This is a genomic window from Neobacillus sp. DFD-2R, from assembly GCF_057747865.1.
In genome coordinates, this window is the sequence record NZ_CM173228.1 from 3110564 (window position 1) to 3225906 (window position 115343).

The following is a 115343-nucleotide window of genomic DNA, read 5'->3' on the forward strand; positions in this document are numbered from 1 at the left end:
GTTCGATTACTTCCCCCTACATTGAAGTCTGCGCTCCGGCCGCTGATTTCTTTCAAAACCGCTTCCCTCTTAAGCCTGTTTTGCCCCCTGCTTTTTTTACGGTTAAATGGCGTTGGATGAAAGAGTATTTCTGCTTTTAACCCTTTCCCTGAGGTAGAGACAACAATTAAACCCAGCTCAAGCCTTCGAATTAAATGGCATTTATCTGCCCAACGCTTTGAATTCAAGCGGTATTTTGGTTTTGGGATCGCCACGTAAACTATATCCGTTAACCGCTGCCTTTTTGCTGCCTGTATCAGTAAATCCACACTTAACGTGAGCTTTAATTCGATGATAACTAAATCATCACCCTTTACGGCAGCCATATCACAATCTTTCACTTCACCGTAAACCTCATAACCTTCACGTAAAAAACACCTCTGAATTGGTTTATATAAATCTAGTTCTTGCAGTTTATTGATTTCCTTCATATGTAATCACCATCCCAATTCAAAACTTTCAAAAAAGGCAGAAGTTCAATTGTTCTACTTGTTTTAAAAGAACGTATTTTAACATTATTTTTGATAAAAATCTTTCAATCTATATATTTATCTCTCATTCCTTAAGTTTTCCTTCATAAAATAAGCGTCCGCTTATGCAAATAACTTACAGTACTCCGTTTTCCTCGACTCTATTCGTTGGTTTTTAGCAGAAAAAAAGCCCAAGCAGTTTTGTTAAACTGATAGGACCATATCGTTTTATCTGGAGGTTCTTGTCTGGAAGAATGTAGCTTACCAGGTGCAAAGTCACTCTATCCGAGAGTTAGGTGCTTTATCCGAGAGTGATGGCACTCTATCCGAGAGTAAGGCATTTTAAAACGAGTTGTTTTTTAAAACAGAGTTACTTTCTTTAATGCCCGGCAAAATAATAGAAAATGTCGTTCCCATTCCCTTCCTGCTGTTAACTTGTATCTTACCTTCAATCGCCTCGATAATTTTATAACTAACCATTAATCCTAAGCCAGTTCCCTTTTCTTTAGTTGAATAAAACGGGTTCCCTAGTCTTTCTACTTCTGCTCTTTCCATTCCAACACCATTATCAGTGATATCAATGATGACGTTATGTTCTTTTTTATAGCAAAGAATTTGAAGCTTACCTCCGTCCGGCATTGCTTCTATTCCATTTTTCAAGAAATTAATTAAGGCTTGGCTAAGTTTTTTGGAGTCACCCATTACCGATAATGATCCATGTATGTTATACGAGATTTGCACATTTTGCATTATGGCAAAGCCTTCAAGAATACGAATAATCCGGTTCATTATTTCCCCGATTTCAATTGCTGCTTTTTGATCGATTTGAGGCCTCGCATATGACAAATAATCTTCAATAATAGACTCAGCTCTATCTACTTCACTAATGACTAACTTCATATAATCTTTATTTTTGTTAGAGATTTCTTGACTGCCCATAAGTTGAACGAATCCCCGAATGACAGTCATTGGATTTCGGATTTCATGGGCTATTGATGCCGCAAGCTCTCCTAAAACATACATTTTTTCAGCCCGTTCAATTTCCTTCCAAAGAATAAGATTTTCCTGCATCATTTCAATAATATAGATTGCCATCCACATAGCTACAACATGTAGCAAACAGTAGATTACAAAAAACGTACCAATTTGATGGTCCAAAAGTTTCGCCGAACCGGCCATCCTTATATAACTAATAAGTGTGACCAAGAATGAGGCGAAAAAGGCCAGGCTTAATCCAATAAAAAATTTCTTTTGAATGGTAGAAGTTTTATATTTAGCCATGCAAAAAAACGTAATAGAAACGATGATTGAATAAGCATAGATCGTTGTATAAAACCCATCTCCACCCAAATAATATCTATATACAAATAAGACAGCGGTTAATATTCCCCCTACCCGATATCCTCCATACAGCATTCCTAAAAGCAATGGAATAATTCTTAAGTCATATAGATATCCCGGAACCATCGAAAATGGAAATGACATACACAATATAATAGTAAATGCTGCTAAGAAAAGAATAACGAGCTTCCTTTTCATTTCAAGCTTATTGTTCTTCTGTCTTTGATTTAAAATAATCATAAAGCTCAAAGAAATTGAGCATAAAATCAAAAATATATTTAGGAGCAGGCTTTGAACACCGACCAAATAACTCCCTCCTCATTGGATAACTTGACTTGAAACTTTCAAATCATTATAGCATCATTACATTTTTTTATAGTAAAAAGTTTAATGGAATCAAACTTCAGATTGTCGACACTAAGCAAGTTTAGCCCTACTTTTTACTTCTTAGCATTTCTTTTACACTATTTACACCAAAATTTGTAAAATAGACTCACTTTTTTGAACTTTTAAAATTATTTTTGTAGATTTTTGTAGTTTCCTGTGTGTTTATATAGTTTCTATTATAAATTAAAAATACGTTTTTGTTAGAGAGAAGAAACATGAAAGCGCTTTACAATATTTGTAAGTTTTCAATTTCGAAACATCCCAGTGACGAGGTAAGAAGTAGAAGGGATTACAGTCTTGTTTCGTCAACCATGGGGGTGCCCATCAAGGCCCTTTCAAGAATTGCTTTCTGATGAAATTTATACATCTACTGCTTTAACAAATACGTATATGGCCATGAAAGGAGTGGTACAACATCAATACATAACATAATAAAATTACATTTCAATGGTGTTTCTTACCAGAGCGACAAAGAAAACATGATCTTCCGCTGTATTAGCACCCATGTCTCTACGGATGATTAGCTAACTCTTCAAATGAGGCTGATGTATTAAACCCTGTTAACAGATGATCCTACATTAAAATTCCAGCAGTAGGCGGCACCATCGCCGGCACTGACTACTTCGACTTAAACCATCGTCTTTCTAACTGATGTCCTAACTGCTTCATTATAAACTACTAAATCTTAACAAGGAGTGGTAAAATGCAACAATTACTACAAAATATGGTTGGTGTAACAAATGATTTCCTTTGGTCAAAATTACTAATTATTATGCTTGTGGCTTGCGGGATTTATTTCACATTTAAAACGAAGTTTGTACAGTTTCGAATGTTAAAGGAAATGGTCCGTGTTTTAATGGAAGGGAAAAAGGGTTCCAAAGACGAAATTTCCCCATTTCAAGCGTTCTGTGTTGGTATGGCCGCCCGCGTTGGGACAGGTAATATCACAGGAATCGCGATTGCGATTGCGTTAGGCGGTCCTGGAGCGGTATTCTGGATGTGGATTATTGCGATTATTAGCTCAGCATCCAGCTTTATTGAAAGTACGTTAGCGCAAGTATATAAAGTAAAAGATACAAATGGTTTCCGCGGCGGCCCATCCTATTATATGGAAAAAGGATTAAACAAACGTTGGATGGGCGTAATATTCTCCATTTTAATTACGATTTCTTTCGGTCTTGTATTCAATTCTGTACAATCAAATACCGTTTCTATTGCGTTTGAGAACTCATTTGGTACACATCGTTTAACGTTAGGGATTATCATGGCACTTGTTTTCTCTGTGATTATCTTTGGCGGTGTAACACGTATTGCCAAAATGGCGGAATATAAGGTTATGATTCTTTCTGTGTTATACATTGGTATTGCCTTATTTATCATAGCTACGAACATTACTAAAATGCCGGAAATTCTTTCTCTTATTGTTAAAAACGCGTTTGGACTTCAACAAATGGCAGGCGGTACAATCGGTGCTGCGCTCATGAATGGAGTGAAACGTGGCTTATTCTCAAATGAAGCGGGTATGGGAAGTGCGCCAAACGTGGCCGCAACAGCAACAACCAGTCATCCGGTTAAACAAGGACTTATTCAAGCATTTGGTGTATTAACGGATACACTGATTGTTTGTACAAGCACTGCATTTATTATTTTACTTTCTGATGCTTGGAAACAACCAGGGTTAGAGGGAATTGCCCTTACACAAGCTGCATTAAGTGAACACGTCGGTTCCTGGGCATCAGGTAGTCTTGCGATCTTTATTTTCCTATTTGGATTCGGTGCGTTAATTGGGAACTATTATTATGGAGAAACAAATATTCGATTCTTACACACAAGTAAAGTATGGTTGATGGTATATCGCATAAGCGTGGTAGCCATGATTCTATTCGGTTCCGTTGCAAAGGTCCAACTTGTATGGGATTTAGCGGATTTATTTATGGGCTTTATGGTCATCATCAACTTGATTGCTATTACATTACTATCAAAAATGGCTTTTGCTGCTTTAACGGATTACATGAAACAGAAAAAAGCTGGTCAAGATCCTGTCTTTTATAAAGATTGTATTGAAAATCCTGAAGGCATTGAATGTTGGGAGCATTCTCAAGCTGCTTCAACTTCAAAAAGGGAAGAAGCTATTTAATAAAACAAAAAGATGTTCAGACACAGTACGCGGTCTGAACATCTTTTTGTTGGTTCTGGAATATTCTTCAGTGGTTATAAAATGAACACAGAATCTCCGCGATTTATTAATGCCTTTACGATGCCAATTGTCGGATTAATATGGCCTTCTGCCGGAAAGTGGATCATTAAAACATTCATAAGCTTTTATTCTCCTAATTTTATAAAATTAATTATCTTTTTTACTCTATGTAACTCAATGTAAGATAATCCTGGCCAGCATAGTTTTGCCGGCGGGTGGTTTACCATATCAATCAATCATTCGAAACTAGTACCGTTTAAATAATACGCAGATTCTAAAAATACACTAAAGGCAATTTCCACTTCAGGAATGTCTAGGGAATGAATGTATTTTGTGGTGATTTTTGCAAATTGATCTTGGATTTCCAGGCCACGATCAAACCATTTCACTTCTATAAAAGGAAATCCCGGGACGTCCTTTTGATTAAAAACAAAAGTAGATTGGATTACTTCTAATGTAAAATTGTCTGTTTCACAAACACATAGATTTGCTAGTTCCTGTACCAATGGAGTACTAATTTTTTTCACTTGATCAACTGAAATTCCTTTAAAAATTAACTGTGGCATTTATTAATTCCTCCCTTAGGATACAAAGTGGTGTAAGGCACGACTGGCCCTTTTGAAGGACAGAATTCCCCGGCTTTCTATCAAAACTTTCTTCATGGCTTTAATGGCCGTTTTATGACTGATTTAAACCGCCATTGACAGGGATTACTTTTTATAAGGGGAATATCTATGTTGCCCATCGCGGCTCAATTACTATGGTAAAACCGGATGTGTCAAAGCAGGATGTTTTAACGGGGTTACCGAGCTTCGGTGACCACCATAACAACCGTGTCATTTTTGGACCTGATGGAAAAATGTATTTTGGCCAGGGTACGGTTATGAATTCCGGCGTGGTTGATTACTAAGATATAATTTTTTTAATCTTTTAAAGAAAAGTAAGCCGATGTCGACCCAAATCCAATTATAAATGAGAGCAAATAAAAAAATGAAACCGGTTGTAAGAAAAGAAAAGGAATCAGAAGCTGCTGGACCTAGGACTGGAAATTTGAAACCATATAATAAGCTAATTACTCCAAGGGATAATATTACACCACCACTGCCAATGATTGTCAACCTCTTTTTGAAAAAGTAAAATGCCGCCCCGGTTCCAAGTCCTAGCAGCCCTGTCGTAAACGGGAACACAATCAGTTCACTAGGCTGTAGGATAAGCAGCAATAGATTCGTTAGTATATAGGTTATAAATCCAAGCGGAACGGAAAGCATTGAACAGAAAAGAATTGGTCCTGTCGATAATGGGCTGATAAAATATCCTACTCCTGGTAAAAAACCTCCTGCTGCTTGGAGAACAGCTGCGAAACTGGCGAAAAGGGCACCTAATACCACCCGTTTCGATTTTGATTTTTTCTGAAAGTCTAATTGGGCAGTCTTGACGTCATCCGAAATTGATTTTAATAAATACATTGGATCCTCCTCGGTTTAGACTTTATTACACTATATTAATAAGGGGAACCAATGATTCTATGGTAATTAAATGGCTGATCTCTACACATACGAAGAAATAGCCAACTGGAAGTTAACCTATTAAATTAAAAAGAGCTGGTACTCATTTGAAATTCTTTTTTTCCCAATAATCATAAATGAATTCTTTGAACATTTCATTTACATGTCCCTTTTTTTGCTTTTTTAACCATTCGACCTGGTCAATCGGCAGCTTTAATTTTAAACTAACGTCTTCATTAGGCATTTCCACTTTTCTTATTTCTTCTAATGTGATACCTTCTTCGATATTAGGAAACCATGAATCATTTTCGTTCACCAGATCGAAATCTTCATATTCATGAATGTCCTCCAGTTGACAGAATAAATTAAGCTGCGGCAATCCTCCTGTAAGGATTTTCAAAAACATGATTGAATTTATAATTCTGCCATCTTCCAATTCTATCTCAATAATGAGGGTTTCCTCATTTTTATATTTTTTTACAGTAACCTCACTAACAATCATATCTAATACAAAAGTAAAACCTGTACTTGATTCTAAAATATATGTCGCGCTTTTAAATACATGGATACTCTCACCATCGATTTTCACTGATTTTACAACAGCCATAAATCATTCCCCCATACAGTCGTGTCCCTATACCAAAAAGACACTGTTCCAAAGGATTTATATACACCCTACGATTTTCTATTATATAAATCGGTCACTTTCTTTTCATTTATTTTATAACAAAAAATGATTGCTATAAACAGATGATTTTTCTTCAGCACCACTAACACGAAAAGCCGTTTTTCAAAAAAGAAAAACGGCTTCTGCATCCCGACAAAACATAGTATATTATTCTAAAATAACTCTCGCTAATTCCTCATCAGAATAGTTACCTTTTATGCCCGGTCTAGTTTGAAAATAATGATAGAGTTCATCATCCGAATAATACTCTTTTAATCCCTTACTAATTGTTTTTAAGTATGCTTTGGAAGGCTTCTTCCATTCTTTGTCATTTATATCCCACGGGGCAGTAAATGTAAAAATCGGATAACCTTTATCCTCCCCCAAGTACAGAATATTTCCATACCAGGAATGGCGTCGAAAAATGATTGAACCCTTCTCTTTGACCTCATTTAAGTTAATCTCAACATCCACACCATCATTTTCCTGTTTGACCACATCCAGAAACTGTCCGACAGTGATTAAATATTTCTTACTATATGTAGTACTGCCTGTGTTTTCGTTTAATCCTAAAAAGGCAACCCCTTGAGATTCCCATTTTGCTGCCTCTTTTGCAAAGTATAGGGGGAGGCCAATAGTGAAAGGTGATTCATTGATCGGAAGGGATGCATCTTTACACCCTGGCTCAACTTGGGCTGAACCCTCTGCTTGTCCACCTTTTATATAACATAAAAATCGCTCCGAATTAATATTTGAACCATAGCTTGCATACCAAACATAATTGTTGTCATCATTCACTATTTATCACCTGTTTTATGTATTTTTTATTCTCGTCACCATTTTTATTGCCCTGATTTTGATCGAAACTCCAATGGTAATAATAATCTTATTTTAACATCAAATAACAGATAGGAATGATACTATCGAAAGTAAAATTTTCGTAAATTGAGTAGTCGTATGGTTAATTCATTTTGGCCAGTTCGGAATCCCTCCTGTCCATTTTCCGCATTTTCTTTCCATTCACACTAACTTGTACCAAGCAAATGAAATACGCTTCCAAATGATTACTATAATTTTTCGTCGATATAATTCGACAGGAAAAGGGAAGATTCTCATTAAAATTTTTAATATAATAACGACTACTCATCACTTTATTTAATTTCTGTCGAATAATGTTTGTAAAAGTCGGAATTATTTGTTTTTGTCTTATTACCATGTTTGTTAAAATGAAACACAGATTGTAACGCTACAACATGAAAGGAGACACTATTTGATGCAAAATCTATTAGATACAAAAAAGTTGGAAGAAACTTTTACGATAAATGAAGAAGAAGATTTAGAATTAGAAGAGTTTTATTACAAATTATGGGAAGATGATCGATTATAACTCGAATAAAAACACAAATTTTTTAACATGGAGGCAACGATGACTAAAAAACAATGTATAGCCATGCTACTAGCAGGGGGAAGAGGTACTCGATTAAAAGAATTAACCCAATACATAGCAAAACCTGCCGTTCCTTTTGGCGGAAAGTATCGAATTATTGACTTTACATTAAGCAATTGCCGTAATTCCGGGATTGATACTGTTGGTGTTTTGACACAGTATCAACCTCATACACTTCAAAATTACATTGGCGATGGTAAGCATTGGGACTTAAACCGAAGAAACGGAGGTGTCACCATTCTTCCACCCTATCAATGTGAAGCGGGGGAAAGATGGTATGAAGGCACCGCCCATGCTATTTATCAAAACCTTCGATATATTGAAAGTTACAACCCTGAGTATGTTCTCATTATTTCAGGTGATCACATTTATAAAATGGATTACAGTAAAATGTTAAAGCAGCATATTGAAACTTCAGCGGATGCCACCATTTCTGTCATCAACGTACCATGGAATGAGGCCAATCGGTTTGGAATAATGAATATCGATCCTGAATCGAATGAAATAGTAGATTTTGAAGAAAAACCGGAACAGCCTAAATCAAACCTCGCATCGATGGGCATTTACATTTTTAATTGGAAACTATTAAAAAAATATTTAGAAAAAGAAGAAAAAAACCCATTTTCATCAAAGGATTTTGGGAAGGATATTATCCCTTCGATGATAAATGATCGTCGCAATTTATATGCTTATCGTTTCCAAGGATATTGGAAGGATGTCGGAACCATTCATAGCTTATGGGAAGCGAATATGGATCTACTTTCAATTAAAAGCAATCCAATTTTACAAAATGAAGACTGGTCCATTTATACGCATGAAACTTCCCAGCCGCCCTTGTATTTGGACGAAAAGGCTAGTATACAGGGATCGTTAGTTAGTGAAGGCAGTAAGGTGTTTGGGAAGGTAGAAAATTCCGTTCTTTTTTATGGCGTGACCGTTGGTAACGGAGCTGTCATTAAAGATTCCGTGATTTTGCCGGGTACCACAATCGGTGAAAATGCGGTGATTAACCGGGCTGTTATCGGCAGCGGAACGGTAATTGAAGCGAATATTAAAGTGGGAGAAAAACATCCGTTTGGTGAAATTACCTTAATTGGAGATAACCAAACCATTCAAAAAGACGTTGTTGAAAAAATGAAGGAAAAAGCTGTATAGATTCATACCTTTTAAAAATTAATATTAAACGAACGAATCAATCTATAGAAAAAGGGTGTCCCATATGGGATACCCTTTTTTCAATCATTTTTGGTTATTCAAATAAAGGACTTACTGCTTTTTCATTGTGAATACGGTCAATCGCCTCTACAAGCAATGGTGCAACGGATAAACTGGTAATTTTATTGATCAGCTTTTCTTCCGGCAGCTTAATGGTGTTTGTCACCACTAATTCTTTAATGGCGGATGATTCGATTCTGCTAATGGCCGGACCGGAGAGAACAGCATGGGTACAACATGCGTATACCGCTTTAGCCCCTTTCTCCGCTAAAGTATTAGCACCGGAAGTAATGGTTCCGGCGGTATCAATTAAATCATCAATAATAATGGCATTTTTCCCTTCAATATTTCCAATAATGTTCCTGATTTCAGTCACACTGTGTTCAGGGCGACGGCGATCAATTAAGGCAATTGGAGCATTTAATAGGCCTGCCATTTTTCTTGCTCTGACAACACCGCCATTATGTGGTGCAACAATGACGATATCTTCTAATCCTTTTTTCTCAAAATAATCTGTAAGGATTGGAATACCAGTTAGATGATCCACCGGTATGTCAAAAAAGCCCTGAGTTTGCGGTGCATGAAAGTCCATGGTCAGCACCCTGGTTGCACCTGCTGTTTCCAAAAGATTGGCGATTAATTTCGCTGTAATCGGCTCCCGGGATCTGGCTTTTCGGTCTTGACGTGCATAGCTATAGTAAGGGATCACAACGTTGATCATTTTGGCTGAAGCTCTTTTCAGGGCATCAATCATGATGAGAAGCTCCATGATATGTTCATTATTTGGTTCTGAAGTGGATTGAACTAAAAACACTTCACTTCCTCGGACACTTTCTTCGATATTAATCTGGATTTCACCATCACTAAATTGAGTGACTGAGCTTTTCCCCAGCTCACAGCCCAGAAGTCTTGCCATCTCTTGCGCCAGCTCGCGATTTGAATTTAATGTAAACATTTTAAAACACTTGTTAAGTTGATAAGTCACCTTTTATCCTCCATGCCTTGTTTATTCATTTTTTTAATCTTGTCCATTTTTATTTTACATGAAAGGGAGTCATTAGAACACCTATTCATTTGACTAATAAATTTATCTCCCATCAACTTTATTCCATTTATCGCTGGCGAATTTGCGGACAGAGCACCTATTCCCTTTTGTTTTTAATTTTTTGACTGTTCAAGCTTATTAACTTTTCACTTTATGTCGACTCTCTCTTTAAATAAAAGCTCAATGCTTGCATTTACATCTCTTTCAAAGGCTCTCAAATCTTTCCGGATATAGGTGAAATTTTCAGTCATTACTTTCGAATGAATAATATTCTTCGGGATGCTGTTGAGAAGAAAATACAATATTTAATGGGTAAGTGATTACCTTGGGTACTTATAAAAAAGATGACAAACACCTTTTTGAGTTGACTTTAAGTGAACTTGAAAAGGAATATAGGTCCTTTAGAAAAGCAAGATAAGGATATTGGGTGTTTTAGATTATATATTGCATAGACCTATCCGATATACGGAAGGTCCTAACCTTATATGGGGAATGCCAACATTTAGTGGAAAACATACGCTAATGGATTGTACAGAAAATGGTAGATTGTCTAACATGGTATTTTTAAAAAAAAATATATAATCCGAATATTCTAAATTATTTGTTAGAATATGTTACAAATTAGTTGGCAAGACAATTGATTCCAATCATAATCATAAATGTGGATCCACTAAAAATTTTTGAGAGGAGGAATGAAATGAAACATTATCAAATGACTATTGATGATAAACAAAATTTAGAGGAGCTCTCACCCCTAGCCTATATAAACACATGGGAGCCGCATATTGTAGAAAAGAAAACTGTAGGGACAGTTCACTGGCACCTTATCTCTAAGGTTTTCCAATTGTTATTGAACATTTCTCTCGTATTATTAGCCATTATCCTTTCTTTTTTATTAATAAAGGAATTAATCATTTTCAGTCAAATTTTGCAGGAAAAAGGCAGCGAGGACTATAAGCTTTTTCTTGCCAATATCCTTATCTTCTTTTTATATTTTGAGTTTATTACGATGATTGTTAAATACTTTAAAGAAGAATACCATTTCCCGATTAGATATTTTATTTATATCGGCATAACAGCATTAGTAAGAATCATTATTGTTGATCACGATCACCCAGTATATACATTATTTTATTCACTTGCAATTCTGGTTCTAATTATTGGGTATTTCATCATTAATTTAACTCCTCGTGAAAGACCGAACAGTAAGGAGTTCTTTAAAAAAGAGTAAAAGCCTTCGTTTTTATTCCATGTCTTGGAACTGAAAACGATGGTTTGTTTTTCCTAGGTTCTTTCCTTCAATCGGTCAGGATGACTCTGAATGGATTGAACGACTAAATCATCTTTGCCTCAATTCGGTAAAGCAAATAAAGTGTCACCACAATCGAAAATCCTACCTCACTGATGATCGCGGAATGAACTTCTCCACTGTTCTTCACCTCCTTTTTAAAGGCTATGGAGAGAGTGATTTTATAATTTCATCAATATATCTCAAATCCTCAGATGTTCTTTTCCTTTTTACTATAAAAACACCCCTTTAGATAAGCATATCTATAGGGGTAAAACGGTATAACTTTATTTTAAAGCAACATTAAAAATATGTAGAATTTAATTATATTATAACTTTAATATGTATAATTCATCCGTTCTTTTTCTTCGAAAATCACATAAAAAAGCGAGGAATCTCAACGTTTTTCATTGAAATTCCTCGCTTTTTATGAGTTTGCTAAAATATTACTTTTGTAAAATTCATCAAATGTTGCTTTGAAATAGAGTTTGATCACAAACACCCCATAAATCAGCATTTTACAATAAATAAAAAGAATCCATTTTGAAAAAAGATTGATCAAAATGGATTCTTATCTAGCATATTTAAATTTCGGTTTTATAAAAAAGTTAGATCATTTTCTACCTGTGTTGCTCTACAATCGCACCCTTTAACGAAATAACACCGAACATCTATTAGCTGGTTTAGTTCAAGAAGGACTTCCATTTCTGTGCCATAATTAGACCATTTCATTTTCCAATCCTCCCATTTATTTAACTGTTAAACATAAAAAAGTCCTAGGCACTATGCCAAGGACCAATAATTAAATATTCATAATTTTAAGTATTTTAATTTTACCACTTTGGATAATTAATTAATAGCTTTTCTTCAACCTTCCCCTTTAATTGAATAACTTAGAGCTTCGATTCACTTTCTAACAACTCCTACTCTTATTCAAGAATATAACCCAATTCATTAAGAAGAGCGCATTTCTTGCTCAAGAAATGCGCCCTATTCTTGAAAAAGCTACTCTTATAGGGGTACGACGGTCGTACCCCATTTTGCCAACATTCGAGATTGGTAATAGAATCTATCTGAGTAACTAGAAGATGATTACGAAAAGAGTTGGAAGATAGCCTAATCTGACTTTAATCCTTCGATTCCTGATTCTTTAATAACTCTGATACGGTAACAAATTCAAATCCCTGTCTTTTTAGTTCTGGTAAGATAATCTTTAGAGCAGATATAGTGTCACTCTTTCCATTCACATGGTCATGTAGAAGGATAATATCACCGCTATTCACATGATTTAAGACCGTTTTAACAATATGAGACACACCTGGTCTATCCCAATCCCAAGAATCTTGTTCTGGGGACCACAGGACCATTTGAAGTCCTTCATCTTCCAGAACCTTTAATAGCTGCTTGTTATAAAAGCCTTGCACAGGTCTAAACAGATGTGGCTTAGACCCGGATACACGGATGATGGAATTCTGGGCCAACTTAATATCCTTCCGTAATTGATCCATTGAAACCCCTGGCTGACAAATCAGGTGATGATACGTATGATTAGCAATTTCATGGCCTTCTTTTACTTCTCTGCGTACGATGTCTGGATAACTTTCTACTCGGGAACCCACTAGGAAAAAAGTAGCTTTAGCCTCGTATTCCTTGAGCACATATAGAATTTGGGACGTTTCATCAAGGGTCGGTCCGTCATCGAAGGTAAGAGCGATCTGCTTTTGAGCTGTCGGTATGATTTCAATAACACTACTGTTTAAATTAGAACCATTTCCTCCTCTGTGTGTAAGAGTATAGGCCTGAGTTTTATTCCCAGCCATCAATAAGGATAGAACAGTAAGACAGATAATGATTGAAAACATGCGTAGCACATAAAGGCCTCCTTTTCATTTTTGCTACCAGTTAAGGTAACCTCTTTAAATAGTTTTTATGAACCCTTAGATTTACAAAAACTCCCGTTTTGAAAACACTTTGTAGAATTGGAATATAAACGTTCGTATAGTGGAATAAGAGAAACGAGACTTAAAGTGAGGAAATAAAAGTGGACGTTCGAAAGTTTAGATACTGTTGAAGATCGTTGAAAGTCTTATTGAACAAAAGCAACCCGATAATTTAAGTGGAAAATTTCACATACTCAAATCATTTACACTGTATTATATCGTATGGGCAACCATCTAAAACTTAGTCGGACCCCTAATTAGCCAAAAGTTAACACTCTCATCCTCATAAATTCAAATTCATTACGAAACGGTTTTTCTTTCATCTCTATGTAATTACTGAGTTCAACAAGAATTTCTAATCGATAAGGACTGTATGATTTAGGAACAATTACCGGTTCCCAATAATTAAGCCAAACGGTTCCTACCTTATCATTAATTTGAACTTGTACCTGAATACACTCTTTGTCAATAAGTTCAGCATGTAATACATTTACATCTTCACCTGAATCATGGTTCAACATATGGTTTATCCTCTTTTTCATTTTTAAAATACAGGTATTATACACCCCTCCTTATTAAACAACAACAGAAACTTAAAAAGACGAAAATTCACTGCGCTAAGGACTTTTTTAATTTGCGATTTTGGTGATTCTAGACCCTGATTTTACTTTCAATTATTCAAGCTTAAATAACCAAAACAACATTTCAAGGACGTTTTTGGTTTTGGTTATTTACATTATTTCTCTTAATGTAAAGTTCGCGTTTTGACATCAGGACCCCTATTCAGATAGCCTGTCTTTCTTGAATTAACCAAAGAGGCAGCATATATGGACCAGGTTTAACTGATTTTCGGTATAAGGAAGGCGACTATGTGACGATCGTTGTTCGTTACTAGACTAGCAAAGAGGATGACGAGGATATTTATTATCATGGCTAAATAACGGAATTTGATGAGGAAAGGGAAGACTTTTAGGCGAGGTTAGACGATAACCCTAAAGTAGAAGAACTCTTTCATTATGATGATATTGAAGCTGTACTAGATGGCGATAAAATTCCCTTCTTTGGTCGCTGGACCAATCGAAAAGAATAGATGTATTAAAACAATCGAAGCCTACTCATCAAATAACGAGGGGGCTTTTAAATTAATTGATGTATGATTTTGCAGTATGTTTGAATCATTACTCAAAGAGAAATTGTATAGATTCTAATATTTATGCATATTTGAGAAACTGTGTTTATTGTACTAACCGTCAGGTTTTCAGTTTAAGAATATACTTATTTTACCGTTGAATATCTATTTGTATAATTATTTGTAAAATTGCATAATTATTAATTATTATTTTAAATGTATTGATAATGACTATAATGGGAGGTTAATTAATGTGTCAGGCACACAAAAAAAAATGAAAGAAAGAATAGGAATTAAAATTGATCCAAAAATCGTTCAAGTAAGTATTGAAATTCCAGAACAGATAAGAGATGATTTTCGAGATGCGGTTGAAAGAAATGGAAAGTCAATGAAAGATGTGCTTAGGTTATATATGCAAAATACACATGGAAACAAAGCGAATTACAAAGAAATAGACAAAAGCGTCGCCAAAGTATTGGGACCAAAATATAAAAAATTAGAAACGATATTACTTTATAATATGCCCCTAAAAGGAATAATGGGCGCTTATCCTTGTTCCAGGATCGCGCCCGATTCTTGAATAATTAACAATACTTCTATTAGCTGATATTGTGGAATAAGAAAAGCACATTTCTTTGTTTGTCTATTTCACAAAATCACCATTATTAGCAGTTATAAAACAGTAATTTTGAATGATTATAGTGTGTTAATTTTTCAATAAATTGATTAGAGTTTTAACTAAGAAAATACCGTTTTACGTGCTTTGCAACTTCAATTGGTGCATGCTCATTACAAGGAGCAAGATGATGTAATTTTGGTAGTATTAATGTTTGTGTTTGTGGAATTGTTTGATTTAATACTTCAATCATTTGGTGTACTGTTTCCGGACTTTTCTCTCCAGAAATTAATAATACATTTGCATTGATTATCTGATAATTGTTGTAAGTGGACTCTAAACGTTGAACTTCTTTATGTTCATATAAATTTGTTGGCAATAATTCTTTTATTTTGAGCCAACTATTTCCGCGTATTACCATAAGTAAGATGAATTTTGCATACCAGTTTGGCATCCGTGTTAAAGGGCTATGACCAGCTCCTCTTACGAACCTGGTAAATGCTTCCCTAAAATCCTTTCGATCCATTGCCTCTTCATATTGTGATATCCAGTCCCAATCTGTTGGTAATGAATTTATAGAAACTCCAGGTTCGTATAAGGCTATTTTAGTAAAGGATTGAAACATATGTGCAGTCTCTAAAGCTACGAGTCCACCATAGCTGTGACCGAACACATAAGTTGCACGTGTTGCTTCTTGTACTACTTGAATATCTTCGGTCTCTTTGATAATAGAGTATTCAATTCCTTGTGGTCCACTTATTCCTCGTCCCCGCCGATCTATAATATGCACTGTAAATGAATCTGATAATTCTTGGGCAAATTTAGTAAGGTCATTCGAACTGCTTAGTGCACCATGGATTACAATAAGACTTGGACCTTGACCAATACTTTGATAACCAATTACTGTGCCATCCCTTGAGATAACTGTTGATTGGATAAGTGAATCCATGTGGTTTGTAGTTTTTTGCAAATTCGACATATACAATTTTCCTCCCTATATAGCAAGCTAGATTGAATTTATTGTTGTCTATTTTATAATAAATTCACATTAGGAGGAGGGTATTCCTATTTGTATATTCTATAAATGTGAAGTTGGCTAACATATCCTACTAGAAGTTCCCCATCAAAATAACCCCTTGGGTGCCAAAAGAATTCAACTTGTCACAATTTATTCTTTATACAGGGTTTTATACATCGTTGATAAATTAACGTTTACAACACACTCATTTTAATCATATCACGGGGTATTAATCTAAATTATTTAGATTAATAAGCAAAAGATCTGAAATTCACCCAATGTAACATAACCTCTATTATGTTACTTTCGGTTTTCATTTTGTTGTCATCCTTGGATTCTATGCGATTTACAAACTATGAAAACAAAAAAGGCTAATAGACTAGATTATTTGTCCATTTTATTTCGATACCATCACACATATTTTGATAACAAGAGGTTTCTAGAATTAAGTATAGTTCATATCAAAATATTATTATGAAAAGCGTGGACGAACATACAATCAAATCTATGCTTATCCGAATATTATATTGAAATTATATGGAAGTGTGGTGATAAATAACAAAATGGTATTCTTTCTGATATTCTTTCGTGAATCTTTAGAAGCCGCTCTGGTCTGTTCTATTATGTTTGGCTATCTAAGTATGGTAGGACGAAATGAGCATTTCAAAGATATTTGGCTAGGTATTTTAAGTGGCGTTTTCGTATCGCTCGTTGGAGGTTCCTTGATTTATTTAACCATTGCAAATAATCTTCATTCTGACTTGCAAAATATAATTGAAGCTATATCCTATTTGCTAGCATGTGGTGTGTTGACGTACATGACAATATGGATAAAAAACCACGAAAATTTGAAAAATGAACTGGATTCCAAAATGAAATCTACTCTCGATAAGAATTCCATGTTTGCCGTTTACTTCTTTGTCTTTTTAACAATAGGTCGGGAGGGATTGGAAATTATAGTGTTCACGCTACCAATTGCCTTAATTTCAAAGCCTATTATAAATGTATTAGGAGCAGTTTTAGGAGTCATTAGCGGAATTAGTTTAGGCTATATTATTTATAGATTGGAGAAAACTATTAACTTAAAAAAGTTTAACCGCATAATATCTATTTTGTTTATGTTTTTGGGCGCCAGTTTGTTGGTAAATGGAATCGAGATTTTTCAAGGACTAGGATGGCTGCCATTCGGCAGTGAACAGTTATGGACTACAGCATCCATATTGAGTGAAAAAAGTGAACTTGGGGATTTGCTACACTCATTCATCGGATATACCGATAGCCCAACAAGCTTACAACTAATTTGCTATGCTGGATATTTAACCGTAGTCTTTGCCTTAAGACAATTTCGTAAATCTAAAATGGAGTAATCAGACAATTTAAATTAATTAAAACGATCACTCTTAACATCCAAATTTACTAATCTCTTTTGCAATTTGAATAAGTCTTTATCCATTTTACGAAAGGGAATTTTCCCTTTCTTTTTGTTTTTTACAGATGTTTCTTTTCGGAGGTTGTATACCGAAAACATGTCATGTTGACATTTGGAAGGAACAAAATTTTAATAAAGTTAGTTCCTTAGTAACTCTTCCGGTGCAATAAAATCTCTCATTCTCTCGTGTTGATGGTAAAAATAGCGGAGAATTGTTCGATAATGTGCTGCAGAGTCAGCTGTTAAATAGCTCGCTTCAACTATTTTTTTCATCGTTGAATCCAAAAGGCATCATCCTTATTTTTGTCTATTATTACTATTGTTTAATTTTGATTTAGGATTGATATTAAAAAAATATACAATTACAGAAATTGAAAATAGTAGGAATTGAATGTTGGAAAGTATTGCATGTCCCCCGTCACTTTACAGCTATTTAGACTTTTCTTAACAAACGTGACCAAAGTATCATTTTATCCTTCATCAGGGTTTCTACCTTACAGACTTCTCATACTATTCTACTAGATTTGACAAAATACGCCAATAACAGAAGGTGCCAGGCACCGAAATCAATGAATTACAAATTCTTAATTTGATAAAAAAAGAGTACCAAGGTAATTTCCCATTAATGGGATCACCCTGCACCCTTCTCTTTTTATACCTTTTTCCCGAATAACTTCACTTTTCAAAGTTCTTTCATTTTCTAATGAACTTATATTAACAATTAAATTTATTTACTATGACAAACTCCTAATGGTCGCGGTTTACGATATAATTCATTAAATGCTTCAGAAAAGCGGTATTGCGCGGCACCTCTTGCAATGCTTCCATCGCCAGACAATAATGTTCCCACATCTCTTTTCTCGCACCTTCCGGACCGAGGATGGACACAAAAGTCGAATTCTTGTTTTCAACATCTTTTCCAATGGGTTTTCCGAGTAAGATCTGATCTCCTTCCACATCAAGCAGGTCATCCTTAATCTGAAACGCAATTCCCGCATGATGAGCGAATTTTTTCAACGCTTCCATTTCGTACACTTCTGCATTGGCGAGAATCGCAGGCATGATCAGGGAAGCTTCGAATGCGATCCCGGTTTTGTAAAAGCACATCCTATTCAATTGTTCCAAGGTTAATTGTTTCCCTTTGGAATCCAAGTCCATCGCCTGTCCCATACACATTACCTCTGTCATTTGTGCCGAATAGTGAATCAGGTTAAGCACCGTTTTTGTATCGAACTGCTCAAGAGATGCTTGTTCCTCAATCGCCTTCTGAGTCAGAAAGAGACCGGTTAATTCCGCTATGGCAATGTTATATACCTGATGCAGGGTTGGACGCCCCCGACGTGTGGACGCATTATCCTGGGATGGCAGGTCATCAAAGATTAGGGATGCCGTATGCATATATTCCAATGATTTCAGAAGCGGCTCAATTGCAGACTTATTTAATCCATATTCGTTAACGCCCATGACCCAAGTCACGATGGGCCTTAATCTCTTCCCGTCACCTGCCAGACTGTAATTTGCCGCATCAATGATTGGCTCTTTCATCAGCGAACCATTCTCGATTTTAGGGATAGGCAAGATGCTGTTGATCTGATTGCGTACGGTTTCGATCGTATCTAAAAAGTCTTCCTGCTCCTTCCGTTCATTTTTCAGAAGGGTAATCATATGATCGCGAAGGAGTTTATCAAAAAAATCCACATCATCTGCTTTTCGAACCATCGTTTGGATTACCTGATTGAATTTCGGATTTCCGGAAGCAAATAGCTCCATCACTTCATTGTATGTTTCAGTTCCCATTCGTTTTTTAAATCGTTTAAGACCGTTTATGGCACGATCCAAAATCACCTCACAGGTTTTGGTATCAGAACGATACACATGATGGATCAAATTGGAGATAACCGCCCAGTATAATTCAAAAGGGTTGATAAGATCCCTACGCTTATCATGATATTTCATATAATAGGTATAGGGGGTTACGGCACCATCCTTCATGTCATCAAACATATCGGCAAAATCATCCGCCAGCTGGTTGTATATGCCATAAAAGAATGTTCGGTTGTCAAAACCCTCATCAAGAGGAGCACTGATGACTGTACGGACAATCAATCGGGAATAAGAGGATTTTAAAATGATCGGGATATATAGCTCTTCATTGGTGTAATTTGCATTGGATAGATCCTTTACACGGTCTACTTCCTGAGAATGAAAAAACACATAGGAATGCTCGAAAAATGAATTCAAAGTCTCCGGCCGCTGATGGGCCTTAATATACTCAAAAGCCTCACGGAGTTCCGAATGAATATATCGGATCAGGTCAATATTATTTCCGGACCACTCGCCTAATTCCGGCACTGCTCCTGTGATAAGCGTGGTCCGTATCAAATCGGAATATTGTTTTTTCTCGTTTTCGGATAGGACGTTTGCATCCAGAAGATCGTCAATGAAGGGATAGGTCAGACCATAGGAATAACCTAGTCTAATCGCTCTATCAAGTTTCTGAGTACGCTCTGCCGGCGCTATCTCATCGTCCATCTCTTCGATCACATGCATCAATACCCCGGCAATGATTTTGATCAGTTTTCGCTGGGCATGCTCAGCATCCATCCCTGTTGGAATATTGGCGGATACAGTCTTAAGTTTGTTAACCACCCAGATCATGGTGGATTCAATGCCTTCCTTCTGGGCCCAGCGGTACAACCGGGCCATGCTCATCGTCTCAGCCTTATCTTCTCGGTCTGTTGCGGTGGAATCAGTTAGGTGATTTTTTAAACTGTCGACTACACGTCGAACCCTGATCTGGACGTCCGGTGAGTCCAGGGCTTTGCCCAAGTCCCGCATGAAAATATAGGAGATGCTGCGATCCAGATAATGATCTAGTTTGCCTCTATAATTCAGCCATTGGATATAATTGTAATACCCCTGGGAATCGGCTTTTCCCTTTCTGCGCGAAAAAAAGGATAATAATGGATGAGGATGAATATGATTGGTTTTCCACGATTGGATGTCTTTTGTTAGAGATGGAATATAAGTCTTTTGCAGGACCTGGAGATATAGTGTTTTAAAATAATGAGCAGCCTTCTTCTCAGCCAGCTGATAGCATGCATCGGCCTTTTTAGTTAATTCCTCATTCAGACTATTCATAAAATACCCCTACTTATTGGTTTTAAGATTGGCAATATATTTAATACAAAATTTCGCTTTAAAACTAACAAAATATAATTATGTATAATCCTAATTTAACACCTTTATACCAAAAAGTGCCGGACCCAATAATATTAAAGGGTTCAGGCACTTTTTTTCGGCTCATTTTATTAATCTATCAGATTGACCATTAAGCCCTTGATAGGGAGTACATGCTGCTTCATATTTAAAAATCCATATCGATAACTTCTTTAATAGTCCCAGTTACTTGATCACTTTTGAGTAATTGTCCTTCTTTAAAATCATTCACATCTTCCTCATGTTCCATAGCGGGTTTTGACTTAGTTTGATTGGCCGAAACAACCGGACGGAAGGCAAGTTCAGATTTAAGTAAGTTAATCTCATCTAAAAACTCGCTGCGAAGGGCGTTTAACAAAGTATGGACTTCTTCCTTATCTAATTTTTGCTCACCGGGTTTCTTTTCTACTTTGTCCACTTTATCTAAATCCTGCTCAACAAGCTTCGTTATATAATCCTCCAATTCATTTGCTTGTGCTTTTTGCTCAAGAATAGAATACACCTTTGGAGAGATATTCGAAGTGCCTAAAGTAAACATTTCACGTTCGTATTTACTTCCTGATTTCCTATTCATTACTCTAACCACATCCGTATGGAGATTACCAGCTGTTAGAAAAAAGTTCGATAGAACGTAAAATGGTGCAGCCATCTGAGCACCTAGATGTGAATACATACTGTTTAATCCGAATGCGGACTTTTCACAAAGAAGATGATCTTGGTTTCTCATACGTTCTCCTCCTCTTCTTAAGCGAAAACTAAGTTTGTTTCATGCCTGCTTAAAATTTCCAGGCCATATAAATTTAACTTTCTTGTATCAAGAAGGAATAGATGATTTTCCTCTCTAATTTCAGTTCCATACCTAGTATCGATCAGTTCTTGGATGAATCGTTTTAGGATCCTCGCAATTCCGCCAATATAAACATATTTATAGACCTTATCTTTAGGAGATGGAAAGGTGTTTTCAATTTTCGTTAGTAAAATTTGTGTGTAATCCCTTAATGACTCATGGATCTGCTCTGTGAGATCAACTTTTTTACCGCTATTTCCATCTCTTTGTTCCATTTTTGTTTTTTCAATGTTATTGATAATGAATTCTTCCAGTGAACGAACATCTTCAAAATACTCGAGTAACTTTTCACTTCTTAGTTTTTCGATGTGTTTTAAGTACGAAATGTCAGCGAAACAGTTCAAAGATTCTCTGCTCTTAGGAGATTGAAGTCCTGCTTGAAGCAATGCAAGATCAACGGTTCCTCCCCCTAAATCCACAATTAGGGTTTCAAAGTTTTGAAATGAATTTGCTTCCTCACGATCTTGTAAATCAAAATCTTTTTTAATTGCCCAACGAGCAACTTCACTTTCAATCCGGCATTTACTTGTTTCGACGTGAATGGTTACAACTCTTTCCAATCCTGGAGTTAAAATGGTTACTTTGTGCTCCCCTTCAAATCGGCTGGCCATTTTATTTTGCATTTCACTGAACTTGTTCGTTTTTTTAAGTAACCAAATTGGAAGCATGGTTGAAAAATAATTAATGTTCACTCGGTTATCTTCTTTGCCGTTTCCTTTTAATACATTGTAATAAGCAACTGATGCAAGGAACATCACATAGGGTATCTCAGATTCCGTTTTATCATGAAGCTTGTTGATATGAATGTTTCCCAACACCTGTTTTTCCGCCGAATCACCCACTAGAAAATATTTCTCTACACCGTCTATCGTAGTTGAGATAAGCAAACTTTGAAGAAGGAATTGGGGATCATTTAAAGTAGACGGAAAGTGGCCTTCAGCCTTATCCTTCGATATTTCTACTACATTTGTAGGAATCTCAAAATAATAACCGTCCACAAGGGTTTGAAAGATAGAATTACCAAAATCGACATTCTGACGTTTTATTTCCATTATTTCTCCTCTTTTCATGCATTTTCCTGATATAAGTATATAACTTTCTCTGCTTTTTGTCTAAAAATGTTAATAATTTAGATTTTTTTAAATTGTTATTCGACATTCTTCTGCCAATAGATAGTTGATCCAACAGAAGCTATCGGAAATCTTATAAAACCAAGAAACGCTTACTTTTACCGGCCCATAATAAAGAAAAACCTTCATAATTATGAAGGTTTGGATTCATTAAAGGAAAAAAGGTTTCGTTTTCCTCGAGGATCTGATTTTATATCAAATTTTCATCATTTTCGTAAGCGATAACCACTACTTTTTTATGTGTTTGCTCACTTAATTTTTCTTCAAGTGATTGAATTTCATTTATCAAATTCGTCGAAAGTGAAGCTGCAACATAATGATTTTCTTTGTCCATAATCAATACCCTCCTCTGTAATGTTCGTTTCGGTACTTTTGACATTCTAAATTAAAGGTTTCCTTCATCAGGAGAAAGGTTTGGATCGTCGCCACCGATAATATTAGCACTATCTGCCTGAATATCATTATTATCTAAGTCCACTTCAATGTTTTTATTCATTTTTTCATTTGACTTCCCCATATTTTGAAATTCCTGAGGAGAATTTTGATTACCTTTTTGCATTTATCCACCACCTTTTGTAAGGTAGTGTTTGTTAATCCATTTTTATTTATGTATTGGCTAAGCATTGGTCCTATCCGAATAAGCCTCGCAATTGCTTCGTAAATATCTGAAAAATGTTTAAAATCCCATAAATTCCAATAAATTCACAACCTGTCCAATTATTATTTCTAGCCTTTAAAATGACACCGTGAATTCAAATGTGAATTGTTCAATAAGTGTATAAAACCTTGCTATAACAACAAAAAACACACGAAATTTTTCCGTGTGAATTTATAGTTTGCACCCCGAAGGAACCAGTTAGCATCCACCTGCCTGGCTTTTAAAGAGAATCGACTACTCATTATTTCTAAGTAGTTCATTTACCATCGTTTTCATTGAGTAAATAACCGTTTTCTTGTATTTCGCTGCTAAAATAAGTACTCTAATTTGTTGGGATCGTGATAAATTCCTAAAACGGGGCTCTTGCTTCAAAAAGGAACGAACGATGGACCAGCTTTTCGGCAATAAAGGAAAATCATCCAGGGGTTGTTTGTTCCGGAAACGCCGAAACCACGAAGGAATACCGGGGGAAGTGCTTTTATCAACAATACATGGCGCATAAATACTTTTTGTATGTTTTCGAAGGTTTTCGTATCGATCATGTCCGCTAACAATGCTATAGCTGTCGTCCTTCCTATTTTTTCTGACAACCAAAACAAACATACAGTCCCACATTAATCTCTGAAGCTTCTTAATGTGCTCCGTAATTTTCAGCGATAAATCGGGTTTGATTTTATTAAGTGGTATATATTGTATCGTGAATTTCATCTTTATCCCCTCCTATTTTTTTGATGGATCCCTTCCCTCCTTCTATTTGACAGCAGCTTCTGTTTCTCAGCAGGTATTGCAGTAAGAGGAATGGTCATTTACAGGTGCCCTCTAAGCTTAAAATAGCAACGTTGTCAAAAGATCCCTAGATTGCATCCCTCTAAGCATTATATGTATGATATGGGCTCATGTTTCATATGGGGATGTCTGAAAATACAAATGTTTTCCCATCTCAAATTCGCAACAATCATAAATGGAAAATTTTATCAGGATCAGTGTTACAATTGGCAATTAGATATGGCTATTCGACAGTTGAGACGGCTATCCTTCAATTTAAAAGGAATTAGATTTCAAATAACAACACTGTTTACGAAAACAGCCTTTTTTAATAAACAGATAACTTTTAGTCACAAAATCGTCATTTTTTCCCGCCCTTTACCCTGTCCTTTTCCCTCCCGAATTTCTATATAGAAGGTAAAAGGGTGGTGCGTTAAAATGAATATAAAATCAGGCAAAATTGAAGGATTTGAGCAGTATTCACAATTTAATAATCTTAAGGATTTTAATAATCATTTCGAATTGTGGTTAGTAGAGCTTAAGCATGAGTTTTCTAAGGGAGAATTAGTTGGCCTAAAACGTTTGGCCCGCTTTGCGGCAAAGGTCCCGGGAGTCTGCAATGCCAAAATAGGCACTGTATTAAAAGCTATTAATGAAGAATACAACAATAACGGCATTTCTCGTTCTACTTTTAAACGGATGATCATCAAGGCAAGAGAATTTGGAATGATCACGGTCTATGAAACGGAACGAAAAAACGGTTCCCAGTCCAGTAATTTATACGTGTTTAATCGGTTTCCGGCTGATGAACCACCCAAAGAAAAAATAATGAACTACCATAATGAAACCATTGATCTTTTAGAAACCAATAATCAAAAGAATAATAAACGTAAAGAAGAAACGCCCGAAATAAAACAACCAAATAAATGCAAAGAAAAAACGCTCGAATTAGACCACACATTTGTAAGTAATCGCGTACCACAGCCATTTGTCCAGATCGTAAAGTGCTTCTTCTCTGAAGCAAAAACGATTGAAGAATATTGGCATATGGCTTATATCGCTGCATACCGAAATAACAGCGAGAAAGAGACCAATCGCGTCTTGAATACAGCAATCCATGCCTTTAAACAGCTAATTCGAAAATTAAAGTTGACCAATCTTGTAAAAAATCCGATTGCCTATTTTTATGGGATTGTAGATAAGAAACTGGAAACTCTCTATTATGAGGATCTATATGAATTGGGGTTTGGTGCTAATACTGAAAAACCAATGTTTCAGGGTTATGTGGATGGAGAACTCATAACATTTGAATAGCATCCTTTAGGTATGAAAAAGATTATGAATTTTTTTGAAATGCAGAAATAACTTAGGTTTGAAAAGAATAGGTAAAGTTGACGATGAACAGGGGTGAAAAGAATGCTTAAAGAGGAACAATTAGTTGAAATAAAAGCACTTCAGGAGGTTTGTGAGAAAGGGGGAGGATTTCAGCTGAAGCTTAATTTTAATATGCTTAGCAAAAGTGGTAAAAAAGGCGCATCAAAAAGGGTTGCTATTCTTCTTGAAGTAGAAGCCAAAAATGCCCATGCACTGAGGCTCTATGAAGCATGTGGATTTAGAAGCTACCATTCACAGGATAGTAACCCTCTTCAAAAATATCTGCTATAGAATATAATACTGATTTCCAGCAATCTTAACTCGTGCATCTTCATGTTTACTAAAAAGCGTACCGCCTCCACTCGATAACTGTCTTGCCACCATTTCACGCTTTTCTAGTCTTTTTGTCCAAAACTAAGATATTGGCGTCGCCCATTTTTTTAATCAATTATTTCAGATAAAAGACTTCCCGCATAGGGTTGATTGGCTTCGCTTCATTGAAATCAAACGACCCCATAACCATTTTTGAAGTGATCGCATTCCATCGATTACACACGTCGCTCTTTGCTATGTAGGCAAAGGCGATTTCTACATCCTCACATTCAAAGCAATAAAAAAACTGGTTTCCATTTTGAAAGATTGAGTAGTTTTTGATTCCCGCTTTCCGATGTTCTTCCATTATTTCCGGCCATGGATCGATATGCATTTTCAAGTATTCATCCAGGCATTCATCCTTGATGGTCCAAGTCCATGCCATTTTATTACTGTTAGTCATAGATTTCCTCCCTGATGAAAACCTCCCTCAAACATACCGTTAGTAGGAGGCTCATTAATAATATATTTGATAAACGATTGATTTTAATCTTTAATAGACTTTCTTCTACTTTTGAAGAGTTGGTTGAAGCGCATCCACTTTTTGATTGACTTATAGGATTATAGGGTTACTTGCCTTATATTCATTAATTGTCCGACCTTTTGAAACAAAGTTGCATTATGGCCAATAGACATTGCACAATGATGAGTTGGAGCTTCCATAAACCACTTTTCCATATATTCATCAGGATGAAGTCGGAACTTAACCGGTGTTTGGGTATTTCCAATTCTCATAATCGGGCCGTTTGTGGATTCTCCTTCACTGATAATGAACTTGAGTTTCCCATCTTCTGTTTGCGTTACATTCAAGGTTGTCACAGGACCTGTTCTTACCTTTGCTTCAACAGAAACTCCGGTACCCTGCTTTCCATGATACAAACCCATTCCCCGAAGAAGTGGCTTACCATCAGAAATAGCCATATGGAACGGACCATCATGACCAAGTAAAATGGTTTCATCATCATAATCAACGACAACAATTTCCGAGAAACTTCCACCCGTACCTAGAATATCGCATATTTTCATTGCTACAGCCGTCTTTAAATCACCTTCACCTGAACAAGGAATCCCACTTGCAGTCAACAGGGAATGGCCCACGATAAATCCGCCTTGTAATTTCTCATAATGACTGCCTGGAGCACCGTGATAGTAATAAGTTAGGGCATCCAGATTATATTCTCGCACCAATTTTTCTTGCGCTGCTGCCACTTTGCAGGACCAAGCTAATTGTTCTTCTGTTGGTTTTTTTGCTATAGGATCCGATGCTGAATCTCCGCTAATTTTAAACATTTTATGAACTTCTTCTAACTTTTCTTTGACATCACGGGGAGTCACTTCTTTTAGCAATCGATCCAAATCACACATTTCTAAAACTTCTAAATGGATGCCTGTTTGAGCTTGGAGCATTGTAAAATCACTATACATGTCGAGCATTCCACTGTAGGTATTTCCTAAGAAACCAAACCGACTGTGTCGAAGAGTTCTTGGAACAGACGCCGCACGAATCCATTCTTCAATTTGTTTCCAAGCTCTGATGGCTTCTTTTCTTTCACTTGTCGTTTCATTCGTTAATGAAATAATTGGTGTATTGTTCATACCAAGTAATCCATTTATCACACGAAATTCTATTCCACTACGATTTAAAGCATTTGAGATCTCAGGTACTGGACATGCACAACAATGAGCAAGCCATTCTCCTGTAGTTGTTTGTTCATAATTAATACGTTCTGTCGGTTGAAGGTTGAGAACGACTAAAGGTGCTTTACAAATTAGATGTACAGGCAGTACGGTTGAACTCGTGGAGTATGTCGCTGCATGACAAAAAATGATATCTACATTTTTTTCGTTAAACCACTCCCCTGCTTTCCTACCCTCACTCTCCTCATCAACAAGACCGTAATTAAATACTTCCGCAAATTCTGACATATTAGTTTCTATGAATCTTCCATACTCTACAAGTCGCTCTTTCAAACCCCTAAACTGATTCCAGTATGCTTTCAAGCCAATTGTATAAATTCCAACTCTCGCTCGTTTGGACTGTTTAATTGGGGAAAATATCGACACATAAACCACTCCTTAAAAAATAGCATTCACAAAATACTAATAAAAATAAGAGGGACGTCACGGAGTCCCTACTTTTTACCCTTTAACAGAGCCTTGTGTCATACCTTCTACAATGTATCTTTGTGCAAATGCGAACAAAAGCAGCGTTGGAATAACGGATATTACAGTAGCTGCTGACATGGATCCCCAATCAATATCATATTTCGTGATAAACGCATTCATGGCTACTGGAATCGTTTTTGCTTCTTCCTTATCGATGAACATTATGGCTAAAAATAATTCATTCCAGCACTGGACAAAGGCAAAGATAAATGTAGCAGCGATACCAGGCAGCATGACTGGGACAATGACTTTAAATAAGGCGGTAAATCTTGAACAACCATCAATCATCGCAGCTTCTTCAAGGCTGGATGGAATCCGTTCAAAGAAACCTTTCATAATAACGGTACAAAATGGAACCATCATTACCGTATACATAAGCATAAGCGATGGTAAACGATTAAGTAGTTGAAGCTTAGACATTAATAAATACAAAGGAGCCAGGCCAATAAATAATGGGATCATTTGAGTAATAAAAAAGGCAAATATTACTTGGGATTTAACCTTAAACTCAAAGCGTGCAAGTACATATCCGCTTAATGATGCAATGATAAGGGAGCAAAAACCTGCTACGACGGATAAAATTAAACTATTGAAAATATAAACACCAAAGTTAGAAATTTTAAAAATATTAATATAATTATCGAACGTAATCGTTTTCGGCCAGTAATGAATAGGGATCGTAAACATATCATTACTAGGTTTTAATGACGTAATGAAAATCCAATATAGAGGAAACACAGTAAAGACAAGAAATAACGATAAAAAAATGCCTTTAAACAACTGTTGCCAGTTTAGTTGTTTCGCCATTAAAAATCACCCGCTTTATTAAATTTCGTTGCAAGTAAATAAAAAACGGAAAAAAAGAGTAGGATGATCATCATAATGACACCAACCGCAGCTGCTTGACCGTAATTTTGTCCATTAATAAGTTTATCAATCATATAGGTCGAAAGAATATGGGTAGAACCAGCAGGTCCTCCATTTGTAAGAGAATAAATTAAATCGGGAAAGTTTAAGATCCAAATCACTCGAAGTAATGTTGTAACAATAAGGGTTGGCAAGATATAGGGAATCGTAATTTTGAAAAGCTGCTGCATATAGTTAGCCCCGTCAATCTTCGCAGCTTCAAACAATTCGTCTGGGATCGATTGCAAAGCGGCTATTATCATGATGGAAAAGAAAGTAATGCCATACCAAACATTCGCCACAATGACAGAAACCATTGCCCAGGTCGGATCGGCTAAAAAGGGAATAGCTGAATGAATGATCTTCAGCTTCATCAATAGGTCGTTAATCACACCACCTTGGCCATTTAACATCCAACGCCAAATTAAACCGATTAAGAATCCGGACATCGCCCATGGGAAAAAGATGAAAGCCTGATAAATTCCTCTCCCTCGGAATTTCTTCTTTAATATTAATGCAACAATGAAACCAATCATTAATTGGGGAATCAAAGAAAAAAAGACCCAATAGAAACTATTTAGTAGTGATTGTTTAAAGGCAGTATCAGCTAAAATGGTTTTGAAGTTTCCTAGACCTATAAAATCGATGTTGTTTAAATTAAATAACGAATAATTTTGAAAGGCCATGATCACCCCTTTGAACAAGGGATAGTAGATAAAAACAGTTACGAGTAATAAAGCCGGGAGCAAGCAAAGGAAGATGAAAAGTCCATGTTTGGCTACACGAAACGCTGGCAAGCCTCGCTCTACAATTGTTTCAGTTTGCGTTTTCAAGATTCATTTCCTCCATTCTAAAAAAAGAAATGAGGGCAGCAGGATAGGACTGCCCTCAATATACTCTATTTGTTATTTTCTATTTGTTATTTTCTTTTTGCTTTTTCCAAAAATCAGTCCATTTGGATAAAGCAGCTTCTTTCGATAACTTACCTAATAGCAGGGCTTGAACATCTTTGTCAACCATTGCTCTGTATTCAGCATATCCCTGATACTGAACAGGACGGTCAGCAATTAAGAATTCTTCCGGTTTGGCATTCATTTGGATATAGGAGTTATAATAGCCTTCCTTGAAGTATGGATCATTTCCTGCACTTAAATAGATTGGGATTAAAGAATTATTTTTCGCAAAGTATAAGTTTTGTTCAGGACTTGATAAGAAAGATACGAGCTTCCAGGCTGCCTCTTTATGTTTAGAAAACGCACCGATTCCCCAGCCCGCTGTTCCTGCAGGTTGTTGGGCAACATTTGATGGCGTTCCTTTAGGAATAGGCGCCGTATCCCAAGTACCTTTTTCCATGTTTTTTTCTGCTGTAACTATGACCTCCGGGTCTTGGATTAACATGGCTGTCGCCCCAGACGTGAAGCCTTGAACCATTTCCGGATAGCTCCAGCTAATTGAGTCAGGAGGGGATGCTTTCTTATATAAATTCACTAATGTATCCAGCACCTGTTTGGCTTCAGGTGTTTCAAACATCACATGGCCGTCTTTCGTGAAATAAGAGTCCTTTTGATTAATTTGCTTACCAAGACTGGACCATGTCATAAATTCGATATAGTCAGATACACCCGCACCGCCTCTGAAGCTATAGCCATATCGATTTTTGGAAGGGTCAGTAAGTTTAATAGCATCCTTCACTAAATCATCCCACGTTTTCGGAACTTCCAAACCTGCCGCTTTAAACCAATCTTTTCTATAGAAAAGCGTTTTTTCATAAACACCATACGGTATATAGTAAGGCTTATCAGCAACAGCTGTAGCTCCATGCTTAATGGTTTCCGATAACTGATTCCAGTTCTCCCATTTGCTTGTGTACGGAGATAGATCTTCGATAAACTTGTCATTTGCCCAATTTTTTACCGTTTGTTCGCGAACTTCTAATACATCAATATCCTCCTTCGCCATAAGCATTTGTGTTATTTTTTGATCTGCACTTTGTAGTGGAGGAGAAATCAAATCAACTTTAATAGTTGGATTTGCAGCTTCAAATTTATTTAGCATTTCTCTTAACAGCTTTGTTCTTGCAGGACTTGTGATACTTTCAACCATCCTTAACGTAACTTTTCCGTCTGTTCCGCCTGTTTTCTCAGATGCTGAGCTGCTGCAGCCTGCGATGATGCCTAAACATACCATTAACGTCACAAAAATCAGAAATCCTTTTTTGAGATGAAGCATAAAATTTTAACCCCCTCTGAAATATGTTTTTTTATATATAAAAGGTACCAGCTCCTTTTATACCGTTCGTTATGTTGCCTGCAATGCCGCATGTAAGTCTGCTATTAGTTCATCCACATTTTCTAAGCCTACGGAAATACGAATCAAACCGGGATCCATCCCGCTATTCAATAATTGCTCTATGTTATAGCCATAATTCGGTGATATTACTAAACTTTCAAAGCCGCCCCAGGAAACTCCAATTTGAAATTGTTTCAAACGGTTGATGACATTTCGAACAGACTCAAAAGAATTGTTTTCAAGTTCAAAGCTCATCAAACCTGAATAACCTGTTAATTGCTGTTTACCAAGTTCATAGTCAGTTGAGCTTTTTAAGCCTGGGTAATTGACTTTTTTTACAGAAGGATGATTTTCTAAAAAGGAAGCTATTCTCAATCCGCTTTCTTGATGTGCTTTCATGCGGATAGGAAGCGTTCGAAGTCCTCGCATTAATAACCATGCTTCATAGGGTGGCATTACTCCGCCCAATAATTGATATTCATGGTAGAATAGATGATCCATGATTTCTTTACTTGTGATTAAGGCACCCCCTACAAGATCACTATGTCCTCCTAAATACTTGGAAACAGAATGAATGATGATATCAATTCCATATGTAATTGGATTCTGGTATATAGGAGTGGCCCATGTGTTATCGATGATGGTTTTAATCCCGCGCTGTTTGGCTATAATTGAAATCGCTTTCAAATCTACGAGTTTAAAGTTCATGGTGGTAGGGCTTTCTAGATAAATAACCTTTGTGTTTGGTTGAATCAGTGACTCAATGATATCCAATTCAGTGTTAAGAGTATTGGTATGGGAGATTCCAAATTTTTCTATGTAGTTTAAAAATTTCGTCGTCGGCCCGTAAATATTGCTGATGCTTAAAACATGATCTCCTGCCTTTAAGAACGTTAAGATAGCTGATGAGATCGCAGCCATTCCAGAGGAGAATAATTTACACTTCTCCCCTTTTTCAAGGGCGGCAATTTTTTTCTCCACTATTTCAACAGTTGGATTCGTTCCGCGCCAGTATAGATAGCTATTTTGCTCATCTTTCATCGCTTCCGCTAGTTGGTCAAAGTCCTTAAATACAAAAAGCGAATTCTGATAAATAGGAGGAACAACTGCTCCATGAAACCGTTCATTTTCATCACCTAGGTGTGTACAAATATGTTCAGCTGAAAACAGATGGTTCGTCATTCTCATTCCTTCTTTCCTCTATTTTTCGAACAGTATTTTCTACGGTGTCTATAATTTTATTAAACTCTTGTGTAGCATAGACTGAATCACGCTGCTTAATGCCATCCATCATCGTAAAATGAAATGGCAAAGTATCTTCAAAAATATGCTCGATTCCAAAAGGCTTGCTCCAAAGCTTGTTAAATGTTTCTGAGACTGATTCAGCAACACTTTCTAAAAGAGGGTTATGGGAAGCTTTATAAATAGCTTTGTGGAAAGCCCAGTCTTCTTTAGAGGAATCAATCCCTGAATTTTTTAGGGAGATTACTTCTGCTAACAGTCTTTCCATTTCTTTAATTTCCTGATCGGTCGCCCTTATTGAGGCTAGCTCCACTGCTTTTCCCTCAAGAGCTCTTCTCAGCTCGCTAATATGCAGTAAATAATTTTTTTCCTGTTCGACAGCAATCTTAGCTTCTATTTTTAATGCATCCCCATCTTTAACAAAAATCCCTTTTCCATTTTGCACCTCAAGGACATCTATCCCTTCAAGATATCGCAGGGCCTCGCGAATACTTGATCTGCTAACATTTAAAATGGTTGTTAATTCAGCCACAGAAGGGAGTTTATTGCCCTTTTTTAATTGATGCTCGTTTATGTATCTCTTAATTTCTTCTGCAATCATTTCATGTAAAGACACTTTTTTAATGCTTTTCATAGACGGCCACCTTCTAATAGTCTTATTTTTACAGCTTTACGACTGTCTACCTATCTGATAGGTCAATTCTATTCTGAAAATTTTAAAAAGTCAATATTTTTTCAACTCACTAAATACTAAAACATTTCAAACCAAGGAATTTTTTTAACAACTAAACCTGATGAAATAGATAAGAATTTTTTTGAAATGCAGGAATAACTTAGGTTCGATAAGAATAGGTAAAGTTGACGATGAACAGGGGTGAAAAGAATGCTTAAAGAGGAACAATTAGTTGAAATAAAAGCACTTCAGGAGGTTTGTGAGAAAACGGGAGGATTTCAGCTGAAGCTTAATTTTGATATGCTTAAAAATCGAACCGACAACCGTAAGGAAGACTTCTTCCATTATGAGGACGGCAAGCTTGTCGGTTTCCTTGGAAGCTATCGTTTTGGAAATAAGGTAGAGCTTTGCGGAATGGTACACCCGGATTACCGAAGTAAAGGGATTTTTTCCAGGCTACTTGAAATGGGGCTTGAAGAGGCGAGGAAACGAGATACAAGGACCATTTTGTTAAATGCTCCAACAGAATCCCAATCTGCAAAGGAGTTTTTAAAAACCATTCCGTGTACATTTTCCGTTGCAGAATATCAAATGAAATGGCAGAAAACGGAACTATCTGAGGATCCGGCTGTTACCCTTAGACCGTCTTTTTCAAATGAGGATTTGGAAGCAGAAATAAAGCTCGAAGTCTTATGCTTTGGATTTACTGAAAAGGAAGCACGGGAGTTTAATCAGACGCTCAGGAAGAACAGCAGTGAACTAAATTTAATTATCGAAGCAGAAGGAAAAACGGCCGGGAAAATGCGCGTTTCCGAATCAAAAGGCGAAGCGTGGATTTATGGATTCGCAGTATTTCCTGAACTCCAGGGAAACGGGATCGGGAGAAAGGCCTTAACAAAAGTGGTAAAAATGGAAGATCAAAAAGGATTGCCTATTTTTCTGGAGGTAGAAGCCAGAAATGCCCATGCTTTGAGGCTCTATGAATCATGCGGATTTAGAAGCTTCCATTCACAGGATTATTATCAATATCTAAATTAGTTTCAAATAATGCCGGTCCGTTGCACGCCTGCGGGCCCTCTTTTGGTCAAGCAATGTGAAAACATCAAGTAAAAAAGGAAGGATAAATCTAAGAAATTTTCATATCTAACATCTGCCTTGTGTTTCGCTTCTTTGATTTTCCCAGCATGAAAGGAAAATAATGATTGATGGAATAAACTGCCGGTACGATAATAAGTGCGGCCATAAGTGTATAAAGAGAGCCTTTTATCATTGGAATTCCTAATAATTTTTCAGAATTTAATAAGGAATTTTGTATAACCAGGTTAAATAAAACAAAGACAATTTTTTGGTGCAAAGCTAAATATATAAGTGAATTTTCACCAATAAACTGGAGACTTTTATTTTTTTTCATTCGTTTGATGAGGATGACAAATGCTCCTATTCCGGAAAGTGCGGATAGATAGAAAAGGAAGATATTACCTAAACTACTATTATAGAAATCTACCCTTTCCCCCGAAAGAACAAAATTTAGATATCCGGTTACAATATTTATGATAAGTAATAGAAGAAAAGCTTTGTAATTAATATAACGCTCAAATTTCTCCCGGTATTCTTTATATAAAAATCCAAGTCCATAAAATCCAACGCTGATCATGGCAACATCAATACTCCATGGAAGTGGTTTTCCTACCATTTTGTTATAAAAACATCCAAGAGCAGAAATGAAAATCAAAGCGATCCCCATTCCCTTTTTATTTCGCCCTATTTTCGAGATGAAGTAAAAAAGCATTTCTGTACAAAGTATACAATTCACAAACCATAGAGGTCCGCACTGAACGGTCCAAAAAGATTTTCTTGTCGCAATGAAAGAACCTAATAATGGCATGAATAAATTATGTTGATAATCGACTTGTCCAAAGTTAAATAAGAGAACAAACCAAATATAGGCAACAAAGGAAAAACACAAATAGGGTAAGATCAATGACTTTGTCCTTTTGGATAAAAAGACTCTTACATTGGGAAATTTTTTTTGTGTGAATAAGTATCCTGATAGGAAAAAGAACAATGGCATATGAAATGTATAGATATACGTTTTAATAGGAGCCGGAATATCCGCATGCCCCAGCATGACTAAAAGGATTCCCAAACCCTTTCCGACATCTAACCAATCAATTCTTTTATACATCGTACTCCTCCTCTATCCTAGTTAGTATCACGGATGTTGGCTTGTAAAGGAGATAAAAATTTTAATCCGAGATTGATATGTGAATAAAAACACATAACGAAAGAATATAATACCCTTCTTAATTTAAACTTAAGGATACAATGAAGCTGTTTGCCGTTTTTCTTGATTCAAATTATAACATTTATAAAAATAGATTGATGTTACAGGGTTTTTAAATAGGATTTCATTTGTAACAAAATAAGTGCCAATGAATACCTATTTATTACAGTTATTTGGCACTTATTAATATTTCATTTTATCACCTTGTTCCTCCGTAATTTTCGAATATCATATTTCTGTACACGAATAGTGTTTTCAATAATAAGATTATGTAAACTCCAAATTGTAAAGTGGTATATTGTCCGCCACTTTACAACCCGCAAGAAAATCCTATGCTAAAATTCATCTCTAACCAAGATAGATTACGGCAGGTTGGACCTCACTCTTGAACCCAATGATGGGCTACTAGTATACAGTGTTTTAACCATAATAATACCAAGTATAAAACTCCTTAATGTATTTTTTTATTGCATTTGCAACAAAAATAATTTAAATTAATTTTAGTTACTTTTGTTGTATTTGCAAAAAAACGCTTTATATATAGTCAAGTTTTAAATAAATCCAGAAAAGGACTGAAAAAAATGAATACAAAAAGAATAACAATTGATCATGATTTAAAAAAAGCTTTCCATATTAGAAGACTAGTATTCGTTGAAGAACAAGGTGTACCATTGGAAGATGAGTTTGATGAATTCGATACCCTAAATGAGCTTTCTGAACACATTTTGGTATATTATCATGAGCAACCTGTCGGAACTGGACGTGTAAGATGGGTTGATGGCTTTGGTAAATTGGAGAGAATCTGTATCTTAGAGCCTTACCGTAAATTTGGTCTTGGAAAAGTATTGATTGAAGCGTTAGAAGAAATCGCAGTTGAAAAAGAAGTATCCCGGGTTAAATTACACGGGCAAACACAGGCAGAGGGTTTTTATCAAAAACTTGGCTATCAGACTTCATCAAGTATATTTATGGAAGATGGGATTCCGCATATTTTAATGATAAAAGAATTATCTACTAAATAATGATGAAAAGCACGCGTAAAACGAAATATTCTTTTTATGGATTAGGAATCTTGATTTCAACCCTCGGCATTTCTTTCACAATACAATCAGACCTTGGAACATCCCCTTTTTGGTTGGGCTATCTCTGCCCTTAATAGAAAAGGTATTGAACTTCCTCAAAATAAATAACTCTAGTACATCATCAAATAGTTATACAAATAAAAACCATTCCGGGGAGAATGGTTTTTTAAGATTGTTGAAAAATTACTTTGTCAATATTTTTGCCAATTTATTGGATGATTCCTGGCACCTTTTCTGAGGATTCTACATTTTCTTTCTCTTCCTTCTTCACAATCAAAACTTCTTTTTTCAATCCCCAACAAATGAAAAAGGAGACAATTGCGAGAAAAAATGATACCCAGTACAAATGCTGAAAGGCTTGAGAGAAGACAATTTTTATATTTTCTAAAAAGACCGGATCTAGATTTTTTGGAATTGTTCCGTTTTCCATGGTTTTTAATGAAAGTGCTTGTTCCATCGATAAGTTACCCGCCAGTGATTTCATTCCAGAAGAGATTTTGGAAGCGAGCAAAGAACCGAATAGACTGAAACCAATAGTCATACCAATCGATTGAAATAAATTAACGGACGACTGAGCAATTCCAACATGTTCTTTTTCAACTGACTCTTGCACAATGAGAGAGTTATTGAACAAAGCTCCAAAACCAAATCCTAAAATAATAAAATACAGGATGAATGTAGGAATCGAAGTATGTGCGTCTATGCCTGAAAGTAAATAAAATCCGATGATTGGAATGATGAACGAAATCCCATATAGGTTTCGGTAAGGGATTTTTGGCATCAAACGTCCAGCTATCACACTAGCACCAACGGCTCCGACCATCATTGGTATGGTTAGATAACCAGCTTCTGTAGGGGTAAGGCCGAGTACATTTTGAGCGAAAAATGGAAACGACGATAGAGATCCCATAATGGCGAGTATAAAAACGAATACTAACGCAGAAATGACGACGAAATTTCGATTCTTAAATAAATGTAATGGTAGAATCGGTTCTTTCGATTTTGCTTCAACCCATACAAATAATGAAAGAAGAGCTGTTCCAATTATATAAAGGCTAATCATTTTTGGATTACTCCAAGCATAGCCTTCTGTCTGGTGAAGAACCGGTGTTAGAAGTAAACTGATCAGTGACATTACAAGTAGAATCGCACCTGCCCAGTCAATGCTAACTTGCCTTTCACCTTTCGATTCATTCAAACCGATAGATAGTATAACAGCCGCGAGCACACCCACTGGAATATTAACAAGGAAAATCCAATGCCATGAAATATGTTGGACGAAATAGCCTCCAATTAGTGGTCCAACAAGCTGAGGAATAAACATAACCGCACCGAAAATACCTTGAATTTTCGCCCTCTGTTCAACTGGGAACGAGTCACCAAAAATGACCATTGCCAGTGGCATAAGACCACCTGCACCAATCCCTTGAATTCCACGGCCAACAAGTAGCATTTCCATCGAATGAGCCGACCCGCTGACTATTGAACCAGCGATAAACAAGCCCATACTAACTAAGTAAATTCGCTTGCGCCCGTACAAATCAGCAAGTTTACCAAGAATCGCCATGAACGATGTCATGGCCAGCATATAGACTCCGCCAACCCAGCCATACAGGGCCAATCCGCCCAAATCGCGAATAATGGTAGGCATCGCAGTGGAAACTGCTGTTTCATCAAGCTCCGAGAAAATGACCCCAATCATGAGCCCAATTAGAATAAGTGCTTTATTATTTTGTTTCACTTGTGTAACCCCCTTTAACCTCAATTTTAAAGGTAAATATGAACTAAAAATTACTGAAATTTTCCGGAATAGAATATAAACTTTCTGTTAATTACCCGTTTACATCCTCCTCATACTAAGGTAACATTGTTACGTTGGTGATTCAATATCTTTTTTTGCATTCCTTTAAATATATGTATCATAAGTGGTTTAAATATCTTAAATAACAAGTTCAAGAAACATTGTTTCGTTGATTATCATTTAATTTGACAAATCAGAAAGAACACAACTTGTTTTACTGCCAGTTTATAAAGATTATTATCCTTTTTCGAAAAATGGAATTCATATTATGGAAGAAAGTCTCTTTAGGTCTTAAGTACTGTTTCAAATTGTTGAAATAAATGAAAAAAACACTAAACTCAAATGAATGAGTTTAGTGTTTTGGGAGAAGCAAATTTTAAATTTATTAAAATCGTTTTTTTCGATTGCGTAAGAACGTTGGAATATCAAGAGATTTTTCGGGAAGTTCTGAGTGTCGGTCATAATCTTGAATCGATTCGCGTCGGTTTATCGGATCACTTTGTATATGTTGTATACGTCGTTCCCTTCGATCTGGATCAGCCATTCCTTCCATGGATGGCTGGGAAGACGTTTGCAATAATACAACGTCTTGCTCATTGAATCCTGTCGCAATGACAGTTACGATAATTTCTTCTTTTAAGTTTTCATTAATGACCGAACCAAAAATCATATTTAATTCCTCGTTTGAAGCAGCAGCAACTATATCGGCTGCCTCTTGTACTTCATAAAGACTTAAATTGAGACCGCCTGTTATGTTCATGATCACACCATGAGCTCCATTGATGGAAGTTTCCAGTAACGGACTATTTAAGGCTTTCTGCGCAGCTTCAGCAGCACGATCTTTACCTGTGGCAATACCAATTCCCATTAAGGCAGTTCCTTTATGGGACATAACCGTTTTCACGTCAGCAAAATCAAGGTTGATTAAACCCGGCACAGCAATTAAATCGGAAATTCCTTGAACACCCTGCCTGAGTACATTATCCGCTTCACGGAAAGCTTCTATCATGGGTGTTTTTTTATCTACAATCTCCAATAATCGATCGTTTGGAATAATAATTAAGGTGTCCACTGAATCCCTCATTGCGTTAATTCCAATTTCCGCGTTTGCTGTACGCTTGTGTCCCTCAAATTTGAAAGGACGTGTTACAACCCCAATTGTCAAGGCACCAAGATTACGGGCAATTTTAGCAATTGCAGGCGCTGCCCCTGTGCCTGTACCACCGCCCATTCCGGCCGTAACGAAAACCATGTCTGTACCTGCTAACACTTCTTCGAGCTGTTGTTTGTTTTCTTCCGCAGATCTCATTCCTATTTCCGGATTTGCACCCGCTCCTAAACCTCTTGTCAATGATGCACCGATTTGCATTGTGATCTCTGCTTTTGATTGATTAAGAGCTTGTGCATCTGTATTAACGGCAATAAATTCTACACCCTCAACTCCTGCCTCGATCATTCGGTTCACGGCGTTGTTTCCCCCGCCGCCAACACCGATGACTTTAATCGTAGCAAACTGGTCTATATTTGTATCAAAATCCATCATTATTATTCCTCCTCATTCATCCAAATTTCCTTGATTTACACTAATCATGGTTACCCGAAGAACTTCTTCATATTATTCGAATTTTCCATTTTTTATAAGTTAGTAGATTAGGAGGCAGAAAATTTTTCAGTTGCATTCTCTTTATCTCAAACCAAAACGTAAGCCTGAAGCATTCCGAAGAAAAAATAAAGTGGGAAAATATCGCAATTTGACCCGGAGTCCTCTGTGGGTAAGCTTTCCAACAAGGAAGCTAGCTATTTAATATATCCGGATGGCCAAACAGGCCTCCTAACCCACCCCTCCAAGTAGTTGATAGAACGGATCTCTTACGATTAAATAGTTGTTAAACATGATTTAGTTTTTAGTCTACTTAACCCTAATTCTATTGTCCAGTTAAGTTAAGCCCATTTGTCATATCCTTATGACAGGCATTTCGACTCAAGGATAATAAGGCATTTAGCGCATTACTCTAAATAACACCTGAGTGAAGCAAACTTGGGGTATGATACATTCATTTTTCTCCTGCCTTAAATTAGTTTTTGTAAATTTTTGTTCTTAAAAGAAAAATACATACTTAGAGCTACTTTTGTAAGTTAAAAGGACTCGGCCGTATTTTGTATCTTGAATCTGAAGAAATTCACGCCTTAAGGTAAGTTGCGTAGTCATTATTTCATTTTTTAAAATATTTTTAAAAAACTATCTATTTTTTATTCCCATCGGGAGGCTTTTATGTTTAAATAGGAGCAGTAAAATGAGAGGATGAATTTAATGTCACACTTTACAAATGCAACAATCATCAAAAAAGCAAATATATATTTTGACGGGAATGTCACAAGCAGAACGGTCGAATTTCAGGACGGGACCCGAAAGACTTTAGGCGTTATGCTTCCGGGCGAATATGAATTCTCTACATCACAAAAAGAAGAGATGGAAATTCAAGCTGGAAAGCTGGAATATAAATTAAACGGTCAGGATTGGAAGCTAATTCAAAATCAAGGTGTTTTTTATGTGCCTGCTAATGAAAGCTTTTTATTAAAGGTTCATTCTATTGTTGATTATTGCTGCTCCTATCTACCTGAATAGCAATCACACATTCTATTATTCGCTGCAAAAAAGAATAATTTTCAACAAATATAATTACGATTCGATTCTTAAACGAACTCATTATAAAAAACCTCGATTAAATCGAGGTTTTTATTTTTCATTATGATCATCTCATTTGATAACATAACATGATTGTAGTTAAAAAAATTTATGATGCACTGGAACCAAAATTATCGTTTCTGACAAAATATCGTTTGCCGTCCCTCTTGTTCATTTTCTTCAAAAAAGAGCACTTTCCAACCGCCAAATTCAGCTAACAACTCTTTTGGCTGCAGTTTATATTGATTAGATACTCCGTGATTCCCGTTATGCGGTGACTGATAGAAAGTTTCCATGAATAAATAACCATCCTCTTTTAGGATACTCTTAACAATGGGAAAAAGTGAGCGATCAAGGTAGTAGGTAATTACAACTAAGTGAAAAGAATGGTTTTGCCAATGAATATTTTTCCATTCCGTCAAATCGCATACCCGAGGGTCGATTTTGAGATTATATTTTGCAGCCTGTTCTTGGATATAGCTGATAGCAACTTCAGAAATGTCCTTCGCTTGGACTTGATAGTTCATACGCGCAAGGAACAAACTGTTTCCACCAAGGCCACAAGCAAGATCTAGGGCAGTGCCTCCTTTAAGATAAGCAGCTAGATTCTTTAATCTGGAATTCGGCACAGGTTCCTGTAGCTGATCAATACGTTCTTTATGTTTCGTATTCCATTTCATCCTAGTGTCCATTTGAAAGCTCCTCGTATTGGTTCTTCTATCATCATACTCCATTTAAGGGAAAACATCGTTGAGGTATGGTCGTGATTATGCACCCGTTTTTAATTGAGTAGAAATTATTGACTCTGATACGTTAGTATCCAGCTTTAAAATGTCCGCTAATTTTTGGTGGAGTCTTTCTTCTTCTCCACTCCCTTTCGTTTTCATTCTTATGATTGGAATATTGTACTTCTGCAATATCTCATCCTTCATTTTGTCACGCTTAAGCTGGGCAGGATTAGTTGCATGGTATGCATATCCGTCCAACTCGGCAACCAAAACCGGCAATCATTCGGACTGCAACCGTTTGTTTTTCTCTTGCTCTGTCCGAATCCAGACCTCATTCGGACAGGAGCCGTTTGTTTTTTACTTACCTTGTCCGAATCCACACCTTATTCGGACAGGAACCGTTTATTTTTTACTTGCTTAGTCCGAATCCACACCTTATTCGGACAGGAACCGTTTATTTTTTACTTGCTTAGTCCGAATCCACACCTTATTCGGACAGGAGCCGCTTGCTTTTTACTTACCTTGTCCGAATCCACACCTTATTCGGACAGGAACCGTTTATTTTTTACTTGCTCAGTCCGAATCCACACCTTATTCGGACAGGAACCGTTTATTTTTTACTTGCTCAGTCCGAATCCACACCTTATTCGGACAGGAGCCGTTTGCTTTTAGCTTAACTTGTCCGAATCCAGACATCATTCGGACTGCAACCGTATATTTTTCTCTTGCTCTGTCCGAATCCAGACCTCATTCGGACAGGAACCGCTTGCTTTTCACTAGCTTAGTCCGAATCCAGTCCTCATTCGGACATCAACTGTTTATTTTTCTCTTACATAGTCCGAATCCAGGCCCTGCCTTTTTTTGCTAATCAACACTTATTATCATGAATTCCGAACGTATTAAGTAAAAATATATTTTTACTTCGCCTAACTGCTAGCCAATCGATATAGGGTTTACATAAGTTTATTCAATAAAAATTCTATTTTCCCTAATAATTTTACCTTAATGGAATCATCCAGTTTCATTTCGTCCATGGTCTCTTTCATTTTGCCCATCCATAGTTCAGCTCTTTCCGGAGCCATATGAAATGAATGTCTTTCTTTAACCTGTGATACTTGATTGTCGTGATCTTGAGATGATTCTTCAGAAATTAAGCGGTTTATAAACGATCTTTGTCTACTTTTGAGCAGTTCAATATCCACGTTTCTTTTTTCAAACATCGAAATATAGTAGGAATCCTTTAGTAGCTTATCGTAAAAGCGTTCTACTAGCTCATCAACTTTTTCCTGTCCTAATGTAATAGTCATCGGTTAACCCCTCTTTTTCATGAAAGTAGTATTTTCTACTACAATTATAGTATAAACAAAAAATATCTATGTGATTTATATCACGAAAGCCCACTCCAACTGCAGCTGGAATGGGCTTTGTCATTGAACAGAGTAAAAACACACTGTCTCCTGTGATTAAAATCCTAGCGATTATTCATTTCATTTGGATGTGGACCTTTACGCCTATCGCGATTTAATTCATTAATTGCAGTCATTTCATCCACAGTTAGGTCGAAATCAAACACATTAAAGTTTTCTTCTATTCTCGATGGGGTCACAGACTTTGGAATAACGATCGTATTATTTTGTAAGTGCCAGCGTAAGACAACTTGTGCCGGAGTTTTGCGATGTAACGAAGCAATCCTTTTAATCGCTTCGTCTTGTAAAACTTCTCCTCCCTGATCAAGAGGACTCCATGCTTCGATAAAAATATCATGCTTTGCACAAAACTCTTTTAAAACATTTTGTGCAAGGTATGGATGACACTCAATTTGGTTTACAACAGGCTTTACCTCACACTCATTTAAAATACGTTCTAAATGTTCAATTTCAAAGTTACAAACTCCTATCGCCTTCACTCGGCCATCATGATAAAGCTTTTCTAATGCTTTATATGTATCAACATACTCATCAAATTGAGGAGTTGGCCAGTGAATCAAATACAAATCAACATAATCCAGACCTAATCTTTCTAAGCTTTCATCAAAGGCTCGTAATGTATTTTCATAGCCCTGATCACTATTCCAAACTTTTGTGGTAATAAATAATTCTTCACGAGGAACAGAAGATTCTTTTAAAGCTTTCCCAACACCTTTTTCATTCTTATAGATCATCGCTGTATCAATGGATGTATATCCTACTTCAAGTGCTTTCGCAACTACATTGGATGCTTGATCATCTTCCACTTGCCAAACACCAAATCCAAGTTGCGGCATTTTTACACCATTGTTTAAGGTAACGAAATTCATTTTGCATTTCTCCTTTTAGCATTATTTTAATGAATCTAATCTATGTGAAAGATTAAGAGATTCCTTCTATGATCTTGAAGCTTGCACCCCAAGCGATGGTTTTCGAACTAAAACAAAATACGATAGGAAGGCCATAAAGCTTGCAAAAAAGATCACGACGCCCATTGGAATGGCTGTATACTCTCCTGCAATTCCTACAAGCGGAGCTGTTAATGAACCAAGTACAAATGGCAATAAACCTAATAGCGCTGAGGCACTTCCCGCAATATGTCCTTGTGTTTCCATGGCTAATGCAAAAGACGTTGTTGCAATAATTCCGATAGAAGCTACTAAAAAGAATATGGGAACGGCGACTGCGAAAAGTGGTGCTTTTAAAAGGAGAGCGACGAGTAATACGGCACCCGAAAAGTTAGAAATAAGTAACCCGATCTTTAAAAACGTTCTCTCCGAAATGATGTCTGTAAAGCGGCCAACCGTCTGGCTTCCAATAATTAAAGCAATCCCATTCGTTCCAAATAATAGACTGAATTCTTGAGGAGATACACCGTAAATATTTTGATAGACAAAAGGAATTCCGGATACGTAGGCAAAGATTCCTGCAATGATAAAACCTTGAGTGAGGGCGAACCCGGCAAATTGGCGATCTTTTACTAAAGAGCCGAAATTCTTCAATAGTTGAGATAAGTTACTTGGGACGCGGTTTTCCTTTGGTAATGTCTCTTTTAGTTTCACTGAAGCAGTGAAGAGTAACACCCCGCCAATACAAGCCAAAACAAGAAAAACCCCCTTCCAATCAGTAAAAGCGAGTATACTGCCTCCGGCAATCGGCGCAACGATTGGGCCGAGGTTACCTACTAACATCAATAAAGCAAAAAATTTGGTTAGTTCCCTTCCGCTATAGACATCACGTACAATGGCCCTAGAGATCACGAGTCCACCTGCTGCTGAAAAGCCTTGTATAAAACGAGAACCGATAAAGAAATAAATATTGGGTGCAAACGAGCAAGTTAATGAAGCTAGTAAGTACAAGCCGAGAAAGATAAGCAATGGTTTACGGCGACCTTGAACATCGCTCAAAGGACCAATAATCAATTGCCCCAAACCAAGGCCTAATAGGCATGTAGTTAAACTAATTTGTACTAAAGAAGCCGTTGTATGATATTCTTTTACAATCGTGGGAAATGAAGGCAAATACATATCGATTGTAAAAGGTCCTAAAAGTCCAAGTGATCCTAAAAGTAACGCAAGCTGTAATCGTTTCTTTCCACTTAATTTATTCAATTTTTCATCGCCTTTCTATAAAAACAGTCATCTTCCGATGGTACCTGTTTTTATTTTCACAATTATTTTTAAATGTATGTGCATGCATACAAATTACCATGTTACAAAACAATCCGTCAAATTTAAAGATTCAGAAAAAACAGACACATCCCAATCGGCACTATACGCACCAAATAGTACCTCGGACCAAAAAAAGAAAGTTCTATATCTAGAAGAGGACACCCGTTAATCGAGTCCAATAATCAATCGTACCATTAGTCATTTCAAGACTTAATTTGTTCAAGTAAGCCTTGCAGCTCATCTATAATCGTTTCTTTAGGAAATGCATTTGCAAGGGTCTTATAAAACGTAACAAAAGCCTCTTTAAGCATCTCTTCTCCTTCCGTTGTTAAGGAAGTGAAAATGGCTCTTCGGTCATCGACGCAAATATGCCTTTTTAAGGTTCCACAGCCCTTTGCTTCAAATCTGCTTACAAGTCTCGATATAGCGCTTTGACTTAAACCCACCATACTCTGAAGTTGTTGTAATTTTAATTTTTTCCCGGGGGCTTTGGATAAAAATAAAAGCACGTAAAACTCATTTAAAGATAATTGATGACTCTGTTGGAGGTTATTTTCTAATTCATTGGTAATTTTCATTTGTATGTTTGTTAGAGATAACCAACTCGTGATCAGCTGATTTTTTTGATTTGATTCCATTCGTACACCTACTCCAGGTTCTACTATTTTTCCAACTGCAAGAAACATCCGTACTTATTATGCATTATAAATGTTTATGTGTCACTGCAAAGGTCCTGATTTTTATAGTAAAGGCCAAATCTTTTATCGTCAAACCGGATCATTTTCAAAGCATTCATCGCCATCTATCCATTGTGTTTCTTTGCATATTGCTCCTTCAGCCTTGCAGTTAAACTTTTAAATAACTCTTCATCTTTCTGATCCAGTGCCACATCAATCTGTTTTTTTACTATCTCTATCTCTTTTTCCAGCAAAATTTCGTCCAGAATATCATCTACTATTTTTTCGTCCTTCTGAACTTGGTTATACTGTTTAATATTTTCTAATACCGGGCTTTCAATAAGTTGCAGGTACCGATGATTGAGCATTTTTCCACTAAAATGAATGATGATATTAACTTTTTCACATGGATTCATCATTAGATCGCCCAATGCCTTTGATACTTCATCTGTTTTGCGTTGATTATAGTAAAACGAAAATCCGGGTTCATCCGAATTCATGCTTGAAATCACAATCGTTTTCCTACTTAGCATGATTTTCTCAGTAAAAGAAACATTTTCAAGTATGTGAAAATTATTGATTATATATTCTATTACCTTACGTGCCTCTGAACGTTTCAGCTGCTGATGTTCTAAAAACCATTTAAGGAAATTCCGTTTTTCAATCGGTGACACCCATTTACCCATAAAAACACACCTACTATATTCATTTCTCCCTATTTTATCATGTTATGGTAGATACGTATTAAAGCCTCAAACAAAAATGTAGGAAATTTACTACTCTTTCAAAAATAAATTCTCTAATAACACCCACAAAACTATGTAGCAGTATCATCTTAATCCACTCATAACCCTCTTGAAATATATTGATAGCGCATTATTCGCAGAAGGTGGAGTCACATTAACGATCTTGCATGAAATTCTTTCAAATAGACTTTATTAAAAAATAACCTCAGTCAATTGACTGAGGTTATTTTTTAATCCACTTTTTAGTTAAAAGCAGGAAGGCGGTTAAATGGCGGTGTCAGCAGTGCGTGATAAATCATCAGCATCGATTCCGCCTATTTGTTTTTTAGACCAGCAATCTTTAAAACTAAACATATCTTTTCGATGAACCTCACTTTATTCTTCAGTATCGAATACAAATTTTCCCACAAGGGCTGCAATGATACCACCTATGATTGGAGCAACGATATATACCCATAATTGAGAAACAGCTTCACCGCCGGCAAATACTGCTGGTGCAAGGCTTCGTGCAGGGTTAACTGAAGATCCTGTCAATGGAATACCAAATATGTGAACTAACACTAACGTTAAACCAATGACAAGTCCAGCAAAAGGGGTATTACCATTTTTACCGGTTACGACCATAATGACTAAAATAAAGACGAATGTTAATACAGCTTCAACTAAGAATGCACCCGAATATCCAAGATGTTCAAAGCCATTTTGTCCTACATTTTCTATCGTCATGTTAGATAATTTTAAAAAGGCAACTAATATTGCAGTTCCTAAAAAAGCACCTAAAACCTGTGCTACTAAATAACAAAGAAGTTCAGAAGCATTTATTCGTTTGTTTACAAACATGGCAATTGACACTGCCGGGTTTATGTGGCATCCGGAAATGGTTCCAATACTATAGGCCATTGCAACAAGGGATAATCCAAATGCCAGAGCAATTCCTAAAATACCAATTCCATGAATTCCGCCACCTAAAACAACTGTTCCAGTTCCGAACAATACCAGTATAAATGTACCGATAAATTCAGCAAATCCCTTCTTTAGCATAATAACTCCTCCTTACACGTAGTTAAAACGCAATTTTGCATTGAATAGGGTAATTTTGTAGGATTTTTAGATTTAGCTGTACCGGATCCGTTGGCAAATGACTAGACGGTAAGTTCTCACCAATTGGTTTTTATCTTAGAGCTCTAAGTTACTATGAATATATGACATATATGAGTCGAATTAGACTTTTTTTGTGTCTGCTTTTTTGATCTAATTTCACTTCAACAACATCTTTCTGTATCAACTTGTTTGAACAAATGAAAAAACACTAAACTCAAAAATGAGTTTAGTGTTTTTAGCTTTCCGGTTTATGTAATAGCCCACACAATTTCACTAGTTATGGCTGCTGCGTTCCCGCCCTGACCCGTTCTTAGTGTCTTTGTTGGACTATGACTCCGCAGGTAGGACTCGAACCTACGACCGATCGGTTAACAGCCGATAGCTCTACCACTGAGCTACTGCGGAATAATGGCAAGTTAGTTTGCTAACGTAAAAAACTTTGGTGCGGGTGAAGGGAGTCGAACCCCCACGCCTTGCGGCGCCAGATCCTAAGTCTGGTGCGTCTGCCAATTCCGCCACACCCGCAAATTTTAGTGAGTTAATGGTGCCGGCTAGAGGACTTGAACCCCCAACCTACTGATTACAAGTCAGTTGCTCTACCAATTGAGCTAAACCGGCATAGTTAAGTGGAAATGACGGGAGTCGAACCCGTGTGCAAAGATATTGGTACTTATACATCTACGAGTGTAGTCAGTAAAATTAGTTTCGCCCACTTCTTTAGCCTACTGACAGGCATTGAAGCGGCTAGTCCGGTTATTCTCTTCCTTCATCCTCAGACGGCGGAATTCGGCGTAGTCCACTTAGAATGAGTCCCTTACCCTACCACATGGACGATGGAGGGAGGAACCGCTAACGACTGTTATTAAGCAGCGAAAGCGAAGTTGTTGTTTTGTTTGCCAGTTATAGGCTTTGACGTTTTTACGTGGCCGATCCCCACGACTCGCAATATAAGCTCAAACTATCCCTGTCGATACCAAGACATTCCCATATTATAATGGCAGAGAAGAAGGGATTTGAACCCTCGCGCCGGTTACCCGACCTACACCCTTAGCAGGGGCGCCTCTTCAGCCTCTTGAGTACTTCTCTATAATAAAAACCATATCGCAAAGTTCCGTTAAGAACTTACAAGAAAAATATATCATCTATTCAAATTGGAAGATAGCTGTAAATTTTGGTAGTTCAAAAGTCCTGATTATACACTCAGGAGGTCATTCATTTTCCACCCGGTTCCTTATATTTCTTGATAAATTGCTTGATTAAACTATTTAATTGAAAGGCTGCCTTTGTTGGAATTTGGTGCTTCACATCCTGGATCCACATCAATTCATTATGCGGTAATTTTTCATGCAATATTTTGGCATATCGATGAAAACCTTGATCTTTTTGTCCATAGATTAATAAAATGGGGCTTTTTATATTTTTTAATTTATTTGTACAATTATAGGACAAGCTATACTGATAATATTCTTTAATATTTTGGGCAGTTCCCTTTTGCTCTTCCTTTACCATTTTCCAATATGAAGATTTGGTTGAATTCGACCAGGTTACATACAATGCTAATGCTGAAAGGGCCTTTAATTTTGTAAAGGTAATCGCTGCTTTAATTTTATTTTTTAAGACCCTATCGCTTACTTCAGACATACCGCTAATGACGATCCCACCTGAAGCTCGATCCGGATAAGATAGTAGAAATTCAAGGGCGATTGTCCCTCCTGTTGAATAGCCGCAAATAAAGGCCTTTTGAATTTTTAGATGATCTAATAAAAGCTTCAAATCTTCTGCAATCAAATGATAAGTTAAAGGCTGTTTTGAAAATGAACTTCTTCCATGTCCTCTAATATCGAAGGTAATAACCAGGAAATCCTTTGATAATTCCTTCATTTGGTTCTCAAAATTTAAATGAGTAAGTACCGGAGGATGAATAAAGAGTATAGGTATCCCTTGACCTTGAACCGTAAAATAGATTCTGCAGCCGTTCGCCATCATGAAGGGCATGTATCTGAACACCTCAGTTTTAAAAGAGTTTCTAACTAGGACAAGACAAATTATATATGCTTTAAATTTTTTAAAAGTTATTTTTATGATTCCAAAATTTTTCACTTTTATCATTGAAGACGATAAAAATCTTATTAATCCAAAGAAATCCTTTTTAAATCTGTGTATTAGTCAAAGACTACCCTGGAAGACTATGAACGTAATTCTTAATTAACCCATCCATCTGAACGATCATTAAAAATATTCAAACAAACAAATTCAGTGTTGATTGTGGAACTGAATCGGATGTTTCAGCTTAGCATTTTTCCCCAAACGAGCCTTTTCCAATCAACTGTCGTGGAGGGATTTTTCATGGATTTATGTATCATTATTCATGGATTCGCAGGAAACCCTTGGGAAATAGAACCATTGGCACATGCCTTAGAAGGAATGGGTTACGAAGTAATGACCCCATTGTTACCTGGTCATAGTATGAATAAAGAGCGGATGCAAAAAGCTACTGCGATGGATTGGTTGCAAATGATGGAGAAAATCGTTAAAAAGGCAATTGAAGAAAACAAAGAGATTCATTTGATTGGTTTTTCGATGGGGGCAATGATCGCTTCTATTATGGCGTATCGTTATCAAATATCAACCCTGATATTGCTTTCTCCAGCAGTTTACGTGCTGACACCACACTTATTAAAAATGAAGCTAGACCAATTTTTTCGCCGTACTAGAACGAAAGAAAATGGTTTATTATTCGGTCAAAGGATTCTTAAAAATCCGTCATTCATTCGTTCTACTCCTCTTTATAATGTGTTCCAATTTCAAAAAATCGTCCGAGAGGCGAAAGTGATTTTTCAGCATATTACCATCCCAATTTGTATTATTCATGGTCAAAAGGATGAGACAATAGACCCAAAAAGTTCGGAATTCATTTATCGTTTAGTTTCATCAAAAGAAAAAGAGTTACATTATCTTCCTCATTCAAAGCACCACATTTGTAGGGATTGTGAAGTTGACACTGTCATACAAATAGTTACTAAGTTTTTAGATGTTCACAGAACATGATGGAAACACTGGAATTAACCTACTAAAGATTTATCCTGTTGACCATGATATAGTATTTAATGTCGCTTTTGGACGAATGAACATGAAATGGTGAGTAGTCGCGGTTCCTTAATGGAGCTGAGGAAAGTCCAGGCTCGCACAGTGCTGAGATGCCTGTAGTGTTCGTGCCATCCGCAAGGTTGGGCAGTTGATGATAGGATCGACTGACGGCGGTGAAATCATGCTAAGTCCCTCGGGATATGCTGAGAATAACCTGAAAGTGCCACAGTGACGGAGCTTTTCCGGAAACGGAAAAGGTGGAACGGGTAAACCCCACGAGCGAGCAACCCAAACTAAGGTAGGGGCATCATCCTGCGGGAAATGAACCTAACGGATGAATCGGCCATCGGTCGATAGATAGATGACTACTACTTCCGGTACAAGGCAAGAGCCGATTGCAGTACGGAAGAACAAAACCTGGCTTACAGCCATTTCATGAACTGATTTTATTTTTTATATACGAAAAAACTAAAAATAATAGATTTTTTCAAAATGGGTTTACTTCAATAGGTAAACTTTAAATCTCATAGAGAGACACACGTCATTTCACATAGGAAGTAACGTGTGTCTTTTTGTTGTTATATAGGGAGACAGGTAGAAAATTGGCTGACATAGTCAGATGAACGTAGACCATTCTTTTTCTTACTCAAAAATAGCAACAGGGCGTGCCCAACCTGCACTGGCGTCTTTTATCTTTATTGGAAAAACAGCTATTTTAAAACCAAATCTTTTAGGTAATAAGTCTAAGTTTGCTAGCTTTTCAATTTGACAATACTCTGCTTCTTTTCCAACATAATGAGCGGCCCAAAGGACACCATCGCGCGGGTTCTTTTTAAAATCCTCTGCTTGTTTATAAAGTGGTGTATCCCATCCCCATCCGTCCGTTCCCATTACCTTAATCCCCTTATTAATCAGCCATCGTGTCGCCTCCGCAGAAACTCCTGCATGGACAGCTGCATAGTTTTCCTGATAATATTTTTTATCCGCATCCGTTCGGACAAGGATAATATCGTATGGCTGCAATTGATAGTCCATTTCTTTTAATTGTTTTTCAAATTCTCTAACCTCAATCTCATAGCCTGGTTGTTTATCGCTAAAATTAAACAGAACCCCGTTGCCGTAGAACCATTCAAGAGGAAGTTCATCAATGGTTCTGGAGGCTTTACCCGCAGTAGTAGCAGCATAGTGCCATGGTGCATCCACATGAGTACCGGTATGTGTGGTTAAGGTAACTGTTTCTACTGCCCATGCTGCACTGTCTGGAAAATCACTAGGTTTCAGGCCCAAAACCCGAGCAGCTTGTTGTGCTCCTTGTTCATGTGTTCCATAGATAATCTCTGGTGGAAAAGGCTCTTTTGCATTATTGTCTAATGGTACACTTAAATCAATAATACGTAGATTCGGTCGATTCAATTTTTAAAACCCCTTTTTAAAGTTTTTATTGGGATTAAAATTTGACAGGTTTGAGATAGCTAGATAGATTTATCAATGTTGTAAATAACAAGAGTTATTAGTACCTTTTAATATTTACTACTAATTGACTTTTTCTATTCCAGTTTTCTTACTTAGAAAAAAGAACCTAAAAAGTGCCTTACCCATAGTATTTTTAAGCGCAATCTTTTTGGAAGGAAAGCATCGTTAGTACCTTAGCGCCCTTCTGACATTCCTTGCAAAATCTAATGGATCATCAACAGCTTCAATATTAACGTAAATCAAATTTGGATTATCAAATAGCCACTCATTGTGTATAGATGAAACTATTATTCCTTGTTTAAGAATGGAAGCAACAAAATTCTCGACTTCTTTTTGCAGGAGTGCTACCCTCCCTAGGCACAATGCTCGTCCGGTCTGATTATCTCTTGATTCAAATGAGAAAGAAGAAGTAACTCTGAAACGTTTTCCTAAAATTATTGTTTGTATTTCATTTCGATTTATAGTAGCAACGCATTTTCCTCCTGCAAATCCCTCTTGTCCGCCGATAATTCTAGCAAACTCTTGACAAATTAGTTCATCATTAGACACCAACTATACATCTCCTTTCTAATATATTTAGGATATGAATAAATGAATAGATTTGAAACGGACATACATTTATTTTGTAATAAAAAAATACAGAATAATTTGTATACAATCTATTTTATGGTAAATTTTGGTTTTATTTCCTCTTTTAAGGTGAAATACAATTGAATAAAATGGATATATACCTTTTCCCCCACGGAAAATCTACACACTACAAAGGACTCCCTAATGGAAGTCCTTTGTTTTTTTTCTCATTATCTATTCTAAATTCCAATCCTTTAATTTTGTGGTCACTCGTGGTCGCATTCGTGAACAAATTAAATTATGCAAGCCTGAACACAATTCCGTGACCGCCCTTCGGATACTCCCATTTAATATTTTGATGCGGGCAGCCAATGCGGCAACTGCCGCATTCATGACAGCCTTCGTAACCAACATGCATGCGTATGTCTTCCCATTTATAAATCTCTGCCGGGCAAAAGATCGTACATATTTTATCAGGACATTGTGTTAAACAAATATCATTATCTTTGACATGAAGATGAGATTTTGTATCGGCATTGAAGCGAACAAGGTATTGCTTTTCTTCGATAGACTGATATTTTTTCTGTTCACTCATTATTTCATCACCTTCCAAGCTCGATACACATCTCGAGCGAGTTTGAATTTTTCTTTACCTGAGCCAAAACCACTCCATATTTTCTTTTGTTTTTCCCATTTGGACGAACCATCAACGGTAAAAAATTGACTCGCTGCTTTGTTCACCATTGGAATATAGGCATCAAAATATTGCGGAAATTTATTAAAATGATGGGTAGAATCCTTATATTTTTTCATATCCTGGCCGACAAACCCATTCATTAACTTAACACGGTAATGGTCGAGCATACCAACAGAAAAATCTCCTGCTTCCTTCGCTAATAGAACCGTTTCCGCTGCTAACCTTCCGGAAGTCATCGCCAAGTTAGAACCCTCACGATGGATGGCATTGACTAATTGGGAGGCATCCCCAATCACGATAACACCGTTCCCGACAATTTTCCCCATTGAATTATAGCCACCCTCTGGGATCAGGTGGGCTAAATACTCTTGCGGCTCGCTTCCTTGAATATACGGGCGGATCATCGGATGGTTTTTCACATATTCAAGTAAGTCATATGGTTTAATTTTATGTTTGATCAGCCCGGACAAAAGGGTACCCACACCAATGCTTAACGTATCTTTATTGGTATAAAGAAACCCTGTGCCCAAAATTCCTTTTGTGGCATCTCCAAATAATTCAATGGTGCAGCCCTGATTTTCTTCGAGGTTGAAGCGGTCTTCAATCACTTTTTTATCAAGCTTCAAAATTTCCATCGTCGCTAAGGCTACTTCATCCGGTTTATACTCCTTATGAAACCCAAGCTTTTGTGCCAATAACGAGTTTACACCGTCTGCTAAAACAACGACATCGGCATAGATATCTCCATCCGGTCGGTCGGTTCTGACGCCGACAACCTTCCCATTTTCAACAATACATTCTAATACGACGGTTTCCGTTACTAAGATCGCACCTTGTTCTACCGCTTTTTCGGCAAACCACTGATCAAAATTAGCCCTTAATACAGTAAAGTTATTGTAGGGTTCCTTTCCCCACTCCATTCCCTTATAACTAAAGGTGACGGCAGACTCTTTATCCATCATCATAAATCGTTGTTCAACGATCGGGCGCTCGAGGGGAGCTTCCTTATAAAAGCCCGGGATTATGTCCTCCATCATTTTTCGATAAAGGACACCTCCCATGACATTTTTTGAACCCGGATACTCTCCTCTTTCCAAAAGCAATACGTTTGCGCCGCCTTTTGCTAAGTCATGCGCACAGGAAATTCCAGCTGGACCTGCCCCGACAACAATACAATCAAACTTCTCTGGCATAACTTACGCTCACCTCCTCTTTAGATAATGCCTTTTTAAACTGTTCAATTAATAATGGCACGATTTCAAATGCATCCCCAACAATTCCATAATGACAAGCTTGGAAAATAGGGGCTTCCCTGTCTTTATTAATGGCAATGATTAAGCCGGAATTTTTCATCCCTACTACATGTTGAATCGCACCGGAAATTCCGATCGCAAAATAAATTTTTGGCGTTACCGTTACACCGGTTTGACCTACTTGGTGAGCATGATTAATCCAGCCCGCTTCTACTACATCCCGGCTGGCACCCACTGCTCCGCCAAGAGTTTCTGCTAAATGGTGAATTAACTGAAAGCCCTCAGGACTCCCTAACCCTTTTCCACCGGCAACAATGATGTCCGCTTCGTCGATTCGGACTTTTTTTGTAGTTTCCTTCACAATTTCTAATACTTTTGTCCGGATATCTTCTTCTTTTAATGCAATCGTTTCTTCGATCACCTTTCCTGTTCTGCCTGGTTTTGGCGGCAACGCTTTCATGACTTTTGCACGTACGGTTGCCATTTGCGGCCGATATTTTTTACAAAGAATCGTCGCCATAATATTCCCCCCAAATGCCGGGCGGCTGGCCAATAACAGACCGGTTTCCTCTTCGACATCTAACTCGGTCGTATCTGCCGTTAATCCGGTGGGCATATCAGTGGCAACTGCACTAGCCAGGTCTTTTCCGGTTGAAGTAGCACCGAAAAGGATAATTTCAGGTTTATATTTATTGGAACACTCAAGAAGTGCCTTCATAAAGGATTCTGTTCGATAATGTTTAAAAATGGGCTGGTCATATACATAGGTGGTATCCGCTCCGTACTCAAAAACGGTTTTGGTTAAAGGTTTAATATTTTCCCCTATTAAAACCCCCGCCAATTCCACACCTCGTTTATCGGCTAATTTTCTCCCTGCTCCTAATAACTCTAGTGAAACAGGAGCAATTTCCCCGTTCTTTTCTTCAATAAATACCCAAACACCCTTATAATCTTTAAAATCCATCAATTTCCCTCCTTTACCGTAAACAATTCTTTCTTTTCAAGGATGACGGAAAGTAATTGTTCAACTTGCTCCAGTGGTTTGCCTTCCATAATCGTTCCCCCTTCAGGTGGAGGAGGGGCCCATACTTTCGAAACAATCGTTGGTGAGCCTTTCAAACCAAGCTGTTTAATGTCTATATCCTCCAAATCATCTACAGACCAAATGATAGGCTGATATTTTGCAGCTTTTAACATGTTTGGAAATGGAGAATACGGCACTTCATTGATTGTTTTTTCAACTGAAAATAAACAAGGTAACGTGGATTTAATCACTTCATACCCGTCTTCTAATTTCCGATGGACAATGGCATATCCCTCGTCTTTATTAATTTCTGCTACTTTATTAACCGAAGTTAGCGGTGGAATATCAAGCCTTCTCGCAATTCCGGGACCGACTTGCCCTGTATCTCCATCAATGGTCATTTTCCCACAGATGACGAGATCAACAGGATTGGTTTTTGAAATTTTTTCCAGAGCCTTCGTAAGGGCATAACTGGTTGCTAATGTATCCGCTCCAGCAAATCTCCGGTCTGTGATCAAATAACCTTCATCTGCCCCAATTTCGATGCACTTTTTAATCGCCTTCACAGCTGGAGGCGGGCCCATCGTTACGACGGATACAGTCCCTCCATACCTTTTCTTTAGACGTACCGCCTCTTCTACAGCATGGGTATCATATGGATTTAATATGGCAGGTGCCGTCCTCCGATCCATCGTGTTTGTTTTTGGATTCATCTTAATAATTTTCGTGTCAGGTACTTGTTTAATACAGGCCACAATATGTAGCATTAAACCCCCTCCTTATCATAAGAAAAGCACAAGGCGCCTTGCTCACAATAAAACAAACTCAAGTTGCCAGGTGCCTGGAGCTAGACCATTTCTCACCTAAAAAGTTTTTCTTTTCTTATTTAACTAGAAAACTTGTACCGATTTAGAGACCCTAAGTTGATACTGGTTTAAAGTCTATTTACATTTACTATATTAAAGGAGTTGTACTTACATTCGGATTTTTAAGATAAATATCTTAATAATAGTAGATAATTTGAATTTGGCGGGGGTTGTCGGGTTGAAGAGCATAGGTATCAACGATTTGGCTGCGGGCGTATTCCTATAAAAGCCGGCTTTCCTGATTTTATAGGAAACCGGCTTTTTAGATAGGTTATTTTTCGGGAAACAAACTGGTACCACTAACCGAGGTTATATTGTTTCTTTTTTGGCTCAATAAGAGTATTAACTGGCCGCTTTAATCCTAAATTCTCACGTAATGTGTTGCCTGTATATTCTTTACGGAACAACCCGCGTTGTTGCAGTACTGGAATAACCAGATCAACGAAATCATCTAGACTACCAGGTAAATAAGGAGGCATGACATTGAAGCCGTCCGCTGCCCCATTTTCAAACCATTCTTGCATTTGATCCGCAATTTGCTCAGGTGTACCCTTGATCTCCCGATGTCCGCGGGCACCGGCTATCCGTTGATACAGTTTGCGAATCGTCAAACCTTCACGATCGGCAAGATCCTTTAATAATTGGAAACGACTTTTCCCGCCATTAATCTGATTTAATTCAGGCAAATCAGGGAGTGGTCCATCCACCGGATATCCTGATAAATCAACACTTATCATACCAGACAAAAGAGATATCCCTGCTTCTTCAGGTATAAGTTCCTCGAACAGTACCTTATTTTCTTCCGCTTCTTCCTCCGTTCTCCCAATAACAGGGAAAACACCAGGCATAATTTTCAATTCCTCCGGTGAGCGACCGTATTTTACCATTCTTCCTTTCACATCAGCATAAAAGCTTTGAGCTTCTTCAAGCGTTTGCCAAGCAGTGAAAATCACCTCGGCTGTCCGCGCCGCAAGCTCCTTCCCCGCTTCAGAAGAACCGGCCTGGATGACAACAGGATGCCCTTGCACCGGCCGGGAGATATTTAACGGACCTGCAACGGAAAACCATTCTCCTTTATGATTAATGGAGTGTATTTTGGAAGAATCCGCAAATCGGGCTGACTCTTTATCAATTATTAACGCATCATCCTCCCAACTATCCCATAGCTTCGTGACCACATCGACAAACTCTTCAGCACGTTCATACCGCTTTTCATGAAGGAGCTGCTGATCTAAATTAAAATTTTGGGCTTCTACGTCAGTGCTTGATGTGACAACATTCCACCCGGCACGGCCGCCACTCAAATGATCAAGAGAAGCGAACCTGCGGGCTACATTAAATGGTTCATTAAAGGTTGTTGATACCGTTCCCACAAATCCGATATGATTTGTTACAGCAGAAAGGGCTGACAAAAGGGTAAAGGGTTCAAATAACGTATTCACGGTTTGGCCCAGTACCTTTTGATTTTTCCCTCTCACCGCATAGCTATCCGCAAGAAAAACCATATCAAACTTTCCACGCTCCGCTGTTTGGGCAAGCCTTTTGATAAAATCAAAGCTCATAATTTGATGGGCTTCTGCCTTTGGATGCCGCCAAGCAGCGACATGATGTCCAGGGATCATAAAAAACGCGCCTAATTTCATTTCCCGATGATTATGAGTCATGTTCATCCCACTTTCTTTTATTATTCATTTGGATTTGTTTTCCAGCTAGAGAATTTTCTCTCTAAGGAGACTAAAAGATAATTTATAGCCACACCGAGCAGAGCAATCGTGATAATACCGGCATACATTTGCGGAATTTGGAAGTTCTGTTGCGTATAATTAATGAGATATCCCAAACCTTCCTTTGCTCCAACCATTTCGGCCGCAATCAACACAAGGATCGAAGATGATCCGGACATACGTATTCCGGTAAAAATAGTCGGAATGGATGCAGGCAAAATCACTTTATAAAACAGTCTGTAGGAGGTCAGCCCCATTGATTTGGCTGACTTAATAAGTAACGGATCAACATTTCGAACAGCATTAATCGTATTTAAAAGAATCGGAAAAATACAAGCAAACAAGACGATCGAAACTTTAGATGTTTCACCAATCCCAAGCAGCAAAATAAAGACTGGTAATAACGCTAAGGCAGCCGTATTACGAAACAGCTCCAACACCGGGTTTAACAATTCATTTGCCAGCGGATACCATCCGATTACAAGCCCTAAAGGAATGGCAATGACAATCGCCAATCCAAATCCTACAAGCGACCGGAGTATACTAGCCTGAAAGTGGGCATACAGGTCACCCGAAATTACTAACCCCCACCAGCTCTCTGCAACTTTGGAAAAAGGCGGAAAGAAAGTACGATCCGCCAACCCAATTCGGGGAGCAATCTCCCAAAGGATCAGTAAAAGCAAAATGATTATTGATTGTTTTACAAGCTTTTGCACCCAATGAAAAGAAAAACGAATGCGTTGTGATGTTTGCATAGGTGCTATGATCGATTTACCGAAATCAGGCATTTTTTTCACCTCTTCTATAAAATAATTCAAACGTTGTTAAGCTGATTGGTCTCTTTTCTCAACTGTTTGTGCCTTGCCTACCTCTTCACGAAGTAAATCCCAAATTTGGTGACGTGCCATTGCAAATTCATTTGTCGAACGTAAATCTTCTTCTTGGCTAGTTGAATGAAGAGGATTATCAATAATTTGTTTAATCGTTCCCGGTCGGGAAGTCATTACCGCCACCCGCTGTCCTAAATAAACCGCCTCATCAATTCCATGGGTAATGAAAACAATCGTTTTTTTGGTATGTTCCCAGATTCGAAGCAATTCTGTTTGTAAGGTTTCACGCGTTTGCGCATCTAGTGCAGCGAAAGGTTCATCCATTAACAGTACTTCCGGGTCAAACGCTAAACTTCGGGCAATAGCAACACGCTGCTTCATTCCGCCTGAAAGTTCGTGCGGATAACGGTCTGCAAAGCCCGATAATCCAACCAGTGACAAAAAGTACCGGGAAATTTCAGCCCGCTCCTTTTTGGGAACACCTTTTGACTCTAAGCCAAATTCAATGTTTCCTTTCGCTGTTTTCCAAGGCAATAACGCATACTGCTGAAAGACAATCCCCCGATCTAAACCCGGACCCTCAATCGGTTTTCCATCCAATAAAATCCTTCCTGAGGTTGGCTTCGTTAAACCGCCTAAAAGATCAAGCAAAGTTGATTTTCCGCATCCAGAAGGGCCTACCAATGAAAGAAACTCTCCACTGTTAACTGAAAAATGAACATTTTTAATGGCTGTAAATTCTTTAAAGGCTCCCTTTCCTTGCTCAGAATCCCTTACTTTAAAGACCTTACTGACATGTTCAAACTGAATTTTTTCCGTCATTGTCTCACCTCATTACTTTTTTCATAATCACCTTTAAAAGGATTAAATTCATCCGTATATAAATCATCCAGTTTCAATTGACCATCATGTAACTCACCGTTTTTCTTCAGCCAGTCAACCCATACTTTAAACTCCTTTTCCTGAATAACACCCCCTTTCGCGGCTATACCTGTACTCTTCCAATATTGCAACAGGTTTGTATCCTCCTTCCTCCCTCGTTTCTTAATAATAGATTCAAAACGGGCAATCACTTGGTCCCGTGGAGTCGTTCGTGCCCATTCAATGGCTTTCGCTGTAGCCTCAACAAACTTTCTAACCGTATGTGGATTTTGTTTGATAAATTTGTCAGTAAAGACATAACTTCCAGCTGTAAAGGACCCCAACAAATCATAGTCACTAAAAAGCTTTCTGACCCCGCCTTTTTTTACAGCAAGGTCCCCAAACATCCCGGACAAAACAGCCACATCAATTTGTTTTTGGCGCAGTGACTGCTCTGTACTTACCGGTGGAAGAACAACTAAAGTTACTTTCTTAATTTCGTCATCAGTTAATCCATTTTGTTTTAAATATTCTTTTAAAACAAATTCAGCATGTGCTCCCATTGTATTCATTCCAACCTTTTTTCCAATTAAATCGCGGGCACTTTTTATCGGGCTGTCAGTTAATACATAGTAGCCAGTATATGTATCCTTATCACTGCCGTAATAGCCAATGACCGACTTTATAGGTGCTCCGCTACCTATCAGCTTGGCAATGGCACCATTAAAAGCACCGCCAAAATCCGTTTGACCGGTGGCCGCGTTTTGAATAGACGCAGGCCCGCTTGTTTGATTTCCGATCCATTCAAGTTTTATCGGACTAAGATAGCCTAAATCCTCTGCTAATTCTGGAAAAGTAACTGTACCAACTGATCCTTCATATCTTATTTTCTGCGTTTCAAACTCGCCATCTCCTTTCGCTCCTGTGGCTCCTGTCTTTTTCACCTGACATCCAGAGGAGATAACGGCTGATAACACAACTAACACTAATAGTGCTTTGGTTCTCCAAATTTTCATAATTGTCCCTTCCTTCACTTAAGCTTAAAACCAATTCATCAAATCGAAATATCCTTTACAGGCTTCGTGAAATATTCCTAGCAAAGGGCATTTTCCTACTTGCCGGCTTATTTATCGATAAAAAAACCGGAGACATCTCTTTAACAAGAAAAGTCTCCGGTTGTCCGGCCGATAAAAATCTATATTTCCTATTGGTCTACTTGGTTTTTTACTTATACTACCAATTCTATTTTCAGTCGTCAACATAAAATTAAAAATTTTCCAAATTAATATAAAGGACAAAAAATAGATTTAATCTTTTTAAAAAACTAAAAATTAATGATTGACAGATGTTTTCCTGCATTTTAAAATCACATTAAGCCGATGGGAATTACATACTTTAAATTCAAATGAATTGCTGACCAGTCACCTGGAAGCCAGAGCTATTATGCTCTGGCTTTCTTTCGTCTTATCGGCCCATTATTAAAGCTCGCTTTTGCGGCTAAACAAGGAGGAAATAAAAATGAGTAATGTCAAAGAAGTTCAAAGTGGAGCAGTAATTGTAGTAAAACCAGTGGCTGGACGTATTGGAGCAGAAATATCAGGTGCGAAACTTTCCGGAGAACTAGACTCCAATACGGTTAAATCTATCCGTGAAGCACTGTTAAAGTATAAGGTTGTTTTCTTCCGTGATCAGAATCACCTGGACGATCAAGGACAAGAAGCATTTGCACAACTACTTGGTAATCCAGTTGTTCATCCAACTGTCCCAGCAAAAGATGGCACAAACTATATATTAGAACTTCATTCTGACCATGGCGGGCGTGCTAATTCATGGCATACAGATGTAACCTTTGAAGCTGCGTACCCGAAATTCTCTATTTTACGAGGAGTGGTGGTACCAGAGGCAGGAGGTGATACCGTTTGGGCAAACACTGCAACTGCCTATGAACATCTTCCAACTGAATTACAAAATTTGGCGGATCAATTATGGGCAGTCCATACCAATGCTTATGATTATGCAGCAAAACACAATGGTGTTTCTGCTGAAGCGAAAAAACGCCATGAAGAAATCTTTACTTCTACCCTATATGAAACCGAACATCCAGTTGTCCATGTACATCCAGAAACAGGTGAGCGCCATCTTCTACTCGGTCATTTTGTGAAAAACTTTATCGGGCTTTCTTCCACCGATTCGGCACATCTATTCTCGATCTTGCAAGGACATGTAACACAACTCGAAAATACGGTCCGCTGGAAATGGAGAGCGGGGGATGTCGTCATTTGGGATAACCGCGCCACCCAACATTATGCAGTGAATGACTATGGTAATGCACAAAGAGTTGTCCGAAGAGTTACCATTGATGGAGACGTACCTACTAGTATAGATGGTCGCCGCAGTGTCACAAAAACAAAAGTAAAAAGGATTTAATAGGTTATCTTCTATCAATTTAGATAAGATAAAGTAAAGTAAATCCATATCCCAAAAATGGGGTAGTGTTTACAACGTTAAAGATATCCGAAAATAAAAAGCCTAATTTCTCCATAAAAATACTGAGAAATTAGGCTTTTTTTATAATGTTACTGGATTTATGCATATTTTCTTCGAATCCAGCCAACAACCAACAAAAGTAAGGGAATCCCAATCATGTTGATAGGAAACACAAACGGAAGGACGAAGAACTTGTCATAATCCTGGGCGAATATCTGGATATTTTTAATCGACACAGCCATAACAAACGAAATAGGGGCAAGAAGCCAAACTACTTTTCGCCAATCCTTCAGGTGAAACCATTGAGCCGTTCCATAACAGGCAATAAACATATATAACGCCAGCTTAATAAAAATACTAAAAAACCAAATAATGACAATCAAAATATCCACATTTTGAATGAATTCCATTACGGATATGAACCGACTCATATCGTAAAAAGGATACAAAAGCCTTGAAGGCAAACTTGGACCGAATGTGAAAATCACGGCCAGAGTTCCTATGCTTACCATCAAAACTGCTATTCCAATTCCCCATATCGCCCGTGATGACGCTTGGTCGGGTTTTTCCATAAAAAAGACGAACATGGTCATCATGACAGACTCTCCAAAAAAGGAGGCCATGGGGGTATAGGAACCTTTAAGGATCGGAAGCCATCCGGAATCTTGATAAAGGGGAAGCATATAATGCCAATTCATATTGCTAAGGTCTAAAATTAATAAGACAGTAATCATCAAAAGAACCATTGGACCAACGATTTCACTTAAACGTCCAATGCCTTCTATCCCGCCTTGGTATATGATAAAAATGAGCAGTAACATGGTGGCAAATACAATAACCCACAAAGGTGTCTTATGAAACAACGCAGTTATAATGAAATCACCAAATTCACGGACGATTACCCCCATCGCCGAGTACCATAGAAGGAAAAAGGGAATCATCATCAGCTTTCCAAGCCATTTACCGAGAATGGTTTGACTAAATTCAATCATTGTTTGGTTCGGATACTGCGAACTAAGTGTGGTTGCCAGAAAGGTAATGGCAATGCCAACAAGCCCTGCAATTACCATCGAGATCCATGCATCTTGTTTTGCAATACGGATCGTAGATGATATGGTCAGAAGAAGTGAATTTCCCACTTCAAATGTGAACATGATCCAAAAGATTTGCGAGCCAGAGATTTTCATTGATTTTGGCACAATCCTACTATCTCCTTATTCTTTTATTTCATTTTTCTTTAACTGCAACGATGGTCCGGTCAGACCTACTCGCCGAATGGTCAGATTTGAATGGACTGAGACCTCTACCTTTTTGAACTGATTGCCCCAATTTTTCTTTAATACCTTCCATTGAGATGGATATTTTTTATGAATGGCTTCACCGAAGCCAAAGATATCGGTTCCATATTGTTTTTGAACCTTTTCAATGGTTTGAGAAGCTTCTTTTTCAACCCTTTTCTCCAATACATGTTCTAAAAGAGTAAGATTTTCCGATTGAGTAAGATCCAAATTCGTATTGTTTTCTCGAATGATTCCCTCACCGGAAAGAACAATGTCGCACTTGATGGTGTTCCCTTGAATAATGGGTATGATTTTGCTGTTTGCTTTTGTCATATAGAAACTGGAAGTTCCATTGCCTTGAGGTACAGTTACCGTAATCGTATGTTTGGTTAATCGATTGACTAGCCAAAGATAGACTTTATCTTCCTGGATATTTAAGAACCCCATCAATTTAAGGTCTTTGTTAAAAACCGCCATGCCTACAATTTGAAATCCTTTGAAACTCGTTTGATCTTGTTTTTTAGAGCTATGGATTAGTTCAATAACGGGCAGGGTTGGGGTGATTCCATCACTCATGATGGCAATAAGGAAATTTAATAAAGACGTGTCTCCCATACCACCTACTTGTATATGTTCTTTCAGTGCCCCGAGTGCCGCGATATTTTCTAAAGGGTAGGATGCTTCAAGAAACTGCTTTGCTGTATTTCCCTTTACTATGAGTGCATCAGCTCGCAAGCGAATATCGGGGTCGCGGCTATAGGTATCCAATAAAGGAGCGAGACCGCGTCTAGCTAATTTTTCCCCAATCACAATAACACGCCGGTGCCCTCGAAAAACTTCTCTTGACAATTTTGTTTGCATCTTTTGGACAGCATCAAGTGTGTCCCTTCCAGTTCCCGATTCTATAAAAACAGTTTTTCCTGCTTCATTTCTTCCACTCTGTCCCATTCCAATTTTCGAAGGGATGATAAATTGAGCGCTGATTTGAACCCTGTTATTCTTCGCTTGATCAAGTCCCCAGCCCAACTCTATTGCCAGATCGTTTAACTCCGTTCGATCCCAGCAGCCCGTCAAGAAAAATAAAGAAATGACCAGTATAAGACAAAGTGCCCTTAGCCGGATCATTCTGTCTGGTCCCCTCGTTTCGGACCGGGTTGTTGGCCTTCCGGAATCCGCATTTTTTCCTCACCAGATATCAGCACGGGACGGTTTGTCATGTTCCACCGGTGTGTTCGGATCAATACGTCCTTCAAATTACGAGGAATCTGAGGAGCAACTGGGCTTAAATAAGGAATGCCAAAAGAGCGAATGTTCGTTAGATGGATGATAATAGCAAGGGCTCCAAAAGCAACCCCATACAACCCCAACATTCCCGCCAATAGCAGCATTGGGAAGCGCAGCATACGATAGGGTGTTCCCAGGTTGTATCGTGGAAAAGAAAACGAGGCGATACCGGTGGTAGCCACAATAATTACCATGGGTGCTGATATAATGCCTGCCTGCACGGCAGCTTGTCCGATTACGAGCGCTCCCACGATACTGACGGCAGATCCAACTGATTTTGGCAAGCGAATGCCCGCTTCCCGCAAACCTTCAAACAAAAATTCCATCATAAGTGCTTCTACGGCCGCCGGGAAAGGAATTCCTTCTCTTGCCGCAGCAATACTGATAAGCAAGCTTGTCGGGATCAATTGCGGATGAAATGTTGTCACCGCAACATAAAGAGAAGGGAGAAATAATGAAATATTTATTAATATATAACGTATGAATCGAATAAAGGTTGTATAGATAGAGCGTTCATAATAATCCTCTGCTGCTTGCAGTCCTGTCCAGAATGTCATGGGAACAATAAGAACGAAAGGTGTGTTATCCACAAAAATGGCAACTTTCCCTTCTAATAGGCTTGCACACACAACATCCGGCCGCTCAGTATTCTGTATTTGAGGGAAGGGAGAAAAAGGCAGATCCTCGATAAATTCTTCAATGAAAGCTGACTCTAAAACCCCATCAATTTGAATTCGCTGAATCCTTTGGCGAACTTCCTCCAAAACCGTATTGGGAGCAATCCCATCAATATAGGCAATCGCTATATCTGTCTGCGATAACTCCCCAATCGAATAGGGTTCCATTTTTAGTCTCGGGCTCCGAATTCTTCGACGCACAAGGCTCGTATTGACCCTGAGTGTTTCCGTAAATCCGTCTCGAGGACCACGAACAGAAAGCTCTGCACCAGGTTCTTCAATACTACGTTTCTCAAACCCTTTTAAATCAGCAAGCAGTGCTTGGCTCTCCCCATCTGTTAGAACGGCAAGATTAGATTTCAATACTCCTTCAATGACCTCACGAACCTTAGAAACCGCCTTAACTTGAGAAAAAGCGATAAGCTGATCCTGGATGATTTCCCCTATTGAGGTCACATTCTTTAATCCATCAGGCATACCTTCGAACATCATTGGTTTCAAAACAACCTGTTCCATTATTTTCGTATCCACTAATCCATCGATATAAATCAGAAGCATTTTGGCCTTCCGATTTAAGGAAATGGGGCGAAAGACAATATCGGAACAATTTTCAAAAACTTGTTTCAAAACCTGTTCATTCAAGGATATATCCGGTACGAGTACTTCATCTTGAACATTGGGGGGCAATACGCCGGTACTCTCCAGTTCCTGAATGGCTTTTTTTAAAGGCTTCATCTTCCGAATTTTTTTCATCATAATCCCCCCAATAATATATGATTTATAAAATCTAACTTAAGAAAAAACTCCAATATTCCGTCGTTAAAGTGTCTCACACCTTTTTGAAAATTATTCAATAATCCCAAAAAAATACTAGTGCAAGTAACAAGTAGAGGTACAGCCAACATTTCGGAAATTTTACGCTAAGCAAAATCCGACACGAAAAAAGCCGAATACCTGTACGTTGTCTCAGTTTTTCATAAAAAGAGTATTCCAAACCTAACCATTCAGTACAGCCAGGGCGTTCAAAACAATGAATATAATGAAAAAGAAAATGATCCATTTTAGATAAAACGCTGCAGCATATAGTAAGCTGCAGCGTTTAATTAATTTTTAGATTGTTCAAGCTTATTAATTTTTCTCTTCTGTAAAGCTGATTCTTGAAATAAAAGTTCAATATCTGCTGATACATCTCTTTCAAAGGATTTCATATCTTTTCGGATATTGGTGAAATTTTCAGTCATCAACGTTGTAGTATGTTTAATCAGCTCTTTTAATTCATTATGATTCTTTTCCATATTGCCGGTTAATTCTTTTTGGCCCTTCGTTAATTCCACTTGGCCATTTTCTACACTTTCCATTCGAATAACCAATTCCGTTTGCCCTTTTTCCACATTTCCCATTTGGCTAACTAATTCCGTTTGCCCTTTTTCTACATTTTCCATTCGGCTAACCAATTCCGTTTGCCCTTTTTCCACATTTCCCATTCGGCTAACTAATTCTGTTTTCCCTTTTTCTACATTTTCCATTCGGCCAACCAATTCCGTTTGCCCTTTTTCCACATTTCCCATTCGGCTAACTAATTCTGTTTGCCCTTTTTCTACATTTTCCATTCGGCCAACCAATTCCGTTTGCCCTTTTTCTACATTTCCCATATGGCTAACTAATTCTGTTTGCCCTTTTTCTACATTTCCCATTCGGCTAACCAATTCCGTTTGCCCTTTTTCGACATTTTCTATTTGGTTAATCAATTCTTTATGCCCTGTTATTAATTGTGATTGTCCTGTTTCCATTTTTCCTAAACGATCATTAGTTGTTTGCAATACAGAAAGAATTTTGTTTATTTTTTCTTCCACAGTATCCCTCCGATTTCCAATTATTAAAAACAATAACTTAATCCGTTTTAATTGTAAATGTACTATTAAAACTAACTCTTTGACAGATTTCCATGTCTACACCTGAATTATTTTGAATTAATTATTATTCTTGACACTACTTACAAAGTTAAGAGAGATTTCGTAGTATTTTTGATAAAGGCTCTTTTCGTAAACTTTGTTGCTTTTGAAGCTTAATAAAGTTCATTTACTAAGTTTCTAGGCAATTTTCGCAAATGTTCTTACGAAAAGATGCCACGAAGCTTCTAATTATAGGGGTTGATAAATTTATACGAAAAACAACAATTTATGCGAAAATAGCATTGATGAAATATAGGAATTATGAAATAAAGTACATGTTGAGGGTCTTACCAGGAACATTGATAAATTAAGTAGTGGGTTTCAAAATTAAAGTGGCGAAGGAAGTATTCCAGTAATGATTTGGTCTCGTAAACTTCCCTGTAATACCAATCATTATAAGCGAGATTCCCAAAATAGCATCCAGGTCTTGTCGGCAATGTTTCTCTTGGGTCTGCGTTTATTGAAAGGGTTTTTAAACAAAGATTGTAAAGGTTGTGGAGATTATCTTTGGTTACTTCGATTGTAAAAAGAGGTTCATCAATCCCGTTACGGAGAATTTCAACAAACCAATTGTGAATTTGATTTGCCTTACGCCAGTAAGCAACATCTTCTATCAAACTGTACCGTGTACTACCAGTTTCCCCAGAGTACTTAATGTAGGGTTTTACCTTTTTGTAGATTTCATTTTGTTCTGCTTCAAGTTTTCTTAATCGACAATTGGCTAAATGGATTTCGTCATAGTCCATCCCTTCGATCTTAGGTAAAGTTGACTTCTCCCCATAGATAAATCTAGGGGATTCTTTTTTAAACCTTCATCAAAGTCGCCCTTCAGCCGGGGCTTCCGGGTCTTACTGCTTCTCCGGTTCATTACGACATGAGGCAAAGACCACATACCGCAGCCCAATCATAGGCACTACGCCACTGTCCTTTTCACTCCATTTTGCGAAACAATGGGAGTTAAAAGGACTCGGTGATACTTTGTATCTTGAATCCTAGGTAATTCACGGTTTGGGGTAAGTTGTTTATTTTTAGACTTGTCCAAAATATTCAGTGCACCAACTAGATCACGATGTCCTTTCGCCCCACACTTACAGTGGAAGTTTCGATTCCATTGTTTACGGAACTCACCGCAAGAAGGACATGTTCCGGAAGTATATGACTCTTCCACTAGTTGCACCGTCACATCCCGGAGTTTCAATTTATATTTTATTTTCTCGATTAATTGGCCGAAATTCCAATTGGACAGCTGTTGGCGAATCTCTTTACGTGTTTTCTTTTTCCTTTTTGTATTCTTTTGAACTCCATCCGGTGTTCCAATAAAGAGCGTTTTAATTTGGTTATCAACACACCAATCGGTAACCATTTTCGATATAGAATGCACTAGATACTCGATTCTCCGTTCCATTTTTTCCAAAAAACGGCGTTTACGTAAAATGAGTTTATGTCTTTTATTCGAACCTGGTTTTTTCCGGCTAATTCGTTTTTGAAACGTCTTCAATCTTTTATTTCTATAGCGTTGCAATGATCGGAGCTCCCTGCCGGTTACAATGAGGTGATTTTTTCCGTTACTTAAAACAGCTGCGTGAATTAATCCTAAATCACATCCCGCTTCAGTGTCACCGCGGACAGGCATTTGTTTAGGCACTTCCACTGCCAGATGCAACCAGTATTGATTTTTATGCCAAACAATTTCAGCACTTTTTATCGTATGGAAATGAATATGCTTTGGTTGAGGAATCACTAAGGGGCGTTGATTTTTGCCGTTGCTAAAGACAAGCTTTTCTTCCTTTACTTTAATAGCCGCTTTTTTATATTTAACGATGAAAAATTTCTTATATTTCCAAGGGTAACGCCACTGCTTTTCACCTTTAGCCCGTAGCTCCCTTGTTCTTTTACATGTTTCTTCGTGTAATTCGATAATGGATTGAATCGTTTGAGAGTGCAAGGTATGTGTGGTTGCGTTGTACCATTTCTTCTTTTCCGAAGCACCGGTCCAAATCTTATACACATCATATAACCACCAATGAAGGTCTAAAACATCATTCCAAAGATTCGCAGCTTCCGTGCGAAGAGTATCGACTAAGCTTCTCTCCTCCTCTGTCAAACGCAACGGAAATTTCCGAATAACGATATCACCTTTTACTTCTTTTTTCTTCTGCTCTTTCATGTTCTTTTTGTTCTATTCCATTCCCATTCTCACCTCGAATAGGAACATTTGTTCTATATTTATATTCTACCACTTTTTGCATGAAGGGTGGTAGTAAAAAGAAAAAAAAGAATGGGTTATATCCCCATTTCTAAAGAAAGGAGGTTTTACGCCATTGTTGGATAAGTAAGATTTCTTAAACGAAACAAAAATTGTCTACTTTTTGAATTTTCCAAGATTCCTAAGAAATGAGTAGCCTCTGCTGGCTACTCATTTCCGGGTTGTTTTTGCGATGCGCATTATTGTTATGTAACAGGATCTTGGTTAAACCAATCACCTGTAATTAAAATGACATGAAAATCGGACAACATGCTTTCTCACCTTTTTAAATTATTTTAGTTTAAAATAAGAAATTTTATCAATCTGTAATTTTTTTTATTACATTTTAATCAAAAAGTATAATGTTCACTATAGTAAGCTAAAAAGTTAAACATTCCATTGTTTTTGGACTTGATCTTCTGCTAACCGTTTAATTTTTTCCCAAGTCGTTTCTTTTTCCACAATCACATTGGTTTGATAAATTCTATTTTTATAATTAACGGTGACAAATACTTCAATCATCTTTTTCTTCCTCCATTCAAAAAAACCTATTCAAGATAAACAACAAAAGATGGCAAGCCGGCTATCAGTTCCAAGAATCAGTTTTAACCGTAAAGATTTTGGATGTTACCTTCATTATAACAACTTTAATTGGCCACTTTTTGCAATTCGGTGTTCAAAAATGTACGAAGCCTGCGCGGCAGAAAACTACGAATATCTTCCTCGTTATATCCAACCTGTAATCTTTTTTCATCATGGATAATTGGCATGCGCAGCATTTTAGGGTGCTCCATTATTAATTGATAGAATTCATTAAGCGGAAGTGATTCAATATTTATATTTAATTCCTTAAAAGTTTTTGAATTAGTTGAAATAATCTCGCTTGTTCCGTCTTCAGTCAAGCGTAGGATAGATTTAATCTCATCGACTGTAAGGGGTTCAGATAAAATGTTTCTTTCAATATAGTCAATATGATGTTCCTCAAACCAAGCTTTTGCTTTCCGGCAAGAAGTACAGCTTGGTGTTGTATACAGATTTACCATCGTTTTACACGCTCCTTAAAGATATTTTGACATACATGTGGGAACTCAATCGTAAACACGTAGTCATTTATTATTTCCTTACTAATTGTCCATTCAATTCTTAACAGTTCAAAATTATCAATTGTAATTAAAAAACTTACAGTTTAGCACCAAAAACTCATATTGTCTTAGCCAAGCTTGACAATATACTTTCATCTCCCCCAACTCATTTCTTAAGGGGTATACTGTAAATTTAATCGTTACAGTTTAAAAAGTCAACTGTAAATCTATGGTTTTAATATATATTTGTTAGTAAATTCAACCGATAACGGTCTAATGGCAAGAGTGCATTATCTTTTGGAATTGCTTATTCTCAAATCTATTCCATTACTGTAAATGGACTCCAGAATAAAATTTCAGATAAAACGCTGCAGCTTATTAGGCTGCAGCGCTTTATACCGCCCTGAAAAAGCTAGGTCAAAAGTAAACTCTCCGGCGCAACGTCACTCAAAAATGGGCTCGGTTTGCCTACACTGTATAGCTGCAAGTAATGCATAGCCCTGGTGCAGGCGGTGTAGAATAATCTGCGCAGGCTCTCATCGCCGTATCCTTGCACCGATGCGTCATAAATAATAACGGCGTCGAATTCGATGCCTTTAGCCAAATAAGCTGGGATGACGACAACGCCTTGCTCGTATTCAATCGAGCCGCTTTTGACGAGCTTGATTTCTTCGACACTGCTTAGGGCCTCAAATGCCGTGCTGCTTTCCGCTGCGGATTTGCATATAATCGCGATCGTATGATACTTGTGATTACGCAAGTCTGCAACTTTAGAAGCGATGCAGCGGTGCAGCTCGGCGCGATCGGACAATCGCGTCAGCACAGGCTTCTCTCCGTCGCGTTCAAAAGCGATAATACGTTCTCCCCCGGGCACGAGACCACTTGTAAATTCGACGATCGGTTTTGTGGATCTGTAGCTTCGGGTCAAGTTGATCGCATCCGTCTCATCCGGCCCATATAAGCCGGTAAGTGTATGGAAATCGACCCTTTCGCTGGCATGGGCGAATATCGCCTGGTTAAAGTCGCCGAGCACGGTCATCCTTGCTGAAGGAAACAAACGTTTCAAAAACTCAAATTGAAACGGAGAATAATCTTGCGCTTCGTCTACAAGAACGTGTTTGATCGAGATGTTCGTCTGAAAACCTTGAATCAGCTCTTTCAAAAGTAAAAACGGAGTAGCATCTTCGTAAAACAGTTCGCCTTCATCAAGCATTTTCACAGTCAATCGGCAAATATCCGCCCACTCATCGGGGGTTTCCCCTTCCATCCACGGTTGGATCTGCGTTGGATCGGCGAAAAGTTGCTTGTATATTCCCTTCATGTCGACGAAACGAAGCGTCCGGATCCGTTTGCGCAACGGCTTCAGCTTCCTGCGAACGATCAATCGGCTAAGTTCGTTGAGATTCAACTCATAATCATCAAACGATTCTCCCCTAAAGCCGTGTTTTTTCCGTAAGTGGGTATAAATCTTATGATATTCCTCATTGCTAAGCAGTTCAATTTCTTCCTGTACCCATGGCTTGGTCAGCTCGAGCTTTTCGGTTTCATCTATTCGCTCGTTTAGCCATTCTGCCAACTTTTCAAGCCTATTGTGAAAGCGGAGCGAGGTGTCGTTGCTATAAAACCTTTCCGCGATTTGTTTGGCGGTGACGATCGGTTTACCTCTGAATATAATTCCTTTGAATATCATGCCGGATCGTTCTAGCGACTGCCTGTATGTTTTGATTGTCTCGAAAAAACGGGTTGATGCCTTGAATCGGATACTCGCTGTCCTAGTCCGGTAGGAAGGATCATCTGCTGCTGTTAACACATATTCCAATTGCTCGTAAGGTCCCTCGACTTGAAATGCGTGGCTCAGCCGATGGTCCAAGTATTCCTGGAAGGTGACCTGCTGCATATTCTCTTCGCCGAGTTCAGGCAACACATTGGATACGTAACTATTAAACATCGAGTTAGGCGAAAATAGAATGATTTGATCGGCTTTCAGCCTATCTCGATCCTTGTAGAGCAAGTAAGCGATCCGCTGCAGGGCGGCCGATGTCTTGCCGCTGCCGGCGGCGCCTTGAACAATGAGCAGCCTCCCGCGATCGTGCCGAATAATCCGATTTTGCTCCCGCTGAATGGTGGCCACGATGCTGTGCATATGTTTGTCTGTACCTTTGCCAAGAGCCTTCTGTAAAATCTCGTCTCCAATGGTGAGACTGGTATCGAACATCGATTTGATAACGCCGCCGCGGATGATATATTGCCACTTTTTCTCCAGCATACCGCGGATTGCGCCTCCTGGCGTAGCGTATTCGGCCGGACCGGGCGGGTAATCATAGTAGACACTCGAGACCGGCGCCCGCCAGTCGTAAATAAGGAAGTTCTCTCCGCTTGAATCCGCAAGCGTGGAGACTCCGATATAGATTCGTTCCGCACCTGAAGTTCCTTCTTCAGTGAAATCGATTCGGCCGAAATACGGTACCTCCTGTATGCGACGCAGCGCGGACAACCTCTTGGAGGCTTGGCTGTGGGTGCTTTGGCTTACGGACAGGTCCTGAGCATATTGTCTCATGCTGATAATTGTCTCCAGATAATCGTCGAAAGTATCTGTGTTAACCTTGACGTCATCCCAAAAGTGTTTGCGGAAATCAACCACTTCTTTCCGACGCCGGACGGTTTCGTCTTCCAGCTTGCCGATTTGCTCCGTAATTATCTCCATTACGCTATCCACTCGTTCTTGCTCCTGCCGAAGTTCTGTATTCATATCAAGCACTCCTTTAAAAAAATGAAAATGGGGGTTGACTGAAGAGTATTTATGTCGTATAATATAATTAGGATACTATATCATGAAATAATAAATTGTGTTTCTATACTACTTTATCATAGTTTTTTAGTTTTATCAATGTATTTATCACGACCGCCGCTTTAAGGGATCATCATTATTGTAAATTGAAAGAAAAAAAATCCCTTGGAATTGCTCGTATGAAAAGAACATAGTTTTCATACGAGCAATTCTACATAGTTATAGGAAGTAGCAATAATTCCTTACAGAAAAGGTTTCTATATCACACAAAAAAAAGCCGATTTCCTAAGAGATTAAGTAATCGGCTTTTTTATTGATTGCTCTTTAATAATAATTACAATTTGTATTATTTTCCCTTACTAGTAGAACTTCTTAAACCACGATCCAACAATAGGATATTTAAAAGGACGATTTTTAATGGCATACAAAATTCCTACAATTGGAGCTATTATAGCAATTAATCCAAAAATAATCAGGAACGGTAGTCCTATTAATATCCAAGAGAAGAAAGCAGAAACTGCAATTATGATCCCCATCACAAAGTGAAATATTAATGCTTGTAACGATAGGCTTTTAATTTCCCGATTTGAAATGATGAGAAATACAATAAGAGGAACAACTATAGGTGCAAACCAAGTACTAGCATGAATCAATATCTTAAGTCCCTTATTTTCCATTTAAAATTTACTCCTTTTTATCACATTCTTATGTGTACTCCTTATTCTTTTATCCGCCACGCAGTCTATCGATTCCCCTAAAGTTATCAATTACTTATTTAAAAAATTTCTTTTAAATCAACAGAGAATCCCTGCAGGAATTTCGATGTAATGATTCCGCCTGCTGTTTTTATATCATGCTGTTCATACAATCTTTCTTTATTAAGGGAATAAACTGTCACGGAATGGAGCATTGGGTTAACAATCCAATATTCATTGACACCAAAATTCATATAAAGATTTAATTTTGTGATTAAATCATGAGATTGATTAGATGGACTTAGGATTTCTACAATAAGGGTTGGCACACCAATATAACGAGATTCTGTAAAACCACTTTTATCACAGATGACACTAAGATCTGGAATGACAATTTTCGACTCTTCCATGTTTTCAGTTTTTAGTTCAATATCAAACGGTGCATGAAATACTTCAGAAGACTTTTCATTTAGAAATTGATCAAATTGAATGAGAAGTTTTTTTGATATTCGTTGATGTTCTGTTGATGGAGAAGGCGTCATATAGACCATTCCATCAATATATTCTAATAGTTCCTCAGACTTCTCTCGAATGATGAAATAATCACGAACAGACATTGGGTTATTTTAGTAAATATTCATCCCAACCCTCTCCTACCCTTCGTTTCCTTTATTTTACCATAACATTTTGGAGAAAAAAGTTAAGATATTTTGTAAAATTGATGTTTCACCGGAATTAGTGAAACAATTTAAAAAATGCGAATTTATTAGAATGATGGAAAAGGACCTACGATTAACGTTGAATCATTTTGGAGTAGTTTTAGAATTTAAAAATGACATTAACTTTGATTTAGATTAATAGATACAAAGGCTTTTATTTTTTTAACTGACTATACCAAGTATTTAGTACGGTGTTTTTTGTATGAAATTAATTAGCACAGTCCAATGACCGTGCTAATTTTGTATTTATTAAGTTAGTAGAACAATGACGACCATAAAGAATTTGTTCAATGCTACGACAATTTAATAAAACATTCACCGAGAACGTTATGATCCCATATTAATGACAAATGATCCCCGTCAAAAATTTGCCCCACTCCTTCTGGCGTTCCGGTAAAGATGATATCACCTTTTCCCAATCCAAAGTGAAGTGAGGTAAATTCAACGATTGTCTGCAAATCAAAAATCATATTTTTACTATTTCCTTGCTGTACGATCTCTCCATTTTTCATTAGCATGAAGTCCATTTTTTTTATTTCTTCTATACCGGGAGAAGCAATAAACTTACTCACAACAGCAGAATTAGGGAAACCTTTTGCAAGTAACCATGGATACCCTTTTTTCTTAAGTTCACTTTGAACATCCCGTAAAGTAAAATCGATCCCAATTCCGATACTCTCGATAACTTCATCTGCTTTCATGCCTGCTTCATAATGTCTTCCAATCCCTATGACGAGTTCAGTTTCAAAATGGACTGAACCTCGATTGCCAGGCAGATGGATCTCCTGACTATTAGCTTCTACGAAGGCATGAGTAGGCTTCGAAAATAGAAATGGGGAAATAGGAACCTCATTGTTTAATTCCTTTGCATGTGCTACATAATTTCGCCCAACGCAATAAATATTTCTAATCTCATTCATGTTTTATCCCACTTCCTATAGATTTAATGTAAAAACTTTAAAACTATAATAGTAATATGTATCAACCTAGCGATTTAAAAAATAAAAGCCAAGAACCTCTTGACTAATTTTTTTTGATTCATGAAACGTTAATTTGTTTATTTGAAAAAGATTTCATATGCAGGTTTAGTAAAATATCTAACTCCTGACTGCATTTTACGGTCTCTTGACTGATGAAACCTGTTTTAGATGCAGTATCAACCATTTTCTTCTTCGTTTGCTCGATAAGTTTTAAAAGTAATATTTCATTTAAACATGTCATAATACCGATAACTCCTAACAAAATTTTGTAAATAAACATCAAAATTATTATAGGATAAATTTTTTAAAATTTGGTATTTTGTAAATAAAAAAAATCACAGAAATAGACCCTAATTCCGACTTTGCCATTTTTTATATGGTTTTTAAAGGAAAAATCAGTATTATTAAAGTAGAATAATAGAAATAGAATATTTAGCAAGGGTGATAAGAGAATGAAATGGTATAAAAAAACATTCACGATGGCGTTGGTAGCAATTTCAATGCTGTTGAACGGACAAATTCCGGCATATGCATCTACCCAACCGATTTTGGGATCGGATGTAACCAACTATATTGCTTCTAGAAGTAACACGGTATCCATTGGTGTTTACGATGCATACACGGGGAAAACGTATACATACAATCCTTCAAAAACCTATCAAACTGCAAGTATTGTGAAAATGTCGCTGTTAGCAGATGTACTTTATCAACGAATACCTCTTACAAGCAATGAAAATTCATTACTAACGAGAATGATAGAAAATAGCGATAACCAAGCTGCAAGTACTATATGGAGGCAGCTTGGCAGTGATAAAAATGTACAGTCATTTTTTCGCAAAGCGGGTATGACGAATACGGTCGCCGGTTCAGGTGGGATGTGGGGATTTACCACTACAACCGTTTTAGATCAACTCACCATGATGAAATACTTTGCCTTTCCGAATACAATTTTAAATGCTTCTCAGAGAGCGTATGGTCTTAATCTCATGCGAAACGTAGAATGGGATCAACGTTGGGGTACAGGTTATGGGATTCCATCCGGGCTAAGTATTGCCTTAAAAAATGGATGGTCCAATACCAATCAGACATATAATTGGAGAATCAACAGTGTGGGATACATAAATGGGCAAGGTAAAAATTATGTTATTACAGTTCTGACAATCAATAATAAAACAAAATCCTATGGTATAGATACGATCAATACCCTATCAAAATTGGTTTGGAATGAAATGCCGCAACATGTACATGTGATTATTCCAAATACAAAATTTTGGCAAGCAAAAAGTTTAATTAGTGAATTTGAAAAGCGTGGATTTACATGCCGAGGGGTTAATCTTAAAACATATGGTAAAAATGAAGGCCCAAAAGACAATGACCCTTACCAATTTGAAATTGATACAACATTAGATAGTGCCAAACCGATTGTAATGGAGTTAAAAACTAGAGGATATGACAAAACTTACAGTCAATCGTTTTAAATACAACAATTAAAATCATTTAAGCAATATGTCGTATATTGCACAATACGTCAAGATAAAAAGGGAGGGATTAATCATCCTTCCCTAATTTTAATAATCCCTACCTTTATTCCCTTATGGTAAATGATTGACTAAGGTTCTTTAATGTGTACAGTCTAGCCGAAAAAATGAATAAATCATCGTAGTTATTTTCTACGTATTCATCAATAACGTCCATCCCTTTTTTAAATCGATCAACTAATAAATGAGTGTACGTTTCATCCCAAGTAAACTGATTTATTCTCACAAGTTCATCTGCAATTATTTGAAACGTAAACTCCTCCATAAGAAGTTTTAATTGATACACTTTATCCGTATTTAAACGAAAGCCGATTTTATTTTCATAACTTTTATGAACATATTTTATAAAACCATTTATATTTTCCGCCAACATATTCGCTTTTTGCATCTCGAAGTTCATATTTCCATCTCCTCAATGTCTAAAATCTAATCCATTACTATGAAGAGTGTATGTTTTGAGATGAATTTATAACACCAACAATACCATTCAACATTAGATACTGGTGAATTATAACTACTATGTGTGTGTATATAGATAAGGCCGTTATTTTTGCCGACCAGTATCTGTAAAGCTGCTAAAAGAACGTAAAAAAAAGAAAGGCAGATTATCCGCCTTACTTCACTTTTTATGCAACTCATTCCATTTCTTAATCAAACGCTTCGGTGCCGCACGTAAATAGGCTTCTTGAATGAGATCGGTCAATTCATCCCAGTCTTCCCTATCCGGATTTTGAATCGATACCCAGCCGTGATGTCCTATATACGGGGTTTTGAAAAAATGCTCTTTCTGTAGCAATAATTCTTGAGTTTCCCGATCTGACTTAAACGACAAGCTAAACCCTTTCTCGCTATCACCTGAAATCACGAAGGATTTTTTATTGATTTTAAATGTATTGTGACCGAAACCGTCAATAACTTCAACAGCTTCGGGCAGTGCAAGACAGATTTTGCGCACATTTTCAAGCATGCCTGCCGTGTCTTGTGCTTTCATGGTTTTAATCACCTATCATCGATTCTATTTTGCATTCACATCGGGTTGATGAATTCCGAATATATTGCCTTCGGTATCCATATAGTATCCTTGCCACGCCATTCCAGGCAGGGCATATTTGGGCATTGCGACCTTACCGCCATTCTCCATAATTTTAGCTTCCGTTAAATCGTAATTTTCCACGCCCATCGTACAAGAAAATGCATTTAAAGCTTGGTTTGCTTCCGGCGGAGCACTTTGACGCTGCATCAAAGCACCATTAATCCCCGGTTCATTCTCACTGCCAGTTACTGCTCCGAAGTAAGGCATTCCTGCATAATCACTCCAATCTTGAAATGACCATCCGAATACTTCTCCATAAAACTTCTTTGCCCGATCCATATCATTCACATGAATTTCAAAATGAACTAATCTCCCCATTTTTTTCCTCCTATTTTTCACAAGATATTCAGTGTGTTCGCTTACAATTGCCTATTTATTATTATAATGGGTATGGAAATAAATTCAATTTTAATAAGAATATTTTATTTTTAGTTGAGATTATATCACTCTTTAGAACCTATCTATTATCTCAAAAATAACTTTTAGGGTTATTTGGCTTAACTAGGATACATGTGACCAAGTTTATTTTTAGTTTTAGTATTAATCATGTTTGAGAGAATCTTTAATTTATCAGCAGGGTCATTTAGAAATTTGTGCCTTAATGATTGAACTAATTTTTTCTATTTCATTTAATTAATAGAATTGTACCTTTATTTCTGATTCTTTTGGTCTTCGTTGGATTTTTAGGTTTATAGCACCATCAATTTCACCTAAACCTTCAATGATTCTTCTTAACGGTTATAAAAAAAATCCCAAGTGTAATATAATCACTTGGAACCGATGAATTAAAATGGTAAATCTTCATCATCTAAAACGGACATTTTATTGACTTGATTTTTCAATTGCCTTGTTTTCTCCTCATATATTTCTTCCATTTGCTCTCTGGTAATTCCATATGGAAAACCATTTGAAGTATAAGCCGTAACAAAATAAAAGGTTCCATCATAACCAAAAATTTCTTCCTGTTCTTTTTCGCGTTTTCTACTTTCTTTTTGTTTTTGCCTAGCTATATGTGATTGATGCACCTTGTCCTTTATAAGACTGTTTAAATTTGTATCTTCATTTTTTGTCTGGTTGATAATTTTCTCAACAATGGTTTCACTTACTGGTGAATCTGATAATTTATCCAATTCCGTCAAGTCAAAACTCCATTTATTATATAGCTTTACTAATCGTATGGAACGATTCCGTCGACTAATATCATTGAGTTTATCACGCATATGTATTAATTGATCTTTCATTTCAAAGACCTCTTTTCATTAACCTAAATCCATCCATAACCAATATACTACAGGATTTTACTGTTATTCTTATTGACAAAAAAGAAAGAGCTAATGCTCTCTATCTTCAATTTAAATATATATTTTCGACACATCCGCATTTTTACCTTCAATCCAATCAATTTTTGTGAATTTTTGTCTTACTTGGATTTAGACTAAGGTAAAAATGTAAAAAAAAACTTTACTACTTTTACAATAACATTAAATAAAACAGGACCAAGCCTATGTATATAGATTCCGTTTGACAAAAAGAGTGACTTTTCAGCCACTCTCATTACTACTACATAATTTAGGGGTACTACTGGATGAAATCTACGGTAGCAAATCTGAAACAATCTAGAAACTCACCACCGGCACGACACCTAAATGTAACTTTTACATGTAAAAAAAACCTACCAGTTCCAGCGATTTCGACCCTGTCTTTACCTATTTTAACTGGATTCCCTAAAATACGTGCATCTCCTGAACACGTTAATAAGCTCCATTCATAAATAATATCCTGGTCATGACCCGTACACTGAATTCCAGCATCGTAGATCAGCATCTGCAAAGTATAAGGCCTGGGGTAATTCTTTTAATGCCTTGGTCTCTTAGACGAGAGCCCGCACAGCAGCTTTCTTCAATTTGAAATACTCCATTACAGTTACAATTATGATCTCTTTGATCCGACCAACCTGGTTCATTTCTTCTATCTAACAATTAACTATCACCTCACTTTATAGCTTGTATTTCCCTGGATTTAAAAGAATGGGTGTTTTATTGGTGATTCTTAAGATAGCTTCTCTAACACATTCAAAAAATTCGCCAAAAAAAACCACGACACCTAAATGCAACTTTTACATTTAAATAAAAAGTACCAGTTCCAACGACTTCCACCCTGTCATTACCAACCTTAACTGGATTTCCTAAAATACGTGCGTCTCCCGACCACCGAAATAAACTCAATTCATAAATAATATCTTGGTCATGACCGGTACATTCACCTGTGCATTGTAGATCAGCATCTGCAAAGTATACACCGGGAGTGCTTGTTCTTTTAATCCCTTCGTCTCTTAGATGAGACCTCTGACAATATTCCAATTCATTTATTTGAATGTATTTGGCAATTAAAAAATGCTTTTAATGGCAGTATCTTTTATGAATGTAAAAAAGCAAAAATACACAAGTAGTGCATAAAAACTTGGATATTTTAGGCTCTTTAATTTTATTCCTTATTGTGTTAGAGCACCCGTTACTTTAAGTACATTTTTTTCACAATCTTTACATATGGATTCCCCCTCCTGAAGATACCACCATCCCCCAGGACCATATGCCTTGCAAGGATAATTAAAGCTATTTTTAAATAGTCGATAAAATGTAAATACTCAGTCTCTTTTTTACCATAAAGATATTCCCTTTCTCATAGAATTGTTTCTATTGAACAACGGTATCTGATTTTTACCAATTAAGGAAAATAGTTCTATTAAAACCACGGTGCATCTTGTTCTTCTTCACTTTCTATCAAAAATATCTCTCTATTTTTATTGGAAAATTCAGATTTAAATCTTTAAAGGAACGGAATATGTAAAAATGAATACCAGCACAACATTTGTTCCCAATACTATTACTAGGTAGATGGTCTTGTATCATATCATTTTAATTGCCTATTTTTTCTCTTAAGTTCTGAATAAACAGGCTATTTTATTAGGACATCATCATCCCGTGATACATATACATGCAGTAAATATATTTATTTAATTTAAGGAGGAGGATTTTTTTATGAGTATAGACATCATGAAATATTTTATTGGTAAGGTAATCAAGGTTGATAGGGGCGGCCCAGAATCCAGAATCGGGAAGTTATTAGAGGCATGTGATGATCATCTCGTCCTTCTCACAGAAGATGATGGTGTCGTTTACTACAAAACGCAGCATATTAAAAGTTTTACAGATTACATGAAGGGCCAGGCGGAATTTAACATAAATGTTCCTAAAGATTTAAAATATAAACAAGCGGATAATTTCCAAAACCTGCTTGATTCCTTGAAATTCCAATGGGTAAGTATTAATCGCGGTGGTCCTGAAAAGTTAGAGGGCGTATTAAGTGATGTACATGAGGATTATGTTTCTTTGATAAATAAAGAGGAAATTGTCCGCCTTGCTATGTTCCACATCAGAAGTATTAGCTATGGATTAAAAATTGAAAAAGCGGAAGATGCAAACTCAAATAACCAATCTAATAAACAAGCAGATTATCAATCAAAACAATCTGAAAAACAACAATCACGTCAACAAGTCGTTAAATCAAGCTCTAAAGAACAGCAGTCCCGTCAACAAATTGTTCAATCAAGCTCTAAAGAACAGCAGTCCCGTCAACAAATTGTTCAATCAAGCGATATCACAGAGGAAGTTTGGGATAACACAGAGGAAGTTTGGGATAACACAGAGGAAGTTTGGGATAATACAGAGGAGGTTTGGGATAATACGGAGGAAGTTTGGGATAATACGGAGGTTGAAGACGTCAATCTAACAGATCTCTTATCCTCGATGGAAAAATTTTTACGAAAATATTCTAAAACCAACCAAAATTAAGTTTTTTTAAGATCCTGACGAACAGCGGTTCGCAGAGTAGTTGAATGAGAATATCCTAAGTTTTATATAGGCGGTATTCTCTACCTACATAGACCATTCTTTCTTGCACTAGTCGAGTAGAAGGGAGCCTTTCTACCTTGCGGTAAATTGTACTCCTCCCCCCTCACAGAACCGTGCTTGCACTATTGTCTGGATAGAATTCAGGCGAGCGCACCAATTAAAGTCACGTTTCCTGAAGCCCCCTTGCGATCCCGGACGGTCGGATTTCCCGAGTCCGGTTCTGACCTTAGATTTCTACTAAATGAGCCTTCCTTAATTATCCTAGGATTAAATGGCGACACCCATATTCCCCCATCAATAACAAGGTTTACTACATTATTAGCCAAATTTGGGACAAATAACTGTTATTAATAAGGCTCTGTGTCCTATATCACAATCCCTTGGCATCCAAGTGCCCAGAGGTCCTTTGCTCAACTTTGGTGTTACCATTGTTGAAATATGTTTCTACATATTTAGAAAAGCATTACCTTTTCCTCTTAGCTACTACGACCTCATCCGTCAGTCCTAAATCCTCCTGTCAATTTCGGTGGTACCTTATATGAAGGGTCTTTGCTGGTTGTTGTCGTCCCAGCTGGAAGTAGGACCTTCCCGTCGTTATCTCTGAAAATCTTTCCCTAGATGCTAGAGCCCATATCCCGGCTTCCCCTATAGTGCATAGAACCGTTTCTTCCTATAGGGCTTCGGCCTTCCCCAGTGCACCAATGGGTCGGCGAATGCAACATTCCCTTCAACAGCTTCTGAAGGGGAGCCATTTCGAGACTGCAGTATTCGTTAAATCCTTCTGGCCTCTAGGTTTGCTTGCCGTACTGACTGTTCCTACCTTATATTCTCCGAGTAATATAGGCAGCTACGGCTTTTACGTCCGAGCAGAACGTGATTTGTTACCTCCTCACGCATCGGATATGCTAGTTGTCCGAATCGGTCAATTGACAACAGGAGACTTTCACTCCATAAGATTTTCAGCCTTGACGGCTGCTCCAATGCACACGGCTCCTCCTAGCTATCATTTACAGAATGTAGCTAATCTCTTTTCTTAAATCATATATATTCACTTTAATTCTTGGTGATGGAAGTGGATATTTATTAAGAAATAGACTGAATTTATCCCATGTAAAGGATTTCCTTTGGCTTCTTCTATTGAGCCATTTATACAATAACTTTTCAATTTTGTCTTTGAAGTTGTTAACATTATGCTTGTCCCTAGCACTGTTTCCTAACCCTTTTCTCAAACCATAGGTCGAGGACATAATGGAGGTATACATTGGCTAATATCGAAGATATTACTCCACCTTGCGGTGTGCCATTGTCCGTCTTGTATTTCTTCCCTTCCTCCATGTATCCACCTTTAAGAAACCTACCAATTACTCTTAATAGGTTAGGGTCCGCGATTCGCAGTTTTAAGAACTCCATTATCCATGTGTGGTCAACGTTGTCAAAGAATCTTTTATATCTACATCTACTACATAAATTACTGACCTCTTCTCAATATAGTAGTTCAGTATTTTCAAAGCATCGTGGCAGTTGCGATTTGGGCGGAATCCAAAGGAACAGTCTAAAAAGTCATTTTCATAAATGGTATTTAGTATCTTTGTAATGCCTTTTTGAACAATTTTATCTTCATGTTCCAGTATTCCCAATGGCCTTTTCTTGTTTGAATTGAGCTTTGGAATATACATTCTCCTTACTGGAACAGGACGATAGCTTTTGCTTTTAAGCCTAATTACTAAATCCTCTATGTTTTCTTCTAAATTTTCACCGTATTGCTCTTTAGTTGTACCGTTAATCCCAGTTGCCTTTTTATTGGGTAGTTCAAGATGACATTGAACTAATGCTTCCTTATTTAATAGATGTACAAGAGATGTAAATTTCAATTTAGGATCAGATTTTGCTAATTCTGCTATCCGACTCCCTACATCGGCATTTGGTTTCCTTGCTTATTAACGCTTGTACACCATACTCTTCTATAAGAAAAGACCGGTAGGGTTTCCCGAGTTGCCGTATCATATCAATGTGTAACGTGCCAAGGTCTTTGACTCCAGAGAGGTTTTATCCTTCTTGCCCTTAACGAAGGATAAAATGTAGCTTTCTGCGCGCAGTTAAGGCATCAGCCCTCTCGATTTACTAACATTTTGGAGCTCAATCCCTTCAACCATTTGGCTTTCGGCCCGCAACCTAACTGTCTACGCTTAAAGACTAAAGTTACCTTTAGCCCTCCAAGACTCGCTACGAGCGAATGGCTAGTTCTTACTCGACGGGAATCCCACCCGCTATATGATACGACCTAGGCTCGGCCGCACACCTGCCAGTTACTTTAAGTTATCATGAACGAAACTAGCTCCTTACTCGTAACACCGTAGGTTAATTTGGTTACACTGTTTACTGGAAAAAAACAAACCAAATCAGAGCTACATTACGGAAGGAGCTAGTTATTATGAAGATACCATAAAATATGTAGGTTTAGACGTTTCAAAAGAAAAAATTGCCGTTGCCATTGCAGATGAAGGTCGAGATGAGCCAAGGTATTGGGGAATGATCACTAATACAGTGGAGTCAATTAGAAAGTTAGTAAAAAAGCTTGGAGAAAAAGATAACCTTCGAGTGTGTTATGAAGCTGGACCAACTGGCTATGGTCTTCATTGTCCAATCTTATTGCTCTCGACACTAGTGTTCAAAGAACTCTTCGAGATGTGATAAAGAAGGAAATGCTACTAGAATTTAAGTTTGAAAATGTACTGGAATTGATCACTGCTACTTCTACAACACCACTGGCGGCTCCCCTTACAATTACGAAAACTGCTTCGCCAAATCCTGTACCGAAAGGGGGCATGCTAACCTACACCATCACTGTGACCAATACTGGAACCACACCGTTAAACAATTTGACAGTAACCGAGACAATACCACCAGGTACCATTCTTACGGTAACGAATGCTCCAGGATTTACAACTACTGTAGGAGTAGGAACTGTAACCTTCACAGCAAATTCTCCACTTGCTCCTTCAAGTTCCGCCACTATACAGGTTCAAGTTGCTGTCGCATTACCAACGGGACTTATTACTAATACAGCTACTGCTAGTGCAGATGGGGTAGCTCCTGTTTCGGCATCAACTACTACAACGGTAGGTTAGACATTTTACAATTCAGCGAAGGGATGAAACTCGACACAATTAACAATAAAAAGATAACAATATCAGATTAGAATTAGTTCCTCTACCCTACTAAAGTAGTTATAGCAATCTTTTAAATTAAAGATCGTATTGGAAAAGGTAATATCTAAACAAAATTCTTTCCATCCCGAACTAAGCAAGAAAGATAGTTCGATTCCACCAGGAAAAACTAAAACTAAACGGAGGGGCAATCCATGCAACATTGGATTGCCCCTTCCAATTATCAAAGTAAGAAATCAATCGTATCTTCGAGTTAAAACAATATCAGAATTTCTTTGGCTATGATGCACGCAATGCGGGGATATTGTGCTTATTCAAGTATCCTGCCAGTTAGTGCAGTTAGCATAACTTCACAAATATGTATAAATATTAGCATTTATACCGTTTTTCCTTGAGTAATGATTCATAAAAATTAATAAACATACTGCCAAAACATACAGCAATTAATTGCAAGAAACAAATTTGAACAACACCATTACAGTTAAAATCACTTTGGTCTGCCCAACCGGGTTCATTTCTTCTATCTAACAATTATCTATCACCTCACTTTATAGCTTGTACTATCAATATATTCTTGAGTTAATCGTATTCTTGGACAAACTATGAAATTAAAAAAGCCACCGGTTAAGGTGACGCTATATTATTGTTATTTAAATACGTAAAATAAAGTTGAATGAACGCTATGCTGATTTAATAACCTAATGTTATCCTCACTCCCCTAAACAAATGAAAAACCCCTTGTCAAATCAAGAGGTTAGGATTAGCTTATTGATCAATCTTGTCTAAAAAATATGCTCATAGGCTTGCTCAAGAATCTGCCGGTAATCCTCTGGACCAATAGTTCGTATGTTACTAGGTGTGGAATTATTTTGTACGGCTAACTCGACAATTCGTGAAAAATCTTCTTTTCGGACTCCTGGTAAGTCTTTTAATTTAGGAATCTCCAATTTAGTAGTAAATTCACGAATTCCGGTTATCAATTTTTCAACGGCACTTTCATCTGAATCATATTCAGTAGCAAACTTCATATATCTTGCTAGATCAGCATGAATGCCCTTCTCTTCTTCTGCATTAAATTTTAATACAAATGGTAAAAATACAGCATTTGCCACTCCATGTGGTGTATCATACAGGCCTCCAAGTGCTTCCGCTAAGCAATGGACGGCTGCTACATCCGTAGAACCAAAACATAAACCAGCTAAAAGACTGCCTTCTAACATATCATAGCGAGCCTGTTGATCTTCTCCATTCTTGAAAGCGATCGGCAAGGAAGAAACAATCTTGTTCATCGCTCTGGCTCCAAATGCCTGGGAGATTGGATTGGTTACTTTACAAGTATAGCCTTCAATCGCATGAACCAATGCATCCACACCAGTAGCTGCGGTAACGGCCTGCGGAACCGTAAACGTTAATTTTGGATCAAGAACTGCCATCATGGGCCTTAATAAAGCATCTTTTAGTGTCAGCTTACGATGTGTGACAGACTCTGTAATAACGGAGGAACGAGTGACTTCAGAGCCAGTCCCTGCAGTGGTTGGCACACAAATAATCGGGGCAATATTTGCATATTCCCTCTTTCCTTCCACGTACTCAACTGGTGTACCGCCATTCGAACCAAGAAGAGCAATCGCCTTCCCCGTATCCATCGCGCTTCCGCCTCCAATTGCGACAACCGTCTCAATGCCCTGGTCATTAAATAGTTTTGCTCCAGCCAAACACTCTGTATCCCTCGGGTTTTGCGAGACGGAATCAAATAAAACCACTCGAAAACCTGACTCTTCCAAATTTGTTTTAATGGGTGAGACTAGTCCTGCTTTAACGACACCAGGATCACTGACTAATAATACAGAACGTCCGACCTGAAGAGTTTTCAACAGCATTGGCAATTGGTCTGCTTTACCCAACCCCATCTCAATTCTAGTATTACAATAATAGCTATAACTCTCCATTTTCATCACTCCTATTGATGATTTCTCCTTCGAAATCTCGATTCACACCTTATTTTTAAAATGGAATGCTTTCGATAAAAATTACAAGCAAATTTGGCCATTTGTTGAGCCATAAGATCAAAAATAAGGTTCGTTATTATATTAATTACCATCACCATTAGGCATAAAGTAGCTTTCTGGACGTTCTTTCAGGCTGTCGTACTGCACAATTGGTCCGAGATGACTGAACTGTCCCGTTGCCTCCTCTATCAGCAGTTGGGCATCCAAATATGCACCGGCAGGAAGAATGTCCAAATGACGATGCCCCATATTACCATAGCAATAGACAAGCAGAAAATCGCCCGTCTCCCAAATTTCAAATCGAAACATATGCCAGTGGCTAGGCACAGCCAGATAGTGGCCTGATTTGAATGTTTTCTCCCCAAAGCGGTGGTATGCAAACTCGGCTTTCGCCCCGCTGTAAGATTTCCCGGCCTCTAATACTAATGGATGATCTTTCGTATAAAGATGTTCCATACCTTCTAAGGTTGTTATCCCTGTCTCCCTTTTTGTCGCTACAATCATAGGAGAGCGCTTATTTGCTCCTAACTCATGATAATCGATGATGTCGCAGTCGTCCCATTGAACATGGAGATTTGCTTTTTTCAGCGAATTTGCCCACTTCCCGACATCTGCTGGGGTTTCCAATCGCTCACAAGAGAGATAGGTTCCATCCTCGGTTATCAAATCATTGACTATTTTTAAATACAAACGGTCTCCATACGTTGGATTTTCCTTCAAGTAATCAGGCAATGACCAGTACTTTGGGATGAAAAGAGGTCCCATAATCTCATGAAAGGTACGCACAGAAATAATGAGATCAAAAGAGTTCATTAAAAAACGTTCTCTTAAATCCATAAAATCGATTCGATAAAAGCTCACGTTAGCAAGCCCCAGCTGCTTAGCCAACTCTTTGGCACACCGGATTCCGTTCCCCGACTGATCGATTCCAACTACTTCCGCATCTGGAAACCGAGTGGCGTACCAGCATGCCAACAATCCATTATCACATCCGATTTCCAAAATTCGCTTTGGCTTTAGTTGTTTTTGCCGGTTGATCCAGGTCAGGAATGACTGATGAAAGGACATCGTCCATGATTCCACTGCCAAGCTGAAAGGCAATGTAGCATTCTTCACCTCATAAAGATTCCCCTGCTTTTTACGGCATATAAGTGGTTCAAGTTCCTCTGCCAAGACTGAATCTACAGCAGTAACGTGCTTCCAAAAGTCCCGCTTGCTTTTACAGTCCTCGATTCCCAGGGTCTTAAAATAGGCTGAAATACTTGGTTTCCTTTGCTCCGTCTCGATTGGCATGCTTTATCTCCAGTTTAGTTAAAATTATTACTACATATTAGTACTTGGTCTTAAAAAATGGTTAGTTTTATTATAATAGGTATTTGCTAATCTTTCAAAAAATTTCTCCTCTATGCTATACGTGGCAGCGCATATATTAGAGCCCCGGTCGTTAGAAACTTTTCTAACACCTGAATTCAAAATTTTGCGATCATAAGGGTTTATCATTTAATATTTATTTGGCCGATCTGCGAAGTTTTTTAAGAGTACGAGATTTCCATCACCTTGACAAACAAAAACATATTTACCGTTTTTCGAGTGAATGTACTGAACAATCATTAGTCTCTTCACCAGGCTCAATATCGTCACCTGGAACTAACTAGCAGCTTGAAATCTAGTTAAAATCTACCGGTCTTTTAAACTTGTAATCAGTTCTAAAGATACTATAAATCGGTTCAGATGATTTTGAATGAAAAACACTTGTTGTAGACTCGGGCTTTCCAATATTTAAAGATATAGTTACTTGGTTATCGTTTGGAAAATTAGGGTCATAGATATGAATGGACAGATTGTTTTCATTTAAGTCATACCCATATGCAAGAACTTGATGATTTCTTCTGATCTGAAAAGGATTAAGGGATTTTACTCTGACTAAACCAAGCGGTGATAGCTTTCCGTTATCAAGATCATTTTTTATTTTCGGCCATTCCTCATTAATCATTCTCCACGTCCTTCCGTGCGGTGCAGCTCCGATTTTACTAGCCGTTGTTTCATATTCCGGGAGGACAGGATTCATCAAAACCATATATTTAATAAGACCTAAGGGCAAATGAAAGCTTTCAATCTGCCGATTAACGATATATTCGAACAATGGACCAAAGGAAGGAGCTGTCGGATTGGACGGGATCGGCATTTTTGCTTCAAAGTAATCCATGACAGCATAAATCATTCCGCCACAAAGACCATACGATGCATCACCGATTGTAATCTGCCGACCCAAAATTTCCATTTTCTTCAATGGAACATGTGGAAAGCTGTTTCCAAATTTAAAACAGGATGAGCTGGGCAGAAAGCCTTTTAAAATTGGTATACTGTTTTCCCCCTTGATTACACGTAAATGAATGTTTAAATCAAGCTAAATATTGGCCCAATGAGATAAATTCGTTAATATTTATTCATAATAGGTCCCAATTAAAACTATGTTAGTACTTTGTGATTATGCCGTAAATATAGTCCTAATCCTCACTACACGTCTTTAGTCTTTAAAAACAATAATCCATATTTATTTATTAATAAAGACAGATAAGTAGTTAGGGGGAGGGAAATGCTTAAATACGAACCGGAAATTGTGTCATTCCACTTGACGGTCACACCCCTCTGTTGGGATTATCCAAAGAATTAGTAAGTCCTAGCACTTTCTAATTAGTTATTGCTCTTTTAATTCTTCGAAAAATTTAACTAAGGCACTATAGGGATGTTCCACTTGCATAAGATAGCCACTTGATAGATTTCTCCACTTTAATTGCAAATGGCTAAAAATATCTTCAAAAAAACTCAAGGCTCCCTTTACATACTTTACACTTCTTAAAATACTAGGATTCCACGCTGGTTTAATATCATCAATTATGTTCTACATCACCGAGCTATATGGTGAAATCATACATTTGTATCCTATCGTTTAATAAAGTCTAGGAAAGAGTTCATCCATTTCCTTTTCAGATAAACCTGCAATTTTCGCTATTTCTTCAATTTCTACTCCTTTTTCGAATAGTTCTACTAGAAATATATGGCGATCCCATTTTTCTTTTTCACTTCCGCTTAATTCAAATTCTTTATAGAATAATTTGTCTATTTTTTACCACCTCAATTTAAGATATATTCGGACCGTTTAAAATTAGGGAATCTAAATACGAAATGACAATTTCCGTTCTGTTGGAGGAATTCTGAGGAGTTTAAATAAAAATGACATCGTAAAAAGTGAATTGAACTAGGTTGAAGAGCAGCAAGTATCAATCATCACATTGCTAAATGTCTTTTTCAATCCATTGTATGCAATATGAACAGAAAACTAGATGCAATTGGACATCCATAGCAAATTTCATACTCTTCTCCGCACAACAATATACAGGTGCTCAATTGCCTTAATTTCCTCATTAATAGTGTGAAAAATATATAATTCACGACTTTGATTTTCCGAATAGAGTTTTTTATACTTTCCATGCTGCATTGCCGTTTTCATCATTAGTACTTATTTCTGTTCCAATTTATTCACCTTTCTTTTTACTTCTGCCATTTCTTTAAATAAAAGCTCTACATCTGAATTAACATCAAATGCCAATGCTTTCATGTCTCTTCTGATGGTTGTGAAATTTTCAGTCATGAGTGTAGCAGTGTGTTTAATAATATCTTTTATCTCTTGTTGTCCCGATATTAATTGTTCTTGTCCCTTTTCCAAATTATCTGTACGACTTATTAATTCTTGTTGTCCCTTCTCAACATTTTCCATCCGAACCATTAATTGTTTCTGACCTGTATTTAATTCTTTTTGCCCTTTTTCCAAATTATCTGTACGGACTATTAATTCTTGCTGCCCATTCTCAACATTTTCCATTCGAATCAATAATTGTTTGTGACTTATAATTAATTCTTCTTGTCCTTTTTCAAAATTATCTGTGCGACCTATTAACTCCTTCTGGCCCTTTTCTAAATTACTTGTGCGGCTTAGTAATTCCTTTTGACCAGTACCTAAATGCTGCAGTTCTGAAAGAATTTTATTTAATGTTTCTTCCATAAACGCCCTCCGCTCTTTGATTACCAAAACATTACTTGATCTCTAATTAAATGAAAAATGGATTTTAGATATTATACATAATCATATCCATATTTTTCAACATACTCTTCAAAAGACAAATGAAAATAATCAAGGACTTTACCAAACCATATTTTGAATTCACCATTCTGATAAGAAACTAAGTAACTCTTCTCTTTATCCACATCAACATTAGATAATTTCACTTTAAAATTTTCAAATTGCTCATCGGTCAATGGACTCATTAATCGTTTACTACTGAAGGTTCCATCCTTCATTTTCAAAAAGGATTTTCCATACCCCTGTCTTTTTTCTTCCTCAAAATAAGAAGTATTTTTTTCTCTATCATATTTTGCTTCGTGATCAACTTCACAACCACAGCACTGGCAGATGATATAGCCTGCACCAGTTCTATAATAATGATCTTCAACAGCAATTCTTCCACAATCGGGGCAAGCTACAGGAAGAAAAAAAGATGCCATCATCTATACCTCCTCAATAAAATGAAAACAATGATGTTTTATTTATTGTCTGAACGAAAAGATACACCTTCTCTTCGAGAAATTTATAAGTAAAGTCTGATAGACACTGAAGACTGCTATAAAAATAAGAATAAAGGTAGAAAAAGAATGAGAGTGAGAGCAAAAGAAACTTTTAACGAAAGAATTTATGGTAGGAGATAAGATAGATAGGTGAGGTAGGAATTGATTAATAAACAAACAAGGAGAAAATAATTACCATAAGCTAATTTTAGCATTTATTTCATAAAAAACACCACTAATCCAAATCGTTTTCACAAATTTGACTAGAGTCCAACTCAATATTGATAGCAATCTTTAATAGTCACTTTTTGGCGCTCCCGCCAGCCTTATAAAATTGTCTATTAAAAGAACTTCTACATCATAAATGCCTTCAGCTTAAATTTTTTCATTTTGACTTAGTAGAATACTTTAAAACATTTTAGGGACTAAAATACTTTTTTCTTTTAAAACTTCTCTGTTACTACCAAGCTATTTTGTCCAAGAGTTGACGGTACAAGATGTCCTTGTGTTGACGGCAACCATGCCCAATTACTGTTTTAATATCATTTTGGATAATTTTTTTGACAGTTTAGAATGTCCGATTTTGTTACTTTTTAACTTGAAAAATAGCGTTGACATTTTAGTTGACCAAATTTGGGTGTTTTACTGAATGATTTGGACATTAATAATCGACTTTCAACAAGGTGCTCGTCCTTAAATAATCAAAGAAAATACATAGTTTTTTTGCAGAATCGAGAATGTTTTAATGATGTTTTACAGATTTTTTTTAAAAAATAAAGAAGCAGAATACATGCATGAAATGAATAAAAACTTGCATATTTTCTGCTGTAAAATAATTATAATTATTTTACAAAAGCCCCTTTAAGCGAACTATTTCACAATTTATTATATGATTATCATTCTCCATGAAAAGAAGGGATAGATTAGCTTATTTCTATTCCTTCCACTTTATCAATATTTATAAAACTAATAATAAATTTGAACAGTTTGCAGACAGAATGCTTCCCCCACTACAACGGTGGGGATAGCAGCGGCGAATCAAATTATCAATTTACAATTAATCTCTTGGCATGTGATAACGAACGAGCAAGAATAAAGAGGACAGCAGCACACACGACAGATGCTGCACTAATCCAAGTGATTGCCATTATCGAGAAACCTCCTACAGCAATTCCTCCGATACCGGCTCCCGCAGCAAAGCCAAGCTGCACGAATGAACTGTTCAGACTGAGCGCAATTCCAGATGATTCTGTAGCTAGCGATACTAGATTGAAGTTCTGAACCGCCCCAAACGTCCAACAAGCTATCTCCCATAGCATTAACAGGATGATGGTGACAACTACCGATCCAGAACCAAAGGACAACAATACCATAGCAAGAACTTGTATGAACATAGATCCCATAAGTGTGCGGAATGCGCCAATTCGATCAGCAAAAAGCCCGCCTGTTTTGGAGCCAACCACACTTGCAATGCCCATTGCGAGGAGGATGAAACTTATTTCAATCTTCGGTGGAATAACGGCAGTCAGATAGGGGGTGATATACGTATCGATAATCGAAAATCCAATAAAAATAAACAAAGTTACACATAGAGTGACTGCGAGCCGCGAATTCTTCAAGAGGGCAAGTCTCTTACCTAGAGATATGGCTCCTCCGCCTTCCATGTCCGGAATCGTTCGCGCGACAGCGTTGCAAGTAAACAGAAGATGCCGATAATCCAGAAGATTGTCTTCCAATCATAAGACGCTGCAATAATACGTCCGATGGGAACTCCAAATACAAGAGATGAGCTAAAACCCATCGAGATGTTGGACATCGCCCCGCCTTTCTTCCCAGGGGCAGCTAGCTTCGCTGCAATGTCATAAGCTGTTACGATAAACATTCCTGTTCCGACCCCCATTACAACCCGTGCTGCCATTAATAAGCCGAATCCTGGAAGAGTGATTGTGAAAATGATGCCAATTATTATGATGGTAAGAGCTAGTAACAATTGCTTGCGTTAATTCATTTTTGCAATAGCAATCATGATAATAGGTGTTCCAATTGCGTTAGCGAGAGCGAATGCAGTAACTAACTGTCCAGCAGTGGGTACCGATACGCCGACTGAATTAGCAATTTTATCCAACATTCCGACTATTCCAAATTGTGAAGTGCCAACAAAGAAGCTGATGAGCGTCAGCATGTAAATTTTCCAAGTATTTTTCATAACGTTGTGTATCAACTCCTTAATTAATATAAAAATCAGTATTATGTTTACTTGACCTTTATAATTATGCCTCAAATCAATAGGTGGTAGATATCACATTCCTACCACATCATTGCACATTCCTACCACATCATTGCACATTCCTACCACATCATTGCACATTCCTACCACATCATTGCCCATTCCTCCAAAACAGATGAATTGGAATATAGTGGAACTAAGGTTAAGAATAATAGAAAAAATTCTAAGAAATGCAGAAAAACCCGCTACCAAAACGGCAGCAAGTTTTTTAGTTGACGGTTAACTGCCTACCCTTCAACTTAACATTACCTTTCTTGACCTGTAGGACGAATAATCATCTCATTTATGGCTACATCAGAAGGTTGTTCAATTGCAAAAGCAATGGCACGGGCAATGCTTTCAGCGTCAATGGCAACATCTTCATAAAGTTTCTCAATTCCAGGTTTTAAATCCATATCGGTGATCAAATTAATTAATTCAGACTGAACGGCGCCTGGTGAGATAATGGTTGAACGAATATTGTTCCCAGCCTCTTCTTTACGTAGTCCTTCGGAGATAGCACGCACGGCGAACTTAGTTCCAGCATAAACGGTGCTCCCTGGACCGACAAAGTGTCCTGCTACTGAAGATAGATTAATAATATGACCGGATTTACGTTCTCTCATTGTTGGAAGAACAGCAGCAATGCCATAAAGCACTCCTTTAATATTGACATCAATCATCTTGTTCCAATCATCTATCTTTTTCTTATAAAGAAATGAATGTGGCATGACTCCGGCATTATTGACTAATATATCGATTTGTCCAAACTCTTTAAGCGCAACCCCAGCTAGCTCTTCCATTTGTTCATGGGAAGTCACATCCGTGACTTTATAAATAGCTTGCCCGCCTTTATTTTGAATGTCTTGTTGTAATTTTTTTAAACGGTCTTCACGGCGCGCTGCAAGAACAAGTTTTGCGCCTTTGGAGGCAAGTTCTTTTGCAGTTGCTTCTCCAATCCCACTAGAGGCACCCGTAATAATGACAACTTTATCTTGAATATTGGACATACTAAATAACACCCTTTCTTAATATAAAGTTTAAAATTCAACCTTTTTCGAAAACACTTCTTTTGCAATCATCATGGCAGACATCACCTTCGGCCAACCGGCGTAAAAAGCAAGATGAGTCATTGCTTCAATAAGTTCTTCTTCTGAAAGACCGTTTTGTTTTGCTAAATTTAAATGGGATTTCAGTTGTTCTGTATTTCCCCCAGTTAATAAAGAAGCAACGGTAATTAAACTGCGGTCACGCGGGGAAAGCTCCTTGCGCGCCCATACATCTCAAAACAAAACATCATCAGTTAATTGCACAAGCTTTGGCGCAAAATTTCCTAACTTTTTCTGTGCAACAGTAGGTTCTTTAGAATTAGACATTTTATATTCCTTCTCTCGTTTTACTTACTTTGGATTTAGCTAAGTTTGATGCACGTAAAAAATTAAAAACTTTCAGTGATCCCTCAGGAAAAAGTTCATGTTATTTTAAATTGTTATATTCTTCATCTGTTACAGGCTCCAACCATTCGGTGTCTCCCTTTTGAACATTCGTACTTATTGCGATATGTGTAAACCAGCTATCCGGTGTAGAGCCATGCCAATGTTTCACATCCGGAAGAATCTTTACTACATCCCCTTCGTGAAGCACTTGTACGGGTTTGTCCTCTTCCTGATAATATCCCATGCCTCCGGTAACAAGCAGAATCTGCCCGCCTGGATGCTTATGCCAATTATTTCTAGCCCTTGGTTCAAAAGTCACATTACCTATGGGACAATTAAAGGTATTGTCACGAGAAACTAGCATTTCAAGATATGCTGCCCCTATGAAATGATCATTCGGAACTTTTACACCTTTCAGGAAGATTCCACTTTCGCTTTTATCTTGAATATTAGACATACTAGAGAACATCCTTTCCTATTTGTCGATTCTATTTTCGTATTCTGCCGATTGCGATCTCCCGAAATCTCGATTTTCAAGAGTGCTTCGTTCAAATTACTCCCATGCAACCGAGTCTGATAGCAGAAACTGCTAGTCCTTACCCCACAAACTATAATGGAAAAAGCGTGTGTAGAATTCACACGCTTTTTTATGGATTCAACACCTTAATACACAACAGTATTTAGGTAGGTAGACTCACACCGGAATATCATTTTGATTGTGTTGATAAGAAAGAACATTAAATATCAAGTTTACGGGTCCCTATCCATTTCACCATTTCAGGGTCTTGATGTGAAAAGAACAAGCTTTGTTTCGTATCTAAGGTAGCAATTCTTTCCATATCCTCTTGACTTAATTCAAAATCAAAGATATTGAAGTTTTCGATAATTCTTTCCTTACGGACAGACTTTGGAATCGCAACGACGCCTCTTTGTGTTAACCAACGTAAAACCACCTGGGCAACGGATTTATTATGTTTTTCGGCTATTGATACTAAAATTTCATTTTGGAACATGTTATTTTTTCCTTCAGCAAACGGTCCCCAGGACTCGATTTGAACATTGTTCTCTTTCATAAAGGCATGACTTTCGATTTGTTGATTGAAAACATGTGTTTCAACCTGGTTTACGGCAGGAACAACTTCATTATGAATGATTAAATCGGTCAGACGATCCGGATAGAAGTTGCTAACTCCAATTGCTCTAATCTTACCCTCGCGGTACAATTCCTCCATCGCACGCCATGAACCGTAAACATCGCCAAATGGCTGATGAATTAAGTACAAATCCAAATAATCCAGTTGCAGTCTTTCCAGCGATTTTTCAAATGCTTTCTTTGTGCGTTCATAGCCTGTATCCTGAACCCATAATTTCGTAGTGATAAACAATTCCTCTCTTGGCACACCGCTCCGCTTAATAGCTCTGCCGACCGCTTCTTCATTTAGATAAGAGGCAGCGGTATCAATCAGACGATAGCCTGCCATAATAGCGTCATAAACAGCTTGTTCACATTCTTTTACATCTTGAATTTGAAAGACACCAAAACCGAGTATCGGCATTTCAACACCATTGTTTAAAATAACTTTTTGCATAAAAAATTCCTCCTGTTTTTTAATATTAAATGTTAGCTATTTGCACGCTCTTTTTGAGAAATCTGAACCTGCAGATAGCGATCATCTCCCGAAATCTTGATCTTTGAGAGCGCATCGTTCAAATTATTTTTCCCTATTGCAATTTTCTTTATCGATTCGACCAAGACCTGCTACTCCTTTATCGGATAATTTGAAAGTTTCGCGAACATAATAATAAATCATTAACACTCTTCCGACTTCCTCATTATGCAACAAATGAAATCATGACTGGTATCACAATCCTGTCAAATGATTGCACAATCCTCTCACAGCCATTTACGCAGAAAGTAAATTAGCCTTATAATGGGACCATCACGGATGAAGAAAACAAAGGAGAATTTTATGTTTGAACAATTATATAGACAAAGAGTTGAGCTCACCAAAATCATAGAGCGATACACAGGACGGGAAGACACTTATACCACTAATATTCCGTCTTTATTTTTCTCCCGTTTCTCTAATGATACTGGACCAAACTACGGAGTTTACAAGCCTTCTTTATGCATTGTCGTTCAAGGGATGAAGGAGGTTTTGTTGTCACAGGAACGTTTTCAGTACGGTCCTGCTGATTACCTTGTAGCATCCGTTAACCTGCCAATTACCGGACAAGTCACGGAAGCCTCTTCCGAAGTTCCTTATCTGGCACTAAAACTTGAATTTACACCGAGTGAAATATTAGAGGTGTTACGTGAATTCCAAATGGGAGTTGAAAAGAAGGAAAATGCTAAACGAGGTTTGTATGTCAGCAAAATAGAGCCATCTTTGTTAGACGCGGTAACCAGATTAGCTCGACTCCTAGATAATCCTAAAGATATCCCTGTACTTGCTCCTTTAATTAGGAAAGAAATCATCTATAGAGTTCTGCAAGGAGAACATGGAGGAATGCTAAAACAAATAGCAATAGAAGGAAGTTCTACCAATCAAATCAGTGACGTGATTGAACATATCATGAATAACTTTGTAAAGTCTTTTAAGATTGAGGAACTTGCGGAAATAGCAAATATGAGTGTTTCTTCACTACATCGGCACTTTAAAGAGGTAACAGCAATGAGCCCTATTCAATTCCAAAAACAACTGAGACTACAAGAAGCTCGGAGTTTGTTATTATCCGAATCAGCGGATGCAGCAGATGTTGCATTCCGGGTTGGCTATGAAAGTCCATCACAATTTAGCCGTGAATATTCGCGCATCTTTGGTTTACCACCTAAAGAAGATATAAAGCGCTTAAAAAAGAACTATGACGAAACGATAAACGCGTGAATCCCTGCCTAATGGTGGGGGTCTTTTTTCGTTGAGGAAAAGGATAATTTTCTTGAGAGACGCAATACCATGAAAATTTTCGTAATTCACAAGTTTGTTTGAGTTTAATAGCCATATGGAAATGTGGTTACTAGAACACAAGTATGATTTTTCAAAGGGAGAATTGGATGGATTAAAACGTTTAATCTGCTTTTCTGCAAAAGTTCCCGGAGACTGCAATGCCAAAATAGGCACTATATTATAAGCGATTAATGAAGAATACAACAATAACGGCATTCCCCGTTCCACTTTTAACGGATGATGATCAAGGCAAGAGAATTAGGAATGATCACAGTCTATGAAACGGAACGAACAAACGGGTCCCAGTTCAAAAATTTCCGCTAATGGACCACCATAATGAAACCATTAATTTTTTAAAGTGGTATTACCTATATAGCAGTGGTATCATGGCGCATGACACGAAGATTGGTTCTTATAGATTAGGTCATGATGGTGCTTGGATTAGATAAATTTTGCTTGGAGTGGCTAATTAGTTACTCTTTTTTATATTGCCTTCGTTATAGATCAAATCTAAGATTAGTAACATTCCATAATAAAAAGAAGTGTCAGAACATCTTAGTGTTTCTGAGCACTTCTTTTTTTATTTAAAAATTTCTTTAGTTATACACTGCCCGCTTTGACTTAAGAAAGTATAAATACTCCATTCCCGCAGCGGTTATTTTCGTGCCTGCCCGTCCTCTACCTTTGACGACATATCCTTCACTTTCTAAAATATCCAAGCGGCGACGGATCTGCTGAGGGGACAAAACAAAGTCCGATTCTTTGCTTTGACTTGAAATCAGTTCTCTGCTTGCAGCTTTTCCTTTTTCGTTACATTGCAAGATTATTTCCAAGATGAAAGCGCGCTCCCGGATTTCGAGCATGCTTTCACATTCGGTATATTCGGACGCCACGCTGTCTCCGACTTGTCCAAGCATGGAAGGAAGGTCTCTTTTTGTCACAACATTTCCCTCACAAACCGTCAGCATGTAATCAATGGTGCTTTTTAATTCCCGTATATTTCCGGGCCATTCATATTGCATGAAATACTCCAACACGTCTTGCTCTACCTTTACCCACTTCCCGCTCTTTGTAATGAAATGCTTAATCAAAAGTGGAATATCCCCTCTTCTCTCAATGAGCGGTGGAATGCAAAGATTAAGGACGTTCAGCCGGTAAAACAAGTCAGATCTGAATGAGCCGTCACGCATCTTTCCTTGAAGGTCTTTATTCGTTGCGGTAATCACTCGTACATTAATAGGTATAATTCTTCCACCGCCGATTCTGCGAATTTCGCCTTCTTGTAGAACGCGCAGCAGATGTGATTGAACTGTGAGACTTATGTCGCCAATTTCATCCAAAAAGATAGTCCCGTTATCCGCCAATTCAAACAGACCTTTCTTGCCTCCTTTTTGTGCTCCGGTAAATGTCCCTTCTTCATAACCGAACAATTCACTTTCAAGCAGGCTTTCTGTTAGTGCGCTACAGTTTACAGCCAGAAATGGCCGATTTTTCCGTAATGAATGCTGATGAATAGCATGCGCAAACAGCTCTTTTCCTGTTCCTGTCTCGCCCTGAATCAAAATCGGATGTTCCGATAAAGCAAGCTTCTTGGCAATCCGCTTGCGCTCTTTCATTACAGCATGCTCACCGATAATATCATTAAATCCATATTTTGTATGAAATCCTTTATTACGCATTTCTCTTTGCGCTGTCTTTTCAATTTCAAAGGCTTGATGCACACTCTTGAAAGTTGCGACAATTGTATTTTCTTTCGTCATTTGCAATCGAAAAATGACGACACCCACGCCGTCTATCTCAAAGAACTTGCTTTCATCCTTGCCGTTCAGGATGAAATCGGTAATATCCCGGCAATTAATCACATGTTCTATATCCTTATTAACTACATCTTGAACAACAACATGAAACAAAGCGGCAAGCCGAGGATTAAATACCGTAATTCGTCTTTCCTGGTTGACGACCAATATTCCATCATCGACAGTTCCCACCACATTTTGGATGTGCTCACTCATCTGCTTTGCATCCCGCTCCGCATCTAGCAGTTTACGTTGTAATTCAATGATATTGCTAATATACCTTTCTGAAATCTTCGAGGATATATCCTTGTTCAACCCGCAGCATTCTACAACCTCCAGGATTGTTGTCATATCAAAAAGCCGCACACCTATGTCAATTACTTCTTTTATGTAAGAGGGACAAAGATGTGTTTCTCCTGGTGAAACAGCAATTTGAACATCCTCATAAAACAAGTTACCCTTCCGAAAAGGGATAAATTGAACATGATCGATACCAAGCTGATAGAAGGATTCAATAAGCCTGTTCGTTGCATCATCATCATCATTCACCAGCAGAACGGCTGAACCTTCAGGTATTCTTAAAAGTTTGTCAATGTATTCATGATGAACGGTTCTCTTTCCGACAATTATTTTCTTGGCATTTAGGCTATACATACCCTTTGTTCTCGTAAAAGCAGTATCTGATGAATACAAGATAATTGTATCTTCTAGAGTCTGTGGGATTCCCTCATCTGCAGCATGACTTTTAATATGGACAAAGTCGCCAAGCAATTGTTCTAGCTGTTCCTGCAAGGCATACTTTGTTTTTTCGCTTCCCGCTATAAGTGTAAGTGAGGATTTTGACATAAAAATACCTTCCTGTCTTTTTATTGGTTCTATTATATCACCAAAAAAGAACAATAAAGACCAAAAGATTTAATCTACGTATAAAATTCCCTTAAAAATCAATCTACCTATATTGGCACAAATTTTGCATATATAAATCAGTGAAGTGCCTGTGGATTGGAAAAGGAGGGAAATAACAGAATACTGAAAAAAAGAGAGTCTATAGCGGGTATTATTTTGTAAGCGTTTTAGTCTAGTGCATTTATTTTAAACACAAAGGAGATGCGTGTATGTGTCAACCACAAGAAAAGGCTGTTTCGTTTGGAACAGCGGGAAAAAGAGAGAGAAAAGTCAATATTTTTGTATTGCTATTCTGCATTCTCGCAATTGCAACTCTATTAACTTATATTTTACCGGCTGGGGAATATACACAAATTCAAGCGGATGGACGGACCACTATCAACCCCGATTCATTTAAATGGATAAAATCGGCTCCGGTCGGATTGTTCGAAATGATAAAGGCTGTTCATACAGGAATGGTAGAAGCCGGCAATATTATCTTTTTTATATTGATTATCGGAGGATTTTTCGGTGTCTTACGAGCAACAGGTACGATTGACGCCCTTATTGCTACCATGGCCCGGAAGTTGTCGAAGCGTGAAAAGCTATTGATTCCTGTTGTGATGCTTGTTTTCGCTGTAGGCGGCTCCTTAATGGGAATGGCGGAAGAAACACTGGCTTATGTTCCTCTTGTCATTCCACTGGCGTTGGCTCTTGGATTTGATACGATTACAGGAACCGCGATCGTCATAGTAGGGGCATTATCAGGGTTTACCACAGCCATCATGAATCCATTCACAGTAGGAATTGCACAAGGAATCGCAGAATTGCCGATGTTCTCAGGCATGGGATTCCGCCTTGTTTTATTTGTGATCGTCTATCCTGTTTCTGTTCTTTATATTTATCGTCACGCAATAAAAGTTAAGAAAAACCCTTCTATAGGAATCTATGGAAAATACACAAAAGAAGAAGCGAACCATCTGCTGCAATCAAGTGCGAGGTTAACAGCGAGACATAAGTTCATATTAGGTGCATTTTTAATTAACTATATCGTCTTAGCATTTGGTGTCATCAAGTTCAAATGGTACATTACAGAAATCGCAGCCTTATTCGTTATATTGACAGTCGTAATTGGAATCATCGGAAAACTGTCTGCAGATCACATTGTCAACTCCTTTACAAAAGGCTCTGCATCTTTGATTGGCGGCGCTTTGGTAATCGGCGTATCACGTGCCATTCTTGTTGTATTGAATGCGGGACATATCGTCGACCCTATGTTGCATTTTGTATCTGAATCGCTTAAGCATATTCCGGCCTATTTAAGCGTTGTCGGCATGTACAACTTCCAAACTCTGATTCATTTTGTTCTAGCGTCCGGCAGCGGACATGCGATGCTGACCATGCCCATTATGGCGCCGCTCGCAGACTTATTGCATATAACGCGCCAAACTGCAGTGTTGTCTTTTTCTTTTGCGGACGGAATCGGAAATATGATTTTCCCTACTGCCACCACCTTAATGGCGAGCTTAGCAATCGCAGGCATTCCTTGGACAAAGTGGGCGAAGTGGATTCTGCCGCTGGTGCTCATTCAATACCTCATCGGATTAATAGCTGTCATCACAGCACACTTCATTGGGTATGGTCCATTCTAATTTAGGACAGGCAGTATTGACAGGAGGAGAAATGAAATGTTTACGTTAATCAAAAATGGCGAAGTATACGCACCCCATTACATAGGAAGGAAAGACATATTGATTGCTGATGATAAAATTGTTTTCATCGATGACAGAATCGCAGTTCCTGAAAATTTCTCCCCTATTCAAATCATTGATGCAGAAAATCTTTTGGTTGTTCCGGGATTTATAGATTCACATGTTCATATTATTGGCGGAGGCGGTGAGGGCGGATTCAAAACCCGCACTCCCGAGCTGATGCTCACTGATATTACAACTGCAGGTATTACAACACTGGTCGGTTTACTTGGTACGGACGGGACAACTCGTAAAATGGAAAGTCTGCTTGCCAAGGCACGGGTGCTTGAAGAAGAGGGTGTTTCCTGCTTCATTCATACAGGCTCCTATCAAGTTCCAGTAAAAACACTGACAGGAAAAATTGAAGACGATATTATTTTAATCGACAAAATTATCGGTGTTGGAGAGATTGCCATCTCCGACCATAGATCATCAGAACCCACATTTGAGGAATTGGCTAAAGTCGCCGCTGCGGCACGCAATGGAGGGATCCTTTCAGGAAAAGCCGGCCTATTAGAAGTTCATGTTGGGGACGGAGATGGAAAGCTTTCATTGCTTCATGAAATTGCAGATAAAACCAACATTCCAATTCGACATCTTCATCCAACGCATATCAACCGAAATGAAGAATTATTTAGGGCGGGTATAGATTACGCGAAACGAGGCGGATACGTGGACTTTACTACAAGTACCATCCCTCAGTTTTTGGCGGAAGGCGAAGTGAAGTGCAGTAAGGCATTACGCACGATGCTTGACGAAGGAGTTCCAGTTGGACACATTACATTCTCTTCAGACGGACAGGCCAGCCTCCCCTTCTTTGACAGCAATGGGGAGTTTGCAGGCCTTCAAGTTGGAAAAGTATCGTCGCTATTTCACGAAGTGCGCGATTCTGTTTTAGAGGAAGGCATCCCGCTGGAAACGGCATTGGAGGTCATCACCTCGAATCCCTCACAAGTGCTTAAGCTTTCAAACAAGGGCAGTATCCAATCAGGGAAGGATGCTGATATCGTATTGTTGCAAAAAGAAACACTGGCCATTTCCACCGTAATAGCGAGAGGACAAGTAATGGTAGAAAAGGGTGTACCGCTGATAAAAGGAACATTTGAATGAGGGAGAGAGATTTTTGTCAAATATAGACCTTTTAGAGAAAAATAATTGGCCACTTTTGGAGCGGAAAGGACGTTAAATTTACCCTTAATTAAAAAAACTCAAAGAAGAAGGAATTATTCAATATAAAACAGCTATAAAGGGAACCAAATATTTATATATATAATTTAATAGTAATCATGATATGCAAACGAAATTAAAGATAACTCATATGATAAGATATGATATTGACAAACTTGTTAAAATTATTTTTAAAATTTATTAAGGTATAACCATATGCCGTTGTACTGATCAAGCTTACGATGTGAACAAAGATATAGACACGGAAGAGTTACAATTTTGAAGAGATTGTTCTATTATCAGAAAACACGCAAATATCATTTAAAAGCTATTCGCCTCTTATAGAGAAACGAATGGCTTTTTTGATACATTACCAAAACAGATTTAAGTTTATATAGAATCAGTCTGAATAGCAGTAAAACACTAGAAATTTATTGGAATATAAGCTTCTTATTGTTAGGCCACCCAGCATAAAAAAAGAATCCCAAGATTTAATGAACCTGGTAATTTTTAGCCTTTCTTTCAAAGTGATAATGAAGGCGGTATTCAGCTATTTAATTTGTCCAATCGAAAAGGATATCTTCATCTTCCTTTACCACATCAAAATTTAAGATAAAAAGATCATTATCATAGGAAATTAGCCCTTTAGAACTGCCGCTCCATTTAGTCATTGGCATCGTTGCAATTAATTTACTAACACCCTTTTCATCGTAGTCCCAAAGTTTTCTTGCACCTTTCTCCGAAAAATCAATCCGTTTTCGATGCTCTTTCCCCATTAGGTATTAATGAAAAAATGGAGCTGTATCCTTTGAGGAAATATGTTGGTACCAGTTATCCAGCCCTCTTTGCAGCATTATTGATAATCTTAAAATAGTTATCTTTATGACCTTCAATTGTTTGATGGTAATAAAATAATTATTATGTCTTTGAAAATTAAATGACAAAATGACTACAATAAATCAATAAAAACCATTTGTAAATCCGACAAAAACTCTATTTTTATCTTCTGAAACGCCTATTATTCTCTAAATTATGGTAAATTAATGATAGACATAACGAGGAGATGATTGCGTGAAGATTGAAATAGGTGAATCATTAATGGTCTCTTGGCTGAAGCATAATAAAAAGTGCCAAACAGCTCAATTAAACTGGAAGGCCTCCTCCCAGACCTGGGAGTTACATAACGAAACTACAATTAAAAAGATTATGGATTCCACCAAGAAATTTTTCTACGAAAAATACAAATATAATATCTATAAAAATACTTATATCTTCAATCGGTGTTAAAAGGGAAGGTTGTGGTACGATTTCCTCAAATCCAAACCTTCTCCGTAAAGCAGTATCAAGGAGTGCAATAGAACGGTCAGCCGTATTCATGGTTCCAATGATAAAAAGATTTGGTGGCAGAACAAAAATATCACCGGAATAAGGTAATTTGACGTGTGTCTCATTATCCGTCGTCAACCGCTTATCCTCTTCCAATAACGTAATCAATTCCCCAAACACCTTAGAAATATTGGCACGGTTAATTTCATCAATAATCATGACAAATCGATCGGCTTGGTTGAAATTAAATTTATGATTTTGCTCCAGCGCTTCCAATACTCTGCTTTTTCGTTCTTCATAATCCAGTTTATTTAGAGGTTGTGGCAGACCTGCATAGAGTGCATCGATTACAATTTGCTTAAAAATACCATCTTTTGGAACGAACCCATTTCCGTCTGAGCGCAACCCTTCTATAAAGTCTTCATAGGAATAGGATTGGTGGAAAGTAACAAAGCGAATTTGCCCTTTTTGCTGAAGCTTCTTATAATAATCTTTCAAATTTATTTTCTCTTCCAAATCGTCAGCTGTCATATTATAGATTATTTCCAGCGACTTCGTAGCCAATTGATAGGTCTTCCCTGTTCCCAGTGGTCCATATAGAATCAAATTGGGATTGAAAGCTAATTCTTCATTTTCATAGTTTGGTAAAATCTCTTCAACCTTTGTTTCGTTCGTCACAATCTCCCTTGGTACACTTTCCGTTTTCGTAAACACTAGGTGAATATCCTGCTGCGGCAATTCTGATGTTTTTGTTTCAAATACCGGCAACAGCTGATCCAGCATCATTCTTAATGGTAATTTCGTCAGGCTAGTGATCTTAAGCCAAATTTTTTCACCTTTAGATCGAACCGATTGAAGTTCAATGATTTCTGTTGTGTATGGTAGTTCATTTTCGTTCAAGTAAACCTCTTCAATTGTCGCTTGCCATTCAATCTCTTTTTTGGAGTGATCACAAATAAATAGTTTTGCATGATGTAAGGTTGGCAGGATCTTTTTGCTATTTTCAGCGGTTTCGATTCCCCCAACGACAAATGGATTGCCTATTAATTTCTCTTCCAATTGTTTGATGGAATCGGTTGATTGAAAACATAACAGTGAGCAATCGAGTTTCAAAGTATCGATATACTTTGCTAATTGTTCAGCAACTTGTTTATCAAGCTTTTTATATTCCTTTTGTTGTAATGGTGGATTTAACGCATTTATGTCTTTTACAATTAAGTTTAGAACAGTGGCCGTAAAGACATAAAATTTTAATTCCCTGTTTTCTTCATTAGGGAAGCTTCTATATGTATCTAATAAATCGTTATAGTCATCTGTTTTCTCAAAAATGAGTTTATTGATACTCCGCTCAAAATTATAGGCTATTAAATACTCATTTGGAAACTGCATTGTTTTGACGATGGAGTAGAGGTGGACAAAATGACCTTTTAAATTCTGTGGCATACTAATGTTTTCCAGAACAACTCGATAATCGGTTTGGTTTTTCATTAGATTAAATAAGGAAACGATATCCAATTTTTTCGACTTTATGTTGTTAATCCGATTGTTCGTTCTTACATTATTGTTAATCACTCAAGTAAACGAATCCAAATCTTTCGTGTCTTCATTCGAAAAAGAGGAATCAGAGCTTCGTATCTTATCTATTACTCTTCGAATGGCATTTTTTTTATCATCATCCCAAGGGGCATCATTTACTCTTTGGTCATAATCTTTGTACCAACTGGTGATTTTTTTATATTGTTGGTCATACATATCTTTGTGCTCTTCGATGATTTTCTCAAAAGAAATCCCTTTATACTTGTCAATGATCTGCTGTATTCTTTCCAATTCCCGGTTCCCCACTTTCACTAATAAATTTAGAATATAGTAAATTATAAACTATTTGATCAATTTAGCTTGCCCAAAAATGGTCAACCCCTTGGATTTTAGTAAATAATTTGCCATTTTAATACTTCTTGAAAATGTTAAATCAAATAAAAAGGATTAACCTCATTTGGTTAATCCAACACTTTAGAATGACAGGAATACTTATTTGAAGTAAGTAATTCCTTTTAAGTTTGATTAGTAATGACCAGTTTTTGAATAATCCAGTCTGAACACTCCCTACACAAAAAGCCGTTTTCCTTCTTAAGAAAACGGCTTTCCCTTTTTACCTTTATTGAACGTCAGACTCCAATAAAGGAATCTTCACTTCCACCCCTAATCGAGTAAGTAGTTTTCCTAGTGTTTCAAGTCCTGATTTAGGATTGATTTTGGTTTCAAGATAATAGGTCTCACCCGTTGTCGTAGATTCATAGGTATGTGTTTGCGTAAAGTTTCTATTATCCTTATGAATTGGCTTTAGTGCAATTGCGTAGCGTTTTCCTGCGTCTGTAGAGCCGAGTATAACACCTTCTCTCACCAGTTGATAAAGCGGCAACTTGTGTTCTTCAATCCATTTTATGCCTTCTTTCCAAAGCGAAGAAACACTCTCGCCACGAATGACTGTTTTACTCTCTCCTAGCTTCACGTTTATATATAGTGATTCCCATTTTTTATAACTTCTACTTTCTTGAGCAGAATCCCCTTTTTCAGCCGATACATTATTTTCAGCTGCTTTTGTCTTCAATTGTTCAAATAACTTTTCCATAGTGCCGATCCCAACATTTTCATATTTTGCAAGGATTACAAGTTCTTTTGGCAACTTCCCTACTGTTTCCATTTCATCTTGGTTTAGCTGTCTTAACAGGCTTGGAATTCCGGAGAATTCATCGGAAGTAAGTGAAACTTTTGAAAGTGATTCCGTTACCACTATGTGTTCCGCTTTATAAAAAAGGAACAGTTCACCTGGCCGTTCAAATGTAAGCTGTCTACGGACCTTTTCCTCTTCTATAAATATTTTTAATTCCTCAAAGAATAGTTCATCATTCTTTTCACTATAGCGTTTAACATGTTTGTGCAATCCTTCTAAGTTATTCGGTAATTCACTCATGATTCGTGCTTGCTGCTCCGCTCCTAATCGAATCAAATAGGTTTCTGATTTAAGGAAACGCTGAGGTAAAAGGAAAGCATCGCGAAGAAAGTATGGAACTTCTAACTTTCGGCCTTTATATGAAAGTGTACGAATCGTGGTGAACCCTGGAATTTCCTTTACTTCATTGTAATGTTCAGTCGTCGCCGCAACTTCCATATAGGCAGAATCATCTGTTGTCTTTTGAACAGGATTTCTTAAAAGTTCCTCCAATGATTTTAACCTCAATTCAAGTTCGGTCATATCATAGGATTGTTCCACACCAAGTGATGGATCTTGATAATCGGGAACATTTACATCTACGGGACCGTACACCTCGACAAACCATTTAACAATTTTGTACAATGATTCCCATGACAATAACGCTTCGGAATAGCGGAAGGCTCGTGCATTATGTGCTGCTTGGTTACCTATTTGCCGAACATAATGCAATGCGTCACGGATTTCAGGGATCAAATAACCTTTTTCGTTAAGCATGTCGAGTCGTTCTTTTAAATTTGTCCGTGGGTCATCAAATAACTGTTCAGCTTGTATAACCTGCTGCAAGATGTTTTCAACAAAGACTCTAGAATGTGTCAGCATCGTACGTGGGCTAGTGAAAATACTATTTTCCAGTTCCTTTGCGACCAGCGCTAGTTCTTTTGAAATAGGTTTGAGAAATTGATAGAAGTATGTATGGTTATCCATTTTTGTTCCTCCGGTTTTCTTTTTTATAATGTTAACTTTAGAGCTAATTCTTCCTATCAATCTAAATAATTTCAATTAGATTCACTTGTGGATCTCATTTTGACTTGTTCCGCATTTCGACAATTTACTAATTTAATATTGCTCCGCTAACCAGCTCTAACAATCCCATTCTATCGTAAAAAATCTTCCTTTTGATTCATCTAAATACTCCTTAGAGAGGTTAATGATGTTAACTATCTGGAACTAATATTTTACTAAAATCGACATTTCTATTATACAGAATTCATGTAATAATATGGATATTCAAATAAAAGATTTTTTTAATTTAGGAATTCTGTGGATGATGGTATGTTCATTGAGAAAATGGAGCTTACTAATTTTAAGTGTCATACTAGTGCCCACTATCAATTCGGCAAAACCATTCATTTTCTTGGCGATAACTTTGCAGGAAAATCATCTTTGGGGAGGCTATTGTCTTTTGCTTATTTGGTATGACGAAGCATGGATATAAAGGGTACGTAAAGGATTATTTGCAAGAAGAAAAAACCTCGATGAAGGTTCAAGTGAATCTTCTTTTGGACGATCAGGAATACATAATTTCAAGGACCATAAATACAAAAGGAACTACTTTGGCTTTTATAAATGATGGGGCAGTAATTAGGAGCGGTAAAATCACGCCTAACACAAACTTCCATATACCAAACGTATTTAAGACTGATCCATAAAAAAACTTGGTGTCAGCAACCAAGTTTTGAGTACTTCTAAATAAAATATTTTTCGAAAAAAACTTACTATATTCTCTATTTAGTTACGATAAATCTTTCACTGTAATTTTTTACTCATGTTATACCAAATGGCTCCACCATGCTTTGAACTTGAAACACCGATGTTGAGGTATCCATGTTTTTCATAGAAGCGAATAAGGTTCTCTTTACAAGTGAGTGTAATCGTTTCACGGTTTTTCTTTCTTGCTTCTTTTTCAAGATGAGCAAGTAACGCTGTTGCAACACCTCGTTTTTGAAAATACGGGGACACTGCTAATCCTAAAACGCTTTGATGACCTCCAGACGCTGGATTTGCTTTGAGATCGCTAAATAAATCATCTGTAATGAATGCTTTTTCAATAACTGGTCCATTGACTAAACCCACAATCATACCATCCTCTTCTGCTACAAAAAAACTATCAGGTATAACTTGAATTCGCTTTTCAAATGCTTCTCTCGTCGCAGCCTCTTCTTTCGTAAAACAAAGCTGTTCGATGGCTACAAGCTCAAGTAAATCTTCCATTTTTACGTTTCGAATTTTCACCATTTCCATCATTCCTCCAAATTGTACCCTACACCTAAACCTATATAAGTTCATCCTAATTTATTGACATGAATTTGTATAATATCTTGATTTAGGCAATGAATATACAAGCTGAAATCGAAAAGAGAGTTGGATGAGCTTACAGGGATTTATGGAATGTCTTGATTGATTTTACCAGCTCCAATGAATATGATTCCATAACGATTATTGGCATAAATTTCATTTTGCTCTTTTACTTTTTTTAAAAATAATACGAGTAATTTTATCTATATTTGTAAGTTTTTACAAATTATTTACTCTACTTCCATATTGGATTTACATCACCCTATTAGACTATAAATCGGTAGTTACTATAATAATTTAATAGGAGATGAACAAGTTGGATAAAAAGGCAAAAATTCTAACAGCCGTAAGTACAGTAATTCTAGGTTCTATTATTGGGTTAACCTCTATATTAAACGCAGTACCGCAGAAGGCAAATGCTGATGAAGGTATTGGAAAAGATGAAGGTAAGGATGAAAATGTATTGTTGACTTTTTCTACAGTTGGTGATTCACGTGCGGATGCTGCGCAACCTAACCTAACAGCCCAAGATAAACTTTGGCTGCAAAACACGAAGGCCCTTTCTCGTATCACAAGGGAAGTTCAAGCGCAAAAATCGAACCTGTTTATTTTCAATGGAGATATGATTATGGGTTATACCAAGAATTCAGATGCAAATGTATTAAATCGGCAATATGCTTACTGGCGAGGATTAGTTGCTAATATGTTTGAAACTGGTACATATGTGGTTCCTGTTCCAGGAAATCACGAGGTCCAGGACAAATACAAAGATGCGAATGGGAATACAGTTAAAAAGGCGACCCAAGCGAATGAAGATACTTGGAGAGCCAATATGGGCGATATCATTATGGATACACTTCGCTTTAAGCAAATTGAACGCGTGGATATCCAAAACTGGGATATGAATAATCACCCTCAAATGGGTGCCAACAATATCTCAACCGACCAAAAGCAATTGTCCTATTCCTTTGATTTGAAAGGATCTCACTTTGTGATTATCAATACTGACCCAGTTGGAAACGACAGCCATGCACCAATTGAATGGTTGAAGCAGGACATGGCAAATGCGAAGAAAAATGGTGCTAAGCATATCTTCGTTTTTGGTCATAAGGATGCATTCCCCTATGTAGCTGACACTAATACCCCTCCTTCTGCAGACGGACTAGATGCTGATCCAACAAGTAGGGATGAATTCTGGAAAGTCATTGAAGATAACAATGCTACCTATTTCTGTGGTCACGAACATGTTTTCAATGTAAGCCGGCATGGAAGCGCCTATCAAGTATTGGTTGGTTCCGGCGGCAGTCCATTTGAGGTAACCACCCCTACCGATAACCCAACAGACCGTATGTATGCATGGGCAACTGTAAAGGTTTATAAAAATGGTAAAGTTCAAGTAAACTGCTACGGATTCGACGAAAATTACGGGAAAACAAAATTAATTAAAAGCATTGAGCTTTAATCGAAAAAAGGGTCAGTTCCCAGCAGGACTTTCCCTTTTTTACTTTCCATCAGAGGCGGTTTCAGATCCGTGTAGCTCGTACTACTATCCTTATAATTCAGGTCGGCAAAAGATTGTTTCATATTTTTAACGAAAAATTCTTTATTCCCCTTCGAAATGTCTAAAACGGTACGTATATATTCCTTTGTAAACTCTAAGCGCTTCACTTCTGATTGATAGTCTTTATGGCCACGGACAGACACTTGATCTTTAGCACTCATCCTTGTCACCTTTATATGCAATTTTGCAAGCGTGGGATAATTGATTAAACAATTATTTTATACCCGTCAAGTTTAACACTATGATAAAATCCATCCTTTAAATCGCAAGGATGGATTTTTTATACGCTTTCCTTTTATTACCTTTTTGTTAATTCATATAACGATATTCCCTCAAACTATTCAAAATAGATATTTCCTGTAATAGTTCTTCACCAATATTCGTTTCTCTTACCTTTTTTCTCACGAGTTCTTTATCCACTAATCTTTTTACAGTTAATACATCCGTACCGTTACATAATACATCTTCTTTTGAACGAAAATGTTTATGAGCAACCAATTGCATACCGTAGGAATTATATAGTAAAGTGTATCCTGCAATACCTGTTACAGATTGATAGGGTTTTGAGAAACCACCATCGATTACAATCATTCTTCCATTCGCTTTAATAGGATTCTCTCCCTCAATTTCTTTCACTGGAGTATGGCCGTTTATAATATGACCCTGCTCAGGGTCGAGATCAAATTCAGCAAGGATTTTTTTGCAAATTTCTACCTTCTCACGTAAATAATAGTAAGGGTTCTTTCTCTCCTTATGCGTTTCCTTCTCCTTAATAAAGTACCTTTCAAAGGTGGTCATCTCTCTTTTCCCAAAGAGGGATGAGTATTCTCCGGCCCATAAATACCAAACCATATCTGTCGCTAGGTCATCTGTCATTTCCGGGTGTTCAAAAGCATGTCGTAAATAATATTCAAACGTATCAAGTAATTCACGGCCTGCACACGTTTTATTTCCAATCGTCATTTTATCCATACTTCCTTCTTCATCTAAAGGAATACAACCATGAATTAACAAGTTACCGTTATATTTCAAATAAAGGCTGCCTTTTTTCATGAGGAATTTCATATGTCTAGCCAGCTTTTCGGAATGCTGAACTGAAAATAACAATTTTTCTATCACTTGTTTTTCCTCATCTAATAATTGATCCGGCTGGTTTGGATTCACCGTTGAAAAGCAGCTATTTTCTAGATGGTAGGTTTTCCTATGTAGCCTTATTTCGTTCTTTTCATAATCAATTTTCTCAAGTAATCGCCTTTCTGACATATTAAAATACGGGCGCCTGTTTATAATAGGGATTTCCAGTTTGAATTGAATCATGGCAATCGCTTGATGAATTTTCGTAATTTGCAGTTGTTCATGATCAGATAGTTTTTTATCGGAATGGACCTTAGGTCTAAAAGCTGGATTGTCTTCATAGTACTTTTCCGCTAGATTCAGTAATGGTCTAAGATTGATTCCATATACGTCTTCAATAATTTCCAAATTGTCGTATCTAGCACAAATACGAATAATATTAGCCAGACATACCTTTGATCCAGCGAAGGCACCTAGCCATAGGACGTCGTGGTTTCCCCACTGTATATCAACCGAATGGTAACCGATCAGTGTATCCATAATTTTATCGGGTTCGGGTCCACGATCATAAATATCACCAACTACGTGAAGATGGTCGACAACTAATCTCTGTGTTGTATAGGCAAGACCAATGATGAGTTTATCAGCCTGAGCTAAGGAGATAATCTGCTGGACAATTTTTGAATAATAATCGTCCTTATTTGTGGAATCATCTTTTTTGTAGAGTAGCTCTTCAATTATATACATAAACTGATTCGGCAAAGCTTTACGTAACTTAGAACGTGTGTATTTGGAGGAGGCAAAAGAAATGAGCTTAATCATTCGCTCAATGATTTCTGCATACCATTGGTTTAATTCTCGTTCATTACCGATATGATTTTTTATTAACTGCAGTTTTTCCTCTGGATAGTAAATTAATGTTGCAAATTCATTCCTTTCGTTTTCAGATAAGCTATGTTGAAACAGGTCATTGATTTTCTCTTTTACCTTCCCTGAACCATTTCTTAATACATGTTGAAAGGCTTGATACTCAC

The 115343-nt window shown here is 37.4% G+C and carries 106 protein-coding genes, 4 tRNA genes, 3 other RNA genes and 6 pseudogenes (2 of these 119 running past the window's edge); 25 read left to right on the forward strand and 94 right to left on the reverse strand.

What is annotated here, in order from left to right; translation table 11 throughout:
* Both AC3ANV_RS15645 and AC3ANV_RS15650 read right to left on the reverse strand, forming a co-directional pair.
* On the reverse strand, positions 1 to 470 hold the 5' portion of the coding sequence (locus AC3ANV_RS15645) for a DUF2161 domain-containing phosphodiesterase (RefSeq protein WP_488309635.1). It extends 262 nt beyond the left edge of the window; 470 of the gene's 732 nt are visible here — the first part of the coding sequence; its start codon is at positions 468 to 470; its stop codon lies off the left edge, out of view.
* 381 nt (positions 471 to 851) lie between these two features.
* On the reverse strand, positions 852 to 2156 hold the full coding sequence (locus tag AC3ANV_RS15650; RefSeq protein WP_488309636.1) for an ATP-binding protein: 1305 nt from the start codon (positions 2154 to 2156) through the stop codon (positions 852 to 854).
* Between the two features lie 784 nt (positions 2157 to 2940).
* On the opposite strand from AC3ANV_RS15650, the gene AC3ANV_RS15655 reads away from it, so the two are divergent.
* The gene (locus AC3ANV_RS15655) at positions 2941 to 4374 is read left to right on the forward strand and encodes an alanine/glycine:cation symporter family protein (RefSeq protein ID WP_488309637.1); all 1434 of its coding nucleotides are present in this window, start codon (positions 2941 to 2943) and stop codon (positions 4372 to 4374) included.
* A gap of 296 nt (positions 4375 to 4670) precedes the next feature.
* Here AC3ANV_RS15655 and AC3ANV_RS15660 read toward each other — a convergent pair whose 3' ends face one another.
* The 4 genes from AC3ANV_RS15660 to AC3ANV_RS15675 all read right to left on the reverse strand — a co-directional run bounded on the left by AC3ANV_RS15660 (position 4671) and on the right by AC3ANV_RS15675 (position 7404).
* Positions 4671 to 5000 (reverse strand): DUF1904 family protein, encoded by a 330-nt coding sequence (locus AC3ANV_RS15660; RefSeq protein WP_488309638.1) that lies wholly within the window; start codon positions 4998 to 5000, stop codon positions 4671 to 4673.
* Between the two features lie 315 nt (positions 5001 to 5315).
* The gene (locus AC3ANV_RS15665; protein ID WP_488309639.1) at positions 5316 to 5900 is read right to left on the reverse strand and encodes a hypothetical protein; all 585 of its coding nucleotides are present in this window, start codon (positions 5898 to 5900) and stop codon (positions 5316 to 5318) included.
* Between the two features lie 142 nt (positions 5901 to 6042).
* Positions 6043 to 6546, reverse strand: coding sequence for a hypothetical protein (locus tag AC3ANV_RS15670; protein ID WP_488309640.1), 504 nt, complete (start codon positions 6544 to 6546; stop codon positions 6043 to 6045).
* A 228-nt stretch (positions 6547 to 6774) separates the two neighbouring features.
* Positions 6775 to 7404 carry a hypothetical protein gene (locus AC3ANV_RS15675; RefSeq protein WP_488309641.1) on the reverse strand — a complete coding sequence of 210 codons (630 nt, stop codon included), beginning with the start codon at positions 7402 to 7404 and terminating at the stop codon, positions 6775 to 6777.
* Between the two features lie 628 nt (positions 7405 to 8032).
* Between AC3ANV_RS15675 and AC3ANV_RS15680 the strand changes: the two genes are divergently transcribed.
* A complete protein-coding gene (locus tag AC3ANV_RS15680; RefSeq protein WP_488309642.1) occupies positions 8033 to 9208 on the forward strand; it encodes a glucose-1-phosphate adenylyltransferase in 1176 nt (391 codons plus the stop codon).
* Positions 9209 to 9302: 94 nt separating this feature from the next.
* Here AC3ANV_RS15680 and AC3ANV_RS15685 read toward each other — a convergent pair whose 3' ends face one another.
* Positions 9303 to 10223, reverse strand: coding sequence for a ribose-phosphate diphosphokinase (locus tag AC3ANV_RS15685; protein WP_488314249.1), 921 nt, complete (start codon positions 10221 to 10223; stop codon positions 9303 to 9305).
* Between the two features lie 398 nt (positions 10224 to 10621).
* Between AC3ANV_RS15685 and AC3ANV_RS15690 the strand changes: the two are divergent.
* Positions 10622 to 10731: pseudogene (locus AC3ANV_RS15690) on the forward strand (Fur-regulated basic protein FbpA).
* Between the two features lie 279 nt (positions 10732 to 11010).
* The gene (psiE, locus tag AC3ANV_RS15695; protein WP_488309643.1) at positions 11011 to 11544 is read left to right on the forward strand and encodes a phosphate-starvation-inducible protein PsiE; all 534 of its coding nucleotides are present in this window, start codon (positions 11011 to 11013) and stop codon (positions 11542 to 11544) included.
* 53 nt (positions 11545 to 11597) lie between these two features.
* Here the strand turns inward: psiE and AC3ANV_RS15700 are convergent.
* The 4 genes and pseudogenes from AC3ANV_RS15700 to AC3ANV_RS15715 all read right to left on the reverse strand — a co-directional run bounded on the left by AC3ANV_RS15700 (position 11598) and on the right by AC3ANV_RS15715 (position 14062).
* Positions 11598 to 11752: pseudogene (locus AC3ANV_RS15700) on the reverse strand (YvrJ family protein).
* A gap of 446 nt (positions 11753 to 12198) precedes the next feature.
* The gene (locus tag AC3ANV_RS15705; protein WP_488309644.1) at positions 12199 to 12333 is read right to left on the reverse strand and encodes a hypothetical protein; all 135 of its coding nucleotides are present in this window, start codon (positions 12331 to 12333) and stop codon (positions 12199 to 12201) included.
* A gap of 395 nt (positions 12334 to 12728) precedes the next feature.
* The gene (locus tag AC3ANV_RS15710) at positions 12729 to 13463 is read right to left on the reverse strand and encodes a polysaccharide deacetylase family protein (RefSeq protein ID WP_488314250.1); all 735 of its coding nucleotides are present in this window, start codon (positions 13461 to 13463) and stop codon (positions 12729 to 12731) included.
* A gap of 335 nt (positions 13464 to 13798) precedes the next feature.
* Positions 13799 to 14062, reverse strand: a complete 264-nt coding sequence (locus AC3ANV_RS15715; RefSeq protein ID WP_488309645.1) for a hypothetical protein — start codon at positions 14060 to 14062, stop codon at positions 13799 to 13801.
* Positions 14063 to 14923: 861 nt separating this feature from the next.
* Here AC3ANV_RS15715 and AC3ANV_RS15720 point away from each other — a divergent pair.
* Positions 14924 to 15250 (forward strand): hypothetical protein, encoded by a 327-nt coding sequence (locus AC3ANV_RS15720; protein ID WP_488309646.1) that lies wholly within the window; start codon positions 14924 to 14926, stop codon positions 15248 to 15250.
* A gap of 154 nt (positions 15251 to 15404) precedes the next feature.
* Here the strand turns inward: AC3ANV_RS15720 and AC3ANV_RS15725 are convergent, their stop codons facing one another.
* Entirely contained in the window at positions 15405 to 16265 is an 861-nt protein-coding gene (locus AC3ANV_RS15725) for an alpha/beta fold hydrolase (protein WP_488309647.1), read from the reverse strand.
* A gap of 587 nt (positions 16266 to 16852) precedes the next feature.
* On the opposite strand from AC3ANV_RS15725, the gene AC3ANV_RS15730 reads away from it, so the two are divergent.
* Positions 16853 to 17671: an FTR1 family iron permease gene (locus tag AC3ANV_RS15730; protein WP_488309648.1), complete on the forward strand. Its 819-nt coding sequence runs from the start codon at positions 16853 to 16855 to the stop codon at positions 17669 to 17671.
* Positions 17672 to 17880: 209 nt separating this feature from the next.
* On the opposite strand, the pseudogene AC3ANV_RS15735 reads toward AC3ANV_RS15730, so the two are convergent.
* From AC3ANV_RS15735 to AC3ANV_RS15765, 7 genes and pseudogenes are all read right to left on the reverse strand, one after another.
* Positions 17881 to 18018, reverse strand: a pseudogene (locus AC3ANV_RS15735) (hypothetical protein); the annotation flags it as partial.
* 462 nt (positions 18019 to 18480) lie between these two features.
* Positions 18481 to 20874 (reverse strand): polyprenyl synthetase family protein, encoded by a 2394-nt coding sequence (locus AC3ANV_RS15740; protein ID WP_488309649.1) that lies wholly within the window; start codon positions 20872 to 20874, stop codon positions 18481 to 18483.
* Positions 20875 to 21100: 226 nt separating this feature from the next.
* Positions 21101 to 21679 carry a hypothetical protein gene (locus AC3ANV_RS15745; RefSeq protein WP_488309650.1) on the reverse strand — a complete coding sequence of 193 codons (579 nt, stop codon included), beginning with the start codon at positions 21677 to 21679 and terminating at the stop codon, positions 21101 to 21103.
* Between the two features lie 17 nt (positions 21680 to 21696).
* Positions 21697 to 22851 carry an Alp7A family actin-like protein gene (locus tag AC3ANV_RS15750; protein WP_488309651.1) on the reverse strand — a complete coding sequence of 385 codons (1155 nt, stop codon included), beginning with the start codon at positions 22849 to 22851 and terminating at the stop codon, positions 21697 to 21699.
* Between the two features lie 268 nt (positions 22852 to 23119).
* Positions 23120 to 23263, reverse strand: coding sequence for a hypothetical protein (locus AC3ANV_RS15755; protein WP_488309652.1), 144 nt, complete (start codon positions 23261 to 23263; stop codon positions 23120 to 23122).
* A gap of 51 nt (positions 23264 to 23314) precedes the next feature.
* Positions 23315 to 23488: a hypothetical protein gene (locus AC3ANV_RS15760; RefSeq protein ID WP_488309653.1), complete on the reverse strand. Its 174-nt coding sequence runs from the start codon at positions 23486 to 23488 to the stop codon at positions 23315 to 23317.
* A 333-nt stretch (positions 23489 to 23821) separates the two neighbouring features.
* Positions 23822 to 24295: a hypothetical protein gene (locus AC3ANV_RS15765; RefSeq protein WP_488309654.1), complete on the reverse strand. Its 474-nt coding sequence runs from the start codon at positions 24293 to 24295 to the stop codon at positions 23822 to 23824.
* Positions 24296 to 24790: 495 nt separating this feature from the next.
* Here AC3ANV_RS15765 and AC3ANV_RS15770 point away from each other — a divergent pair, with 495 nt between their 5' ends.
* Complete coding sequence (locus tag AC3ANV_RS15770) at positions 24791 to 25666, forward strand: hypothetical protein (RefSeq protein WP_488309655.1); 876 nt, start codon at positions 24791 to 24793, stop codon at positions 25664 to 25666.
* Positions 25667 to 25768: 102 nt separating this feature from the next.
* Positions 25769 to 26017, forward strand: a complete 249-nt coding sequence (locus AC3ANV_RS15775; protein ID WP_488309656.1) for an N-acetyltransferase — start codon at positions 25769 to 25771, stop codon at positions 26015 to 26017.
* 157 nt (positions 26018 to 26174) lie between these two features.
* On the opposite strand, the gene AC3ANV_RS15780 is transcribed toward AC3ANV_RS15775, so the two are convergent.
* The 7 genes from AC3ANV_RS15780 to AC3ANV_RS15810 form a co-directional block, all read right to left on the reverse strand.
* Positions 26175 to 26501 (reverse strand): L-rhamnose mutarotase, encoded by a 327-nt coding sequence (locus AC3ANV_RS15780; protein WP_488309657.1) that lies wholly within the window; start codon positions 26499 to 26501, stop codon positions 26175 to 26177.
* A gap of 158 nt (positions 26502 to 26659) precedes the next feature.
* Positions 26660 to 28162, reverse strand: a complete 1503-nt coding sequence (locus AC3ANV_RS15785) for an L-arabinose isomerase family protein (RefSeq protein WP_488309658.1) — start codon at positions 28160 to 28162, stop codon at positions 26660 to 26662.
* Between the two features lie 75 nt (positions 28163 to 28237).
* On the reverse strand, positions 28238 to 29071 hold the full coding sequence (locus AC3ANV_RS15790; protein ID WP_488309659.1) for a carbohydrate ABC transporter permease: 834 nt from the start codon (positions 29069 to 29071) through the stop codon (positions 28238 to 28240).
* A complete protein-coding gene (locus AC3ANV_RS15795; protein ID WP_488309660.1) occupies positions 29071 to 30003 on the reverse strand; it encodes a carbohydrate ABC transporter permease in 933 nt (310 codons plus the stop codon). The genes AC3ANV_RS15790 and AC3ANV_RS15795 overlap by 1 nt, the downstream gene beginning before the upstream one ends.
* Positions 30004 to 30082: 79 nt before the next feature.
* Entirely contained in the window at positions 30083 to 31399 is a 1317-nt protein-coding gene (locus AC3ANV_RS15800) for an ABC transporter substrate-binding protein (RefSeq protein WP_488309661.1), read from the reverse strand.
* A 69-nt stretch (positions 31400 to 31468) separates the two neighbouring features.
* A complete protein-coding gene (locus AC3ANV_RS15805; RefSeq protein ID WP_488309662.1) occupies positions 31469 to 32641 on the reverse strand; it encodes a trans-sulfuration enzyme family protein in 1173 nt (390 codons plus the stop codon).
* The gene (locus AC3ANV_RS15810) at positions 32616 to 33335 is read right to left on the reverse strand and encodes a FadR/GntR family transcriptional regulator (RefSeq protein ID WP_488309663.1); all 720 of its coding nucleotides are present in this window, start codon (positions 33333 to 33335) and stop codon (positions 32616 to 32618) included. Before AC3ANV_RS15810 ends, AC3ANV_RS15805 begins: the two co-directional genes overlap by 26 nt.
* Before the next feature lie 249 nt (positions 33336 to 33584).
* On the opposite strand from AC3ANV_RS15810, the gene AC3ANV_RS15815 reads away from it, so the two are divergent.
* Positions 33585 to 34412, forward strand: coding sequence for a GNAT family N-acetyltransferase (locus tag AC3ANV_RS15815; protein ID WP_488309664.1), 828 nt, complete (start codon positions 33585 to 33587; stop codon positions 34410 to 34412).
* Between the two features lie 88 nt (positions 34413 to 34500).
* Here AC3ANV_RS15815 and AC3ANV_RS15820 read toward each other — a convergent pair whose 3' ends face one another.
* Complete coding sequence (locus AC3ANV_RS15820; protein ID WP_488309665.1) at positions 34501 to 35559, reverse strand: acyltransferase family protein; 1059 nt, start codon at positions 35557 to 35559, stop codon at positions 34501 to 34503.
* Positions 35560 to 36239: 680 nt separating this feature from the next.
* Here AC3ANV_RS15820 and AC3ANV_RS15825 point away from each other — a divergent pair.
* A complete protein-coding gene (locus AC3ANV_RS15825) occupies positions 36240 to 36680 on the forward strand; it encodes a GNAT family N-acetyltransferase (RefSeq protein ID WP_488309666.1) in 441 nt (146 codons plus the stop codon).
* Positions 36681 to 36682: 2 nt separating this feature from the next.
* Positions 36683 to 36790: pseudogene (locus tag AC3ANV_RS15830) on the forward strand (DUF6198 family protein); the annotation flags it as partial.
* A 158-nt stretch (positions 36791 to 36948) separates the two neighbouring features.
* Here the strand turns inward: AC3ANV_RS15830 and AC3ANV_RS15835 are convergent.
* Positions 36949 to 38481 (reverse strand): MDR family MFS transporter, encoded by a 1533-nt coding sequence (locus AC3ANV_RS15835; protein WP_488309667.1) that lies wholly within the window; start codon positions 38479 to 38481, stop codon positions 36949 to 36951.
* 445 nt (positions 38482 to 38926) lie between these two features.
* Positions 38927 to 40084, reverse strand: a complete 1158-nt coding sequence (gene ftsZ / locus AC3ANV_RS15840; RefSeq protein ID WP_488309668.1) for a cell division protein FtsZ — start codon at positions 40082 to 40084, stop codon at positions 38927 to 38929.
* A gap of 768 nt (positions 40085 to 40852) precedes the next feature.
* Between ftsZ and ppnP the strand changes: the two genes are divergently transcribed.
* Positions 40853 to 41167, forward strand: a complete 315-nt coding sequence (gene ppnP, locus AC3ANV_RS15845; protein WP_488309669.1) for a pyrimidine/purine nucleoside phosphorylase — start codon at positions 40853 to 40855, stop codon at positions 41165 to 41167.
* A gap of 191 nt (positions 41168 to 41358) precedes the next feature.
* Here the strand turns inward: ppnP and AC3ANV_RS15850 are convergent, their stop codons facing one another.
* From AC3ANV_RS15850 to AC3ANV_RS15920, 15 genes are all read right to left on the reverse strand, one after another.
* Complete coding sequence (locus tag AC3ANV_RS15850) at positions 41359 to 41919, reverse strand: class I SAM-dependent methyltransferase (RefSeq protein WP_488309670.1); 561 nt, start codon at positions 41917 to 41919, stop codon at positions 41359 to 41361.
* A gap of 75 nt (positions 41920 to 41994) precedes the next feature.
* Positions 41995 to 42234, reverse strand: coding sequence for a DUF2726 domain-containing protein (locus AC3ANV_RS15855; protein WP_488309671.1), 240 nt, complete (start codon positions 42232 to 42234; stop codon positions 41995 to 41997).
* Between the two features lie 674 nt (positions 42235 to 42908).
* The gene (locus AC3ANV_RS15860) at positions 42909 to 43262 is read right to left on the reverse strand and encodes a protoglobin domain-containing protein (RefSeq protein ID WP_488309672.1); all 354 of its coding nucleotides are present in this window, start codon (positions 43260 to 43262) and stop codon (positions 42909 to 42911) included.
* A gap of 164 nt (positions 43263 to 43426) precedes the next feature.
* Positions 43427 to 44251 (reverse strand): aldo/keto reductase, encoded by an 825-nt coding sequence (locus AC3ANV_RS15865; protein WP_488309673.1) that lies wholly within the window; start codon positions 44249 to 44251, stop codon positions 43427 to 43429.
* Positions 44252 to 44317: 66 nt separating this feature from the next.
* Positions 44318 to 45532 (reverse strand): multidrug effflux MFS transporter, encoded by a 1215-nt coding sequence (locus AC3ANV_RS15870; protein ID WP_488309674.1) that lies wholly within the window; start codon positions 45530 to 45532, stop codon positions 44318 to 44320.
* 263 nt (positions 45533 to 45795) lie between these two features.
* Positions 45796 to 46230: a MarR family winged helix-turn-helix transcriptional regulator gene (locus AC3ANV_RS15875; RefSeq protein WP_488309675.1), complete on the reverse strand. Its 435-nt coding sequence runs from the start codon at positions 46228 to 46230 to the stop codon at positions 45796 to 45798.
* Positions 46231 to 46394: 164 nt separating this feature from the next.
* Positions 46395 to 46955 (reverse strand): YpiB family protein, encoded by a 561-nt coding sequence (locus AC3ANV_RS15880; protein WP_488309676.1) that lies wholly within the window; start codon positions 46953 to 46955, stop codon positions 46395 to 46397.
* A 435-nt stretch (positions 46956 to 47390) separates the two neighbouring features.
* Entirely contained in the window at positions 47391 to 48056 is a 666-nt protein-coding gene (locus AC3ANV_RS15885; protein ID WP_488309677.1) for an MIP/aquaporin family protein, read from the reverse strand.
* Positions 48057 to 48365: 309 nt separating this feature from the next.
* An RNA gene (gene ffs / locus AC3ANV_RS15890) (signal recognition particle sRNA small type) lies at positions 48366 to 48450 on the reverse strand.
* Positions 48450 to 48521, reverse strand: a tRNA-Asn gene (locus AC3ANV_RS15895). The genes ffs and AC3ANV_RS15895 overlap by 1 nt, the downstream gene beginning before the upstream one ends.
* 35 nt (positions 48522 to 48556) lie before the next feature.
* Positions 48557 to 48641 (reverse strand) — tRNA-Leu (locus AC3ANV_RS15900).
* Between the two features lie 17 nt (positions 48642 to 48658).
* Positions 48659 to 48734: transfer RNA gene (locus tag AC3ANV_RS15905), tRNA-Thr, on the reverse strand.
* Between the two features lie 6 nt (positions 48735 to 48740).
* Positions 48741 to 49102: a transfer-messenger RNA gene (ssrA, locus tag AC3ANV_RS15910) on the reverse strand.
* A 9-nt stretch (positions 49103 to 49111) separates the two neighbouring features.
* Positions 49112 to 49202, reverse strand: a tRNA-Ser gene (locus AC3ANV_RS15915).
* A 126-nt stretch (positions 49203 to 49328) separates the two neighbouring features.
* On the reverse strand, positions 49329 to 50111 hold the full coding sequence (locus AC3ANV_RS15920) for an alpha/beta fold hydrolase (protein ID WP_488309678.1): 783 nt from the start codon (positions 50109 to 50111) through the stop codon (positions 49329 to 49331).
* Between the two features lie 351 nt (positions 50112 to 50462).
* Here AC3ANV_RS15920 and AC3ANV_RS15925 point away from each other — a divergent pair, with 351 nt between their 5' ends.
* Complete coding sequence (locus AC3ANV_RS15925; RefSeq protein ID WP_488309679.1) at positions 50463 to 51164, forward strand: alpha/beta hydrolase; 702 nt, start codon at positions 50463 to 50465, stop codon at positions 51162 to 51164.
* An 86-nt stretch (positions 51165 to 51250) separates the two neighbouring features.
* Positions 51251 to 51633: RNase P RNA component class B (gene rnpB, locus AC3ANV_RS15930), an RNA gene on the forward strand.
* Positions 51634 to 51845: 212 nt separating this feature from the next.
* Here the strand turns inward: rnpB and AC3ANV_RS15935 are convergent.
* The 10 genes from AC3ANV_RS15935 to AC3ANV_RS15980 all read right to left on the reverse strand — a co-directional run bounded on the left by AC3ANV_RS15935 (position 51846) and on the right by AC3ANV_RS15980 (position 61517).
* Positions 51846 to 52616, reverse strand: coding sequence for a cyclase family protein (locus tag AC3ANV_RS15935; RefSeq protein ID WP_488309680.1), 771 nt, complete (start codon positions 52614 to 52616; stop codon positions 51846 to 51848).
* A gap of 225 nt (positions 52617 to 52841) precedes the next feature.
* Positions 52842 to 53228 carry a DUF1259 domain-containing protein gene (locus tag AC3ANV_RS15940; RefSeq protein ID WP_488309681.1) on the reverse strand — a complete coding sequence of 129 codons (387 nt, stop codon included), beginning with the start codon at positions 53226 to 53228 and terminating at the stop codon, positions 52842 to 52844.
* Between the two features lie 316 nt (positions 53229 to 53544).
* Positions 53545 to 53841: a ferredoxin family protein gene (locus AC3ANV_RS15945; protein WP_488309682.1), complete on the reverse strand. Its 297-nt coding sequence runs from the start codon at positions 53839 to 53841 to the stop codon at positions 53545 to 53547.
* A complete protein-coding gene (locus AC3ANV_RS15950) occupies positions 53841 to 55136 on the reverse strand; it encodes an FAD-dependent oxidoreductase (RefSeq protein WP_488309683.1) in 1296 nt (431 codons plus the stop codon). The genes AC3ANV_RS15945 and AC3ANV_RS15950 overlap by 1 nt, the downstream gene beginning before the upstream one ends.
* Positions 55120 to 56160, reverse strand: a complete 1041-nt coding sequence (locus AC3ANV_RS15955) for an electron transfer flavoprotein subunit alpha/FixB family protein (RefSeq protein ID WP_488309684.1) — start codon at positions 56158 to 56160, stop codon at positions 55120 to 55122. The genes AC3ANV_RS15950 and AC3ANV_RS15955 overlap by 17 nt, the downstream gene beginning before the upstream one ends.
* On the reverse strand, positions 56160 to 56987 hold the full coding sequence (locus AC3ANV_RS15960) for an electron transfer flavoprotein subunit beta/FixA family protein (RefSeq protein ID WP_488309685.1): 828 nt from the start codon (positions 56985 to 56987) through the stop codon (positions 56160 to 56162). The genes AC3ANV_RS15955 and AC3ANV_RS15960 overlap by 1 nt, the downstream gene beginning before the upstream one ends.
* Before the next feature lie 398 nt (positions 56988 to 57385).
* Entirely contained in the window at positions 57386 to 58750 is a 1365-nt protein-coding gene (locus AC3ANV_RS15965; RefSeq protein ID WP_488309686.1) for an LLM class flavin-dependent oxidoreductase, read from the reverse strand.
* A 20-nt stretch (positions 58751 to 58770) separates the two neighbouring features.
* Positions 58771 to 59598 (reverse strand): ABC transporter permease, encoded by an 828-nt coding sequence (locus AC3ANV_RS15970; RefSeq protein WP_488309687.1) that lies wholly within the window; start codon positions 59596 to 59598, stop codon positions 58771 to 58773.
* Positions 59599 to 59634: 36 nt separating this feature from the next.
* Positions 59635 to 60462, reverse strand: a complete 828-nt coding sequence (locus tag AC3ANV_RS15975; protein WP_488309688.1) for an ABC transporter ATP-binding protein — start codon at positions 60460 to 60462, stop codon at positions 59635 to 59637.
* Positions 60459 to 61517, reverse strand: a complete 1059-nt coding sequence (locus AC3ANV_RS15980) for an ABC transporter substrate-binding protein (RefSeq protein WP_488309689.1) — start codon at positions 61515 to 61517, stop codon at positions 60459 to 60461. Before AC3ANV_RS15980 ends, AC3ANV_RS15975 begins: the two co-directional genes overlap by 4 nt.
* A gap of 502 nt (positions 61518 to 62019) precedes the next feature.
* Here AC3ANV_RS15980 and AC3ANV_RS15985 point away from each other — a divergent pair.
* On the forward strand, positions 62020 to 62928 hold the full coding sequence (locus AC3ANV_RS15985) for a TauD/TfdA dioxygenase family protein (RefSeq protein ID WP_488309690.1): 909 nt from the start codon (positions 62020 to 62022) through the stop codon (positions 62926 to 62928).
* A 158-nt stretch (positions 62929 to 63086) separates the two neighbouring features.
* Here AC3ANV_RS15985 and AC3ANV_RS15990 read toward each other — a convergent pair whose 3' ends face one another.
* From AC3ANV_RS15990 to AC3ANV_RS16050, 13 genes are all read right to left on the reverse strand, one after another.
* Positions 63087 to 64175 carry a GerAB/ArcD/ProY family transporter gene (locus AC3ANV_RS15990; protein WP_488314251.1) on the reverse strand — a complete coding sequence of 363 codons (1089 nt, stop codon included), beginning with the start codon at positions 64173 to 64175 and terminating at the stop codon, positions 63087 to 63089.
* A gap of 27 nt (positions 64176 to 64202) precedes the next feature.
* Positions 64203 to 65393, reverse strand: coding sequence for a Ger(x)C family spore germination protein (locus AC3ANV_RS15995; RefSeq protein ID WP_488309691.1), 1191 nt, complete (start codon positions 65391 to 65393; stop codon positions 64203 to 64205).
* Entirely contained in the window at positions 65390 to 66985 is a 1596-nt protein-coding gene (locus AC3ANV_RS16000; protein WP_488309692.1) for a spore germination protein, read from the reverse strand. The genes AC3ANV_RS15995 and AC3ANV_RS16000 overlap by 4 nt, the downstream gene beginning before the upstream one ends.
* A 347-nt stretch (positions 66986 to 67332) precedes the next feature.
* A complete protein-coding gene (locus AC3ANV_RS16005) occupies positions 67333 to 68082 on the reverse strand; it encodes a hypothetical protein (RefSeq protein ID WP_488309693.1) in 750 nt (249 codons plus the stop codon).
* Positions 68083 to 68468: 386 nt separating this feature from the next.
* The gene (locus tag AC3ANV_RS16010) at positions 68469 to 68927 is read right to left on the reverse strand and encodes a hypothetical protein (protein ID WP_488309694.1); all 459 of its coding nucleotides are present in this window, start codon (positions 68925 to 68927) and stop codon (positions 68469 to 68471) included.
* Between the two features lie 167 nt (positions 68928 to 69094).
* A complete protein-coding gene (locus AC3ANV_RS16015) occupies positions 69095 to 70348 on the reverse strand; it encodes an RNA-guided endonuclease InsQ/TnpB family protein (RefSeq protein ID WP_488309695.1) in 1254 nt (417 codons plus the stop codon).
* A gap of 465 nt (positions 70349 to 70813) precedes the next feature.
* Positions 70814 to 70948, reverse strand: a complete 135-nt coding sequence (locus AC3ANV_RS16020; protein WP_488309696.1) for a BA3454 family stress response protein — start codon at positions 70946 to 70948, stop codon at positions 70814 to 70816.
* Positions 70949 to 71073: 125 nt separating this feature from the next.
* On the reverse strand, positions 71074 to 71469 hold the full coding sequence (gene spxA, locus AC3ANV_RS16025) for a transcriptional regulator SpxA (protein WP_488309697.1): 396 nt from the start codon (positions 71467 to 71469) through the stop codon (positions 71074 to 71076).
* Between the two features lie 451 nt (positions 71470 to 71920).
* A complete protein-coding gene (gene helD / locus AC3ANV_RS16030) occupies positions 71921 to 74257 on the reverse strand; it encodes an RNA polymerase recycling motor HelD (RefSeq protein WP_488309698.1) in 2337 nt (778 codons plus the stop codon).
* Between the two features lie 398 nt (positions 74258 to 74655).
* Entirely contained in the window at positions 74656 to 74973 is a 318-nt protein-coding gene (locus tag AC3ANV_RS16035; protein WP_488309699.1) for a magnetosome magnetite crystal formation protein family, read from the reverse strand.
* A 98-nt stretch (positions 74974 to 75071) separates the two neighbouring features.
* A complete protein-coding gene (locus tag AC3ANV_RS16040) occupies positions 75072 to 75608 on the reverse strand; it encodes a Uma2 family endonuclease (protein WP_488309700.1) in 537 nt (178 codons plus the stop codon).
* A 395-nt stretch (positions 75609 to 76003) separates the two neighbouring features.
* Positions 76004 to 76630: a fumarylacetoacetate hydrolase family protein gene (locus tag AC3ANV_RS16045; protein WP_488309701.1), complete on the reverse strand. Its 627-nt coding sequence runs from the start codon at positions 76628 to 76630 to the stop codon at positions 76004 to 76006.
* A gap of 118 nt (positions 76631 to 76748) precedes the next feature.
* A complete protein-coding gene (locus tag AC3ANV_RS16050; RefSeq protein WP_488309702.1) occupies positions 76749 to 76931 on the reverse strand; it encodes an aspartyl-phosphate phosphatase Spo0E family protein in 183 nt (60 codons plus the stop codon).
* A 211-nt stretch (positions 76932 to 77142) separates the two neighbouring features.
* On the opposite strand from AC3ANV_RS16050, the gene AC3ANV_RS16055 reads away from it, so the two are divergent.
* Entirely contained in the window at positions 77143 to 78168 is a 1026-nt protein-coding gene (locus AC3ANV_RS16055; protein WP_488309703.1) for a serine hydrolase, read from the forward strand.
* A 106-nt stretch (positions 78169 to 78274) separates the two neighbouring features.
* Here AC3ANV_RS16055 and AC3ANV_RS16060 read toward each other — a convergent pair whose 3' ends face one another.
* From AC3ANV_RS16060 to AC3ANV_RS16075, 4 genes are all read right to left on the reverse strand, one after another.
* A complete protein-coding gene (locus AC3ANV_RS16060; protein WP_488309704.1) occupies positions 78275 to 78628 on the reverse strand; it encodes a hypothetical protein in 354 nt (117 codons plus the stop codon).
* Between the two features lie 219 nt (positions 78629 to 78847).
* Positions 78848 to 79219 carry an MmcQ/YjbR family DNA-binding protein gene (locus AC3ANV_RS16065; RefSeq protein WP_488309705.1) on the reverse strand — a complete coding sequence of 124 codons (372 nt, stop codon included), beginning with the start codon at positions 79217 to 79219 and terminating at the stop codon, positions 78848 to 78850.
* Positions 79220 to 79243: 24 nt separating this feature from the next.
* Entirely contained in the window at positions 79244 to 79639 is a 396-nt protein-coding gene (locus AC3ANV_RS16070; protein WP_488309706.1) for a VOC family protein, read from the reverse strand.
* A gap of 467 nt (positions 79640 to 80106) precedes the next feature.
* Positions 80107 to 80562, reverse strand: a complete 456-nt coding sequence (locus tag AC3ANV_RS16075) for a hypothetical protein (RefSeq protein ID WP_488309707.1) — start codon at positions 80560 to 80562, stop codon at positions 80107 to 80109.
* A 1797-nt stretch (positions 80563 to 82359) separates the two neighbouring features.
* Between AC3ANV_RS16075 and AC3ANV_RS16080 the strand changes: the two genes are divergently transcribed.
* Positions 82360 to 83172, forward strand: a complete 813-nt coding sequence (locus AC3ANV_RS16080; protein ID WP_488309708.1) for a hypothetical protein — start codon at positions 82360 to 82362, stop codon at positions 83170 to 83172.
* Positions 83173 to 83945: 773 nt separating this feature from the next.
* Positions 83946 to 84269 carry a hypothetical protein gene (locus AC3ANV_RS16085; RefSeq protein ID WP_488309709.1) on the forward strand — a complete coding sequence of 108 codons (324 nt, stop codon included), beginning with the start codon at positions 83946 to 83948 and terminating at the stop codon, positions 84267 to 84269.
* 163 nt (positions 84270 to 84432) lie between these two features.
* Here the strand turns inward: AC3ANV_RS16085 and AC3ANV_RS16090 are convergent.
* A pseudogene (locus AC3ANV_RS16090) lies at positions 84433 to 84908 on the reverse strand (reverse transcriptase domain-containing protein).
* A 960-nt stretch (positions 84909 to 85868) separates the two neighbouring features.
* Between AC3ANV_RS16090 and AC3ANV_RS16095 the strand changes: the two are divergent.
* Both AC3ANV_RS16095 and AC3ANV_RS16100 read left to right on the forward strand, forming a co-directional pair.
* Positions 85869 to 85922 (forward strand): annotated as a pseudogene (locus tag AC3ANV_RS16095) (hypothetical protein); the annotation flags it as partial.
* 12 nt (positions 85923 to 85934) lie between these two features.
* Entirely contained in the window at positions 85935 to 86360 is a 426-nt protein-coding gene (locus AC3ANV_RS16100) for a DUF7507 domain-containing protein (RefSeq protein ID WP_488314252.1), read from the forward strand.
* 408 nt (positions 86361 to 86768) lie between these two features.
* On the opposite strand, the gene AC3ANV_RS16105 is transcribed toward AC3ANV_RS16100, so the two are convergent.
* The 14 genes from AC3ANV_RS16105 to AC3ANV_RS16170 form a co-directional block, all read right to left on the reverse strand.
* Positions 86769 to 86930: a hypothetical protein gene (locus AC3ANV_RS16105; RefSeq protein WP_488309710.1), complete on the reverse strand. Its 162-nt coding sequence runs from the start codon at positions 86928 to 86930 to the stop codon at positions 86769 to 86771.
* Positions 86931 to 87181: 251 nt separating this feature from the next.
* On the reverse strand, positions 87182 to 88348 hold the full coding sequence (locus AC3ANV_RS16110) for an iron-containing alcohol dehydrogenase (RefSeq protein ID WP_488309711.1): 1167 nt from the start codon (positions 88346 to 88348) through the stop codon (positions 87182 to 87184).
* 141 nt (positions 88349 to 88489) lie between these two features.
* A complete protein-coding gene (locus AC3ANV_RS16115; RefSeq protein ID WP_488309712.1) occupies positions 88490 to 89701 on the reverse strand; it encodes a methyltransferase domain-containing protein in 1212 nt (403 codons plus the stop codon).
* A gap of 373 nt (positions 89702 to 90074) precedes the next feature.
* The gene (locus tag AC3ANV_RS16120) at positions 90075 to 90689 is read right to left on the reverse strand and encodes a hypothetical protein (protein ID WP_488309713.1); all 615 of its coding nucleotides are present in this window, start codon (positions 90687 to 90689) and stop codon (positions 90075 to 90077) included.
* Between the two features lie 1239 nt (positions 90690 to 91928).
* Positions 91929 to 92471 (reverse strand): hypothetical protein, encoded by a 543-nt coding sequence (locus tag AC3ANV_RS16125; protein WP_488309714.1) that lies wholly within the window; start codon positions 92469 to 92471, stop codon positions 91929 to 91931.
* 71 nt (positions 92472 to 92542) lie between these two features.
* Positions 92543 to 92974: a hypothetical protein gene (locus tag AC3ANV_RS16130; RefSeq protein WP_488309715.1), complete on the reverse strand. Its 432-nt coding sequence runs from the start codon at positions 92972 to 92974 to the stop codon at positions 92543 to 92545.
* A gap of 1103 nt (positions 92975 to 94077) precedes the next feature.
* Positions 94078 to 94650, reverse strand: coding sequence for an MFS transporter (locus AC3ANV_RS16135; RefSeq protein WP_488309716.1), 573 nt, complete (start codon positions 94648 to 94650; stop codon positions 94078 to 94080).
* Positions 94651 to 94667: 17 nt separating this feature from the next.
* A complete protein-coding gene (locus AC3ANV_RS16140; RefSeq protein WP_488309717.1) occupies positions 94668 to 95021 on the reverse strand; it encodes an MFS transporter in 354 nt (117 codons plus the stop codon).
* A 9-nt stretch (positions 95022 to 95030) separates the two neighbouring features.
* Positions 95031 to 95213, reverse strand: a complete 183-nt coding sequence (locus AC3ANV_RS16145) for a hypothetical protein (RefSeq protein WP_488309718.1) — start codon at positions 95211 to 95213, stop codon at positions 95031 to 95033.
* Between the two features lie 350 nt (positions 95214 to 95563).
* Entirely contained in the window at positions 95564 to 96307 is a 744-nt protein-coding gene (locus AC3ANV_RS16150; RefSeq protein ID WP_488309719.1) for an SDR family oxidoreductase, read from the reverse strand.
* Between the two features lie 30 nt (positions 96308 to 96337).
* Positions 96338 to 96535: a carboxymuconolactone decarboxylase family protein gene (locus AC3ANV_RS16155; protein WP_488314253.1), complete on the reverse strand. Its 198-nt coding sequence runs from the start codon at positions 96533 to 96535 to the stop codon at positions 96338 to 96340.
* A 238-nt stretch (positions 96536 to 96773) separates the two neighbouring features.
* Positions 96774 to 97190, reverse strand: coding sequence for a cupin domain-containing protein (locus AC3ANV_RS16160; protein ID WP_488309720.1), 417 nt, complete (start codon positions 97188 to 97190; stop codon positions 96774 to 96776).
* A gap of 280 nt (positions 97191 to 97470) precedes the next feature.
* The gene (locus AC3ANV_RS16165) at positions 97471 to 98322 is read right to left on the reverse strand and encodes an aldo/keto reductase (RefSeq protein ID WP_488309721.1); all 852 of its coding nucleotides are present in this window, start codon (positions 98320 to 98322) and stop codon (positions 97471 to 97473) included.
* A 32-nt stretch (positions 98323 to 98354) separates the two neighbouring features.
* Positions 98355 to 98486, reverse strand: a complete 132-nt coding sequence (locus AC3ANV_RS16170) for a hypothetical protein (protein ID WP_488309722.1) — start codon at positions 98484 to 98486, stop codon at positions 98355 to 98357.
* A 217-nt stretch (positions 98487 to 98703) separates the two neighbouring features.
* On the opposite strand from AC3ANV_RS16170, the gene AC3ANV_RS16175 reads away from it, so the two are divergent.
* Together AC3ANV_RS16175 and AC3ANV_RS16180 are read left to right on the forward strand one after the other, a co-directional pair.
* Positions 98704 to 99621, forward strand: coding sequence for an AraC family transcriptional regulator (locus AC3ANV_RS16175; protein WP_488309723.1), 918 nt, complete (start codon positions 98704 to 98706; stop codon positions 99619 to 99621).
* 446 nt (positions 99622 to 100067) lie between these two features.
* Positions 100068 to 100130: a hypothetical protein gene (locus AC3ANV_RS16180; protein ID WP_488314254.1), complete on the forward strand. Its 63-nt coding sequence runs from the start codon at positions 100068 to 100070 to the stop codon at positions 100128 to 100130.
* Between the two features lie 147 nt (positions 100131 to 100277).
* Here AC3ANV_RS16180 and AC3ANV_RS16185 read toward each other — a convergent pair whose 3' ends face one another.
* Entirely contained in the window at positions 100278 to 102323 is a 2046-nt protein-coding gene (locus tag AC3ANV_RS16185; RefSeq protein WP_488309724.1) for a sigma-54 interaction domain-containing protein, read from the reverse strand.
* A 269-nt stretch (positions 102324 to 102592) separates the two neighbouring features.
* Between AC3ANV_RS16185 and AC3ANV_RS16190 the strand changes: the two genes are divergently transcribed.
* Entirely contained in the window at positions 102593 to 104014 is a 1422-nt protein-coding gene (locus AC3ANV_RS16190; protein WP_488309725.1) for a YfcC family protein, read from the forward strand.
* Between the two features lie 36 nt (positions 104015 to 104050).
* The gene (gene iadA, locus AC3ANV_RS16195; RefSeq protein WP_488309726.1) at positions 104051 to 105223 is read left to right on the forward strand and encodes a beta-aspartyl-peptidase; all 1173 of its coding nucleotides are present in this window, start codon (positions 104051 to 104053) and stop codon (positions 105221 to 105223) included.
* A 611-nt stretch (positions 105224 to 105834) separates the two neighbouring features.
* Here the strand turns inward: iadA and AC3ANV_RS16200 are convergent.
* From AC3ANV_RS16200 to AC3ANV_RS16220, 5 genes are all read right to left on the reverse strand, one after another.
* A complete protein-coding gene (locus AC3ANV_RS16200) occupies positions 105835 to 106056 on the reverse strand; it encodes a hypothetical protein (RefSeq protein WP_488309727.1) in 222 nt (73 codons plus the stop codon).
* 400 nt (positions 106057 to 106456) lie between these two features.
* On the reverse strand, positions 106457 to 108178 hold the full coding sequence (locus AC3ANV_RS16205) for an McrB family protein (RefSeq protein WP_488309728.1): 1722 nt from the start codon (positions 108176 to 108178) through the stop codon (positions 106457 to 106459).
* Positions 108179 to 108433, reverse strand: coding sequence for a hypothetical protein (locus AC3ANV_RS16210; RefSeq protein WP_488309729.1), 255 nt, complete (start codon positions 108431 to 108433; stop codon positions 108179 to 108181).
* Between the two features lie 328 nt (positions 108434 to 108761).
* The gene (locus AC3ANV_RS16215) at positions 108762 to 110303 is read right to left on the reverse strand and encodes a DUF4145 domain-containing protein (RefSeq protein WP_488309730.1); all 1542 of its coding nucleotides are present in this window, start codon (positions 110301 to 110303) and stop codon (positions 108762 to 108764) included.
* Positions 110304 to 111125: 822 nt separating this feature from the next.
* Complete coding sequence (locus AC3ANV_RS16220; RefSeq protein WP_488309731.1) at positions 111126 to 111614, reverse strand: GNAT family N-acetyltransferase; 489 nt, start codon at positions 111612 to 111614, stop codon at positions 111126 to 111128.
* A gap of 376 nt (positions 111615 to 111990) precedes the next feature.
* Here AC3ANV_RS16220 and AC3ANV_RS16225 point away from each other — a divergent pair, with 376 nt between their 5' ends.
* Complete coding sequence (locus AC3ANV_RS16225) at positions 111991 to 113136, forward strand: metallophosphoesterase family protein (RefSeq protein WP_488309732.1); 1146 nt, start codon at positions 111991 to 111993, stop codon at positions 113134 to 113136.
* Here the strand turns inward: AC3ANV_RS16225 and AC3ANV_RS16230 are convergent.
* The gene (locus AC3ANV_RS16230) at positions 113133 to 113396 is read right to left on the reverse strand and encodes a hypothetical protein (RefSeq protein WP_488309733.1); all 264 of its coding nucleotides are present in this window, start codon (positions 113394 to 113396) and stop codon (positions 113133 to 113135) included. The two genes, AC3ANV_RS16225 and AC3ANV_RS16230, sit on opposite strands and share 4 nt — an antisense overlap.
* Positions 113397 to 113544: 148 nt before the next feature.
* On the reverse strand, positions 113545 to 115343 hold the 3' portion of the coding sequence (locus tag AC3ANV_RS16235) for a fructose-1,6-bisphosphatase (protein ID WP_488309734.1). Its footprint extends 133 nt past the window's final position; the window shows 1799 of its 1932 coding nt (coding positions 134–1932); its start codon lies beyond the right edge, outside the window; the stop codon is at positions 113545 to 113547.

Coding starts and splice junctions, on each gene's coding strand:
- AC3ANV_RS15655 (WP_488309637.1), top strand. CDS start 2,941: ATGCAACAATTACTACAAAATATGGTTGGTGTAACAAATGATTTCCTT.
- AC3ANV_RS15660 (WP_488309638.1), bottom strand. CDS start 5,000: ATGCCACAGTTAATTTTTAAAGGAATTTCAGTTGATCAAGTGAAAAAA.
- AC3ANV_RS15665 (WP_488309639.1), bottom strand. CDS start 5,900: ATGTATTTATTAAAATCAATTTCGGATGACGTCAAGACTGCCCAATTA.
- AC3ANV_RS15670 (WP_488309640.1), bottom strand. CDS start 6,546: ATGGCTGTTGTAAAATCAGTGAAAATCGATGGTGAGAGTATCCATGTA.
- AC3ANV_RS15680 (WP_488309642.1), top strand. CDS start 8,033: ATGACTAAAAAACAATGTATAGCCATGCTACTAGCAGGGGGAAGAGGT.
- AC3ANV_RS15685 (WP_488314249.1), bottom strand. CDS start 10,223: ATGTTTACATTAAATTCAAATCGCGAGCTGGCGCAAGAGATGGCAAGA.
- psiE (WP_488309643.1), top strand. CDS start 11,011: ATGAAACATTATCAAATGACTATTGATGATAAACAAAATTTAGAGGAG.
- AC3ANV_RS15705 (WP_488309644.1), bottom strand. CDS start 12,333: ATGAAATGGTCTAATTATGGCACAGAAATGGAAGTCCTTCTTGAACTA.
- AC3ANV_RS15710 (WP_488314250.1), bottom strand. CDS start 13,463: ATGTTTTCAATCATTATCTGTCTTACTGTTCTATCCTTATTGATGGCT.
- AC3ANV_RS15715 (WP_488309645.1), bottom strand. CDS start 14,062: ATGTTGAACCATGATTCAGGTGAAGATGTAAATGTATTACATGCTGAA.
- AC3ANV_RS15725 (WP_488309647.1), bottom strand. CDS start 16,265: ATGTCGAATTTGCAAAAAACTACAAACCACATGGATTCACTTATCCAA.
- AC3ANV_RS15740 (WP_488309649.1), bottom strand. CDS start 20,874: ATGAATAGTCTGAATGAGGAATTAACTAAAAAGGCCGATGCATGCTAT.
- AC3ANV_RS15745 (WP_488309650.1), bottom strand. CDS start 21,679: ATGAGAAACCAAGATCATCTTCTTTGTGAAAAGTCCGCATTCGGATTA.
- AC3ANV_RS15750 (WP_488309651.1), bottom strand. CDS start 22,851: ATGGAAATAAAACGTCAGAATGTCGATTTTGGTAATTCTATCTTTCAA.
- AC3ANV_RS15755 (WP_488309652.1), bottom strand. CDS start 23,263: ATGGACAAAGAAAATCATTATGTTGCAGCTTCACTTTCGACGAATTTG.
- AC3ANV_RS15760 (WP_488309653.1), bottom strand. CDS start 23,488: ATGCAAAAAGGTAATCAAAATTCTCCTCAGGAATTTCAAAATATGGGG.
- AC3ANV_RS15765 (WP_488309654.1), bottom strand. CDS start 24,295: ATGAAATTCACGATACAATATATACCACTTAATAAAATCAAACCCGAT.
- AC3ANV_RS15770 (WP_488309655.1), top strand. CDS start 24,791: ATGAATATAAAATCAGGCAAAATTGAAGGATTTGAGCAGTATTCACAA.
- AC3ANV_RS15775 (WP_488309656.1), top strand. CDS start 25,769: ATGCTTAAAGAGGAACAATTAGTTGAAATAAAAGCACTTCAGGAGGTT.
- AC3ANV_RS15780 (WP_488309657.1), bottom strand. CDS start 26,501: ATGACTAACAGTAATAAAATGGCATGGACTTGGACCATCAAGGATGAA.
- AC3ANV_RS15790 (WP_488309659.1), bottom strand. CDS start 29,071: ATGGCGAAACAACTAAACTGGCAACAGTTGTTTAAAGGCATTTTTTTA.
- AC3ANV_RS15800 (WP_488309661.1), bottom strand. CDS start 31,399: ATGCTTCATCTCAAAAAAGGATTTCTGATTTTTGTGACGTTAATGGTA.
- AC3ANV_RS15805 (WP_488309662.1), bottom strand. CDS start 32,641: ATGACGAACCATCTGTTTTCAGCTGAACATATTTGTACACACCTAGGT.
- AC3ANV_RS15810 (WP_488309663.1), bottom strand. CDS start 33,335: ATGAAAAGCATTAAAAAAGTGTCTTTACATGAAATGATTGCAGAAGAA.
- AC3ANV_RS15815 (WP_488309664.1), top strand. CDS start 33,585: ATGCTTAAAGAGGAACAATTAGTTGAAATAAAAGCACTTCAGGAGGTT.
- AC3ANV_RS15820 (WP_488309665.1), bottom strand. CDS start 35,559: ATGTATAAAAGAATTGATTGGTTAGATGTCGGAAAGGGTTTGGGAATC.
- AC3ANV_RS15825 (WP_488309666.1), top strand. CDS start 36,240: ATGAATACAAAAAGAATAACAATTGATCATGATTTAAAAAAAGCTTTC.
- ftsZ (WP_488309668.1), bottom strand. CDS start 40,084: ATGATGGATTTTGATACAAATATAGACCAGTTTGCTACGATTAAAGTC.
- ppnP (WP_488309669.1), top strand. CDS start 40,853: ATGTCACACTTTACAAATGCAACAATCATCAAAAAAGCAAATATATAT.
- AC3ANV_RS15850 (WP_488309670.1), bottom strand. CDS start 41,919: ATGGACACTAGGATGAAATGGAATACGAAACATAAAGAACGTATTGAT.
- AC3ANV_RS15860 (WP_488309672.1), bottom strand. CDS start 43,262: ATGACTATTACATTAGGACAGGAAAAAGTTGATGAGCTAGTAGAACGC.
- AC3ANV_RS15865 (WP_488309673.1), bottom strand. CDS start 44,251: ATGAATTTCGTTACCTTAAACAATGGTGTAAAAATGCCGCAACTTGGA.
- AC3ANV_RS15875 (WP_488309675.1), bottom strand. CDS start 46,230: ATGGAATCAAATCAAAAAAATCAGCTGATCACGAGTTGGTTATCTCTA.
- AC3ANV_RS15880 (WP_488309676.1), bottom strand. CDS start 46,955: ATGGGTAAATGGGTGTCACCGATTGAAAAACGGAATTTCCTTAAATGG.
- AC3ANV_RS15885 (WP_488309677.1), bottom strand. CDS start 48,056: ATGCTAAAGAAGGGATTTGCTGAATTTATCGGTACATTTATACTGGTA.
- AC3ANV_RS15920 (WP_488309678.1), bottom strand. CDS start 50,111: ATGCCCTTCATGATGGCGAACGGCTGCAGAATCTATTTTACGGTTCAA.
- AC3ANV_RS15925 (WP_488309679.1), top strand. CDS start 50,463: ATGGATTTATGTATCATTATTCATGGATTCGCAGGAAACCCTTGGGAA.
- AC3ANV_RS15945 (WP_488309682.1), bottom strand. CDS start 53,841: ATGAGTGAACAGAAAAAATATCAGTCTATCGAAGAAAAGCAATACCTT.
- AC3ANV_RS15950 (WP_488309683.1), bottom strand. CDS start 55,136: ATGCCAGAGAAGTTTGATTGTATTGTTGTCGGGGCAGGTCCAGCTGGA.
- AC3ANV_RS15955 (WP_488309684.1), bottom strand. CDS start 56,160: ATGGATTTTAAAGATTATAAGGGTGTTTGGGTATTTATTGAAGAAAAG.
- AC3ANV_RS15960 (WP_488309685.1), bottom strand. CDS start 56,987: ATGCTACATATTGTGGCCTGTATTAAACAAGTACCTGACACGAAAATT.
- AC3ANV_RS15965 (WP_488309686.1), bottom strand. CDS start 58,750: ATGACTCATAATCATCGGGAAATGAAATTAGGCGCGTTTTTTATGATC.
- AC3ANV_RS15970 (WP_488309687.1), bottom strand. CDS start 59,598: ATGCCTGATTTCGGTAAATCGATCATAGCACCTATGCAAACATCACAA.
- AC3ANV_RS15975 (WP_488309688.1), bottom strand. CDS start 60,462: ATGACGGAAAAAATTCAGTTTGAACATGTCAGTAAGGTCTTTAAAGTA.
- AC3ANV_RS15980 (WP_488309689.1), bottom strand. CDS start 61,517: ATGAAAATTTGGAGAACCAAAGCACTATTAGTGTTAGTTGTGTTATCA.
- AC3ANV_RS15985 (WP_488309690.1), top strand. CDS start 62,020: ATGAGTAATGTCAAAGAAGTTCAAAGTGGAGCAGTAATTGTAGTAAAA.
- AC3ANV_RS15990 (WP_488314251.1), bottom strand. CDS start 64,175: ATGAAAATCTCTGGCTCGCAAATCTTTTGGATCATGTTCACATTTGAA.
- AC3ANV_RS15995 (WP_488309691.1), bottom strand. CDS start 65,393: ATGATCCGGCTAAGGGCACTTTGTCTTATACTGGTCATTTCTTTATTT.
- AC3ANV_RS16000 (WP_488309692.1), bottom strand. CDS start 66,985: ATGATGAAAAAAATTCGGAAGATGAAGCCTTTAAAAAAAGCCATTCAG.
- AC3ANV_RS16010 (WP_488309694.1), bottom strand. CDS start 68,927: ATGGACTATGACGAAATCCATTTAGCCAATTGTCGATTAAGAAAACTT.
- AC3ANV_RS16015 (WP_488309695.1), bottom strand. CDS start 70,348: ATGAAAGAGCAGAAGAAAAAAGAAGTAAAAGGTGATATCGTTATTCGG.
- AC3ANV_RS16020 (WP_488309696.1), bottom strand. CDS start 70,948: ATGATTGAAGTATTTGTCACCGTTAATTATAAAAATAGAATTTATCAA.
- spxA (WP_488309697.1), bottom strand. CDS start 71,469: ATGGTAAATCTGTATACAACACCAAGCTGTACTTCTTGCCGGAAAGCA.
- helD (WP_488309698.1), bottom strand. CDS start 74,257: ATGAATACAGAACTTCGGCAGGAGCAAGAACGAGTGGATAGCGTAATG.
- AC3ANV_RS16035 (WP_488309699.1), bottom strand. CDS start 74,973: ATGGAAAATAAGGGACTTAAGATATTGATTCATGCTAGTACTTGGTTT.
- AC3ANV_RS16040 (WP_488309700.1), bottom strand. CDS start 75,608: ATGTCTGTTCGTGATTATTTCATCATTCGAGAGAAGTCTGAGGAACTA.
- AC3ANV_RS16045 (WP_488309701.1), bottom strand. CDS start 76,630: ATGAATGAGATTAGAAATATTTATTGCGTTGGGCGAAATTATGTAGCA.
- AC3ANV_RS16050 (WP_488309702.1), bottom strand. CDS start 76,931: ATGACATGTTTAAATGAAATATTACTTTTAAAACTTATCGAGCAAACG.
- AC3ANV_RS16055 (WP_488309703.1), top strand. CDS start 77,143: ATGAAATGGTATAAAAAAACATTCACGATGGCGTTGGTAGCAATTTCA.
- AC3ANV_RS16060 (WP_488309704.1), bottom strand. CDS start 78,628: ATGAACTTCGAGATGCAAAAAGCGAATATGTTGGCGGAAAATATAAAT.
- AC3ANV_RS16065 (WP_488309705.1), bottom strand. CDS start 79,219: ATGAAAGCACAAGACACGGCAGGCATGCTTGAAAATGTGCGCAAAATC.
- AC3ANV_RS16070 (WP_488309706.1), bottom strand. CDS start 79,639: ATGGGGAGATTAGTTCATTTTGAAATTCATGTGAATGATATGGATCGG.
- AC3ANV_RS16075 (WP_488309707.1), bottom strand. CDS start 80,562: ATGAAAGATCAATTAATACATATGCGTGATAAACTCAATGATATTAGT.
- AC3ANV_RS16080 (WP_488309708.1), top strand. CDS start 82,360: ATGAGTATAGACATCATGAAATATTTTATTGGTAAGGTAATCAAGGTT.
- AC3ANV_RS16085 (WP_488309709.1), top strand. CDS start 83,946: ATGCAACATTCCCTTCAACAGCTTCTGAAGGGGAGCCATTTCGAGACT.
- AC3ANV_RS16100 (WP_488314252.1), top strand. CDS start 85,935: ATGCTACTAGAATTTAAGTTTGAAAATGTACTGGAATTGATCACTGCT.
- AC3ANV_RS16110 (WP_488309711.1), bottom strand. CDS start 88,348: ATGGAGAGTTATAGCTATTATTGTAATACTAGAATTGAGATGGGGTTG.
- AC3ANV_RS16115 (WP_488309712.1), bottom strand. CDS start 89,701: ATGCCAATCGAGACGGAGCAAAGGAAACCAAGTATTTCAGCCTATTTT.
- AC3ANV_RS16120 (WP_488309713.1), bottom strand. CDS start 90,689: ATGGAAATTTTGGGTCGGCAGATTACAATCGGTGATGCATCGTATGGT.
- AC3ANV_RS16125 (WP_488309714.1), bottom strand. CDS start 92,471: ATGGAAGAAACATTAAATAAAATTCTTTCAGAACTGCAGCATTTAGGT.
- AC3ANV_RS16130 (WP_488309715.1), bottom strand. CDS start 92,974: ATGATGGCATCTTTTTTTCTTCCTGTAGCTTGCCCCGATTGTGGAAGA.
- AC3ANV_RS16145 (WP_488309718.1), bottom strand. CDS start 95,213: ATGCTGACGCTCATCAGCTTCTTTGTTGGCACTTCACAATTTGGAATA.
- AC3ANV_RS16150 (WP_488309719.1), bottom strand. CDS start 96,307: ATGTCCAATATTCAAGATAAAGTTGTCATTATTACGGGTGCCTCTAGT.
- AC3ANV_RS16160 (WP_488309720.1), bottom strand. CDS start 97,190: ATGTCTAATATTCAAGATAAAAGCGAAAGTGGAATCTTCCTGAAAGGT.
- AC3ANV_RS16165 (WP_488309721.1), bottom strand. CDS start 98,322: ATGCAAAAAGTTATTTTAAACAATGGTGTTGAAATGCCGATACTCGGT.
- AC3ANV_RS16175 (WP_488309723.1), top strand. CDS start 98,704: ATGTTTGAACAATTATATAGACAAAGAGTTGAGCTCACCAAAATCATA.
- AC3ANV_RS16185 (WP_488309724.1), bottom strand. CDS start 102,323: ATGTCAAAATCCTCACTTACACTTATAGCGGGAAGCGAAAAAACAAAG.
- AC3ANV_RS16190 (WP_488309725.1), top strand. CDS start 102,593: ATGTGTCAACCACAAGAAAAGGCTGTTTCGTTTGGAACAGCGGGAAAA.
- iadA (WP_488309726.1), top strand. CDS start 104,051: ATGTTTACGTTAATCAAAAATGGCGAAGTATACGCACCCCATTACATA.
- AC3ANV_RS16200 (WP_488309727.1), bottom strand. CDS start 106,056: ATGGGGAAAGAGCATCGAAAACGGATTGATTTTTCGGAGAAAGGTGCA.
- AC3ANV_RS16215 (WP_488309730.1), bottom strand. CDS start 110,303: ATGGATAACCATACATACTTCTATCAATTTCTCAAACCTATTTCAAAA.
- AC3ANV_RS16220 (WP_488309731.1), bottom strand. CDS start 111,614: ATGGTGAAAATTCGAAACGTAAAAATGGAAGATTTACTTGAGCTTGTA.
- AC3ANV_RS16230 (WP_488309733.1), bottom strand. CDS start 113,396: ATGAGTGCTAAAGATCAAGTGTCTGTCCGTGGCCATAAAGACTATCAA.